Genomic DNA, 109,027 nt, shown 5'->3' with positions numbered 1-109,027 from the left:
GTTAGGGCGCCGCTTCCTGCGGACCGGTGTGTCTAATAACTCCAAAGTAGCTCCCGCTAAAATGTAACGGGAACTACTTTGAGGGTTTTTTATGCCGGTGTACAGACGGGGCTGATGAGGTGCTTACCCTGGAAGCTGCGGTTGTTGGCGATGTAGACATTGCTGTTCCAGTTATTGACGACGACATTGCCATCGACCACGCCACTACCACCACTGACTGTTGCCAGTGGCGCCAGGATGCTGGCGTTGAGGGCGACGTTGGTGAAGGTCAGTTTCTTCGCTGTGCTGAAGTTGAACAGGGTGTTGTAGTTCTTGAAGCCGTCTGGCATGCCGCCTTGCATGCCACTGTCACCACTGACGTTGATGATGATGGTTTGCCCTGGGTTCAGGTTGACGAAGTTGGCGTAAGTGACGTTGAGCAGGTCAGCTCCCTTGACGTTGAAGATCTGGGTGCCGTTGGTACCGTCGCCCTGGAAGGTCATGCCGTTGAACTGGATGCTGGTCTTGCCATTGGCGGTTTGGGCTGCCAGGTTGGTGGACAGGTCGGTCAACTGGGTTTTGTTATCAGTAAAGCTGAATGGCGGTACTGCTTTGACGACAGTATCTGTTTGCGGCAGGTTGTTGACAGTTTTGCTGCTGCCGTAGGTGGCTTTGCCATGGGTGGAGCCACCATTGAAGGTGAGTTGGTTACCAACGATCAAGGACATGCCCTGGTAGTTCTTTTGGGTGGTGTCCATGCTAAAGGCGGAGACATTGAAGTTGTGCCCTACTGCCATGGTGCCAGCCACTTCTCCTGCGGTAGCAGTAAAGTCATTGAAGATGAAGGCGTTGAACTGCCCTGCCAGGCCGAGGTCTGCACTGGTGAGTACAGGCGGCGCAACAGCGGTCACGGTGAGGCTGACGGTGGCGAGGTTGGAGTCGACCTTGCCGTCGTTGACTTTGTAGCTAAAGCTGTCTGTACCAACATAGCCTGCGGTGGCTTTGTAGGTAAAGCTGCCGTCAGCATTGAGGGTGACGCTGCCATGGCCGGCTGTGCTGATGAGTTTGCTGCTGAGGGTGTCGCCATCAACATCGGTGCCGAGTGCCTTGATGAGGATGCTGGTGGCATTGTCGACGGTGATGCTTTGGTTGCTGACGGTGCCGTGGGCGGGCTGGGTGGTGATGCGCACGGTCAATACGTCGGTGCTGTCGGCATCGCTGGCGTTGCTGAGCAGGCTGAGGTTGATGCTGGTGTCTTCATCAAGGCTGGCACTGCTGTTGCTGGCCACGGGGGCGTGGTTCATTGCCGTTGATGACGCCGCTACCGCCATTGATGCTGGCACGCGGGGCGAGGATGTTGCCATAGACGCCGGTGTTGATGCTGCGTCCTGGTATAACCTGATCAGGCCGCATCAGCATTTACATGGATACACGTTTGCAGAAGTTTGGACAGGGATTAATCCGTACTTCACAGCACCTCAATCTGTACATAAATTTGAGGCTTGGGATGGTTTGTTGCAGGGATATTATTTGCGGCGTTAGTCAATCCTCGCTGGACCCAAATGTGTATGTTAAGCGGGCAGTTTAGCTGTTCAGGATGAAACTCGCCGCGATCAAGTGATTTGCATAAATTTTAATCAGCACAACAACTTTAGTCGCTCGCGTTGATTAAAAAATAGTCGTTTTTGTGTTCAGTTAAGCCAAAACTGTCGCCAGATTTTGCAAAATTTGCAGGTCTGGCAAAGTGATTTGGTTTAACTGAACTGGGGGAACAATTCAGACGAAATCTCATCCTTCAATGTGGGAGTCGGCTAATACTTGTGGTAGAACCACTTGACTTTAAGATTCTGGTAGCTGGACTTAACATAGTCACAAATCTAGCAGCCGGTAGCATAGTCCAGGTTGCTCCTAAATCCGCACTCCTGTAAATGCCTATTTCAGTCAGCAAATAGAATGCGCGAAATCCACTTGGTAAAAGCTCGCCTACTTGAAAATCGTCTGGCAAAATCTCTATATCATTGATTTTATTTAATGTTTTTCGATCAAGTGCTATAAAAAGATCTCGCCTATAATTATCTGCCAGGTCACTTTCATAATTAACTAAAAGATAAAGATAATTATCTGAAATCTTGCGAATATCTAGTTTTGCATCGGGTGGCAATCCAAAACCTTCCTCTTCCCAACTCTTTCCTTGATCCAGACTAACGAATATTTTTCTTAGGCATTGCATGTAAAGTGAATCCATCAACATGCCTTTCAATTCACAATTATGATGTGAATTTTCGATATCGCTAAAAGAATTTTGTTTATCATTTACCAATCCTGCGGTATTGCTACTTATAATTTCCCAGGAAAGACCAAAATCTAAGCTTTTATATAAAGTAGATTTGCCTCTAACAAATAGCACTTCACGATTGCCAGAAAAACTAATGCACGAATCAGCTTCACCATTAAAAGTTTTCAACGCCACTGATTGGCGCCAGTGTCTACCTACATCGTCACTGATATCCAAAGTATCTTGACCGCAGCCTAAAAGGCTGCCGTCAATTTTCTTGATTTCATAGTATTTTTTAGTAGTTTCCGCAGCACGACCTAAATTTTCCCAATGCGTCCCCCTATCAATTGACGTTATTACATCTCCACCATGTCGATTCGTAAAAAATAGCTTATTTCCCTTCGATATGAAATAACCATCAATGGTTAATTTTATTGGAACAAATTCTGTCCATATTCCATCTTTAGCCTTAAATCTGGCATGCCACCTGTTTGTTTGCGCATACACGTCACCATCAGGATAGACATACATACTATAGTACCAAGGATCTGATGGTCGTTGACGCTGATCAGAAAACGCGCGGTCCATCAATGCAAACAGAATAAAACAGGCGAAAAAGAGTTTTTTTATCATGGATGTTCGCTAAAGTTACTTTGATCACGTAGGGATATTATCTAATTTTAAGTAGTTTCAATGTCTCTTAAAGCGAAACGGCGGCTAGACAGCCGCCGTTTAATTTGACAAATCTCAACTACCCTGACAAAAATCTCAACTTCTGTGGCACTTTACAGTACTCAAGAAAATCATCCGAAAGCTTAGTTGAACTGACTAAAATCTGGCTTACGCTTCTGGAAGAAAGCCATGAATGCTTCTTTGGCTTCTGGTGCATTCAGCATCGCTGAAAAGTGCTGGTTTTCTTCTGTCATCTTGGCGCTGATGGCGGCGGGTTGATTGCCTTTCATCAAACGCTTGGTTACGCGTATGGAGGCTGCGGGCAATGCTGCCAGTTTGGCGGCTTGCTGCTGGGCGTAGGGCAGTAATTCTTCCAGTGGCAATACTTTATTGACGAAACCCATTTCAAAAGCCTCTGCAGCGCTGAAGGCTTCACCGAGCATGAGTTTTTCTGCTGCGCGTTGATAGCCGACAATTTGCTGGAAGACCATGCTGGAGGCAAATTCAGGGCACAGACCCAGTTGCGTAAAGGGCATGGACAGTTTGGCATTGTCGGCCAGATAAATCATGTCGCAATGCATGAGCAGTGTAGTGCCTATGCCAACTGCGGCGCCGGAAACGGCGGCAATCACGGGCTTGCCTGATTCATTCAGGGCCTGCATGAATTGATAGACCGGTGGCACGGTGTCTGGCTCGGCCAGGCTGCGGGCATTTTTCATGAAGTCTTCAAGATCATTACCGGCGGTGAAGATTTCTGGTTTGCCAGTGATGAGGATGGCGCGTACGGCCACGTCTGTTTCTGCATCACGCAATGCATCTGCCATGGCCTGGTACATGGCCTGGGTGATGGCGTTTTTCTTTTCTGGACGATTGAAGTTGATCGTCAAAATTCCGTTTTCTTTGTGGGTCAGGATATCCATAGTGCTAGTCTCTTTTTATTGATCAAGTAGATTGTGGTGCGGTAGTCAGCCATTGTAGGGCTTGCTGCCAAAGTGTGTTGCGGAACTGTGGGCGGAAAAAACCAAAATGCCCTATGCGTTTGGCATCAACGTCTTTAGGATGGATATAGCGTCGCTCGACCCTGGCATTGCTGTAGTAGTCATGCATGCTGTCTATGCTGCGGCGGCTCATCATTTCATCGTCGGTAAAACTCATGCAGAGTATGGGCTTGTGAATTTTATGGTGGCCGGTTTGCATGGGGCTGCCATCCTTCTCCACAAAATATTCAGGGCTACGGCACCAGCGTGACCATTGATAAATCACGCCCTTGGGCAAGTCACCGACCTTGCGCATTTTCTTGCCAGGGAAGTAACCCCAGATACGGGTGTACAAGGGCACGAGGAAATACCACATGAGCCAGACAAACCGTTTCAGTTGCGGTGAATTATCGCGCCAGTAGCCACTGCCGCAACCAACCGTCAGCATGCCGTCAATGAGATGATTGTCAGGCACCAGGCCAGGTAATTGCCCGCCTAGCGAGTGGCCGACGATGAGCAAGGGTACATCAGGTTGCCATTCTTTTGCAGTCTTGAGAGCTGCATTGTAGTCATGCTCGGCCCAGACCAGGATGTCGGCATCGAAGCCACGTAATGAATTGCGGTATTGCGCGGGTATGGATTCACCCATGCCGCGATAATCAAAACTCAGGACGGCAATGCCATTCTCTGCCAGAAATTCAGCAAAGGGTTCGTAGAAATTTTGCTTCACGCCCATGGCCGCCGGCATGACGACGACTGATTTTATTATGCTTGTGGGTGTAAATTTTTTTGCTGTCAGCGCAGTGCCGTCAGCGGTAATAATTTGTATCGTCTCCATCATAGCTCCTTAAAGCTCAGCTCCTTAAAAAAAACCGCGCAGTTTCAGTCTGCGCGGTTTAATTTTATTCAGGCAAACACAACAGAATTACATACGTTCAAAAATACCGGCAGCGCCCATACCTGTACCTACGCACATGGTGACCATGCCGTATTTGAGGTTGTTGCGATGCAGGGCATGGATAGTCGTTGCAGAACGGATCGCACCAGTTGCACCCAGTGGGTGGCCCAGGGCAATCGCGCCGCCCATAGGGTTGACTTTGGATGGGTCCAGGCCCAGGTCTTGTACTACGGCCAGGGATTGTGCTGCAAAGGCTTCATTCAATTCAAACCAGTCGATCTGGTCTTGCGTGATGCCAGCGGCACGGCATGCTGCCGGGATGGCTTCTTTAGGACCTATACCCATGATTTCTGGTGGTACGCCACGTACTGCAAAAGAAGCGAAACGTGCCAGTGGTGTCAGGTTGAATTCTTTCAGGATTTTTTCGCTGACCAGGATCAGGGCACCAGCACCGTCAGAAGTTTGCGAGCTGTTACCTGCAGTGACGCTACCTTTGGCGGCGAATACAGGTTTCAGTTTTGCCAGACCTTCGATGGAGGTATCTGGACGTGCGCCTTCGTCACGGCTGACGGTGCGGGTTTTCAGTTCGATTTCGCCCGTTGCCAGGTTAGGCACGCGGTCGATGATATCGACAGAAGTTGTCTCTGCATCAAAGTAACCTGCATTTTGCGCAGCGATAGCACGTTGGTGCGATTGCAGGGCAAATGCATCCTGTGCTTCACGGGATACTTTCCATTGCTGGGCCACTTTTTCTGCTGTCAGACCCATGCCGTAGGCCATGCCTACGTTTTCGTCTTTCAGGATAGCCATGTTCATCGATGGATTGCTGCCCATCATAGGCACCATGGACATGGATTCAACACCGCCAGCAATCATCACGTCAGCCTGGCCAACGCGGATGCGGTCTGCCGCCATCGCAACGGCAGTGATACCGGATGCGCAATAGCGGTTGATGGTAACGCCACCGATAGTGTTAGGCAAACCTGCCAGCAAGATACCCATGCGCGCCAGGTTCAGGCCTTGTGCGCCTTCAGGGAAAGAGCAACCGATGATGGCGTCTTCAGCCAGCTTGGGATCAAGATTAGGTACTTGTGCAAAAGCGGATTGCAGTACACGTACCAGCAAATCATCAGGGCGGGTGTTACGGAACATGCCACGACCAGATTTGCCGATCGGGGTACGGGTAGCAGAGACGATGTAGGCGTCTTGGAGTTGTTTAGTCATTTTTGATTACCTCAATTCGTTAAGGTCAGCTAAAACTTATTCTCAACAAAGACCCCTCAACACAGAGGCACAGAGACACAGAGGAACGGCGGAGAAGATCGAGTTGCCAGGCTATTCTCTGTGTCAACTCTGTGTCTCGGGGTTTCTGTGCTTCGGTGGTGAGAGGTCTTGGATCTTAAGTTTTTCCTTTTTAATTACGGACTGGCTTGCCAGTTTGCATCATGCCCATAATGCGCTCTTGTGTTTTTGGATGATTCAGCAATTCCATAAACGCCTTGCGCTCCATGTCCAGCAGCCATTGCTCGCTGACCAGGCTGCCATTATCGATGTCACCACCGCAAACCACTTCAGCAATCATTTTGCCGAGTTTGAAATCATGTGCAGAGATGAAGCCGCCATCACGCATATTGATCAGTTGTGCAGCGATCGTGGCGATGCCATGGCGGCCAGTAACTGGTACCAGTTTGCGCATAGGGGCGCGGTAACCAGCATCAAACATGGCGCGAGCTTCTACCTTGGCAACGTGCAGCAATTCGTAAGGATTGAAGACGATGACATCATCTGCAGACAAATAGCCCATCTTCTGTGCTTCCAGCGCCGATTTGGAGACAGCGGCTGTGGCTGCATTGGTGAAGTAGTTTTTCAGGAACTGCAGCAAATCTGTGCCTTTGGCATCTGCCGCTGCACGTACTGCTGCTTCTTTCAAACCACCGCCGCCAGGAACCAGGCCTACGCCCACTTCTACCAGACCGATGTAAGACTCAATGGATGCCACGCGTTTTGCAGCGTGCATCATCAATTCGCAACCACCACCGAGTGCCAGGCCAGAAACAGCAGCAACCACAGGGATGTTGGCATATTTCAAAGCCTGATGTGCATCTTGCAGGCGGGAGATTGCTGGCTCGATTGCTTTCACGCCACCGGACATGAACAAAGGCAGCATGGCTTGCAAGTCAGCACCGGCAGAGAAGGCACCGCCGTCAGCAGCGTCTGCACTCCAGATGACCAGACCCTTGAAGTTTTTCTCTGCTTCAGCGATGGCTTTTTCCATGCCTTCGATAACGCCTGGGCCAATCACATGCATCTTGGTTTTCAGTGACAGGACCAGTACGTCGTCATTCTGATGCCAGATACGGACGGAGTCATCTTCAAAGAAAGTCGTGCCAGCGTTTGCACCAGTTGCCACGCCCGTACCCAGTACCGGCGCACGGAAGGCTTGACGGTCATATACCGCCAGTGTGGAACGTGGCACGAATTTGCCGCTTGCTGGTGACCAGGAACCTTCTGCTGTGTGTACGCCCGCATTTTCTGCAACCTTGCCATCAAATACCCAGGCTGGCAGCGGTGCATTGCACAGCGCCTTGCCGGCGTCAATATCTTCCTTGACCCAGCCTGCCACTTCTTGCCAGCCAGATGCCTGCCATGTTTCAAACGGGCCTACATTCCAGCCAAAGCCCCAGCGCATCGCAAAGTCGATGTCGCGTGCATTGTCAGCTATCGTTGCTCCATGCACCGCGATGTAATGGAAGGCATCACGGAAAATCGCCCACAGGAACTGTGCCTGTACATTGGTCGATTCACGCAGGGTCTTCATTTTCTTGACCGGGTCTTTTTCTTTCAGCATGCGGGCGACAACGTCGTCAGCCTTGGCACCGCCAGTCACATATTGTGCTGTGGCGAAGTCCAGACGCTGGATGTCCTTGCCGACTTTTTTGTAAAAGCCTGCACCGGACTTTTGACCCAGCGCGCCTGCTGCGACCAGTTTGGCCAGCACTTCAGGTGTTTTATAAACAGCGAAGAAAGGATCATCAGACAGATTGTCTTGCATGGTCTTGATGACATGGCCCATGGTATCGAGACCAACCACGTCAGCAGTACGGAAAGTACCGGAAGAAGCACGGCCCAGTTTTTTGCCTGTCAGGTCATCGACGACATCGACAGTCAGACCAAATTTTTCTGCTTCATAAATCGTTGCCAGCATGCCGAAGATACCGACGCGGTTGGCGATGAAGTTAGGTGTGTCTTTGGCGCGAACTACGCCTTTACCCAGGGAAGTCGTCAGGAAGCCTTCGAGCTGATCGATGATTTCTGGACGGGTTGCGACAGTAGGTATCAATTCCACCAGGTGCATATAGCGTGGTGGGTTAAAGAAATGCACACCGCAGAAACGGGCTTTCAGTTCTGCATCAAAGCCGTCAGACAGGGCAGTGATGGACAGGCCGGAAGTGTTGGATGCAAAAATCGCATTTGGCGCAATGTGCGGAGACACTTTTTTGTACAGATCATGTTTCCAGTCCATGCGTTCTGCAATGGCTTCAATGATCAGGTCGCAACCAGCCAGCACGTCGAGGTTGTCTTCATAGTTGGCGACTTCGATCAGGGCTGCATCATCCTTGTTGCCCAGTGGCGCAGGATTGAGTTTTTTCAGGTTCTCGATAGCGCGCAGGACGATGCCATTCTTAGGGCCTTCCTTGGCCGGCAAATCAAACAGGACTACAGGTATCTTTGCATTGATACAGTGAGCAGCAATTTGCGCACCCATCACGCCAGCGCCCAGAACGGCGACTTTTTTAACGATGAAATTGGTCATTTTTAACCTCAGGTAGAACGCCCCTTCCCATGTACATGGGTAGGGGCGCATGTTTGATTAGAACAAATCAGCTTCGAGTGCCAGCAAATTGGCAGAACCAGAACGTGCCTGGCGGATCAGCATCGCTGTTTCCGGATACAGGCGGGCAAAGTAGAAACGCACTGTTGCCAGTTTGGAGATATAGAATTTGTCGCCAGAATCTTGTTTTTCAAGAGCGATTTTTGCCATTTGTGCAAAGAAATAGCTATAAACCAGATGACCAACTACACGCAGATAAGGCACGGCAGCAGCGCCGACTTCATCCGGGTTCTGGAAGGCTTTCATGCCGATTTCCATGGTCAGCTTGGTGACTTTGTCGCCCAGCTCAGCCAGTGGCGTGACAAATTCTGCCAATGCTTCGTTAGTGCCATTAGCTTCAACAAAAGCCTGTACCTTGGCACCGAACTTGCGCAGTTTTGCGCCATTGTCCATCAGGATTTTACGGCCCAGCAAATCGAGGGACTGTACTGTGTTCGTGCCTTCATAGATCATGTTGATACGGGCATCACGAACATATTGTTCCATGCCCCATTCAGCAATAAAGCCGTGACCGCCGTAGACTTGCAGACATTCAGAAGTCGCAGTCCAGGCATTGTCAGTGATGAAGGCTTTGATGACTGGTGTCAGCAAGGCGACTTCGTCAGCGCAATCTTTACGGATTTGTTCATCAGGATGATTCAGTTCTTTGTCCAGTTGCAGGGCAACGTAGGAGCAGAATGCGCGTGCGCCTTCTGCGTAGGCTTTTGCTGTGAACAGCATGCGGCGTACGTCAGCGTGAACGATGATAGGGTCAGCTGGCTTGTCCGGTGCCTTAGGGCCGGACAGGCTGCGCATCTGGATACGGTCTTTGGCGTAGACCAGGGCATTTTGGTAAGCCACTTCTGTCAGACCCAGGCCTTGCATGCCCACGCCCAGACGTGCAGCATTCATGAACACGAACATCGCATTCAAACCCTTGTTAGGGCCACCGATGAGCCAGCCAGTTGCACCGTCCAGGTTCATCTGGCAAGTGGAATTGCCATGGATACCCATTTTTTCTTCAATCGCGCCGCAGAAAATAGGATTGCGATCACCATTGCTGCCATCTGCATTCGGCAGGTATTTAGGAACGATGAACAGGGAAATACCTTTCGAACCTTCTGGTGCGCCTGGCAGACGTGCCAGTACCAGATGGACGATGTTTTCTGACATATCGTGTTCACCGGCTGAGATGAAAATCTTTGCGCCTGTGATTTTGTAGCTTCCATCAGCCTGTGGTTCTGCTTTGGAACGCAGCATGCCCAGGTCAGTACCGCAATGTGGCTCGGTCAGGCACATGGTGCCAGTCCAGTCGCCAGAGATCAGCTTGGGCAGGTACAGGGATTTTTGTTCTGGAGTACCGTGTTCATGGATACATTCATAGGCACCATGCGACAAACCTGGGTACATGGACCAGGCCTGGTTGGATGAATTCAACATTTCATAGAAAGAATTGTTGACTACCAGTGGCAAGCCCTGGCCACCGAATTCCGGGTCGCAAGACAATGCAGGCCAGCCAGCTTCCACATATTGTTTGTAGGCTTCTTTAAAGCCTTTTGGTGTGGTGACAGTGTGGTTAGTCTTGTCGTGGTGGCAACCTTCGCGGTCACCGGAGTGGTTCAGTGGGAACAATACATTGGCAGTAAACTTGCCGCCTTCTTCCAAAATCTGGTTGATGATGTCGCCATCAACATCAGCGTGCTTGGGCAGCTGTTTCAATTCTTCTTCTACATTCAACAGCTCATGCAACACGAACTGCATATCACGCAATGGAGCGATATATTGACCCATGATTTTCTCCTGACGGCAAAGTTAAAACGGTAAATGTGGATACTAAATTTTTTGCGGCGATGATTATCAAAATCAAACAGTGATATGCACCGGCGCGTAATACTCGATCATTCGTTCAAATCCGATCTCGGCACGACCTACACTGCCCGGCTTGCGCAAGAAACGCGCATCATGGTGCAGGGCTAATATCAGGCCGTACATTTCATACACAATCTGTTCAGGTTCGACATCGTCACGCAAATGGCCCAGTTGTATCGCCTGTGCAGCAGCACGGTGCAAGGCACCCTGCCACGCGTGGACCATACCAACCAGCTCATCCCTGATGGGCCCTGCCCTGTCATCGTATTCGGCTGCACCGCTGATGTAGATACAGCCAGAAGCAATCTCTACCGTGACGCGCTTGACCCATAAGGCAAACATGGACTGCAAACGCGGCAAGCCACGTTCTTCTTTCATGCTTGGATAAAACACCTCTTGCTCGAAATGATGGTGATACAGCTTCAGCACTTCGATCTGTAAATCCTCACGCGAACCGAAATGGGCGAACACGCCAGACTTGCTCATGTTCATCTTGTCGGCCAGCAAACCTATGGTCAGCCCCTCTATGCCATCACGGCTGGCAGCGTCCAGAGCTACGTCCAGAATGGCGGCGCGGGTCAGTTCCCCCTTGCGCATGAATTTTGATGTCATATTCATATTACATTGATTGTGTTGAAAAGATTCATGTCTGCCCGTAGTGACCATTAAGTGAAGCAAAAAGTGATGCAAACAAATGAATTTATCGAACGCTCGTACTATTATGCACAGCGCATGAAAAGTCAAACCAGATTCTGTCTTTAGAGGAGAGTATCTATTATGTTTTTGCCTCCCACCATCCGCTTTTTGACTATTCCACCGAGTCCGGCTCAGTCCCGACCTAGTCTTGATTATGCGTCTGGTCCAGCTGTCGCCTGTCACGCTTGGTGGGCCTGCCTGTCATGGTCGCAGTTGGTTCACGGAAATACTTCCTGTCTTCTGCTGCCTTGGCACGTTTTGCTGCACTTTCTGCGGTTTCTTCATACATGGTCTGGGCGATGGTGGCCGAGCCACGGGTTTCCAGTATGCGCAAGACCCTGACCTGCCATACCTGCTCAGCCTGCTGCACCTCAATCAGGTCGCCGACTTTAACATTATGCGCTGGCTTGACGCGCTGCTCATTTTGCAGGGCACGGCCCAGCTCTATGGCATTCGTCGCCAGGCTACGGGTTTTAAAGAATCTGGCTGCCCATAGCCATTTATCGATACGGGTGGTCTCACTCATGAAGGTTGTCACTTTTCAGTTCAGGATAAACTAGCTTTGTAAAGCAAGTATGACGTTAAAAAATACGTTCATTCTATTTTGATGCAATTTATGGCAGCTGTCAGTCAATTACAAGGCATTTTCGCCCAATGTTTGTGCATACAACAAAGCAACACCCCAAGTCGCGCTATGTTGCAGTGCGCATAGACAATAAACTGAACGACCGTACAATTCGGCAAAGCCTTGCATTAATTTATTTACATTCGCATGCTTGCCAATTTGGTCGGATCAGCTCATGAGCTCTGTTGAAGAACTAAGTGGAAAAAAGCGCGCAATCCTCATTGCCGCAGAGAAATGCTTTGCAGCACAAAGCTACGAAGGCGTGTCGATACGTGACATTGCTCACGAGGCTGGCGTCCCCATCGCTCTGATAGGCTATTACTTTGGTGCAAAGAACGAGTTGTATCACGCCATCTATGAACACCACAGCGGCTATATCGCAGAGCGCCTGAACGGCTTGCGCCATGCCCGCACACAAAGTGCTCCCGGTACGACACTGGAAGCCATCATCGCCGCCTTCGTGCTGCCAGTATTAAAACTCAATGAAAAAGCCGAAGGAGCCAATTTTTCACGTATGGTCATGCGCGGCGTGATTGACCAGCACGAAGCCAGCGAACGCATCACCCGGGAATTCTACGACCCCATGGCCCGAGAATTCATCGCTGCCCTGCACGATGCCCTGCCCCATGCATCCGCGGAGAGTGTCTACTGGAGTTATCAGTTCGCCCTCGGTGCCTTGTTACATCATGTGGTAGATACCCGCATAGAACGTCTGTCTGATGGCCTTTGCCCGGCCCGCCAGGCTGATCTGGCGGCACCGTACTTGCTACGCTTTGTCACTGACGGTATCAAGGCAGCTACCCGGGTGGACTGATTGCGCTACTGGCTGTAATACAATGCAAAGCCAAAATACTCACACGCAAAAGAATGGAAGCCATCTTCTTCATAGGGTTACAAGCCAGCGGCAAATCTTCTTTTTACAAAGAACACTTTTTCAATAGCCACCTGCGCATCAGCAATGACTTGCTGAAAACCAAAAACCGCCAGGCACGCCTGCTGGAATTTTGCTTTGAAACCAGCATGCCCTTTGTCATCGACAACACCAATCCAACAAGAGAAATCCGGGCAAGCTATCTCGAGCAAATCAAGGTCAGGCAATGGCCTGTACATGATAGAAGAAGAAAAATTGGTTTTAATCCAAAAGAAAATAGAGCAGTCATCAGCACCAGAAAAGTGTTGGAGACAGACTATGAATTGCCACAGGGGGACGCATATAGTGAGTTTCTGTGGCAATTACTAAAAGATAATGTCGACTGATCATCATTCTGTACAGCGTACGCCCATTCAAGCCTATGTATTAGCCCCCATGTTTGCACCGCTGATCTGGCTACTGGCTGGCATCATGGCAAACTTGGCTGGGCGCGGTTTAAGCCTCCATGCTCTGGGAATGAGATCTATGTTCCTGATTTTGCTCTTGGCCGCGTCTTACCTGTTATGCATACCCTTGCTCTTCATATGGGCCCGTTGTACACAGGAACTCAAAACAAGCAGATACGCGGGCTTCATTTTCGCAGTCATCACTGCGGCTACCATCGGTTTATTGTATGCCCAGCCACAGTTCCAGGATGCGCGCACCAGCACCCGCAACCTGATCTACCTGACTTTCATGTTACTTACTTGCCTGGGCATGTTCGACAGTTTGAAAAATTTTTATGCCAGTAATGATAAATACCAAACGCCAGCGCATATAAGAAAGATGGGCCAATACCGCAGCCCATGGGGCATTTATTCCCTGCTCACAGGGAGCGTCGCCATCATCCTGATCGCTGGTGTCAATTATCTGGAATCCATCAACTTTCATCTGGATATTTCGCATTATTTCGCGCCCCAAAACGGGGCTGGCATATTACCTGAAGAAGCTTACCTGGCGACCATCTTTGATATCAGCCCCAACTATTTAATCGACTGGTGTTTTTATGCCACCATTATCCTGGCTATGTCAGCGATTGCATCTGCCCTGCTGGCAAGAATGAGACTTGAAAATTCTTTGTACCGGGCAATCGGCTGCATCTGCGGTGTGCTGGCTTTTGCAATGATGGACCCAAGGCTGGTTGTTTATGCCATGTTGGTCTACGGTCTTGCTGAGTATGCGATACACAGCAAGAGCGCAAGATAAAACTGGCTCAATTCCCTATACCCGATAATAAATCCTGAAACACTTCAGGAAGAAAATACCAGGTTGCGCAAACCAATATCGCTACTACGATGCTGGTACTGATGAACCATTTCTTTGCCGTGGCCAGCCACTGCCGCATGTCAGATCTTCTCTTGTATTTTCCCTTATATTTTTCCTTTTGCTTCTCCTTATGCGGCTCTTTCGCATTGCCACCAGCTTGCAAGGTATGGCACATTTCAAAATAATTTAGCCACCATTGCACAGAAGCAGAATTGACTTCATAGACCAAGACATCCCTGGCTTCATCATGCAACTCCTGCATCAGTTTATGCATGGCCCGGAAATTCTCTGCATGCCGCAAAAACTCCTGGAATCTTGCCTCATGCGGCGGCGCACGCAAGAAACGGTATGCGATCGATGCAGGATTGCTGGCGGGCAGATCCATGGTGTGATTACTCCACTCACGTGCCCTGGCTTTACGTATCAACTCCAGGATGGCCTGCGAGTTTGCCCTTCCCTTCTTGCCTATGGTCTGGTGCTGCCAGTCATAGTAAGCGATCAGGAGTTTGACCAACAGGTAACGGCTGTCAAATTCTTCATTAATCACCGTCACGAATGCCATCTCCAGCTTATTTTTGAAATCCAGATTTTCCCAACCTGCTTGCTGCAATAAATGCATTAGTTTGCCTGCCCTTTGCCTGGCATCTGTCCTGAGCAGGCTTTTGCAAACGCTTGCAGCGGCAATATAGGGGTCTGGGCTATTATCCAGATGTACGCCATCAGCCTTGCTGTCCGAACTATCGCCGGCTCCCAGGCTGACACCCGCTTTCTTAGAAAAATAGCGGGTCAGGGGCCGCGGGCCTGGTGCCCATTTTTGCTTCTGTTGCTGCTCAAGCTGCTTGTCGGTTTCTAGACTCAAATCCAGCTTGGGCTTCCAGTCCAGGGTTTGGTCCAGCAAGTGCGCAGGAAAAGTTTCAGCCTGGCGTTTTTCGTTTACTGCATCAGCATGCCCGGCAATTTGCGCTTCCAGTTCTGCAGTGTCGGGCAACGCCGCTTGCTGGGGTAAATGTATGTCCGGCAGCATGGCGGCTTCTGTTGCCATGACTGGCAAAACCTGGGCACCATTGGCTGCCAGGGACAGTGCGTCTTCATAGGCGCGCCGCAAAGCCTGGAAACCTTCCGGGTCATCTTCAGGATGGACTTGCTTGAGCAAGGTCGCATAAGCCAGCTTGATTTGCCGCTTGTCACCCGTCGCTTCTATGCCCAAGCGTTGAAACGGGCTCATAGCAAGGGCGCGCCTTCAAAGCGTGTCAGCACTTCAGAAAAAACTTCATTGGCTTTGGCAATTTCCCTGGGGTTTTGCCTTTCCAGGATTTGCTCATATTGGCTGATGCGGGCTGCCACCCAGTCGCGCCGATTGCCAAGATTTTGCTCATACAAACGTTTCATGCGCTCCAGTATGGATTGATTTTCAAGCTGGTCACGAGGATGAATTTTCAGGGTCTTCATGACTTGCTGACTGTGCGTTATTTGTTCCTCAGACATGGAGCCGGGATTTTGTTCTATCAGCAAGATCTTGCTTTCGCCCGTTTCCTTGACGGTCGCCTCAACCTCCAGCAAACCATTGATATCATAAGTAAAGCGCACATCTATGCCGCGGTCGGCATTGGGTGTAAAAGGCAGGTAAACCTTGAGCGCACCCAGGGCAATATTGTCTTTCACTTCGCGGCTTTCTCCCTGAAAGACACGGATATCTATGCATTCCTGACGGTCGTTGATAGGATAAAATTCTTGTGAACGGCTCACTGGCACGACGGTATTGCGCTCTATCAAAGGACAAAAAAGACCGGTCCTGAGTTCATTGCGGCCATATTCTTCTGATACGGCTATGCCCAGTGAATAAGGACTGACGTCCGTCATGACGACATCATTGAGGGCGGCGTCACGTGCTTTCAGACCTGCTTGCACGGCCGCACCGATGACGATGGCTTCGTCAGGATCAATATCGCGGCTAGGGAAGCGGCCAAACAAACGGGTCAACATGCGGTGCACCATGTTGAGACGGGTAGAACCACCCACCATGACGACACGGTCAAGCTCGGCAGGTTTGATATTCGAATCACGCAAGGCGCGCTCTACCGGTATGCTCAAGCGTTGCAGCAATTCTTCACTCAGCTTTTCAAACATGTCGGCGCTGACATCCCAGCGTACTTCACGCTCATTGAAGTAAAAAGAAAACACTTGCTTGTCGCCACTGGAAAAGGCGCGCTTGACTCGTTCAGCCTCTATGCGCAACTGGGCAGACTGGACTGGCGTCAATTGCCTTTCCACGATACCGGCAAGCTTGCCTGCGTCTGCCAGGAAACCTTTCAGCAAGGCATCAGTAAAGTCTTCACCACCCAGGAAATTATCACCGGCGGTAGCTCTTACTTCCATGATGCCGGCAAACAATTCCAGTATCGAGACATCGAAGGTACCACCACCCAGATCAAACACCAGGAACTGCGATTCTTTGGGGGCATTATGCAAACCATAGGCCAGCGCCGCAGCAGTGGGTTCATTCAATAGTCGTTCCACTTTCAGACCTGCCAGCTCGCCTGCAATGCGGGTGGCCTTGCGCTGGGTATCATTGAAATAGGCTGGCACGGTAATCACTGCCTCAGTGACTTTCTCACCCAAAAATGCTTCGGCATCCGCCACCAGGGCCTTGAGGACCAGGGACGATAATTCTTCTGGCCGAAAACTTCGCTCCCCCAGTTGAAAGCGTTTTTCTGTTCCCATATAGCGCTTGAAAAAAGCGACAGAAGATGCAGGCTTGCTCAATAAGCGGTCGCGCGCAGGCAAGCCAACCAGGACTTCACCATCATCATTGATGCTGACACAGGAAGGTGTCAATTTGTGCCCCAGGGCATTGGGTATCAGCTGTGCCTTGCCATCCTTCCAGGCTGCGATCAAACTATTGGTGGTACCCAGGTCTATGCCGACTATCATTTTTCTAACCTTTTACTCATTATTCATTGCCGGTTCAGGCAGCTTGTTGCGCGGGCCAGCCATAGGCTGCACATTCCCTGGCGATTGCCGCTGTCCAAAAATATCCAGGCAAAGCTGTCGCAATGCCGGGCACATCATCGTGTATCAGTATCGGTAAATACGATGAAAACAGGCGTCCGCCGGGCAAATGCTTGCGTGTCAATACCAGGGCGGAAGTGCATAAATCATCACTGGACAAGCGATAAGGCATCTTCACGCCCAGGATACAGGCACCTTCATCGGTAATCACATCCGCCAGGAAACGCAAGCGCGCATCATAAGGGCGACATCCCTTGTAAGACATGATCTTGCTGGCAACTGCGTTCAATTGCTGCGGTGACAATACGCCCTGGGGATCAAAAATGATTTCGGCCAGGCGGTCAGCCTTATCATCGGTAAACAAATCATTATGTGCCTGGACGATACAGCCCCAGACCAGTCTGCCACCTTGAAACAGCTTGTGATTTTGTTGAAACCACTGATCAAAATATTTACCTTCAAACCAGGTAATTCTTTGTATAGCCAAAAAATCTCGCTGATGCGCAGGCAAGGCATTGATCTTTTTTTGTATCAAAGGCATTTCATCATTAATTTGCCTGGCCCTGTGCCCTTGCGCAGCCTGGCCCCAGGCTTTGAAAGTATCCAGCAATTGCCGGGCACTGCCCTTGCCGAACAAGCGCTGCAACAAGGCTTGCACAGGGAAGAAAACCTGCCCCATTTCACCGCCTCTGGCATTAAACACGCCTATCAGGCTGGTCGCAGGGCTGGCTGGAAAATTGCTCTGCGCAGGAAAACGCTGGCTGAATTGCGTATGGGTATACCAGTCCACCTGGGTAGCAGCCCCCTTGGCTATGACCTTGCCACAATACATAGCAACGCAATACAAGAAATTCATATTCGCTGTACGTGCCAGGAATTCAGTTTCACTTAGTTGCAGGGTGGGCTGCAGTTCAGTCAATAGATAATCTATGCGTAATAAACTGGACACACTGAAATCCAGTTGCAATTGATACAGTGCTTTTTGCCAGGCGATGCCATCTTCAAAGCAATAACGCTCCATCAAGGCATCCAGATAGCGCGAGGCAATGTCATTACTATTTTGTGTCGTTTCTGTCAGTGCAGTGATGGATGGGCAGCGCGCATTGACTGGTTCTGATTCTGACTCAAACTTGATCTGCGAAGGACGGACTTTGCGATCGTATTCCAAGGGTCTTAACCAATGTTTTGTGCAACGCTGCCTGAGTCTGGTCGCGAATGCAGGCAGTATTTCATCCAGCAAAAAATAAGAAGTTTCCAGATAACGCCGCACTTGCACCATGCCTGTGATCAGGCCAGTTCCTTTTGTCGTATGTTTATAGGGTAATGCCAGGGTCAAGCCATGCAGGGGCGCCGGGACACTGGCGAACTCCATATACAAGGCCTTGGTACAAAAGGAATCTGGCAAGGCCACGGTACGACTATCCACGATCAATTTCACCAGCGTGCCTGGCATCTTGATTTTCAGCCAGGCCTTTGCTTGCTGGTCTATATCCTGCTCATTACCAAGCGGTTTTTCTTCCCAGCGCCGGCCATTTTCATGGATATCATAGAAAGTCAGCGGCCATTCGCGCTCGGCCAATACCTGAAATGCCTCAGCAGCAATATCAACTGCCTGGTCTATGGCGGCAAGCATGGCGGGCGTTAACAACATGAAACACTATCCTGAAAAATGAATTGCGAATAAGCTTTTTAGCATCAGTTTTGCTATACAAGGCGCGTAGTTTAACATTGCATCTTGGCTTGTGCGATGGGGATTTAACCAGCCAACTTATCAACATCACTCCCAACTATCCAGCCTTCCAGTGCATCAAATTCTGGCAAACCGTAGTTCTGCTCCCGTCTTTGCCAGGCCCAGGCGGCCAACAACATGCAGAGCACGGCATCGAGCAAATCGGCGCTGCCATCTGCTATGAGTTCTGTCTTGTGGCTGCCCAGGTCCAGCCTGATTTTCCACGGTGTAGTTCCCGCTTCCAAAGCGGCGACAATCAATTCGCGTGCTTGCTGGCGCTCTGGAGTCTGCTTGCGCTTGTCATCGCTTTTATATGAGGCTTTGGTGATGCTGCGTGCCACCATGCCGGGGTAGGCTTCCAGTGCGATGCGTTGCGGGTCGCCGTCGTGCATGCCGGGGATACTGACGCCGGCATGCACGAGACGCGGGGCACCTGCATGCAGCATATAGGCGACAGGTGGATTCACCCACTTCATGGAGGGTGAAGAACCGGCAGGGATATCCGTTACCCTGTGGGCGAATTTATTACCTACTGCGCGGGCATCGCAAAAGGCCTTGAATTGCAGGCGCAATTCAGCGCGTGCCTGAGTTTGCAGATGGCGCATCAGGTCTGGCCAGTTTGTCGGCCATTGCAGATGTTCTACCAGTTCGCGCGGCAGCGAAAATGGCAAATCAAATCCTGCCAGCCAGGGGCCAGGCAGCATGAGCCAGTTTTCAAAAGCTGTGAAGTCGCTGAGTGTTTGCAGAGACTCCAGGCGCAGCACATCGTCTTGCATCTGGCCGCTGGCAATCGTGATGCCCTTGCGGCGCGAGGGTGCCGAAGTGAAATCTACGCCATGCAATTTCATCCGTAATGCCCGAAGGTGACGATGCGCATGAGGCCACGGTAAACCAGGTAGGCAACGCCATGCCAGACATGGCGATACCAGGCTTTCTTGTGCACGTCTGCAGCCAGCACTTCTACCCCATCTGCCAGGCCTTGCTCCAGTTTTTCTGCCAGGCTTGCGGCAAAGTTTTTGTCGCGAATGACAATATTAGCTTCATGGTTGACGAACAGGCTAAGCCCATCAAAATTGCTGGAACCTACGGTAGCCCAGTCTTCATCAATGACGGCGACTTTGGCGTGCAATTGCGTCTTGCGATATTCCACTATGCGTACACCGGCTGCCAATAATTTGGGGTAAAAGGATTGTGCCACGGCGTCTTGCAAGGCAAATTGGCCGACGCCTAGCAAGAGCACGACATCAACACCGCGCGTAGCAGCAGAAAACAAGGCACGCCGGAATTTCCTGCCAGGCGCGAAATAAGGCGTGACCAGTATGGCACGCGATCTTGCCATGCCCAGCGCCTGCAGGTAGGCACGTTGTATGGTGACGCGGTTACGCAAATTGTCACGTACCACCAGCGCCGCCGCTGTGATTTGTTTTCCCGCGACCTTGGCATCGGCGTGCAAGTGCTTCATCAATGCCAGACGGGTGCGCAAACCCAGTTTGCCGAGTTTGCGCCATTGCGCAGCAACTTCCTGATGGATATTGGCAACCAGAGGACCAGTCACGCGGACGGCAAAGTCCCAACGCGGAAATGGGAGTGCATGACCAGAGCCATCATCAGCGATATTATCATCGATGATATTCAAGCCACCGACGATGGCGACTTGCTGGTCAACAACCAGGATTTTTCTGTGGGTACGTGCCAGGCCGCGTTTGAACCAGGGGTTAAAGCAGCGACAAGCAACACCCTGCTCATTGAAGCTCTGGGTGAGGTCCAGTGCCACATTTCTATCACTGCCTATCCAGTCTATGACTACCCGGACTTGCACGCCACGCCCGGCAGCTTGTATCAGCGCAGCTTGCACAGACTGTGCCGTCTGGTCAGTCGCAAAGATATAGGACTCCAGATAGACTTCATGCTGTGCCTGCGCTATCGCTGAAATCAGGGCCGGAAAAAATTGTGCTCCGCTATGCAAGAGTTCAACATCATTGCCTTCGATGAAAAGCAATTTACTCATGGGCTTACAGTCAGGTCCAGCAATTCCAGGCTGGCGGTAATCGGTACATGATCGGACAAATTTGACCAGGGCGCGCCTTTCATGACATGGGCTGTTTCCACCTTGAAGCCGCGCAGGTACACGCGGTCCAGACATAACCAGGGCAAGCCCGCAGGAAAGGTGCGGGCATGGCGACTACTGCTGTTATTAAACAAGTTGCGCATGCCTTTCAGCGAAAACCGTGCTGCTGTATGCTGGGCATCAACATCAAAAGCTTCAATGACGCCCAACTCCTGATACAGGGTCTGGCTCAGGCGCTGGCTCCAGTCATTGAAGTCGCCGGCGATCACCAGCGGCGCCTTGGAGGGCAAGTCTTGCTTGATAGTGTGTATCAGGGCCTGTATCTGGCGGCGACGGCTGGCGGCAAACAAACCCAGATGGATGACGAAGCAATGCACCTGGATCTTGTCAATCTGCACGATGGCATGCAGGATACCGCGCTGCTCATAGGCATGATCAGATACATCATGATTGACGAAAGAGGCAATCGGGTAACGACTTAACAAGGCATTGCCATGGTGGCCGTGCTCATATACAGCATTCATGCCATACACAGCCTCATGGGATTGCCCGGCCAGAAAATCATGCTGCCCTTCTTGTGGCCACAGTGTGTGGTTTTCTGCATGCAAATCATGCTGGCCTTGCACTTCCTGTAGAAATACCAGGTCTGCGTCCAGCAAATCTATCGCTTCCTTGATGCCATGGATGCGGGCCTTGCGGCCAAATGCACTGACGCCCTTATGGATATTGTAGGTGGCAATGCGCAACTTCATGGTGACTCCCTTTAGCTTGTTAAACCTCGATCAGCTTCGGTAGTTGCAGTATGGCTTCGGCATTCGATGCAGAAAAACACTTATCCGCTGCATCCTGCCATGGCAACCACAGATATTGCAGATGTTCGCGCGGGGCCAGTCTGATCGTTACATCGTGGCTCACACACAGGCCAAACACATGTTCGGTATTTTGCGTCACACCTGGTGCATAGCGATGACGCCAGACTGGGTAAATTTCATAAATATTCGTCAAGCCCCAGTCCTGTAAATCAAACTGCAAGGCATCGATACCGGTTTCCTCGGCAACTTCACGGATGGCCGTGGTTTGCCAGGCTTCATTTACGGCATCTTTGGAACCTGTCACAGACTGCCAAAAGCCTGGCTTGTCTGCGCGTTCAATCAAAAGTACATCAAGTGCTGGTGTGTAAATGACTACAAGAACCGATTCGGGAATTTTATGCGTAGGCATGCTGGGCAGAAAAGTGTTCCGGTGTTTTCAAAACCACCATTCTAACGCCTTTGGCCCATCCATATTTGACACTGTAAAGTAAATCGGCATTCCAGCGGAGGATAAGTCCAATAGGAATGCCGCAGGCCTTTGATTTAACTGAAGCATCAGTCAGACCATCATTTCTTCTCGAAGTAAGTACCAACACAGACCATAGTGTCACCTGCCCCGCGCTCACAATAGGATCGCTTCAATTCATAGCTCTGGCTCGCAGGGTTATTGAACTTGTAAGGGCCATACCAGCCTTTGGAAGCGGTTTTTACCTGGTCTATCATGCCTTTGATGAAGGGATTACCGTCGACATCTTTCATGGTGATGAGGTTCTTGCCTACCATTTTGGCATTCGCGCCCTGGGCCAGGCAATTACCTTCGAAATCATAAACAAAGACGTACAAGTCTTTGTCCTTGAAAGCCCCATCGGGATGATCAGTAAAGACTTTATAGGCTTTTTCGGCTCCCGCAGACTTGATCAGGACGACAGCCTTTTTGACCATGTCCTGCGCCTCTGCCTCCGAACCATGCTCATTTGCGGCTTGCAGCTGTGGCGTGCATATGGCCATGCAGACCGCCAATGGCAATAATTTTTTCAATCTATGTTTCATCTTAACCCCCAGAAAAAGTAAATACTCACCATTACCTCGAGCGGCGCCGTAACGATCTCTTGTTTCTTTATAGCAGCTTTTATCACTGGCTCTTTTTAAGGAAACAAGAGTTCACATTGGGGGATTTTTGCTGCATAGCCATAGATATTGAACAAACTAAAGCAATATAAATGCAAATCATGCAGTGAAATTACATAGCCACATCAATTCATGCGATGCAGCAAAATGCAAAAAGGCCTGCAAAGCAGGCCTTTGGGGGAAACACATGAGAAACTAAAGTCCGATTTATTTCTTCACGGGTACAGCAGGCGGCATTTCTTTTTCCTGCAATTGTCTGACTTGCGGCACCAGTTTATTGTGTGCATCCAGGAAGGCGGCAACGATCACCTTGGCTTCATTGGTATTGCTCCAGCCTGCACCAAAACCGCCACCAGCGGCGCCAAAGCTCAAGCCGCCCATGCCCAGGTCTGTGGTCTTGGCAGAACCGGTTGCTGCTGCCAGTTGCTCAGTGGTTTCATTGTCAGTCAATAACAAAACCACTTGTGCTTCCTTGAAGCTGACCTTCTCAGCATAGCCGGTGAAATTCCTGAGGATAGGGATCATGCCCATGATGGCACCGATACCGCCACCGGCCTTGCTTTCAGAAAAAGTCAGGCTGGGTGTAATCGTGTATTGTGCTTCATAGCCCTTGCCCTTGGCCACCGTAGAATTTTTACGGATGATGCCCTGGTCCTTGAGTTCCTGCTCTTGTATCACGGCCTTCAAACCCGAAGAACGGTCCACCACGCGGAAGCAGCCACTTTGCTGTGCCAGCAAACGTATCAAAGGCACAGGCGAAGACGGCAGATTGTACTGACTACTCATGGTGTAGCCATTCGGGTTCTCGACCAGAGACAGGGTCGCCACAGGCGCATCACACTTGATCAGGGTCTTGCTGGCACCCTTGGCACCAGCAGGGCCGGCAGCGCCTGTCACTTCAGAAGAACCTTCACCAAGCTCAGTTTTCTTTTCTCCACAAGCGGCGAGAAACAAACTGCTGCTCAACAATAAAAACAAGGCTGTCTTGTTACTGGCTTGCATACTCAGTTTCATCAATGCTTCCCGCTTTGCAAAGTAAGAGTTTTGTGACTAATTACACGATTTTTGGTTCTGCTGCACGCAAACGGATATGCAGTTCACGCAATTGCTTTTCGTCGACTTCAGAAGGTGCCTGTGTCAACAGACATTGGGCACGCTGGGTTTTCGGGAAAGCGATCACATCACGAATGGATTCTGCACCTGTCATCATGGTGACGATACGATCGAGACCAAATGCCAGGCCACCATGTGGAGGCGCGCCGTATTGCAGGGCATCCAGCAAGAAGCCAAATTTCAATTGTGCTTCTGCGTCATCAATCTTCAAGGCACGGAACACTTTGCTTTGTACTTCAGCACGGTGGATACGGACAGAACCGCCGCCCAGTTCCCAACCGTTCAGGACCATGTCGTAAGCCTTGGCGATACACTTGCCTGGATCTGTTTCCATCAGGTCTTCATGGCCATCTTTTGGTGCCGTGAATGGATGATGAGTCGCTGTCCAGCGGTCATTTTCTTCATCATGTTCAAACATAGGGAAATCAACTACCCACAATGGTTTCCATACATCGTCGAACAAACCGTTGGCCTTGCCGAAGTCGCTATGACCAACTTTGACGCGCAATGCACCAATGGCGTCATTGACGACTTTGGCTTTGTCAGCGCCAAAGAAAATCAAGTCGCCAGTTTGCGCGCCTGTGCGTTCCAGGATTTGCGTCAATGCTGCGTCATGGATATTTTTGACGATAGGCGACTGCAAACCGTCACGGCCTTGTGCCGCATCATTAACCTTGATATAAGCCAGGCCTTTGGCACCATAAATACCTACGAATTGTGTATAGGCGTCAATCTCGGCACGTGTCATGTTGGCACCGCCAGGTACGCGCATACCAACTACACGGCCATTGACCATATTGGCAGCACCGGAGAATACCTTGAAATCGACATCCTTCATCACGTCTGTCAAATCTGTGAATTGCAGTTTGACGCGCATGTCTGGTTTGTCGGAACCATACAGGCCCATGGCTTCTGCATATTCCATGACAGGGAAAGGATTTGGCAAGTCGATGTCCAGCGTGTTCTTGAAGACCAGACGTATCATGCCTTCAAACATGTCGCGGATCTCTTGCTCGTTCATGAAGGAAGTTTCGCAATCGATCTGGGTAAATTCTGGCTGACGGTCAGCGCGCAAGTCTTCATCGCGGAAGCACTTGGTGATCTGGTAGTAACGGTCAAAGTTGGCCACCATCAGCAATTGTTTGAACAATTGCGGGGATTGTGGCAGAGCAAAGAAGTTACCAGCATTGACGCGGGATGGCACCAGATAGTCACGTGCGCCTTCAGGCGTGGACTTGGTCAGCATCGGTGTTTCGATATCGATAAAGCCGTTCGCATCGAGGAACTTGCGCACTTCCATCGTCACCTTGTAACGCAGGCGCAGGTTGTTTTGCATTTGCGGACGACGCAAATCCAGCACGCGGTGAGTCAGGCGTGTAGTTTCAGACAGGTTGTCGTCATCCAGCTGGAATGGTGGCGTGACGGAAGGATTCAAGACTTCCACTTCATGCGCCAGCACTTCGATCTTGCCGGATTTCAGATTACTGTTGCCAGTACCTTCTGGACGGGCGCGTACCAGGCCAGTAATGCGCAGGCAGAATTCATTGCGTACGGATTCAGCCGCTTTAAATACATCAACGCGATCAGGATCGCAAACTACCTGCACCAGACCTTCGCGGTCACGCAAATCAATAAAGATCACGCCGCCGTGATCGCGACGACGATGCACCCAGCCACACAGGCTGACGGTTTGGCCGAGTAATTCCTCAGTAGTGAGGCCGCAGTATTGGGTACGCATGGACATATTTCTTACCTGTCTGTATTCAAAATTAAAAATGATTTGATGCAGTGGATAACCACATCATTTATTTGGTGGGGAGATGCTCGGGAGCCACCACGCCCATGGAAACAATATACTTAAGTGCGGCATCGACACTCATGTCCAGTTCTATGGCTTGGTCCTTGGGTAACATCAGGAAAAAGCCGGAAGTAGGATTTGGCGTAGTCGGCACATATACGCTGACAAATTCACCCTTGAGATGATTGACCACATCACCACCCGGCACACCTGTCAAAAAGCCGATGGTCCAGCAATCACGGCGTGGATATTCGATCAGCACGGCCTTGCGAAAGGCATTGCCTGACGAAGAAAACAGGGTATCAGAAACCTGTTTTACACTGGAATAGATGGAACTGACAATGGGAATGCGTTGCAGCAGGCTTTCCCAGGCTTTGATGACGTAGTTGCCAATAAAGTTCTGCGCCAGCAAACCAGTCACAAAAACGATGAGCAAGGTCAAAATCGTCCCTATGCCCAGCACCTTGAAGCCGACCAGTTTTTCTGGCCGCCATTCAACTGGCAACAGCAACAGGGACTGGTCCATGGTACTGATAATGGCATGCAGCACCCATAGCGTGATCGCCAGGGGTACTAAAATCAGCAAGCCAGTAATAAAGTATTTACGCATGGTAATCGCAAGTTTTCTGAGTGAAACGACAATGATAAAGGATTAAGGGGCATTAAGGGTCATTAAGGGCAACTCAGGCAGCTTTGCCTGCATCGCTTGCTGGCGTTGCTACTGGAGCAGACGTAACCGCTGTACTGGTTTCTGCTGCCGGTGCCGCTGTCGTGGATGCAGCCGCTCCGCCTTCAGTCGCCGGTGCAGCGCCGCCCGAACCGCCGCGGAAATCCGTCACATACCAGCCCGAGCCCTTGAGCTGGAAGCCAGCAGCGGTCACTTGCTTGCGAAAAGAAGATTTGCCGCAGGTCGGACAGACACTGAGCGGATCTTCGGACATCTTTTGCAATACATCCTTGGCAAACCCGCATTCTTCACAGCGGTAAGCATAAATCGGCATGGCGTAGCCTTAAAAAAACTGATAAAACCCTGAATTATAAAGGTTTTTGATCAGAATTTGCGCATTGCATCATGCCGAAACTCTAGCCGTGGTCAAACAGCTAAGGGCTTACGGACAAATTGCGGCAGCAAAGACCCGGCTATCATGCCTGTCACACTCATGAGTACACCCACCAGTTGTGGCGGCCACAAGCCCTCAGGTGCAAAAACTTCCATGCTGACCCAGCAAACTATACCCAGGATGATGGATGCCAGGCCGCCCTGAGTAGTAGCACGCTTCCAGTACAGGCCAAACGATAGCGGTACAAAAGCGGCAACCAGGGTCACTTTATAGGCGTTTTCCACCATTTTATAAATACTGGATTCAGTATTCATGGCAAAAACAGTAATAATTGCAGTAAATACCAGCACCACCACACGCATCATCAACAGGAATTGCTTGTCACTTTGCTTGGGGAAGAAAGGTTTCAGGATATTTTCAGAGAAAGTCACTGAAGGGGCCAGCAAGGTTGCACTGGCACAGCTCTTGATCGCCGACAGCAATGCACCAAAGAACATCACCTGGGCCAGCATGGGCACCTTGGTCATGATCAGGGTAGGCAGGATCAATTGCGGGTCTTTGTCTATCAGCCCCTCCACCATCTTAGGATCGATCAAGGTCGCTGAATACGCCAGGAACATGGGGATGAAGGCGAAGCAGAAATACAAGACACCACCCAGTACCGATGCATTACCGGCAATTTTTTCATTCTTGGATGAAGCTACGCGCTGGAATACGTCTTGCTGCGGGATAGAACCCAGCATCATGGTGATCCAGGCAGCAAAGAACCACAGCGATTCCTTGGCAGTGGGCTGGGGCCAGAATTCCAGCTTGCCTGCATTGGCGGCATGCTCAATAACCACTTTGGCACCGCCTACCATGCCCGACACTTCCCAGCCTATATACAGCATGCCGACCACGATGATGATCATTTGCAAAAAGTCAGTGATCGCCACCGACCACATGCCGCCCATGAGGGTGTAAATCAATACGCTACCGGCACCTATCATCATGCCCACGTCATTGGTGATATAGCCTCCTGACACCACACTGAACACCAGACCCAGGGCCTTGATCTGTGCTGCCACCCAACCCAGATAAGAAACCACGATGCACAGTGTCACCAAAATCTCGGCAGTGCGGCCGAACTTATTGCGGTAATAATCACCTATGGTCAGCAAGTTCATGCGGTACAGGGGACGCGCAAAGAACAAGCCGACAAAGATCAGGCACAGGGAAGAACCAAAAGGATCAGCGACCACGCCCTTCAAACCATCCTTGACGAAGGTAGAAGAGATACCCAGCACCGTTTCAGAGCCAAACCAGGTGGCAAATACGGTGGCGGTCACCACATACATGGGCAGGGAACGGCCAGCTACTGCATAATCCTTGGAATTATTGACATAACGGGCGGCATATAAACCTATGCCAACAGAGATGACCCAGTACAGGATGACAAACCAGATGAGTGTATTCATGGGAGAAACGTGCAATGATGTCAATAAAAAACCCGCATTTTTTTGCTGCGGGCATTATAGACGTAAGTTACACGAAGTTTGTGCAGGGAAGAGGCAATTTTCTACTGTGTAGCAGGCTTATTTGTGTAAAAAACACGCTGAAAGCTCTATGTATCAAAATGTACCGAAATCTGCGAGCTTGAATCCAGACACGCTACTCATGAAATTTCTATAGAGAAATGCTCTTGGAAATCAAATAGTTTTCATATTGACAATAATTTGCAACACTTTGAAACTCTAGTAGGTTGCCGCCGCCTTATTCATATAAAATCCAAACCAACTTGCATTAATTGCAGGTTTATTCATTAATCCCAGCGGCAGAGTTGCGCAAAGCGCATGCAGCATATCTCGATAGGAACATCCATGGAACTGGCAAACACCCAGCAAGGTTACGGACCAGCGCGTGAGCGTTTTATCAGCAAGACCTTCAATCACCTTGGTGGCGCGATTCTGGCGTTCACGGCGATTGAAGTCATTTTATTCAAATCCGGCATGGCCGAAGTCATGGCACAAGCCATGCGTCATTTACCATGGTTTCTCATCCTTGGCGCATTCATGCTGATAGGCTGGCTGGCATCACGCGCAGCACATCAGGTAGAAAGCCTGCCTCTGCAATATGCGGCACTGGGTGCGTACGTTGTGGCCGAAGCGATTATCTTCATCCCCATTCTCTACATCGCCAATCAGGTAGCACCTGGTGCTATCGCCACTGCTGGCCTGGTAACAGTGTTGGCAACCGTCGGTCTGGTCGGTGTCGCCTATGTCTCCAAGAAAGACTTTTCTTTCCTTGGTGCCATCTTGAAATGGTGTGGCCTGGTCGCTCTGGTCCTGATCGCTTGCGGCATGATTTTTGGCTTCCAGCTTGGCTTGCTCTTTAGTGTAGCTATGGTAGCTGTTGCTGGCGCATCCATCCTGTACGATGCATCCAATATCATCCATCACTACCCAGAAGACCGTTATGTCGGTGCGTCTTTGGAATTGTTTGCTTCCGTCGCCCTGCTGTTCTGGTATGTCTTGCGTATCGTCATGAAATTGCGCGACTAAGTAAGCGAGCAACAATTTATACCGCAGCAATTCTTTGATTCCAGCCTGCCTCTCGTGGGCTGGAATCAAATTTATAGGACTTACGCAAAATTGTCCCAGCAAGGCTATCGCCTTAATAAACATCCCTTACAGGGGATGTTCGTTTCGTCGGCAGACAACATGTTGTCTGAACCCCCGACTACACCGTAGCGACGAAGAAAGTACTTTAGTACCTAATTTGCTAAATGCAGGCGCTGCAACGCAGCTGGGGCGGTTTTGCGTAAGTCCTAATTTACCATCCTGGTTTTACTTACTCCCCTTCATTTGCTTCCCTTGCTCACTTCTTGCAAAGCCGCGGTCTGTCCTGCTTTATTCTTCAAGCGAAAGTCCGTCGTCAGCATGGCCTGATCCAACAGATAACTGGCTTTGGTCAACAAATCCACTGCGCCCAGATAAAATTGCGGATTGATCTTGTCTGCCGTATCACTGGGCTGGTGGTAGTCAGCATGATCTTCCACCCCAAAATAAATATGCGGTACACCTGCCAGAAAGAAGGGCAAGTGATCTGATTGTTTGGTCCAGTCATCCTGTCCCTGCTCTGGCCTGTCATGGCCAAATTTGAGTTTTATTCCCTGCATGCCATCCAGGCTCAGCAACAAATCCTTGAAGACTGGTGTATGGTAAGCGCCACTCGCGTACAGCTCCCCTTTGTCACCGCGGGCTATCATGTCAAAATTGATATTGATGCCTATACGCCACAGATCAACGACAGGTTTGGCGGCAAATGCGTGTGAACCACTGAGGCCCAGCTCTTCAGCATCAAACAGGATGTACATGACATCGTGCTGCGGTGGCTGTTTTTGCATGGCATCGGCAATCGCCAATACTGCAGCCACCCCGGAAGCATTATCGTCAGCACCATAAAAAATTTTGCCATCACGGACACCAAGATGATCGTAATGGGCGGTAATGGCTACTAGTGGTGCCGTTGCGTGGCCTGCCATGCTACCAGATTGACAAGCCAGGATATTCTGACCATTGCGCGTCACACCCTCGCGGGTCTGGAATTCAAATTTGTGGACAAAACTATCCTTGCAAGGTGTCAGCCCTATTTTCTGCAAACGGCCGACTATATAATCACGCGCCAGTGCACTGCCCTTGCTTTCAGTCGCCCGACCTGCCATTTCTTCACTGGCCAGCCTGCTGACATCCAGCATGGCTTGTGCCGGTTCGGCTGCCTGCATGGGTAAATGGGCTAGGCCGAGCAAGGCGACAGGGAGTAAATTTCGTAACTTTTTTGCAAATTTCAGCATGGGTTTCAACTGTTTTGAGAAGTGACAAGTATCAGACAAGCTGACGTGAATATAAGTTCTTCTTGCATAAAATATCATATATCCCCTGTAAAAATGCTCTAATACCTGTATACAGACCTATGCAGGCTTGCAATTAGCCGCATTCCGTGGGATAAACCCCAACCTGACTTTTTTGCGACAAGGTATTTAACAATTACTACGCATTTGTTTTTTTCATATGCGTAAGCGTGTCACCCGATTTATTCATAGATGTCGAAATTAAAAAAACTTGTAGTAAGTACAGAAACAGAGTTTGAAGCCTTGGCGGCTTCATGGCGTCTGCTGGAAACACAAGTACCGCAACTCTTGCCCTTCCAGACCTATGACTGGAACCGCGCCTGGTGGAAAGTGTTTTCTGATTCATCCTGGTACCACAAGGATGAGTTGGCCATCTGCACCTTGTACGATGAAGGGCAACTGGTCGCCGTCATGCCTTTGACGAATACCCATGTAGGTTTGCATAGCCTGTTCATGTATCGCTATGTGCGCCCCTTTGGTGCCGACCCCAACCTGACTGAGATACGCATACCACTGGCACTGCCCGCCTATGATGAAACCATCTTGCAGCAATGGGAAGACTTGTCCAGACAAGAGACCTTTGGCCTGACTGAATTCCAGGTCATCCATACCAAACAGCATGCAGCCCATTTTTTGGCCAGCAATGCTGCTGTACATCCCTTGGAAGCCAGGGACGTACCCAATTTCATCTTGCACTTGGGCGACAACTGGGCCAATTTCAAGAGTGGGCTCAAGCGCAATATCAAAGAATCGCTGCGCCATTGCTATAACTCGCTGGCACGCGATAATCTGCAAGTGCACCTGCAAGTCTGGCAAGGCGCAGCGGAGATACGCTCCCTGCTGCATGACTTCTACACTTTGCATGCTGCCCGCGCCGGTGCCACCAATACCGTAGAGCACCCTGACTATTTCGCCGCCCCTCAGCACCGCGCTTTCATGGCTGCCTTGCTGGAGAGCGACTTCGCCAGCCGCATGCAATTGTTTTGCCTGGAACTGGATGGACGCGTAGTCGCTATGCGCCTGGGTTTTGCCATGGGTGAAGAACTGTATTTATATTATTCAGGTTACGACCTGCAGTTTGCCCGCTACAGCGTCATGACCACCTTGCTGGCCGAAATCATACAGTGGTCTTATACGCAAAACTTCAAGCGCATCAATTTATCGGTCGGTGAAGATGTCTCTAAAACCCGCTGGGGACCAAGCGTCACCCATTATGTGGAATACCAGTGCGTGAAAAACAATGCCTGGCGCAGAAACCTGGGCAACAGTATTTTGAAGATGCGCAAACTGCGCAGGAACTGGGCCGGACAAAAGTCAGACTAAGCCGCCCTTGCAGATAAGCTGAATCAAGTTTCATCCCCATCTAAAAACGTTTACACTTGCCCTGCTTAACACCTACACAAGCATAGGCTAAGGACTTCACTTGCGCTTCATCCACACTTCAGACTGGCACCTTGGCCAAACCCTGCATAGCGCCGAACGCGGGCTGGAACATCAGCATTTTCTTGACTGGCTGTGCACTACACTGCAAGAACAAAAAGCCGATGCCCTGCTGATAGCGGGCGACATCTTCGATAATGCTAATCCCTCCGCCGCATCGCAAAAACAGTTTTACCGTTTTTTGCAGCAGGCCAGAAACACGCTGCCTGAATTGAATATTGTCATCATCGCTGGCAATCATGACTCTCCCGGCAGGCTGGAAGCACCCGCGCCTTTGCTGGATGTCATGGGTATCAGCATCATCGGCTTTGTACCACGCATGGCAGATGGCAGCATCGATATCGCCAGACTGGTAGTCCCCTTACGAAGTGCTGGCGAGGTCGTGGCCTGGTGCCTGGCCATCCCATTCCTGCGTCCTGGCGATGTACCCAGGGTGGAAACTGCAGTTGATCCTTACATGGCAGGCATCGCCCGACTATATGCAGATGCCATGCAATATGCACTGAGCCTGCGCCAGCCTGGCCAGGCCATCATCGCCATGGGCCATTGTCATATGGTGGGCGGGGAGATTTCTGAAGATTCAGAAAGGCGCATCGTCATCGGTGGGACGGAAGCCTTGTCGGCAAATATCTTTGATAGCAATATCGCCTATGCCGCCCTGGGTCATTTGCATATGGCGCAAAAAGTCGGCAAACAAGAACATTTACGTTATTGCGGCAGCCCCCTGCCCATGTCGTTTGCCGAAGTCGATTATCAGCATCAAGTCTTATGTGTGGATCTATCGGGTGAGCAAGTCAGCCAGATTACGCCTCTGCATGTGCCGCGTGCCATAGAATTATTGCGCATACCGAGACAGCCGGCACCATTGGCCACCGTGCTGGCAGCGCTAACACATCTGGATTTGCCTGTGCAAACCGACGCCAGTTATCACCCTTTCCTGGAAGTGCGCGTCAGGCTCGATGCACCAGAGCCTGGTTTGCGCGCCAGCATAGAAGCCGCACTTGAAGGCAAACCCGTACGTCTGGCTAAAATCGATACCAGCTTTGCCAGCAAAACCAGGTCTGAGCACAGCCAAACGGATATTGAACTGGCCAGCCTGGAAAAATTCCAGCCAGAAGATATTTTCCAGCGCCTGTATCAGGATAAATACCAGCAAGCCACCCCTGACAATATGCTGCAAGCCTTTCATGAATTATTGCTGAGCCGTGAGGATGGGCTATGAAGATATTGGCCATACGCGGCAAAAACCTGGCATCACTCGCGGGTGAGTTTATAGTCGACTTTGAGCAAGAGCCCTTGCAATCCGCCGGACTCTTCGCCATCAGTGGCCCTACCGGTGCGGGTAAAAGTACTTTGCTTGATGCCATGTGCATGGCCTTGTATGACGATACGCCGCGCCTGGTCAAAGCGAGTATGGGGAAAAACCTGCCCGATGGCGGTGAACTGATTTCCCAGCAAGATACCGGTAATCTTTTGCGCCGAGGCACTGCTGACGGCTATGCCGAGGTTGACTTTGTTGGCACCGATGGCAAAACCTACCGCGCACGCTGGATGGTCAGACGCTCGTATGGTAAGCCAGGTGGCAAACTCCAGTCAACCAGCATGAGTTTAAAAGAACTGCCCGCCTTGCTCCCTATAGGCGGCACCAAGACCGAGGTCAAGCTGGAAATCGTCAAGCGACTGGGGTTGGAGTTTGAACAATTTACCCGCGCAGTGCTGCTCGCACAAAATGAGTTTTCCAGCTTCTTAAAAGCAGATGATGGCGACCGCGGTGAGTTGCTGGAAACCCTGACGGGCAGCCTCATCTACGGGCAGATTTCGAAACGTGCTTTTGCCCGTGCCAAACAGGAAAATGAAGCCCTGGACAGATTCCATCTAAGGCTGGCCGATAATAAACCCCTGAGTACTGAAGAACGTCAGCAGCAAGAAGCAGAATTGCAGCAAGCCAGTCAGCAGATGATACAACTGGACGCCCGCCTTGGCGCAGTCAAAACCCATCTGCAATGGCATCAGGAAGAACATAAGCTAGAAGCCAGTGTACAAGCCGCCGTCAACACTGTAGCAATACGCGAACAAGAGTTGGCCGCAGCCCAGCCACGGCTGGAATATGTGCATAAAATTGATGCCGTACAAACCGCCCGACCTTTGCTGCTGGAGCAAGCAAGGCTGGAATCAGCCATCAAGAGCAGCCAGTTGCATCTGGGTGAGAGCGAAGAAAAACTGCAAACCTCGGTGCAGGCCGAGCAAGCCATGCAGCTCGCCGCGGCACTGGCACAAAGCAAGTTACTGCAAGCCGAGCAAGCGCAAGCTGCCGCCACTGCAAGCCTGGATATGGCCAAGGCCCTGGATGCTGGCATCAGCATTTTGCAAACCAGCCATCAGTCTGCACACATAGCCAAAACCCAGGCGCAAGATAGTTTGCTCAAATTGAGCCAGCAGCACAAAAACAAGCAAGAAGAATTATTACAGCTACAAAAGAGACAGCAAGAAAATATACTATGGCTGGAACAACATGAAAGCCTGCAAAGCCTGGCCATGAACTGGCCAGCCTGGGAGCAATTGCTGAAGCAAGCCACGAACCTGTTTGGCAAACAACAAAACCTGCGCCTGCAACTCACTGAGCTGCATAGCAAAAGCAAGAATCAGGAGCAATTACTGCAAACCCAGACAGGCAAATTGCAAACCAGTGCCGATAGCCTGCAAAACGCCGAGGCCTTGCGCCAGCAAAGCCATGCATCAGTAAACCAATATGACATAGTCAAGTTGCAAGCGCAGCGCCAGCAAGTCGACAACAGACGCCAGCAATTAAGCAGTGCCAGCACTCTGCAACTCAATTTACAGGAGCAGTTTAATCGAGCAACAGCGCTGGAGGCGCAATTAAGCAGCTTGCAGCAAACCTGGCAAATGACTATGCGTACAGCTGCGACAGCGCAGCAGCAATTACCGGCCTTGACTGCTGCCCTGGCACAGGCAGAGCAGGGCTGGCAATTTGCGCAAGCAGCCTGCAATGCCAGCGTAGAAGACCTGCGCGCCAATTTACAAGAGGATACCCCCTGCCCTGTCTGTGGCTCGCATGAGCATCCGTATAAAAGCCAGGACCCGCAATTGCACAAACTGCTGGGGCAATTGCAACTGCAGGTACAACAATGTCGCCAGGCAGAACAAGAGGCGCACCAGCAATTCGCCACCGCCACCAGCCTGGGGCAGCAACAAAGCAGGCAAATTGAAGCGCAAACTGCCGAACTCCAGCAGTTGCGCGACAATCTCGGTAAGCTGGAACAGCAATGGCAACAGCACCCGTTGGCAGTAGATTCCAAGGGAAATGCGGATGTTCAGGCATGGCTGGAACAGGCGCAAACAGACTTGCAACAAGAGCTGGCACAACTGCACGCGAATGAGAGCGCCAGCCATCTGGCCATCAAAGCCAGGGATGCCGCGCAACTTGCATGGGAGCAAGCAAGGCTCCAGCATCAAACCCTCAAAGATGCGCATGTGCATGCCATTGCCATGCTGGAGAAACTGGAAACTGAACAGGATAATTTCAAGCAACAGTCAGCGCAGGTTCGCCAGCAATTGAGCGATGCACTCGATGAGCTGGAAGCCGCTTTCCCTGCTCAGGCCGATGATGGCGATGATAGCAATCACTGGCGAGAAGCCTGGCAAGCAGCACCGCAAGAGTTCCAGCAAAATTGCGCACGCCATGTGCAGCAATGGCAGACACAGCAAAACAGCCACACACAATTGACACAAGCTCTCGCCAGCATGCATATGGAAGTCAGGCAATTTGCTGCACAACAATTGCAGGCTGAAGAACAGGCACTTGCAGCCAGCACGCAATTTGGCAGCCTTGATACTGAACTCAGGCAAAAGCAGGAGCAGAGATCACAACTGTTTGGCGGACGTGCGGTGCAAGTAGTGGAAGCTGAATTAACTGCCGCAATCAAGCATGCGAAGCAGCAAGTCAGCCAGCAAATCCAGGCGCATGATGCCAGCCGCCAGCAAATGCTGCGTCTGACGGAAATGCTGGGACTCGGTCGCGAGCGTTTGAAGCAGGACCAGGCGGCCCTGGAATCAACGCATGAGCAACTACAGACGTGGTTGGCAGAAAAGGCCGCCACGCAGGAAGACGCACTGACACTCACTGACTTGCACAGCCTGCTCAGTCACGATGCAGACTGGCTCAAGGCTGAACGCCAGGCGCTGCAAACCCTGGCCGAAGCCAGTCAACAAGCAGCGACGATATTGCAAGAGCGCCGCCAGCAAAGATTACAGCATCAGCAGCAAATTCCAGCCGCCCTCGATATGCTGGCTACTCCCGCTAAAGATTCAGCAGATGAGCAAGTGGCAGACCAGCGAGATCAACTGCAAACCCTGCTGGATAAATTGCAAGTCGAACACCGGCAAGCACAGCAGCAATGCAGCAAGTACCAGCTTATCCTGGCGCAAGATGATGCACGCCACCAGCAAGCCCATGCCTTGATACTGAGTATGCAAGAACAGGAAGCCAGCACCAGGCTATGGGCGCAAATGAATGAACTCATAGGCGCCGCCGATGGCAAGAAATTCCGCAACTATGCCCAGCAAACCACGCTGGATGTCTTGCTGGCTTATGCCAACCAGCATTTGCAACAGTTATCACGCCGCTACCGCCTGCAACGCATCACTGACAGCCTGGCATTGATGGTGCTGGACCAGGACATGGGAGAAGAACGTCGCTCCGTGTATTCCTTGTCTGGTGGTGAATCCTTCCTGGTATCGCTGGCGCTGGCGCTGGGCCTGGCTTCGCTGTCGAGCAATCGCGTCAAGGTCGAGTCCTTGTTTATCGATGAAGGTTTCGGCAGCCTGGACGTCGATACGCTCAGCATCGCCATGGATGCCCTGGACAGTCTGCAAGCCCAGGGCCGCAAGGTTGGTGTCATATCGCATGTGCAGGAAATGACGGAACGCATCTCAACCCGTATACTGGTGCAAAGAACGGCAAGCGGCAGCAGCCTGGTGCGCGTGGCTTAACTATGGCAAGCGCCATATAGAATTCAAATAACAAAGAAAAATATCATGATAGACGCACTCATAGCCGGACGTATTTACGGCCAGGTCGAAGAACGCGCAGGACAAAATGGTTCTGTTTATGTCACCTGCAAGGTGAAGGCATCCACGGATGATGGTGATTTCATCATCTGCAATGTCATCGCCTTCAATGACAAGGTGCGCGAGACTTTACTGACGCTGGGCGATGGCGACAGTTTGTCCTTGTCGGGCGCATTGACACCCAAGGTGTGGACAGACAAACAGGGCAAGTCCAGGCCTGCTCTGGATTTGATTGCCCATGTGGCAATCACAACGCATCTCGATAGCCTGACTTAGTTTTGGCTTTCTCTTCCCCTGCGGTAAGCTAAGTCATTAGCAACCTGGTCGCATGCAATTTAGACAAGAATAAAGTAAAACATCGTTTCCTGTCCCAGGAAAAAGCCACAAGAGTATTTGCTAGCTTCAGGCACGGGCGTACTATTCAACATATATTCATGCTGAGGCTTACTGCATCCAAGGGAAAACATGCCAGTTCCTGTCTACTCATCTCTGCCTTGCCAGCAAGCGTACTTGCGAAGGCTATTCGTGCTGATACTGGTTTGCCTGTTATGCCTGCTCAGCACCATGGTGCAAGCACAAAAACTGAGCATCTACACCGAAGACTGGCCACCCATGAACTTCAAGACCAAGACTGGTATTGATGGCATGGCAGTCGACATGGTCAAGGCTTTGCAGGCGCTGACCGGCAGCAAGGAAAACATACAGCTGGTGCCCTGGGCACGTGGTTATAAAGCAGTGCTGGAAGATGAAAACGTGATGCTGTTCAGCTTGGGCCGCTCGCCAGAGCGCGAAAAACTCATGCATATGCTGGGACCTATCGCCATTTCCAAAACTGCCGTCTACACCCGCAAGGGTGAAGCAGCGAGGCTGAAGGCACTGGATAACGATATCTACAAATTACCGGTCGGCGCTTATCGTGGTAGCATCTTTGCCGACGCAGCCAAAAAGAAAGGCTTCCTCAATCTGGCACAGGCTGACTCGCCTTTGAATTCATCGAAGATGCTGTTTGCCTATCGTTTTGATCTGTGGGTAGAAGGTAGTCTTGCCGTGAATTCCATCTTGCAGGAAAGTGGCCGCACTGCTGCTGACGTAGAAGAAGTCATGGTGCTCGACAGCCTGGAATTGTACCTGGCCTTTTCTTTAAAAACCCCGGCAACAACGATCAGCCTGTGGGAAAACGCCTTGCGGCAAATGAAGAAGGATGGCAGCTTTCAAAAGATCCATCAAAAGTGGCTGCCAGGTGAAGCGCCTCCGCTAGAGGTATTCCGGGTTGAGGGTGGGCATTGAATGCAACATCTGTGGTCACCATCTGCAAACTTATAATTCATGGGCTATGTTGTACTGCTTCAGGTCCTCGCAAAGGATATTTCTCATCATTTCCATTGCCCCAATCCAATTCTGTTTCGACTTGTAAAAGCACTCCCCCTGCTTAGACTTTGCTCTTATCCTACCGCCTTTCATTGCGTGCCATGATAGAGCAGATCTGCAAAAATCAGCCTTCAGCATGGCAATACTGGCCCATTTTTTATCCACATCATGCTGAAAATTTTAAAGAATATAATTTCCGGAAAACCTGTCAATGAAGGTATATCAAGTGTTGTGGAAAACACGGCAGCATCTGCCTTTGCACAAGAGATAGATATCAACAGTGCCAGCAGTATTTTGATCAATGCGTATTGCACATGCGCACAAATACCGGCGCTGAATTTCCCCCATCAATTGAATAGCCTGCGCGATTTACACGACCCTGAAATGCAGGGCCATCTGCAAGGGTTTATCGGCTATGTGCTCAAGCGTGGCGATGGGCAGATGACGCATCAGCGTTATCATGTGATGCGCCATATACAGCGCGTGCAACAGCAAGTCAGTCTGTGGATAGACGAGAGTCAGCTGGATGCTTTTTCTGATTGGGCAGTGGCAGCCAATGCCATCGTATTCATGCAGGATGGCGATATCCGTGACCCCCATGGTTTTGTTTTGCTGGCAGAGACTGACGGCAGTATGGAAACCGGCGCTGCCGTCCCTTATCCTGCGCTGGCCTGGCAAAGAAAAGCACGTACCGATAATTTTTTGACAGATAAAGGCATCGCAGTCCCTGCGCACTTGCCACCACTGGTCAGCGAAAGAGAATTGCAATTGCGCCCAGTTGCAGAAATACTGGGGCGGGCGCTGGCTTTGTACGTGGTTGCCTTGCGCGCCGAATCGGTGGCTACCCATCAGCCTATACCCTCGCATGAATTGACTGAGCGCTTCCCCCAGGTGCATGCCTGGTTATCCCCCAGCGAGCGTGAGTTCCTGGAAACAGAAGAACCTGGGGATAATGTCCTGCCCCAGTTTGCCTGGCGCTATGAATCCTTGTATGTACTGGAATGGGTATTGGGCTTGCAGGATGAATTGGTATTTGCCGATGCAATTTGCGACGTGCCTCTGATCGCCCGCACCATGATGAATCTGGATTTTGAAGGCACACTGGCAAAAGCCAGCACGCGCCCGGCCAGCCAGATACTCGATGCCCTGGACTTGCATTACCGCCTGCACTGGCTGGTACGCCAGACCAGGATGAAGAAAGAGACGCTGCCGCAAGACCTCGATGCTGGCGTCATCTATGAAAGACATTATGCCTTGAACTGGCTGGTGCATTTTGAAAATGCGGCCTGGGATGAGATGGATACGCCTACATGAATCTGATTACCAGGCACACCACCAAATCAGCCATGTGTTACTGGTCATCACCGAATACATACTTACTAACGAAAGTACAACAAATTCTATCGCGATACTCAGGCAAGGCTTGCATTATTGAAATATCATTTCTACAATGATCTTTGTATATCTTGATTAAAATTTAAGGTAATCTGGTCGTCAACAATGATGACATTCATTGTGAGCCTGCTTGCACTGCCAAACTTACTGTCGTCTCAAGTGCAAATTGGTTCTTGGTAAAAGATAGTCATAAGCGCATTTGGGGAGCCAATGGTGCTGACAGAAAGGACGCAGCCAGTGGCAGGCAAGAATTTTGTATTCTTGTCCACGATGCCAGCAACACTTGCCCAGCGCCGCCTTGCGCTGGCGGTGATTCTAGTTTCTACACTGATCTTTGTGGCAGTAGTGCCTTATGCCAAACAGGCGCTGACCAAGGTCTGGGCTTTTATTCCAGCCTACCAGGCTGCGCTGGTTGTCAGCGATCTGGTGACTGCTGTACTCCTCTTTGGTCAATTCGCGATTTTAAAATCCAGAGCCTTACTGATACTGGCCAATGCCTATTTGTTTACTGCAGCCATGGCGGTGGCGCATGCACTGAGTTTTCCTGGCCTGTTTGCTGAACATGGTTTGCTGGGTGCAGGCCCGCAGACCACGGCCTGGATGTATATGCTGTGGCATGGTGGCTTTCCCTTGATCGTGATTGCCTATGCGTTCCATAAAGAACATGCAGGCCAAGTACAAACACATATGCATCCCGGCGCGCTTGTGCTGGCAAGCAGCATCGCCGTGATTGCCGCGGTTTGCGGCTTCACGCTGCTGACCACGGCGGGGCAAGACTATTTGCCCAGGATCATGCAGGGCAACCAGCATACGTCCGTCATGCTCGTCACCGTCTCTTGCGTCTGGGCACTGAGTCTGGTAGCACTACTCTTGCTGTGGCGACGCCAGCCCCGCACCGTGCTCGATTTGTGGTTGATGGTAGTGATGATCTCCTGGTTATTTGATATTGCGCTCTCTGCCGTCCTTAATGGCGGGCGCTTCGACCTGGGCTTTTATGCAGGCCGCATCTATGGCTTACTGGCAGCCAATTTCGTTCTGGTCGTGCTGCTGCTGGAAAATGGCATGCTGTATGTGCGACTGGCACAGGCACATGAAGAATTGCATGAGGCCAAGGACATGGCCGAGCAGGCAACGCAAGCCAAATCCATGTTCCTGGCCAATATGAGCCACGAGATACGCACGCCCATGAATGCCATCATAGGCATGTCTTATCTGGCCCTGAAGACTGAACTCACTGCCAGGCAAGCTGACTATGTCGCCAAGATCCACAATGCAGGCACTTCCTTGCTGGGCATCATCAATGACATACTTGATTTTTCCAAAGTCGAGGCAGGCAAGCTGGACCTGGAAACGGAGGACTTTTCCCTGGATGAAGTACTGGCGCATGTCTCTTCCCTGGTGGCAAAAAAAGCGGCTGACAAGGGTCTGGAATTCCTTATCGATATTGCCCCCGACATCCCTCAGCAACTCGTCGGTGACCAGTTGCGCCTGAGCCAGATACTGGTCAATCTGGTCAACAATGCAGTCAAATTCACTGAACATGGACAAGTAGCTATAGCTTTGCGCAAATTGGAACAGTTTGGTGACAAATTGCAGTTGCGCTTTGAAGTCAGTGATAGCGGCATAGGCATGAATGAGCAACAGCTGGCACGTTTGTTCCAGGCATTTACCCAGGCAGATGGCTCAACCACCCGCAAATATGGTGGCACCGGTTTGGGTTTGATGATAGCCAAGCGCCTGGTTGAACTCATGGGTGGTGTTATACACGTAGACTCTTTGCCTGGGCGCGGTAGCAATTTTAGCTTTGCCATATGGCTGGGCCTGTCAAGCGCGACGCCGCAACAGCGCCAGTCGCTACCTGAAGACTTCAAACGTCTGCGCATGCTGGTCGTGGACGACAATGCTTCGGCACGCGAAATTCTGTCGACCCAGCTCAATGCCCTGGAATTTGCTGTCAGCACCGTCGCTTCCGGGCAAGATGCCATCACAGCAGTACAGCAAGCCGAGCTGGATCATCCCTTCGATGTCGCCTTTATAGATTGGCAAATGCCCGAACTGGATGGCATAGAAACAGCCCGCCGCCTGAAAAGCCTGAGTACCAGGCTACGCATAGTCCTGGTGACCGCTTTTGGCAAAGACGATGTACGCGCCCAAAGCGAGAAGGCAAGAATTAATGCTTTCCTCGTCAAGCCTGTCAGCCAGTCATCACTCCTCGATACCATCCTTGGTTTGTTTGGGCTGCCAGTTGGCATGCCGCCAAAGTCCATGCACTTCCTGGATGCTGCCCCCATACTGCGCGGCGTGAGATTATTGCTGGCAGAAGACAATGAAATCAATCAGCAAATTGCCACAGAATTGCTGGAAAGTGCCGGTGCCCAGATAGATATTGCCAACGATGGCCAGCAAGCAATTGATATGCTCAAGGCAGCAGGCCCGGCAGTGTACGATGCCGTCCTGATGGATGTGCAGATGCCTAAGCTGGATGGCATAGAAGCCGTCAAGTTGATACGTGCAGATGCCCGCTTTAACAGCTTGCCTGTCATTGCCATGACTGCGCACGTCTTGGATGTAGAGCGCGAACGCTGCCTGGCAGCTGGCATGGTTGATCATATTGTCAAACCTATAGACCCGCCATCCATGTTCGAAACCTTGGCGCGCTGGATCAAAGTGGCGGAAACCACCCCCAGTGCAATCGCAATACAGCCAAAGCAAGAAGAGCACAGTATGCTGCCGCATATTGACGGACTGGACCAAGCCTCTGGTTTGCGACATACAGGCGGCAATCCACAACTCTATATAAGCCTGTTACGACACTTTGCTGACAAGGAAGCCGACGCCACAGCACGCCTGACGGCAGCATTGCAAGCCAGCGACCTGCAAACTGCCGAGCGTATCGCGCATACCATGAAGGGACTCGCTGGCTCTACAGGCTTGCACAATCTGCAGGCAGCCGCAACTGCGCTTGAATCTGCGATACGTTCGCGTAGCGAACTTGGCAGTGCAGTCATGAATTTCGATAGCGAATTAACATCTGCACTAAGGGCACTCAATGCAGCCTTGAGCAAAACTGGGCAGCCTCTACACGATACTATTGCAGATACAGATGCCGCGCAGCATTTACACCACTTGCAAACATTGCTGCGGAATAGTGATGGTGAGGCGGTTGCCTATTACCTGGAACACGCAAAAAAAATCTGCAGCTTGTTTATCGATGAAAAGGCCCGTGAATTTGACCGGGCGATCACCAATTTCGATTTCGTTGCTGCCCTGGAGCAATTGCAGTACAACAACACTGAGCCTGCCATTGTTTTGGAGGAACCATGAATACCAAGTACGCCGAAGGTGAGCGTCAGACCTTATTGATCGTCGACGACACACCGGAAAATCTCGCACTGATGACTGGTTTGCTTAAGGATAAGTATGTCGTCAAGGTCGCCAATAGCGGGGAGCGTGCGCTGGAAATCCTTGCCAGCCAGCCCTTGCCAGATTTAGTCTTGCTGGATGTCATGATGCCTGGCATAGGTGGCCTTGAAGTTTGCCGTCAGCTGAAAAGTAACGCAAGGACTGCGGAAACTCCCGTGATCTTCCTTACCTCAATGGGCGACATGGAAGATGAGCAAGCTGGCCTGGACGCAGGTGCAGTTGATTACATCGTCAAACCCATTTCACCTGCCATCGTGCATGCACGAGTGAAGACCCATCTGAAGCTGAAAGCAGCAGCAGATTTTTTAAGCGACAGGAATGCGTTTTTGTCACAGGAAATCATGCGCCGCACCCGTGAAGTGCAAGTCATCCAGGATGTCACCATCATCGCCATGGCATCACTGGCCGAGACACGCGACAATGAGACTGGCAACCACATACGCCGCACCCAGCATTATGTGCGCCTGTTGGCCAAGACCTTGCAATCGCATCCGCGATTTTGTGAAATACTCAGCGACGAAATGATAGAAACGCTATTCAAGTCTGCCCCTTTGCATGATATAGGCAAGGTCGGCATCCCTGACCGTATCTTGCTCAAACCCGGCCAATTGACCCCGGAAGAATTTGAAATCATGAAAACTCATACGGTCCTGGGACGTGACACCATCGCCACCGCAGAAAAGCTGCTGCACACCCCCAGCAGTTTTTTGCGATGTGCGCTTGAGATTGCCCATAGCCATCAAGAGAAATGGGATGGCAGCGGTTATCCCCTGGGTTTGGCGGGAGATGATATCCCCGTCCCGGCACGCCTGATGGCCCTTGCTGACGTGTATGACGCACTCATCTCAAAGCGCGTCTACAAACCAGCTTTCCCACACACTCAGGCGGTAGACATCATCAGGGAAGGCCGTGGACGACACTTCGACCCGGACATGGTCGATGCATTTTTACTCATCAGCGATGAATTTCAAAAGATAGGCAGGCTGTATGCTGACAGTGAGGATGAGGTGGCAAGAAAATCAATTGAGCGATGACACGGGACAATAGCTGTGAACTATGGCCTGCCTGCAGCCGCTCACTATGCTCACAGATATTCTACCAGTTGCCCGCTCACGCTACGCAAACGCTGGCTCATCAGTTTAGCCAGCCTTGCCAGTATATGCACGGCCAGCACCGGCTTTTCCTTGATGATGCGGGTGTAGTGGTCTTTAGTCAGCAAGAGCAGGATACTGGTCTGGGTGGCGGCACAAGTTGCTGAACGCTTTTCACCGTCTATGATGGACATTTCACCGACGATCTTGCCGTGCGTGACCAGGACCATGCGGTGCAGAGCACCATCCTGACCAGTCTTGAGAATTTCAACTTCTCCCTTTACCAGCAAGAACATATAGGTGCCAGATTCACCTTCCTTGAATACCACGGTGCCACTTGAGACTTCATAGCATTGCACATACTCAGCCAGGGCCTGGATATCTTTCCAGTCCAAATCGGCAAATAACTGGGATTCAGCGATCATGTCACAAACTTCACTCTTGAATCCGCTGCCTATCCCCACCAGACGAAAACCGTCCAAAGCGTGATCTGAATTCATTTTGCACTCGCTCTTGTCAACATCTGCAATGACATGGAAATTGTGCCCCATACAGCGACACCTGACTACTCAGTTGAATGGGGATGCATGAATAGTTTATCGCAATCCAGATCACAGCAACAGTGACATGTTGTGACATGCGCGTTATCTGAACTGAGCAAATCTGGGGGCATAGCTTTCCAGTTCCACAATGGCGGCATTGCAAATGAAAGAAACGGTATGATAGTTACCTGTCAGGTTGATGATTTCAAGTATCTGCGCCGAACTGTAATAATGTGTCAATGCCATCCATAAAGCATCGCTGATGCCCGAGCTGTCATGCAATTCATCCACTGCCTTGAACAATAAAATTTCTTTGGCAGGCAACAGGCTAAGATCAGGATCTGCACGCAGACTGGCGGCGATGTCCACCTTCGTCAACCCAGCTTTTTCTGCGAACAAAGCAACATGCACACCCCACTCATATTCTGAACCGCAGCGCGCACAAGTACGCAAGATAATCAATTCACGTTCGCGCAAATCAATGCTGCCCTTATCCAGCAAATTACCGGCAAGCATGCGTTGCAATACTCTCTTGTTATGCGCCTGGGTACGAAATAATTTCAAGGCTGGCATCCCGGGCGGCATGATACGTTCAAACGCCGCGGCGACTTCTGCTTCGTACGGCGGCTCTAGTGGAGCAATTCTGGTCATGGACATCAAGTTCTCCTGGTAAAGATTACGCGGCAACGCTAAGCAGCCACTTGCCCGCTTGTCTATCCCGCAATGTTACAATTCATCAGTCGCTACATTATTAGTAGCATAACGCTACACTTAATGTAGCGCAAGGAGAATATATGACTACACCCAAACCCAGGCAAGCTGTCAGAGGATCACAGAGTGGTCGCCCCATCATGGCCTTACTGGATTTACTGGGCAGGCGCTGGGCATTGCGCATGATCTGGGAGCTGCGTGGCGAACCCCTGAGTTTCCGGCAATTGCGCGACCGCTGCGACGCCATGTCACCCACGGTACTGAACCAGCGCCTGCGCGAACTGCGCGAAACCTGCATCATAGAAATGGCGGCCACGGGCGGTTATTGTCTCAGCCCTTCAGGACTAAGTCTGGTGCAGGCCATGCTGCCTTTGCTGGCCTGGTCGGAGGAGTGGCAGCAGTTGCTGGAAGGTGAAGGATTAGAGGATATCTAGGCAATAGCATGCTGCAGTCCAGTAGGGTTCACCATGCGCACCACTTGCAAATATACTGGCAGTGAAAATGAAGGACTCAGCGCGCCCTGGCCGGCATACCAGATGCCTGGCTCAACGCTGAATTTACCAGTGCAGCACAAGATGAATTACACTAGCGCTTCCATCCTGGAATGAATCCAGGCACCTGCCGTCCTAGTCTGCTCGAATTAATGACCACTCATGTTGAAATCCACACTCTTTGCCACTCTCCTCGCCACCCAGCTAATGATGGCCAATGCCGCTGTCACCGCAGCAGCCGCCAAACCAGACGTGGCAGCCACTGCCTTTCGGGAAGGTAATTTTGCACTGGCTTTCCAGGACTGGAGTCAACGGGCTGAAAATGGCGAGGCAGCAGCACAGCACAATTTGGGCAGCATGTACCTGAGCGGCAAAGGTCCGGACAAAAATGAGGCCAAGGCCATGGCCTGGTTTCGCAAAGCCGCCGAAGCTGGCAATGCCAGTTCACAATTCAACCTGGCAGAAGGCTATCGCCTGGGCCTAGGAGTCGAGAAGGACATGGCGCAAGCCATAACCTGGTATCAAAAAGCGGCCGCACTCGGCATGGCCAGTGCCCAGGTAACACTCGGTATCTGCCATGAAATGGGCATGGGCCTGCCCAAGGATATGGTGCAAGCCACAGCCTTGTACAGGGCTGCAGCGGACCAGCATGAAGCCGAAGCCCAATTCCGTCTGGCGCGTATTTTTGCCCTGGGCCTGGGTACAGAAGTTAATCAGCGTGTCGCCAATATCTATGCCAGTGAGGCCGCTAATCAGGGGCATCCGCAGGCACAAACTTATCTGGCGACCCAATACCTATCCGGCACCAGCATGCCACGCGATGTCAACCTCGCCATCAACTTGCTGGCACAAGCTGCCCGCCAGGGGCATGCCCGCGCCTTTGCCTGGCTGGGCAATATCTATAGCGAAGGCAATGGCGTCACGCCAGACTTACCGCGCGCCTATCTGTATTTCAGCATCGCTGACAAACTTGATGCCGAAAAAGAAATGCAAGACATGCCCAATAAACAAAAACTCGGTCTGGCCTTTCGCCTGAAAACCGAAGACATACAGCAAGCCGTGACTTTGTCGAGTGAATGGCAAATCGGCTCCTGGCCACCCAAGCTGGTCTTGCCTGCCTTGAAAAATGATCAGGCCAAGCCCGATATTTACCAGGGTCAGGTTTATTATTTGAAAAACTAAACAAGAATTTTTCCAGCATGCCAGCTTTATCATACTCAGCGCCAGCACACCTGCATGTCAGCATACGGCGCGGTCTGGCTGCCATGGTCGGCAGTCTGGTATTGGCGATCACAGCGCAGGCACAAACTGCTGCCACTAGTGTCACTAATATCACAGGCATCAATGACGGTCCCTACGCTGTCTACCAGTCACCAGCGCAGCCAGGCAAAGCTGGCCTGGATGTCAGCTGGATCTGCAATGACCAGTTACGCAAGCAAAGCTTTGCCAAGTCCGCCCAGGTCAAACTGCCTGCCCCTTGTGGTTATCCGCTAGTTTTGACGATACGTCCGGCAGAAACCGCCTTCCCGCTCACGATCAAATTCAAGGCAGACAAAGTCGCTGCCATCAGTGATATTCATGGGCAGTTTGAGCTCATGCTCAAACTCTTGCAGGCCAATGGCATCATCAACCAGGAATGGCAATGGACTTTTGGCAAAGGCCACCTCGTCATCGCGGGTGATGTGCTGGACCGCGGCCCCCAGGTCACCGAGGCATTGTGGCTATTGTATGCACTCGAAGCCCAGGCCAGCGCCGCTGGCGGTGCGGTGCATCTGCTACTGGGTAACCATGAAGCCATTTCCATGGCGGGTGACGTGCGTTACCTGAATAAGAAATATGCGAGCGTCGCCCGGCATTTGAATACCAGCTACCAGCAAATGTTTGACAACAGCAGCGTACTGGGTCGCTGGCTGCGCAGCAAGCCCGTCATCCTCCAGGTCAACGACATGCTGTTCATACATGGCGGCCTGCATCCTGATTACGCCAGCCTCAATATGAGTCTGCCACAAATCAATGAAAAGTACCGCGCCACCCTGGGGCTGAGCAAGGCAGAAGTCAAGACTGACGATGTGCTCAGCTGGTTATATGGCAGCGTCGGCCCGCTCTGGTATCGCGGCTATTTCCATGCCCCGGTCTTGCCTGCGAATGATCTCTATAAAGTCCTGCAACAACTCAAGCTCAGCCGCATCGTCGTCGGCCATACCACCATGGATGGTGTGTATTCCCACTACCAGGGCAAAGTCATTTCCATAGACTCAGGCATCAAGGGCGGCGTCAAGGGTGAAATGCTGTTCTGGGAAAAAGGCCAGCTCAGCAAGGCAGGTGTGGATGGGCAAAGAGTGGCGGTGCCGGATGCGCCGGAGAAGCATAAGGATGTGGGGGATTGAAACTTTGCAGTAAAGGTAAAACAGTTTGACAGCTAACTGAACCAACGCAATGCGCCACCACACGTATTGCGTCCCCTGACTCACCCCAGCAACACCCTCTTCACCACCGCACAAATCTCATCCACATCTCCCACTGTCAAACCTACATGCAAAGGCAGGGTCACTGTCTCGTGGGCGATGCGTTCCGCATTCGGGAACATGCCCTCGCGATAGCCAAAACTTTTGCCCACGGTAGTCAGGTGGCAGACTTCATAAGAGACACCCGTACCTATGCCCGCCTCATGCAGGGCGGCGCGGAAACTGCTGCGGGTAAGGCCAAAGTTTTCATACGGGATGAGGATGCAGAACATACCCCAGGTCTGCCCGGGCTGGCCTTGCGGTGGTAATATGACGCCAGGAATTTGCGGGAAGCTGGTGAAATAACGCTCGGCCAATACCTCGCGCTGTGCCATGAATTCGTCGAACTGGGTCAACTGGTGCAGGCCTATTACAGCAGAAACGTCTGACATATTGAATTTGCCGCTGGCCTCTACCACATCACGGGTCTGGTCTGGCAATTTGCTGATGCCGTGAAAGCGCAGGATATCTACGCGTTGCGCTTCTGCCTCATCATTGACGACGATGGCACCGCCTTCTATCGTGGTCATGTTTTTATTTGGGTGGAAGCTGAAGATGGCAATATCACCAAATGAACCTACCGGCTGGCCCTGCCATTTGGAACCCTGTACCAGGGCAGCATCCTCGATCACGCGTAGCTGATATTTTTTTGCCAGTGCATATAGCGCATCCATGTCACCCAATGCGCCAGGAAAATGCGTGGGCATGATGGCCCTGGTCCTGGGTGTGATGGCGGCTTCAACCTGGGCCAGATCGATAGCACGGGTGACCAGATCGCAATCAACAAAGACAGGCTTGGCACCGCATTTGACGATCATGTTCATGGCAGAGAAAAAAGTCTGTGCAGAAGTGATGACTTCATCACCCTCGCCAATATCGCACAGTGCCAGTGCCACTTCCATCGCACCGGTGGCCGAGGTCAGCAGCCTGGTCGGGCGATTACCAAAGGTCTGCGAGAGTGCCTGCTCCAGTTCGACGACCTTGGGGCCGGTCGTAATCCAGTTGGAACGCAGCACCTCGACCACGGCCTGTATGCTGGCTTCGGACAATTGTGGCTGGGCGAACTTGCGGTAAGCTGATGTCATGGCAAATGAGTGTGCAAAAAAATGGAATGCCCATTGTAGCGCAAGAATTTCCCTCGCACGCTGACCAGCAGCGCGCCGCAGGCGTCAAGGCTCGGGCCTGGCCCATTTTCTTTCTATCGCTGCATACGCGCCATTCGCCCGTATCAGGCGCAAGCCCTGATCCAGAGCATTAGCGTAGCGGGCAGATTCTGGCCGCAGTTTGGAAAAACTGACGTAAAGATAATCTTCCACCAGGATACCTACTTGCTGGATAGCCCCTTTGAATTCATCTGGATGGGTGCTGGTCAGATAGTCTGCCACACGGGTATAGATGAGGGAATAATCAGAGCGCCCCAAGATTAGCTTGCGCAGATTGGACAAATCATTCGGGGCAGATTCGCGGACGATGCGGGTGTCTTTTTCAAATGCCGTACCATAGGTGTAGCCATGAGTGACGCCGATGACGTATTTGTGCAATTCCAGCACATTGATTTTGTTGACCCTGCTTTGCGCGCTGTCGGTCCTGGCGTAAATGCCGACACTGGCCTTGAAGATGGCTTCTTTGTGGAAGATAAAATCGGGTTCCAGCTTGGCATCTTTGAGGCTGTCAAAACAGCCCAGTTCTTGCCCGCTTTGTACCAGCATCAGGCAGCGTGAATAGGGAGTGGAGATGAATTTGACGTCGATCTTGACGGCAGCATAGGCGGCCTTGATGACATCAACCGCGAAGCCACGATTTTGCTCATTCTTGACGGCAGAGTAGGGATACCAGCTATCTTCTCCCACCAGCGTAATCGTCTCAGCCTGGCTGTGAAGAGCGAACATACAGCACAATAAAATGCTGATGAGTCTATAAATAATTTTATGGGCGACTGCTATGGGCATGCTATTTTTTAACCTGGATACCACTCTTGCCAGTGTGCCATATATTTTCCATGGGAATGCAAATTTAACTTAGGAGCTGAAGGCTAATACCAGTCAAGCTATGCATGTGGATATACGTATATATTCGTTTTATTATAGATATATTCTTGATATTTTCCGGTCTTCCAACATTATTCGAGAAGACTTATGTATAACAACACCTGTTCACGCAAGCCTGCGCTGAAACCCATCGCTGCTTGTCTTTTGGCGCTTTTTTACAGCCAGACCGTCAGCAACAATGCCTATGCCCAAACCACAGATGGTAAACCGGAAGCTGTGGTCATCACTGGTTCTCGCATTCCGCGGGCCAGTCTGGAAGGCCCGACAGCCATCACTGTCATTACCGGAGAAGAAATCACCAGACAAGGCTACAAGAATGTCTATGACGCCCTCAACAATGCAGTGCAAAACTCTGGCTTTACTCAGGGCGAGGACTTTGGCAATACCTTTACACCGTCAGCCAATACCATCAGTTTGCGCGGCCTGGGGCCAAATCATACGCTGATACTGTTGGATGGCAGGCGCATGGCCGATTTCCCTATCGCTTATGAAGGGACGGTGAACTTTACCAATCTGGCCAATATCCCGTCTAACATTGTTGAGCGTATCGAAATTTTGAATGGCGGCGCATCGGCGATTTATGGCTCGGATGCGATTGCCGGTGTGGTTAACATCATCCTGAAAAAAGACAGCCAGGGTTATAACCTGAATGTCAAAATCGGTGATACTGATCGTGGCGGCGGCAGCAACAAGCGCGTACAGTTTTCAGGCACAGCCAACGTCGATAAGTTGCGCAGCCTGTTCAGCCTGGAATACAGCGAACGCGAACCCCTGCGTGCCACCCAGCGTGATTTCATGGCAAGCCGCAGCACGCCCAGTGGTACACTGATACGCAAAGACATGAAAACGAGCAAATACCTGGATCTGGGAGACGCCTGTAGCCAGCTAGCCGATCTGTTTGAAGGCACACAAATCAGCTATAAAACCAGCAAAGGCAGCTACTGCGCCAGCCCACGCGTGAGCCCCATGCACTGGTCAGTGCAAACCAAGAACCAGAGTCTGAATTTATTCTCCAGCAGCAATCTGGATTTAAATGCTGACACCACCTTGTTTGCCGACATTTTGCTGGGCAAGAACAAGACAGAAAACGATACCCGTTCCCCCAGTTGGACATCCTCGGCTACCAACCAGAGCTATTTCTGGAACAAGAACAGCAATGCCTATGAAGCCTGGAGCAAGGTGCTTGCACCAGAAGAAATCAATGGTGTGAACCGTTTTAACCGCATCTGGGATGATCTCTCGGTTGGTGTCAATCTGGGCGTCAAGGGTGTCATCCCCGGCACGCAATGGAATTATGAGGCCGCCTATAGCGCCTCGGGCTACCGCAGCGAGAACGTGGTGCCACGTTCCCTGGCCAATATAGACCAGTTCTTCCTGGGACCAAAACTTGGTCTGGACAAGGCAGGCATCGCCATCTATGCGCCGGACATCAAGCGCTTGACACAAAGACTGACGCCTGCAGAATACGATCAAATCATCGGCACATCACGCAGCTCAGACAGCTCGCGTACGCAAACCCTGAACCTGGCCGTGAATACAGAACTCTGGAAACTGCCCGCAGGTACAGTCAAAACTGCCGGTATCGCCGAGATAGGCCGCCAGAGTTTTGATAACCTGCCCGACCCCAGAATCAATCAGGGTCTCTTCAATACCGTCACCAAGTCAGACGATGTACATGGTTCACGCCAGCGTTATGCCCTCGGTGCAGAAGTCTATGTACCCGTCCTGAAAGAAGTCACGGCCAGCCTGGCTGGTCGCTATGATAATTACCAGTTCGCAGGTCGCAAGGATGGCAAGCTGACCTATAACGGCGGCCTGGAGATTCGCCCTACGACAGAATTGCTGCTGCGTGCCAACTATGCCACCAGCTTCCGTGCACCGGATATGAATTACATCTTCAAGTCGCGTGGCACTGGTTATTATTCCAGCACCACGGATTATTATCGCTGCAAGACCCTGGGCCAGGAACTCAAGGATTGTGATTATGCGAATTATTCGCCAGGAGCTAATTACGTGCAATTCGGCAGCCCTGATCTGAAGTCAGAAAAAGGCAAATCCTTTGGTCTTGGTGTAGTCTGGTCACCAAATAATCAATTCGATGTCTCGCTCGACTACTGGAATATCAAGATCAGTGACATGGTGGTCAACCTGAGTTCAGATCAGCTATTGCGCGATGAAGCCGATTGCCGCACCGGCAAACGCGACATTAACTCCAGCCAGTGTGCTGACACCATCAACCGCATCAAACGTTATCCAAATGATGCGCTCAGCCATGCTGGCGAGATACAGGAAATTTGGGTCAACCCCATCAATGCCGCTTATCAGGCTACCAGCGGCATAGACATCAGTGGCAAATATCAATTGAAAACCACTGACTATGGCAATTTTAATATCAAGGCCAATTACAGCAAGGTCTTGAGTAAAAAATCCAAGCAATTTGAAGGTGATGCCCTGTTTGATGACCTGGCAGATCTTGGCAATAGCGACTGGCGCGACAAACTCATCACCAGTGTCAACTGGAACAAGGGTGACTGGTCAAATACCCTGACTGTGACACGCTACGGCAAGATACCTAGCGGTTCTGGCAAGTACTATCTTTCACCTACTGGCATCGCCAACTGGAGCACGGTATATCAGGCAAGTAAAAACCTGACTGTCTCTGTCATCGTCAACAATGTCTTTAACAAGATCAAGTACGACGAGAGCGGTGGTTGGCCAAATTACCCTATTGGCTCTTTCAATCCATTTGGCCGCCAGGGTTGGGTGGAAGTGAACTACAAGTTTGGAGCTTGATAGTCTAAGCCGGATTTCATTCTCTCCCTACCGGGGGAGAATGAAGAATGAACAACAGATAGATAGCAGGGTGCGCTGCGCGCGCCTTTTTTTGGTCTATATGAAAGCCTAGTGTGCACGCCCCCCCCATCAATCCAAAAAATTCACCCGCGCAAACTTGGCTCTGAAGTCCTCAGGCATTTCCACCACGCGTCCAGCGCGATAATCAAAAAATACAAAGCCTGACTTTGCCATGGCAATCAGGGTCTGATCGGCTGGCCGGGTGATGCGGAAAGTAATATCGCCACCGTATTTATTAAAATCCATGACACCAACCTCAAACAAGAGTTGGTCACGCGCATGGGCCTCGGCCTTGTAGGTGGTGGCCAGGTCAGTAACTATGATGCCGCTGCCACCAGCGGCAGTTTCGCGTATGCCAAAGTCATACAGAAAGCGTGCGCGGGCTTCAGAAATCATGGAGATCATGGAATCATTGCCCAGATGGTTGGCGCCATTGATATCGGTCACGCGCACGGTCAACTGGGTAGAAAAATAGTATTGATCTTCAGGGAAATGTAATTGCAGACGGGCCATGATAATGAAAGAAAATACGCGATAAAAGCCTCATTTTACCGTGTTTACAAGCTTCCCCCGTTTCAGCGTGGAGTGGCTGGCAACTACATTTGGAAACAAGCATTCTTCATTATCCATACCTTTGTATAGTGAACAGGGAGTCCAGCGCATGTTAACTTTACATAACTGTCAGCAAACAAGAAAAGCTGAACAGTATTACCGGATTATCTGGCGCTATAGCGCTGTAAACATGTATACGTGAGGAAGACAAAGTGAGCGACAAACCAAAATTGAATCTGGCAGAACGCCGTGCCGTAGCCGACTACAAAGAAAGCACTTTCGCCAAGAAACTGGAAGACCTGCAAGGTGCTGCCGGTTTCCCGGTAGAAGTAGAGGTAGACTGGGAAAGCATGGCAGTATCCGGTCAGCAGGATTTTTATAGCCGTGAAGATTACTGGACCAATATTTTCTTTACTCCAACTGCCAAGGCCCTGGGTGAAGTCACCGCTGATGCAATGGGCAAGGAAGCTCTCACTGCAGAACTGAAAGCCATCAAGTTCCACTACGATGAAGCAACTGCGCCATCGATGGCATTTGAAAACGGCGTGAAATTTGAAGAAGGTGTCCTGACGATCAATTTCAAACCTTTCAGCAATGCTGATTACATTGATGATCGCGCAAAGGCGATCAGGTCTACACTGGAAGCGGCACTGTAATACCAGTTTGATTCAGCTGTAGCACAAGATAAGAAGAAGACCTGCAAGATATTGCAGGTCTTTTTTGTTATCAGTCCAGGACAGGCACACCCAATGCCACTGAGGCGCTCTGTATCAGACCATTCCTGATTTCATAAATGGCAATCATTTCCACACGACCAGTGCCTTCAGGAAAAGTGCGTGTGACGTCTTCATGATCAATGACGATATGGCCTATCACTTCGCGGCGTAACAGCCTGGCATGCAGGTTTGGCTCGGCAAAGCGCACCGCCATGCGCGGGCGGATTTCTGCATGGCCACTGGCCAGCAGCTTGCCCGGGAACTCGAACTGCTGGGCGTCGACTGCATAGGTCTTGAGTATGGCTTCGACATCGCGGGCATTGTAGGCATCTAGCTGGGCTTGCACGACGGCTTCGGGTGTAGGGTCAGTTGTGAGTGTCATCGATGTTTCCAAATTTTATTCAAGAAAATACCAGGCTGACTGGTGTGGTTTCTACGCTCAGGTCGGCATCAGGCAAATTTTTTGCGACGGCTTCTACTGTAGTATGGTTCAGCAAAGCCGCCAACACTGCGGCATGTGGCTCGGCCCAGATACCGCTATAGTCTTGTTCACCAGACTGGGTGATGGCAAAAGCCAGTTGCTCTTGCGGTGGGCAAAACTCTGCCTGCACACCTGGCTTGTTACCACGTGCATCCAACCTGTACCAACCATGTTCAGACAGATAAACTGCGTTCAAGCCATGCAGGCAAAATGGCGGTTCATTAGCGATGGTCAGGCGCTGATAGCATAATCCGGCGGGGATGCCATTGGCGCGCAACAGTGCCGCCAGCAAGTGGCTCTTGGCATAGCAATATCCCGTGCCATATGCCAGCACATCAGAAGCCTTGCAGGTTACCGGGTTTTGCCGGTAATCCCAGCTATGCCTGATCTTGTCACGCACAAAATAAAAGCAACGGCGCGCAATCTCTGTCTGATCGTCACTAGCTTCAGCCAAAAACCGTGCTTGTGACAAAACGGCAGGATGCTGCCAATCTATATAGATGCTGCTTGCCAGAAATTCTTCCATATACCTTTCCCTTGAATGCGTACTGAATTGCGTCATACTTTATAAGCCATGCCCACCGAAGCAGGTGCTGTGTGCTTGAAACCAAATTGTGCATACAGGTCTTGTGCCGGGCCATCCGCAATCAGGCTGACGTAGGCAGACTCGGGCGCGTGCTGCTGCAGGTACTCCATGATTTTTACCATGATCATCTTGCCCAGGCCCCTGCCCTGATGCTCGGGCAACACGGCAATATCGACGACCTGATATGCCGTGCCGCCATCACCTATCACACGCCCCATACCTACGGCCTGTCCACCCAGCATGATCTGCACAGAAAATAAACTGGCAGGCAAACCACGTGCAGCAGCCTCTGCCGTCTTGGCACTTAAACCTGCCGCCTGGCGCAAGTGACAGTAAGTCGCCACGTCGGGTATGGCAGCGATGGGCTGGTAATTGTTGATAATCTGTTTGTCAGTCATATGCATGATTCAAAAAATGAATACAGAAATTTATCACATATGTAGAAATGTGATACTCAACCTACCCGAAGACTGCCCAATTGAAGTACATGCTGCACTCATTTCTCATCCAAGTTTTAAAGGCATCTGCATTTCAGCCTCCGTTTCAAAACGAGCACCGTCGTCAGTAAAGTTATCCAGGTCAGTGCTATTGATGACAGCCCTGTCATCATGACGACCAATACACCACATCCTTATATTGAAAACCAGGCTGGCGTACTGGTTGATGCCGGCCTGACGCTGCACGACGTTGATAGTGCCACACTGGCATCAGCGACCTTATATATGAATGCTGGCTACTATAAAGCTGGTGAAGATATTCTGATGTTCAACAACAATCATCAGAACATGGGCAATATCACTGCCAGCAGCTTTGACCAGACGACTGGCATCATGCACCTGGTTTCTGAAGGTGCCACCGCTACTGTCGCAGAGTGGCAAAATGCCTTGCGCTCGGTTCAATACACCAACTTGTCCGAGGCCCCTGTTTCCAGCAACTACCGTGCCGTAAGATTTGTTGTCAACGACGGTCATAGTGATTCCTATCTAGAGAACACTCCCTACACCAGTTATCAATATTTGCAAGTGATTGCAGTTAATGATGCACCTGTCATTCATGCTCCTGGTAACTTTACTGTCACGGAAGACCAAAGCAGTGTGCTCAGGGGCTTTAGTTTCAGCGATGTAATGCCTTAGATTACCCAGTCACAGCAACACTCAGGGCTTCGTCTGGCATTCTCAACGCCAGCACTTCGTCAGGTGTGACAGTGACAGGTTCTGGTACTTCGACATTAAAGCTCGATGGTCCGATTGAATATATTAATAGCTTCATTGCTGCCAATAAACTCAGTTTCACATCGGCACTGCATGATCATACGGATGTCACATTGAATATGATGATTGATGATAATGGTTATTGGTATACAAGCGATGACCAGAATCCGGTACATTTAACCGACCAGAAAACTGCCACCATCAAAGTCACGCATATCAACCAGGTGCCCGTCATTACAAGCTCTACGGGTGCTGTGCAATTTGTCGAAGGCAATAATACACCTTCTGCTGCGGTCAAAATCGATACTGCATTGACTTTAACGGATGCAGACAATACCAACCTCTCCAGCGCCACTGTCGCTCAGTGGCAAGCTGCCCTGCGAGCTGTCAGCTATACAAATAGTTCCGAGACACCTGATACCAGCACTCGCGACATCAGTTACAGTGCCAATGATGACAGCAATACCAGCGCAGTCGTCAATAAGCAAGTCGCAGTCACTGCAATCAATGATTGCTCCCCTGTTACATAATGTACCGACAGCCGTCTCCATAGAAAGCATCAAATCTCTGTTTTCTGAAGTCAGTGTGACAGATGCTGATGGCAACTATGGCACGCTGAGCATACAATTGGCTACACCCAAGGCTGGTAGTCTGCTGGAACTGGGAATAGTCACCGGCAGTCATTACGATGCACAGACTGGTTTTTACCAGATCAGTGGCAGTCTCACCAACCTGGAAACTGCCTTGCATCAACTGGCATTCATTCCTGCCGAGGGACACTTCACACTTGGTTCAGGTGAGGACATGGCCATCACCCTGACCATCACTGACAGCGACCGCGCCAGTATGGTGTACAACCTGTACACATATAGTCGCCGAGACTGCGGGCAAGCCTGTGAAATTGCAAACGACTATAGAGGATGATGTGTATTCAACTAGCACTGCTGCACACACAGTAGAACTAGTAGGCGTGCTAATGCATGACAGTTTGATCTAAGCAATTAGCAATAGACAGATCGACACTATTAGCACAAGTGTCGATCTGCAAAAACCCGGGGAAGCAGTTTCATGCCTATTACTGAAGAGTAGTGTTTATTCGGCTGCTTCTACAAAATTAAGCTCTATGCCATTGCCTTCAGGATCACTGAAAAACACCTGATGTTGCGTGGCAAAACCAGCCGATGCGTCCACTGTCGCATGGCGATAAGGGATATTGCCTGCCTTTAGTATCGCCAGCATGGCGGGTAAATCAGTACAGGTAAAGGCAACATGGTCAAAACCTGTTTTCAAAACAGTCTGACGCTCTTCGCCAGGGCGGTTCTCGGATAAATGCAAGACATCGCGGTCACCGGCATATAGCCAATAACCGAAACTTTTCAGGGGACGTGGCCCTGCTGTCAGGCCGACATAGCGTACATAAAAATCCCTGAGTGTTTCCAGGGTGGCGCGGTCACCGCGCAGATTGTAATGACCAAGTGCAATGGCAGGCATGTGCTATTACTTTCTACTCTATGTTCTTTATTTAAGCCAGCCGCGCCGGCGGAAGTACCAGAATGGCGTGATCGCCGAAGCCAGCATCAAAGCCAGTGCAAACGGATAACCCAGTTGCCAGTCCAGCTCTGGGAACCAGCCCTTGAAGTTCATGCCATAGATACTGGCGATCAGGGTAGGCGGCAAGAACGCTACGCTGGCGACCGAGAATATCTTGATGATTTTATTCTGATTGATGTTAATGAAACCGACGGTGGCATCCATCAGGAAGTTGATCTTGTCGAACAGGAAGGAAGTATGACCATCGAGTGATTCTATATCCCGCAAAATCTGGCGTGCCTCTTCAAACTGATCCGCATTCAAGAGGCGGCCACGCATCAAAAAGCTGACGGCACGGCGGGTATCCATCATATTGCGGCGTATGCGACCATTCAAATCTTCTTCGACGGCGATAGAGTTCAGGGCAGCAGCGGCATCCTGATCGCTAAAGTCTTTTTGCAGTACGCTGCGGCTGACATCTTCCAGGTTTTGATAGATACCTTCGAGCGCATCGGCAGAATACTCAGCATCGGTCGCATACAGGTCCAGCAGCACATCCTTGTAATCGGCAATCGAACCTGGTCGTGACCTGGCACGCATGCGCACCAGACGGAATACCGGCAGGTCTATGGTATGCACAGAAAATAAAATATCGCGTGCCAGGATAAAAGCCACCGTTACCGTGCGTGCCGGTTCATCGTCATCGTCGATCAAAAAATCAGTGCGCAGATGCAGGTCACCATTGTCGGCTTCATAATAACGCGCTGAAGCTTCAATATCCTTGACTTCGTCTTCCCCCGGCAAAGTCACACCATAGATACTCTTTACCCATTCGCGTTCTTCTTCATTGGGGTCGGTCAGATCGACCCAGATAGGCAGGGTATTTTCAAGATCAGCGCGGTTTTCCACATTGATCTGGCTCAGGCGGCCGTTATGCAAGACGAAGACATTAATCATAGGCAAATTCCGGGAAAGCAAAGTCTTTGGTTTTGCTGGATTGTAAACCTGTTTTCACTCTATAGGCGCAGTGAGAGGAGATTTTAATTGCAGGCTCGCATCGTGCCCTACCTGACAATACAGAGAAACACGGTCAGTAAATAAAGTCAGCAGCGCTTATGATGTATGTTTATTATTTTCAACTTGACTTCATCATGTTCAAAATACGAGAGATTGATCACTTGGTACTGAGGGTAAAAGACCTCGACAGCATACTGCAATTTTATTGCGATGTGCTGACTTGCGCAGTAGAGCGCAGGCAAGACGAGATAGGTTTGGTACAACTACGCGCTGGTCGCTCCTTGATTGATCTTATCTCTGTGACCGGCAAGCTGGGCAGCATGGGTGGTGCAGCGCCTGGCAAGGAAGGCCGCAATCTTGACCATCTTTGCCTGCGGATAGATCCCTTTGATGCCAATGACATATACACCCATCTGCAAGCGCACGGTGTACCTGCCGGGGCAGTTGAACAACGCTATGGGGCCGAGGGAGACGGGCCATCCATCTATCTCAGCGACCCGGAAGGCAATGTGGTGGAACTCAAGGGGCCACCCTATGTTTTCATGGGTGAGCCTTTTTTGCAGAGCAAACCAAGTACTGTGTAGCTAATCGCCAGCATGGTGCCTTAGCCCCCTGGCTTTTAGTGCATCGAGCAAGAATTCGACGCAGTGGTCTTCGCTCATTGCCGCGTGCTTTATGGGCAATGACCAGGACATCGCAGGTATGGAAATTATCGATCAGGCTGTGGTGGCGCAAGCCTTGCGCCCAGCCTGCCACGACAGTAAAAAAAAGGAAATCACTGTCGGCTTTATCCAGCGCTGGCAAACTGATAGGAGCTAATTCATCAATTGCCGTCCAGTCACCAGCGCTAACAGCGCTTTCCATCAGTTTTTCATTAGCATCAAAGAAATAGCGTACCTGACTGGCTATTTTTCTTGCCCACCAATCCCCACTTGCGGCAAGCTTTGTATTACCTTGCCATTGTCATCCAGGAAGTTCAGCATGGGCTTGCCTTCTGGCGTGACTATCATCATGATGCGCGCCTTGCCCTTGGCGTCAGCCATGATAATGGCAGATGACTTGCCACGGGTTTTGCCGACAAACAGGCGATTGGTTTGCTGGCCACCAACGTCTTTCCATTTCTCCAGCAAGGCATCTTTCTCAGGCCCTGCAGGTGCTTTTTCATAGGCTTCATACAGGCCATCGTAATCTTTTTGCAGACCACGATCATAGATTTTCAAACCTGACTCCATGCTACCATTGCTCTCATAATGGCCTAATGAGAGTTGCTGGTCGCCGCCAAATCTATCCATGGAAAAATGCATGCCCGAAACAGGCTTACCTTTGTCATCGAGCTTACCATCAAAGATGAAGCCACCATTTTCATCACCGGTCGCATTATAGAAAATCATGCCTGGTCTTTGTGGTCCGCCACGCTCAAGTTGTTTGCCATTGGTCACCGGTTGAGGCAGACGCAAGTGATTGGCGATCACCATTTCATTCTTGCCTTCGGGAGTGACTATATTGATGCGCTCCACATCAATTTCAGAAAATTTTCCACGGTTTTCTGTATTCGCAGCAGCTGTCAGCAGCATCACTGTCATGCCAGCCGCACCAAGCGTTACAGCTTGCTTGAGCAAGCGGTTCTGGCGGCTTAATTGTGTGATGAGTTCTTGTTGATCCATAGGGTCTCCGTTTATTTGACATCTTAGAAATTTGCCTGCATGCAGATCATGCTGCAGTGCTGATGCATGCTAATCATTTACTCCGCCCTGATCCAGATAGCTGCGATTAACGGTAAGATGCGGGGTTCGAATAGCAAATACACATGATCGGCGGGGGCGATGAATAGTGCAAAATAAAACCATAGGCCTGATCGGTGGTATAGGCTGGGCTTCCAGTGCCGAGTATTACCGCCTCATCAATGAGTTGACAACTGAGCGCATGGGTCTGTCCCATAGCGCACGCATCATCCTGTCCAGCCTGGATCAATATGATTTCACTACTCGCGCAGCCGAGGAAGACCCGCAAGCCATTGCTGAATTTTTAGTTGATCAAGTGCATAAATTAAAAAACGCAGGTGCCGATTTCTTTTTGTTTTGTGCAAATGGTGCACACCGTTTTGTGCCTGCCATCTTGCCATACCTGCCCTTGCCTTTGATTAGTATCGTCGATGTCACGGTCAATCAGGTGCAGGCAACTGGAATTAAAAAAGTTGGCTTGCTTGGTGTCCGGCAAACCATGGCTGGCCGCTTTTATCATGACAAACTAAGCGCGGCCGGCATCACGACATTGACGCCGGATGCGCCTACGCAAAATCAAATTCATGAAATCATCTATAGCGAGCTGATCCATAATCGCTTGACAGAAAGCAGCCGTATGTTCTTTATCGATTGCATACGGGCACTGGCAGATCAGGGGGCGCAAGGCGTTATTCTGGGTTGCACCAAAATCCCCTTGCTCATTCACCAGAAAGACGTCTCCATGCCGGTATTCAATACCACGGCCTTGCACTGCCAGGCAGCAGTCGACTTTGCCTTTGCCTAGCTTTGAACGACGCAATACCATTAGGTAGATGATACTTTGGTCTGTATTCACAATGACATAGAATGAGCCTAGACTGTTTTAGCGTGATGTTGTTGAAAAAATGCCAGGGGGAAAAAATGAGTGAACAAGTAAAAACCATGTTGGGTAATTTGAAATTTTTCCCTGCCATGTATCGAGGCAGTTATGTCAATGAAGCTGCCGCACTGGCGGACGCGAACTTGCCACCTGGCAGCATCCCAGATCCCGAAGTCATCAACATGGTTCGTGGCGCAAAAATGCTGACCTACCAGGCACCTGCCGGCAGCACGGATGACGATGGAAAATTACTGTTGATACTCTCGCCAGCTCAAGGCAAGGCCTGCGACTTGTGGTTTGCTTCCATCGAACTGGCCAGCGAAACCATAGAGCAAGCCATGGATGATGTAGAGGAATTTGAAGCCATAGGTGGTGGAGGTTTCCAGATATTTGAACTTTGATTTTTCCTTGTGTCAGAGAAGGTACAATAGCTCAATCATCCCCCACCCGGCTCACGCAATATGTCTTATCACTTACTCCGTATCCCATTGGAGCATTTGCAAGCGCTGGCCAATGCCACCTTGCCCGCCACACCGTCTTACACCCAGGCCAGTGATGCTTTTCCTCCAACCTTTGTGGCTATGCGTGCGCTGGAACAAATGGCAGCCGGTGCTTCAGCCTATTGGTGCAGCACGTTTTATATCGTCGCTACAGAGCAGAAACACATTGTCGGCGGTTGCGGTTTCAAGCATGCGCCGCGTAATGGCGTAGTGGAAATTGGCTATGGAATTTCACCCGAATGCAGAAGACATGGGGCCGCTGGCGCGGCCGTGCAAGCTATGTTGCAACTGGCGTTCGATGGCGGAGCGACACAAGTATTGGCCGAGGTTAATCCAGCTAATCTGGCCTCGACCCGGGTTGTGCAAAAATTGGGATTTATCGATACGGGCAGCTATGTGGATGAAACCGAGGAAGTACTGGTGCGCTGGCGTATAGACAAAACTGATTAATCTAAGTTTGCTCCCCCTGCCTCGTCAAACAAGCGCAGTGCCAACAAACCATGAGCAACCGCCGCGCCCGCGCGCAGCGCAGCAGTGATGAAAACAACTTCTGCCAGCTCTTCACGTGTCGCCCCTGTACTTAAGGCATTCTTGCTATGGGTATCTATACAATAGGCACACTGGGTAGTCAGGGCTACTGCCATGGAAATCAGCTCACGGTATTTTTCTGGGATGGCACCATCCGGTCTTTCTGCCGCCTTCTTTAAAGCCAGAAAAGCTTGTGCTTCTGTAGAAGCAAGACTAATGAGGTCTTTTGCCTTCCCCATATCTTCAGGGCGTTGATAGCCTGTTTTATTCCTGGACATATTTTTCCTTTCATTGTGATGTAGGCATCTGGCAAGCAGATACTAGTGCAGTTACGCACATAGACAAGAGTCTGTCAGACAGTAAAAGGGTGCACTTGACAGCAATTATTTTTGTAAAGAACTCTTTACATTTATTTTGACATCTTATATTGTTCCCACTGTGCCATGAGCAAGTCCATGTCGCCAGTAGCATCACTACGCAGCATTTTGCTATCTACACTGAAGGAACACCTCATGAGTAAGTCATTGCTTTACCTGAGTAAAATTTTTACAGGCTTAAGTCTGTTCGCCGCATTCTTACTGATCCCTGTAGTGGCCAGCCAGATGTCGTTTGGATTTGGTGAACGCAGTTTGCTGGCTGTATTGCCAGTTCTGGGCATGTCCCTGATTTATCCTGTCGTCAGGTATTTCCATCAAAGAGCAGATGAATTGCAGCAGCAAATCCATCTGCGAGCCTGTTTATTTGCCGTCTGTAGTGGCACCAGCACCCTGGCCATGTTGGGTATATTGCAAGAGCTAGACTTTATCGCCGGCCTGTCTTTCCTGCATGCACCTGTCATCTTGCTGGCTTGCTGGGGCCTGGGCCTGATGCTGGCTGACAGAGGTCATCATTAATGGACGCAAAGATCAAAAAGCCACGGGTCATGGTGACAGGCGCGGCAGGCTATCTGGGTTCATGGTGTACGGCACTCTTGCTGGAGCAGGGTTGCCAGGTAAATGCCACTGTGCGCAGCTTGCAGGATCATGCCAAACTCGCCCATTTACTGGAGCTGCAAAATAAATTTCCCGGTCAATTGCATTTGTTTGCCGCCGATCTGCTGAAAGAAGCAAGTTTTGATGCGGCAGCAAAAGATGCACATGTCATCATGCATACAGCATCCCCGTATACGCTGGCCAAAGTCGCTGACGCAAAGGCACAGATACTTGATCCAGCCGTGCTGGGCACACGCAATGTGCTAGGCAGTGCCACGCGCTCAACTACCGTACAAAAAGTCGTGTTAACCAGCAGCATCGTCGCCATGTTCGGCAGCCTCAGGGAAGTACATGCCCTGCCTGCCCACACCTTGACGGAGCAATGCTGGAATATCAGCAGCAATTTGCAGGATGATCCCTACCCTTTTTCCAAAGCCAGTGCCGAACGCGCAGCCTGGGACATCTACGCACAACAATCACGCTGGCAAATGGTGACCCTGGCCCCTGGTGCTATCTTTGGTCCTTCGCTATCACATCGTAGCGATGGCGAAAGTGTGAAAATGATACTTCAGTTTCTACAAGGCTCATTTGCCGCTGGTGTGCCAGCACTACACCTGGGTGTCGTCGATGTGCGCGATGTTGCCCTGGCCCATGTTCGTGCCGCCTTGCAGTCAAATGTCAGCGGCCGCTATTTGCTGGTGAGCCGCACTTGCCGCTTACTGGAGATAGCAAGAGCCATTGTTGCGAAGCACCCCGAATTTAGTCTGCACCTGCCAAAGAAAGAAGTGCCAAAATGGCTGATCTGGTTGATGGGCCCGCTGGTCGGCTTGAGCCGTTCCTATATCAGGGATAATGTAGGCTACCCTGTCAGCTTTGATTGCCAGCGCGCGCAGACTGAACTGGGCATAGACTTTCGCCATCCTGAGCAAACACTTGCTGATCAGGTGGCGCAACTCAGGCGCGACGGACTGGTCTGGCACGAATAGCAAACCTGACAGGGCAGCATGCAAAGTGAGCGCGAGAAGATAAATGAAAAACCGTATAACAGAACTACGCAAGACGCAAAAAATCACCCAGGACGAACTGGCAAAAGCACTCAAGGTCAGTCGCCAAACCGTGTTTTGCATAGAGAATGACAAATACGAACCCAGCTTGCCATTGGCGTTTAAAATCGCCCATCACTTTGGCTTGCGGATAGAAGAGGTGTTTGAGTATCAGCCTGAAGAAAATGCTTAAATACAGCCTGGAGATGAGCAGTTTGCCTTAGCTATCTGGTCAAACTGATTTTTTGACGGCACCGCGCGCTAAACGCACCATTACAAGCTTGGCAGCCTTATCTGGTCGCCTTGTCTATCGCCCGGTTCGTTGCTTTCATGTGCAAGTCATTTTCAGCTGCAGCAGAGGCAGTGGCGCCTTTGCCCAGTGCCTGCTCCATGATTTTTCTCTTCACTTCTTCATCCGTCTGCGGCGCTGCCGCTGCCGTCCCATTTGTCACCTTGTTGCCATCGTCATTGACTACAGCTGCCTTGACCGGGTCCACGCCTTTGGAATCAGCGAGTTTGATTTTTTTGGTACTGGGATTATTGTCCAGGCATAAAGTATCTGAGTACACGGTCTTGCCGTCGATGGTACAACGGCGTATACCTTCACTGGTGGTAGCAGCTTCGCGCATACCCGGCCCCTGGTTGCTACCTGCTGGCAAGCCAGCGGCATTTTTCAAATCATTGCCGATGACATTGGCCGATTTGCCCCAGCGCGCCCACAGGTCTGGCATGGGTAAATGGCCATAGCGCACATAGTATAAAAAAGTCATGCCCAGTGCGGCCACCAGCATGGAGACGAAAGACACCATCACCAGGCTGAGTCCACGTTGTTTGGTATATTTCATGGTAATTCAGAGTTGCCCATGCGCTGCAAGATGACTTCACTACGTCTTTGCAAATAGCCTGAGCCTTGGTTCTTATCAAAATAACGTGGTTTAGGTAACATCACGGCCAGCCTGGCTGATTGCAAAGGTCCAAGATTGGCAGCACTGGTATGGTAATAATGCTGTGCGGCAGCTTCTGCTCCAAACACGCCCACACCCCATTCTACGACATTCAGGTAAATTTCCAAGATGCGTTGTTTATCCATGCACATTTCCAGCATATAGGTGATGATGAGTTCTTCACCCTTGCGAAAATAGCTACGATCTGCCGAGAGAAACAAGTTTTTAGCCAGTTGCTGCGTAATCGTAGAACCACCAGAAACCACTTTGCCTTTTTTCTGGTTTTTCTCATAAGCGGCTTGCATGGCTTCCCAGTCTACCCCCTCATGATCGACGAAACTATCATCTTCCGAGGCAATGACGGCGCGTTTCAGATTATTCGAAATGCGCTTATAAGGTACCCATTTATGCTGAAGTTTGAAGTCAGGTTTTTTTTCTTGCAAGACATCAAGTTGGTGGCGCATGAAACTGGTGGAAGCTGGGTTGTGATCCACCCACCACCATATCTGCACCAGGAAATATGCCTGCAGCAAGAGGAACAAAAGCAGGGGCACCAGCACCAGCCAGATCAGGAGACGGCCAAATAATTTCATCCGTGGCTCGCTTGCAGGGCAGCGCGCATTTCTGTCAGCACTTGCGCAGATGGCGGGTGCACACCACGCCACAGGGCAAAGGCTTCTGCCGCCTGTTCTACCAGCATGCCAAGGCCATCACGGCATAGCGCACCATGGCTGGCAGCCAGGCGCAAGAAAGCCGTAGGTGTAGCCGCATACATCATGTCGTAAGCCAGCGTGGTTTTACAAAATACTGCATCAGCCAAAGGCGGCACCTCCTCACTGATGCTGGCCGAAGTGGCATTGATGATGACATCAAAAGGTTGCTGCAGGTCCGCAAAGCGACAGACTTGCAGATCACAACTGGTACTCAATCTTTTTGCCTGTTCCAGCAAATCCTGGGCTTTGGCGAGCGTGCGGTTGGCGATAGTCAGCGTCGCTGGCTGTTCCTGCAGCAGCGGCAACAAGGCACCGCGGGCTGCACCACCAGCTCCCAACAACAGCAGGCGCTTGCCATGCAGGCTGACACCGGCATTACGCACGATATCTGCCACCAGGCCTATGCCATCGGTGTTGTCGCCATAGATGCAACCCGACTCAAATTTGAGGGTATTGACGGCACCGGCAATCCTGGCGCGTTCACTCAATTCTGTGGCGAGCGCAAAGGCTTCCAGCTTGAATGGCAGGGTCACATTGGCCCCTTTGCCACCGGCCCCGATAAAGTCTTGGACAGTCTTGGCAAAACCATCCAGCGGTGCCAGCAAGCCTTGATAATCAAGTTGCTGCTCTGCCAGTTCGGCAAAGCGGGCATGAATGGCGGGCGACTTGCTATGCGCGATAGGGTTGCCTATGACGACATACTGGTCAGGCTTCAATTTGTTCCCTCGCGCAACTCGGTCTGCAATTGGAGATCGCGGTTGAAATTAAATTTTGTAATGACAGCCCACACATCCGTTTTATCTTCGGAACGCATATTTTTTGGGAATACACCAAATGGTGCCGAACGACGAACAATATTCAAGGCAGCAGCATCCAGCGCCTTATTGCCTGAAGATTTCTCTATCCTGGGTCCCCCCTCTGCTTCGTAGATAGCACCATCCTGAAAGACGGGGATATACACGAGTAATTCACCATACATTTTTTTACCATCTTTACTAGGAAAATTCAGCGTTCCCATGTCCTCGATGCGTTTTTGCATTTGCTTGTAATACTGCGCATATCCGGCTTTTTGGGTAGTCGGTGTGATGAAGGTTTTTCGAGGGCGCTTGTTTTGATCCTCAATTTGCTGGGCAATCTCCGCCGCAGTGCGGGACAGCGGTTTGCTTGTATCTGCCTGGTCAGTGCCGTTCGCAGGCTTGGGTCTGTCATCTTTCAGGCGCTTGTCTTGCTCTTCAACGCGCAGTTTCTCTTGCCGCTTTGCCTGATCCAATAATTGTTTTTGCTGCTCTTCAAGCTCGGTAATACGACGCGTTTCAGCACGTACTGCATCACCATCCTGGCTCAGTTTCATGTCCGGCAAAGGTGACTTGCTGCGACCACTGTCGTGTGCTCCACCACCATCAAGATCTGCCTGTGCCAGCGCCTCGGCCTTCATCGGGCGTTTTTCATGCTTGGCATTGACAAGGATGACTTCCAGGTCCGGTTCACGCAACTTATTGTCTGCCGTCTTGGGCGCAACAAAATGGATCAGCAAAGCCGTTGCGTGCAAGACTAACGAAGCAGTAATGGCTACGCCAAAAATCAATTTTTCATAGCTAAGCTTGCCTGCGCTGAGTTGTGCAGACTGGGTTTTAACAGTGATCTGCGCAGGCTTGCCCGTGTTTTCACTCACGACGGGAGCTTTGCTGTCAGTCGCGGCAACCGCAACGCCGGCATCATCCCCTGCCTTGGCGAGCTGGATTTGCTCGTCGGGCAGTTTTTCTTGTTTGACCTGTTTTCCAGGTTTGATTTTTTTATTCTGGCTTTTCATTACTAGGCTTGTGACTGTTCTTCATCTGGATTGGCCGCAGTGTGATCTGCTGCCGGTGCATCTGCAGCCGTAGCTGCTGCCTCGTTCGTTTCTACTGCAGCACCCTCTTCTGCACTGAAATCTTCTGCAACTTCGGTACTGGTTTCATCGTCCAGTTCTTCTTCATCGAGTTCGGTGACGGTAGACAACAACTCCAGCAGGCGCGCTTCGACCTCAAGATCAACTTCATCCCAGCGCAAAATATCCAGACGCACCTGGGCACCGCGGGCAGTTTGTGGCATGCCCGGCAAACGGATGATGAGCGGAATATCGACCAGGCGCAAGACTTCGTCTTTCAAAACAACAGCTTCGACCTGACGTTGCTCTTGCTGCCCCAGCCAGCGCAGGCACCAGTAGCGTTCCATATTGTTCTGGAAATCAGCGTATGCAGCATAAGCCGCATCAAAGCCCGAGACAATGGCGAACAGGTCAGCATCCTTGGGCTTGAAGGTAGCCACCAGCGGTGCTGTGATGCCGTGTTGCACGCAGGCGATGATTTGCCATTGATTGACCAGGTCGGTATAGCGGCGCAGCGGTGATGTGCTCCAGGCATATTGATCGACACCCAGACCCTGATGCGGTGCTGCATGGGTCAGCATGCGTACCTGCATACGCGCGGTCCAGCCACCAGGACCACGGCCACCGGCCACGCCCTGGGCGCGGTAAATGCCGGGGATGCCATGGTCAGCCATGAGTTTGCCCCAGGTGCTGTTGGCAAAAATCATCAGCTCGGCCACGATCTTGTCCAGCGGTGCACCACGCTTGCGGCGCACGATGGACACCACATCATCTTCTACATAGAAATTGAAATCGACGCGGTTATTTTGCTCAGGCTTCATGCCAAAGCCCTCACGCTTGAGCATGCGGCCCTGTTCCAGCACTTGCGCCCATTTCCACAATTGCGCAATGTCGGCCTTGTGTGGATATTCACCGGCATCATTGGCGAGATTGTCTTCCGTCACCAGCGCATCGAGGTCATTGTGACGCAAGTTACTGACCATGGGCACGGCTTCTACCTTGGTCTCAGTGCTGATGACAGACCAGTCTGCTGTATTCAAAGTCGCATACAGTGATACCGCCGGGCGGGTCTGGCCTGCACCCAGGGTATAGGTATTGACCAGCTCATCCGGCAGCATGGTGATCTTGTCGCCTGGCATATACACGGTGGACATGCGGCCACGGGCGATATGGTCTATCGCGTCACCGCGCTGTATGCCCAGCGCTGGTGCAGCTATATGTATGCCGACGCGCAACTGGCCATTGCCGAGATCGACGACAGAAAAGGCATCATCAATTTCAGTGGTGGTAACGTCATCGATGGAGAAAGCCTGCACATCCGCCACCGGCAAATCAGTAGGCAGGGTCGGTACAGTAATCGCCGGAAAACCCACACCTTTGGGAAAATGCTCGTAATGAAATTTAGCCAGATGCAAATGCTTGGGACTGGCAATGCCACCGACCGCCAGCATCAGGCGTTGCGGCGACATTTGCATGGCATCACAGGCTTCTGCCAGGGCCTTGTATTCTATGCTGTTCTTGTCGGGCTTGAACAAGAGTTGCAGGGCCAGTGATTTCATCGTATCTGGCAGGTGGTTTTGCTTGAGCTCTTCTACATAGCCAGCCTGCACCAGGGCTTGCTGTTTTTTCTTTTCGATACCAGCAAGTGCGGCTTTTAAGGATGCTTCGGGCGCAGCCTTGTAGCGGCCACGGCCTTTTTTGTAGAAGTAGACTGGCGCATTATGCAAGGCATAGATCAGGCCTGCTGCTTCCACGGGTTGTGGTGCATGGCCAAAATATTCTGTACCGAGTTCGGCAAAGCCAAATTCTTCCTGGCCAGCGACTTCCCACAAAAATTCCAGGTCTATCTCAGCCGCAGCGGCTTTCGCCTGTTCTATCAAGCTGGCAGGATCGGGAGAGGCAAATTGCAGCAGCACATCCTTGGCCTTGACCTTGGTACGTTTGCCACTGGCCATCTCAACCTGATAAGCCTCACCAGCATGCGTCATGATGCTGCCTGCCTTGAAATCACCGGACTCTTCGAAAAATAAATTCATTCAATACTTCTTTATGTTTTAAGACCAAAAAGCTCAACACAGAGGCACGGAGACACAGAGCTGACACTGAGAAAATCTTTGTCATTTACTCGTTCTGTTTTTTTTCTGCGTCTCTTGGTTGAGATGTTTGTTGTTCTATATTTACTTTGCTTTTATCAACAAAGCGGAAAATTGTTCAAATTAAATACATTGCAGCTTGCGTTTTGGCTGTATCAGTTTGCCACGAACGCCGCTGGTGTCGCCAGCCCGGTGGATTCCTGCCTTCGCAGGAATGACGACATTAAGAGTACAGCTTCATTTATACGATGCTGCCCTGCTTCTCTCTAAGTCTTTTCTGCATTTCTCTTTGCCCCTCTGTGTCTCCGTGTCTCTGTGTTGAAAGGTCTTAAGGTCTTAAGGTCTTAAATCCTTAAAGCTTTTCAATAATCCGCAAACCCTCAACCCCAGGCAAAAACACTTCCGTCACCTGCAAACACCCGCCCTTGCGCCAGAACAAAGACCGGCGTGCCAGCATGCTGTGCACATCTGTCAGTTCCGGCTGTCTCGCCACGATGCGGCGTATCAGCGGGTGGCTTTGGCGTAGTCTGGCGTAAAACAACTGACTACGGCGCACTAGCGGGTCTTTGAACAAGGTGCTGCCCAAAGACTTTTCACCTAGCGCATGAAACAGCGGCCATTCATTCGCGGTAGCACTCAGCGGCACTATCGTATGACCATACACCATGGCCACACCATCGCAACGCAAAAACACTTCGCGCTCATGGACTTTCATGGCGCGCGGCAAACCTATGGCAGCATATTCATCCTGCAAACACACTGCCTTTTGCTGCGATAAACGCTGCACGCGAAACTGCTGGCATCTTGCCACCAGCCTGGCTGTCAGCGAATCGCGATTGGTCAGCCAGTCTTCCATCTGCGCACTGGTATCAACTGCATTCACATGGGCGTGCCATTGTGCTGCCAGTGGGCGCTGCATCTGCTTACTTATCTGCAAATCCACAGGCAGCATCTTTGCGTCCAAATCAAGTCCTGTCATCCGCAAAGTCCATCACCTGATCCAGGTAATCAGCAAATTCTGCTATGCCATGATCACTGCCTTCAATCACAACTTGCTTGGCGCGCGGATAATGGGCCACCATTTCGCGCCAGTCCAGTACTTCATCGCCAGTCGCGGCAATCAAAAAATAACGTTCAGGCTGGCTAATTTGTTCCACAGCGAGTGCGCGCAACTCAGCCATGTATTCTGCCTTGAATTCAAAGACTCTATCGCTATGGTAATAAGTCGTTACACCTACATAGCTTTCGAGGTCACGCGGTGGCTTGACGGCCGGGTTCAGCAAGATGGCTTTGCAGCCATATTTTTCTGCCAGCCAGGTTGCATAATAACCACCCAGCGACGAGCCTATGATGCAGACGTCTTCTGCCTTGTGCCCGGCCAGCAAAGCCTCGGCCTGTTGTATCGCCAGCGTTGGCGAGGGTGGCAGGTCGGGGCAGGCTATGTCATCGCTACGACCCAGCTTTGCCATATGCGCGAGCATGCAGCGGGCCTTGTAGGAGTCTGGCGATGAGCGAAAGCCGTGCAGGTAGAGGATCATGCTGCAATCGCCTGTTTGTCTGCTTGCTGGGCACGGTCTTGCAAGGCATCCAGCAATTTTTGATGAACGCCACCAAAGCCGCCATTGCTCATGACAAGCACATGGTCCCCAGCTTGTGCCTTGCTGACGATGTCCTGTACCAGCTCATCTATTTTTTGATGGCAGGCGACTTTATCTCCCAGCGGTGCCAAGGCTTCTGCCAGATCCCAGCCTAAAGCTGATTTGCCGTCTGCCTCGCCAAAACCAAAGACCAGGTCGGCATGCTCCAGACTACCGGGCAGGGCTTGCTTCATGGTGCCCAGTTTCATGGTATTCGAGCGCGGTTCCAGCACGGCCAGTATGCGTGCATTGCCAACCTTGCGACGCAAACCTTCAACCGTAGTGGCAACAGCAGTGGGATGATGGGCAAAATCGTCAATGATGGTAACGCCATCTGCGACACCACGTATTTCCATGCGGCGCTTGACGCTGACAAACTGGGCCAGGGCTTCTATTGCGATTTCTGGCGTGACACCGACATGGCGGGCTGCAGCTATCGCGGCAAGGGCATTCTGGCGATTATGTTCGCCATTCAAATTCCATTGCACCTTGCCTTGCAACTGATCATTGAAGTAGACCTCAAAGTCTTCGCCCTCTTGCATAACCAGACGCCAGGCCTGGTCCTTGCCAAAGAACTCTTTTTCACTCCAGCAGCCTCGTTTAAGCACACGTTCCAGTGATTCATTGTTGCCATTCACGATCAAACGGCCTACGCCAGGCACGGTACGCACCAGGTGATGGAACTGGGTTTCGATTGCAGCCACATCCGGGAAGATGTCGGCATGATCATATTCAAGATTGTTCAATACGGCTGTCTTGGCATGGTAGTGCACGAACTTGCTGCGCTTGTCGAAGAAAGCAGTATCGTACTCATCTGCCTCGATGACAAAAAAGTCAGATGAATGGCTACCCCACAAACGGGCAGAGATGCCAAAATTCAGCGGTACGCCACCGATCAAAAAGCCAGGTGCATAACCGGCATATTCCAAGATCCAGGCCAGCATGGCCGAAGTGGTGGTCTTGCCATGGGTGCCAGCAACAGCGAGTACCCACTTGTCACGCAGGATATGCTCACCCATCCATTGCGGGCCAGACACATAGGGCAAGCCACGGTTGAGGATTTCTTCCATCAAGGGGTTGCCACGTGTGACTACATTGCCGATGACATACAAATCCGGTTCCAGCGCTATCTGCTCAGCCCCAAAACCCTGGTTCAGGCTGATGCCCTGGGCTTCGAGCTGGGTGCTCATGGGCGGATAGACATTGGCATCACAACCCGTCACGGTATGACCTGCTTCTTTTGCCAACACAGCCAGGCCACCCATGAAAGTGCCGCAGATACCTAAAATATGAATATGCATAATTGAACCAAATTCCAGAATCCCGCAATTCTACCTGAGAGCGGCCATAGTAAGCAGTGTTGAGACGTCTTATGTATTCAGTTATGATTACCCCATGATGATCCATACACCAAATGAAGCAGAAAGCCTGCGGGCTGAGATTGCGGCGCTGGCGGCGCGTATGATAGCCGAGGATGGGGCTGACTATGCCTCAGCCAAGCGCAAGGCGGCCAAGCAGTTGCTGGGCAACCATAAAGTCAAGGGCGATGTCTTGCCTGACAATGCGCAAATTGAGCAGGAAGTGCGCGAATACAATGAATTATTCTTTGGCGACACCCAGCCGCAGCGTTTATTGCATTTGCGGCAACTTGCTCTCGAAATCATGGACGAGCTGGAGCGCTACTCCCCCTACATCGTAGGTGCAGTGCTGAATGGCACAGCAGGCAATCATTCCGACATACACCTGCATCTGTTTGCCGACAATACCAAGGATGTTGCCATTTATTTATTGAACAAGGATGTGCAGTTTGAAGTTTCAGAAAGTTTCAATAATCGCAATGACCGCATAGAAACCCTGAGTTTCATGTACAAGAACGAAGGCGTGCACCTGGTCTTGCAAGATCAGGATGCCATACGCAGCGGCCATGGCAAGAGTACAGAACGCGCCAATGCAGCAGGACTGCGGGCGATACTGTCAGAGGCTGAAACTGAAACTGAGTAAAAGCTTGCCTGAGCCATCAAAATGCCAAGCTTGATCTACAGAACCCTGACCACCTGAGCAGGGCGACATTAGAAGAACGAGGTGATCCATGCGATCTGTTTCAAAAACTATCCTCGGTTTTTGTCTCGCCCTGCATTTGCTGGCCGTCTGATACGTGCTGAAGGGCCGGCCGCTTAGGCCAAAATCAGTGATCCCCAGGGGCTTTTTGTAGGCCGCGACATGTATGTCTACGTCACTAGCATGAGGGGGTGATCCTGGCCCATGGTGCTACACCTCAAGTCATAGGCAAGGGATCAGGCAGGGTAGATTATCAATGGCCAAACACCGTCAACAAAGCCATAGAGGTAAAATCAACCTATATAAACAGGATATACGCAAAATTGTCCTGGCAAGGCGTAGCGACGAAGACAGTACTTTAGTACGGCTAGGAGCTAACAACGTAGCCAGGGCGGTTTTGCGTAAGTCCTAATAGAAAAAGTCAGCAATGTCATCGTAGCTTGCGGCATTTTTCGTAACCAGCCAGGGACTTGGTTCTATTTCTGCTCCATCGCTGCCGCTGCTTCTCTAAAACGGGCAATGCGCTCGTCCGTCGCCGGATGACTGGAGGTATAGCCATAAACCGCGCGCAACCATTTCGGGGTCGCATCTATTCCTGATCGTTTGCGATTATTACTCATTTCTTCCAGCGCATCCGCAAGATGTGTGGGTGAAATATTTCTCTTTGTGAGAGCAGCAATGGCATAAGTATCAGCCTCAGTTTCCATCTCCCTACCATATTCCTGCCCTATCAGCGTTGCCGGAGCAAGCGCTGCTACTGAACTGAAATCACCGAACAAACTACCGGCGGCGACAGTCACCAAGCCTTTACGCGCCAGACGGCGCACCGCATGGTGGTTTTGTATATGGCCGATCTCATGGGCCAGCACGCCCGATAATTCATCCGCCAGAAAGCCAGTCAACTCATTGCCACTATGACCAACGATGAGGGTAATCAACTGATCCGTCACGACCACAGTTCCCCCCGGCAAGGCAAAGGCATTCGGGCCTATGCCTGGCGCATCGCGCACTTCCAGGTGTATCGGCACATAGGCATCTTCAGGGCGCAGGCGACGCAATAATTGTTCGGCCTGCGCTATGGTGCGGTCATCGAGCTTGCTCGGTTTGAGCATGGTTTGATCGAGAAAATTAATGATCTCGCTACCGAGGAGACGCTCATAACTGACGGGAACGAGGGCCGCAACCCGGTCTGCCAATACAGGTACACCCCATTTATACGCCGAGAACAAGATACCGGCCATGACGATGATGGCCAGCAAGGCTGCCTGCCATCTGTGCTGCCAGCGTTCTATGATGGATGGCGTATAGCCAAGATGGGCCAGCAGGCTTTGTTTGTCGGCCTGCCCATAAATTTCACAATGGCTGCCATCAGCAAAATTAAGTACGCATGGGGCATCCTGGAAAGCTTCTTCCAGTTGCAACTGGCTCTTGTCTATCTGCCTGTCTATACCTTCACCTGCCAGGCTGATACCGCTCGCCTGAAAATACAGAATAACCTTGTGCAGCAAAGCCTGGCGATGATCAAAATAATGTGCTTGTATCATAAATGCTCTCTACCAGGATAAATCAAAACCAAACAAATCTGCACTGCTCTCACCGCTGGCCTGGCCAACCTGGCCTGATTTCCCTGCCAGCGCTGCTTGTGCATACTGACTTGCGAGTATTTGCTCAAGGCCAGCAGCTTTCAGCGTGACATGCTGTAAACGGAAGCGATAGACATTCACTACCGCAAAAGGCCGGTATAAACCCAGCGTCAGCAGGGTCAGGAACAGGTTTTTCATCTGCAAGAAATAATACGCTTTGTAAGGCAGATGCGAATCTATCGTTACACCCGGAAAACTGGTGGCATTCCAGGACTTATTCCAGATTTTGACTTGCAATAAAGTGCTGCCACTGAGGAGGATGGCATAGGCCAAGACAGCCACCGCGAATCCCACCGGAACCAGGAGCCAGCCATAGGTTTCCATAAAAATCTGATAGTTGCTCATTGCCTGATTTTTGAGCGAAGCAAAGAAAACCGCAGCGCCCATACCAACCAGCATGGCAAAGACCAGCAAGCTCAGGCCGATGATGAAATAAGACAGGAAAAAAGATCCCTTAGTGAGGCTGCAACTACTCCTCAATTGAGCAAAGGCCAGCTCTTTGTGCTGGTACATGCGCATGCGTGCATGCAACCAGGGCCAGCTTAAATAAGGAATAAATGCATACAGCAGCGTGGTCGGTCGATGCGGAATTAATACACCGACCAAAGCCGGTAATAAAACCATCATGCCTAACGGTGTATAGGTCTTAAAAGCATCTGACAATGCGCCGTGAAATTGAAAACGCAGACCAAGATAACTGGTATTGCGCAAACGAAAACGTAAAGCGCTACGCATGATCCAGGGGATTCCCAACAGGAAAATGAAGAACAGGCTCAGCGCAACCGTTTTTGAAAGGGAGAAAAGATAGTGATAACAAAACAGCAGTATCACTGCGATCACCCTGCCGCGAAATATGATTTTGGGATCGCCATGAAAATTGAAGGCTGCGCCATTCAACTGGGTATTGCGATCAAAATAGCTGAGCCGCCGCACTTTCGCCCAGGCCGAATAAATACCCAGGGTCGCCAGGCTCAAGCAGAGATTAACTATCCAGATACGGAAGTATTCTTTACCCGTACCGGTGAATGACAAGTTGTATTCCGTTTGCTGCTCTGTCGCTGCCACGGTATTGGCGACTGCGGCTGAATGATGGTCTGGAATAGTCGTTACGGCCTGGGTATCTGACGCAGTTGGCCACATCCCTGTGGCCTCGGTTTGTATTTGCATGCCTGAATCTTTATGGACTATATCTCGCCCTGTTGGCGGGAAAGTTGCAAAATAACATGAGACGCATGAATATGTAAAATTTTGTTACACAATTTATTCGACTGCTGTTGCGTAAGTGACTATACGGTTGTGCCGACGATCAAATCCTGCCTGCGCATCCCCCATACCACACACATTATTGTGCCGCCGCCCGAAAGCGAGCTACCCGGTCTGCTGTTGCGGGGTGGCTGGACATGTATTGACTGATTTGTCTGCCCGTCGAAGAGTTTTGATCTTGCTCGCGCTCGCGTTTGTGCTGGTCTTCCATGCGTTCCAGCGCATTGGCCAAGCGTACAGGTGACATATTGACTTCTTTCATGCGCTTGATGGCATAGTCATCGGCTTCGGTTTCCATTTCGCGTGAAAATTTCTTATTCACGATACCTGCCGTCGCCAGGCTGACGACCGAACTGAAATCTGAAAACAGGCTGCCAGCAATCACCGTCACCATGGCGTCGCGCACCAGGCCTCGCATGCCGTGGTTACCTTCTACATGGCCGATTTCATGGGCCAGTACACCCGCCAGTTCCTCGACTTGTTCAGGACTCAGTTCACCCTCTTCTTTTCCATTGAGCAGACGTATCATGTCATCCGTGACGACTATGGTGCCACCCGGCAGGGCAAAGGCATTGGCACCGATTTTCGGCGCATGCCTGACTTCAAGGTGGATGGAAATACGGGCATGAGCAGGCAAGACGCGCAATATCGCCTCCTTCGCCTGATTGATACGCACCTCGCTCAGGCGGCTGGGATTGAGCATAGTGTTGTCCAGCAATTTCATGATTTCCGTCCCCAGCGACTGCTCATAACGGGTAGGCAAACGGGCCGCAATCTTGTCCGCCAGGACGGGGACACCCCATTCTTTTGCTATCAGCAATATGGCAGCCATGATGACAATGGCGACCAGTGCCCACTTCCATTGTTTTTGCCAGCGTTGCACCAGACTGGGCTGGTAGTTAAGGTAGTCAAGCAGCGTTTGCTGATCGGCCTTGTCATGGATTTCACAATGGCTGCCATCGCTAAAATTAAGTATGCAGGGCGCATGCTCGAAAGGCTCGGCCACTTTCAGCCTGGCTTTTTTTACAGGGAAAGTCTTACCTTCAAAGAGTACATTGACGACACCCTCTTGCAAGTCCAGGTAAATACTCTGTATCAGGCTTTGGCGGTGGTCGAAATAATTGGCTTTAATCATCATTCACCAGGATAAATCAAAACCAAACATATCGGCTGAGCTATCGCCCGTGGCCTGGGCTTGCCCGACTTTCCTGGTCGCCTGCACTTGATCCAGGTCTTCAGAACGCAGGCGCATATGCGCCAGCCGGAAACGATATATGGCGACGATGGCAAATGGCCGGTACAGGCCAAGGCTGAACAAAGTGAAAAAGAAATTTTTCACCTGTAGTAGCCAATAGGGTCGGTAAGGCAGCACAGAATCTATATCTACCCCAGGGAAACTGGTGCTATCCCAGGACTTGTTCCAGGCCACGACCTGGATATAGCTGATGCAGGCGAGCGCCCCAAGAACGTAGATCACGGACATGACGAAACCCAGCAGCAAATAAAATGCTTCCTGGCGGCTCACATACTGCATCAGGCTGCCACCATGTTTTTGCAAGACCATGGACGCTACGCCTATCAGTAGAAAACCCAAAAAGACAGCGCACACCAGCGCCAGCAATACCCCGACATAGCTCCAGCTGAAAGCCCCGCTTTTCATATCGCAACTGCCGCGCAAATTGCCATAACTGATATTGTCATGCTGGTATATGCGCATCCTCGCATGCAACCAGGGCCAATAAAGATAGCCTATGAATGCCAGGCCCGCCACGTATGACTCTTCAGGAAACAGCACGCCAAACAGACCCGGCAACAGGAAAACGAAGGCCACCGGAAAATAGGCGGCATAGGCATTTTGTATAGAGCCATGAAACTGAAAACGCAGACCACGGTAACTGGTCTGGTGCAGACGAAAACGCAGCGCACTGCGCATCATGAAGGGTATGCCCAGCAAAAAAAAGATAAAAAAAGTCAGGGCCAGGCTTTTGGAAAAAGTAAACAGATAGTGGTAGCAGAACAGCAAAATCACTGCCACGATGCGGCCACGCAATATGGTCTTGGCTTCACCATGAAAATTGAAACCACCGCCAGCAAAACTGGTATTGCGGTCGAAATATTCCAGACGCCGGACCTTGGCCCAGGCAGAATAAATACCCAATGTTGCCAGACTCAGGCAAAGATTAACTATCCAGATACGAAAATATTCTTTGCCCGTACCAGTAAACACTGGATTTTGCCATTCAGGCACCACGACCTCATTGGCAATGCTGGCCGTAGTCGCAACTTCTGCTGCGGACATTGGTGCGCCAGTTTCATTATTCCAGTCATGATAATCAGCAAGGGGAACTGTGGGTAGCCAGACTTCTGCTTCTGTGTGAATTTGCATTGCTCAAGACGGGTGAAATGGGTATCTGTGAAATAAGATAACAAAATAACACAGATTCTAATTGCATGTAATTTTTAACAACGCTTCGACCCGTAAAGTAAAGCCCGCATGCTGGCTAGCCACATTATGGATAAAACACACCCACATGAAAGCCTGCTGCTTTGAGTGTAGGTAATTCAAAATACAATTTAATGCTTTGCTCGCTGCCTGCTGCAAAACCTTTTTCCAGCTTGTCTTTTTCCGTCAGATACTCGGTGGGCGTAAAAGCACGTTGCAGCAAGGGTTTGTCTTTGATGTCGTTTAAGACCAATTCTATATTGGGCCAGGTTTGCACCACATCGCTCTGGTTCTGGATTTGCATGACCAGCATAAAGACATTGCGTTCCGGAGCCAGGTTTTGCAATTCATTGGAATCGACAATGATCTTTTCTATCTGTGCTGGCAAAGCCACCTGGCAGCTCAGATATTTGCAGGCTTGCTGCAACCAGGGCCTGGTTTCTGGCAATCTGACAGCAAGCTGGTTACGGAAAATATAGGCTGACTGCCCCAACAGGAGTGGGATCAGCAAGACTATCATCAAGCCCAGCATGATATTGGCCATGCGCTTGCGGGCACGCTGCTTTTCGGCCTGGATGACAAAGTTCGGTTTATCTTGTTCGGCTTCGGCATCGCTGCTGGAATCTTCATTGATGGCGGCCTGCTGGGCCAATGCCGCTTCGGCAGCATCGATATAAGCTTCCTGCTTGCTAACTTCGTCCACGGCATCATTGAGAGAAACGGCATCGCCAGGCTCTGCCAATTCGCCATGATCCTTGTGACGCCACACCTTGGTGACACTATTGGGTGACAGTATTTCCGTCGGTGCAAAGGCACTTGCCTGGTCGGCCTTTTTGTTTTGCTTGTCGACTTTCTTGACTTGCTCTTCAGCCACTTCACTGACAGACCAGTCGGCTGTTGGCGGATCCATCAGCGCGGCGCGGGTTTCCAGTTCAACACGGGCGACATCAGCTTCATACACCTCCTCCTCAGATGAGAGAAGACCACTATTACCCATGTCAAATTCAAGCGCAGAAGCACTACTGGGTACAGCCTCTGGCTTAGCCGGCTCAACTTTGGTAATCGTCGGTTTAGACACTGCTGGCGGCAATGCCTGAGGAACAGGAGCCGGCTGGTGCGTTACCTTGACATCCCTGGGCATGTCAAAAGTCTCAGCTTCAAACTCCAGCTCAGCCTTGCTGATGGCGGCCAATACTTCAGTTGCCGGCTTGGCCGTGGCGCTGGCAGGCCTGGCTACGACTACAGGCTTCTCTGGCTTGGTCGCTGGCGCTGTTGGCAAGACTTCTTGCCTGGCTGGAGTCGCCGGAGTAGCCGTAACTACCGTCGGCGTAACCTCAGAAGCCAGTGTCACTGGCGGAACAGGGTTAGCGGGCAGAGTTGCTGGCTTGGGTGCAACAGGAGCAGGTGTTTTTATTTCTTCCGGCGCAGGGCTGGCGGATTGCGTAACTTCAGACCTGATTTCAGCCTTGACTTCACTCATGGCAACAGGCGCAGCCGACTCTACCGATGCGGCTTGTGCAATTGGCTGCTGGCCAGCAGCCAGTTGTGCCTGAGCAGGGGCAGCTGACGTGCTACTGGCGACCACTGGTGATAGTGCGGCTATGATTGTCGTACTGGCAGGCTTGGCCGTAACTGGCGCAGGCTGCGGCGCTTCTGCCGGTATCAGGTTTTCTACGGCATTAAAAGTTTGCTGGCATGAGCCACAACGCACCAGGCCCGCATGCAATTTCAACTGATCATTGGCTACCTTGAAGGCAGTCTGACAGTGGGGGCAGCGGGTCGCCAGTGCCATAGTCGCCTCAGTTACTCAAAGAGCCTGACAACGCGACCCAGCCTTCATGCTCAGCCCAGACGGTCAGCTTGATGAAGGGCGCATAGGCTGCCGCAACTTCGTCGGCCTGTCTTGCCAGCACACCTGAGAGTATCAGCGAGCCGCCAGGGGCGACACGGCCAGCCAGCATCGGGGCCATCAACTTGAGCGGGCTGGACAGGATATTCGCCACGACCACATCAAATTTCTGGGAGGCCGGATGGGCAGCACCAAAACCTTCTGGCAATGCATATTCTATCTGGCAATTATTGCGTTCAGCATTGAAATTCGCAGATTCTATGGCTTGCGGATCAATATCCACGCCAATCACACTGGCCGCACCCAGCTTGCTGGCGACCATAGCCAGGATGCCGGAACCGCAACCATAATCGAGTACCGACAAGTCCTTGGGTGCATGCGCCTCCAGCCATTCCATGCACAGCTTGGTGGTGGGGTGACTGCCAGTACCAAAGGCCAGGCCAGGATCAAGTTCCAGGATCAGGGCATCAGGATCAGGCGCATCATGCCAGCTAGGCACAACCCAGATATTCTTGCCGATATGGATAGGGGCAAACTGCGATTGCGTCAGGCGCACCCAGTCTTGCTCCTCTACATTACGGGTGATATAGGCAGGCACGACAGTCAGGCCGATAGCGGCAGCAGCTTCGGCCACCAGTTCGGCGTGATCGGCATCGATATCAGCGAGCGCCACTACGCGGCTACGATCCCAGGCAGCTTCGTCAGGCTCCATGCCTGGCTCACCAAACAAAGGGCGTTCAGCATCCGTACCTTCATCGGCATCTTCCACGGACACCGACAAGGCACCCGCATCCATCAAAGCGTCCGACAAAGCCTCAGCCTGCTCACGCGCTACTTCTATGACTATTTCTATCCAGCCCATATCACAAATTCCAATGCAACTTTTAAACTTCCAAACCAAAAGGCTCACCACAGAGACACAGAGAAAATCAAGAGAAAGAAATTCATCTCAAGCTCTGCATGACTCAACAATTTGAGTATGCGGTGATTATTTAATACATTAAACATCTCAATAGCAAAAAGCTTACCACAGAGGCTTTATAACAAAGCCAAAAGCACAGGGAAAAACTTGTGTTTTCTCTGTGCTTCTTTTTCAAGGAATTTTTACATCCCGCCTATTTTCGTAGGTTGGGCCGGGCCTCGCTAGGCTACGCTTCATCAGTCCAACACTTGGCCTCAACGAACGTATACGTTATTCAAGCGCCGAGTGTTGGGCTGGTAAACCGTAGCCCAACCTACAATCCTTCGTGACTCTGTGTTGAGAGGTCTTAAGTTCTTACTTACTTTTCTTCGACAACTCCGGCATATCCGCTAACTTGTGTTCCAAATAATGAATATTCGTTCCACCTTCAATAAAGCGCGCATCTATCATCAGTTCGCGGTGCAGGGGGATGTTGGTTTGTATACCTTCAACCACCATCTCTGACAAAGCGATCTGCATGCGGCGTATCGCTTGTTCGCGCGTTTCGCCATAGGCAATGACCTTGCCTATCATGGAATCATAATTTGGCGGCACGAAATAACCGGCATAAGCATGTGAATCCACCCGTATCCCTGGGCCACCCGGTGTATGCCATGATGTAATACGCCCTGGCGAAGGGGTGAACTTGAACGGGTCTTCGGCATTGATACGGCACTCTATGGCGTGGCCCTTGAGCATGATATCGGTTTGCTTGAAGCGCAGTTTTTCATTGAAAGCGATACGGATTTGCTCTTGTACGATATCGACGCCCGTAATCATTTCTGTCACCGGATGCTCAACCTGTACACGGGTATTCATTTCTATGAAATAGAATTCGCCGTTTTCGTACAAGAATTCAAAAGTACCCGCGCCACGATAATTGATCTTGCGGCAGGCAGCAGCACAACGGTCGCCGATTTTTTCTATGATCTTGCGTGGAATGCCAGGAGCTGGTGCTTCTTCAACCACTTTTTGGTGACGACGTTGCATGGAGCAATCGCGCTCGCCCAGCCAGATGGCATTGCCATGCTGGTCAGCCAGAATCTGGATTTCCACGTGACGTGGGTTTTCCAGAAACTTTTCCATATACACTTCTGGATTACCAAACGCTGCACCCGCCTCTGACTTGGTCATGGTGACGGCGTTAAGCAAAGCAGCTTCAGTATGCACCACGCGCATGCCACGACCACCACCACCGCCAGCGGCCTTGATGATGACTGGGTAACCGACCTTGCGGGCAGTTTGTACAATGACTTTGGGATCATCTGGCAAGGCGCCTTCAGAGCCGGGCACGCAAGGCACGCCTGCCTTGATCATGGCATGCTTGGCGGATACCTTATCACCCATCAAACGGATGGATTCAGCACGCGGGCCGATGAAGACAAAACCGGATTGCTCTACACGTTCGGCAAAGTCGGCGTTTTCAGACAGAAAGCCATAGCCTGGATGGATAGCCTGGGCATCCGTCACTTCAGCGGCGCTGATAATGGCTGGCATGCTCAGGTAACTTAAATTCGACGGAGCCGGGCCTATGCAAACAGATTCGTCGGCCAGCTTCACATATTTTGCTTCGCGGTCAGCCTCAGAATGTACGACCACGGTTTTGATACCCATCTCGCGGCAAGCGCGCTGTATGCGTAGCGCGATTTCACCACGATTGGCGATAAGAATTTTTTCAAACATGATTTAACTTTGCGGTGGCAATGGTTGCAATTGCGTGAGCAGAAAACCCTGTCCAGTATGATTGCCCTCAACACGGGCAAATCGACAGTCAGTTCGCGCACGCGCGCCTGGATCAGCCAATCACGAACAGCGGCTGGCCGTATTCTACAGGCTGACCATTTTCAACCAGAATCTGTTTGATAGTGCCACTGAAATCGCTTTCGATTTCATTCAGCAATTTCATCGCTTCAATAATGCAGAGGGTGTCGCCAGCATTGACGCTCTTGCCTATATCAGCAAAAGGCGCAGCACCTGGAGAGGAGGAACGGTAGAAAGTACCGACCATGGGAGATTTGACAATATGACCATCCGGCACGACTGGGGCCGCTGCCACTGGTGCTGCTGTGGCGACAGGCGCTGCAGCTGGCATCATTTGATGCTGGGGTTGCATCATGACTACCTGGTTTTGCGGCATCGCAGAAGACTTGACGATGCGGACCTTACCTTCACCTTCTGTTACTTCCAGTTCAGCGATATCTGATTCTGCTACTAGGTCGATCAGGGTCTTGAGTTTTCTTAAATCCATGTGGAATCCCCTTGAAAAAAGTGGTTCTGAATTAATTGAGACGCACCACCGAGCATGAAAACAGCTCTGATGATGCCATCGAAGATTGGATTATATACGAAATAGGCTGTCATTATCAGCAAATTACGCGAAGATGCAAGAATTTAAATATTTTTTAATGAAAAGTCAATCGCCAGACGGTAACCTTCGGCACCCAGGCCACAAATCACGCCCTTGGCGATTGCAGACAAGAAAGAGTGATGCCTGAAGGCTTCTCTCTGGTGCACATTCGAGATATGCACTTCAATAAACGGTATTGCCACCCCTGCCAAAGCATCCCGCAAGGCGACGCTGGTATGGGTCAGGCCGCCAGGGTTGATGATAATAGCATCGACTTGCTCATTACGGGCAGCATGGATGCGATCAATTAACGCGCCCTCATGATTACTTTGAAAAAATGACAACTCTGCGCCAGCTGCTTTTGCCTGATCCTGTGCTGCTGCTTCTATCTCTGCCAGGGTAGTGGCGCCATAGGTAGCAGGCTCGCGTGTACCGAGCAGGTTCAGATTGGGGCCATTCAGCAGCAATAGTTTGCGCGCCATAGTCACATTCAATTTGACGAAGATGGCCGCATTTTGCCGTTAATCAGCGCAGATTGGCAAGGAAAAACGAAGCAACTTCTATTTTTCCAAAGAAAATTTGGCAATATCGGCGCGCAATTCTTGCATCTTCAGGCGACCCAGGTAAGATTTCAACACCCTGCCATCAGGGCTGATCAGAATAGTAAACGGCAAGCCCCCTCCCGCATTTCCCAATTGACGCGACAATTCCGTACCTTCCATGCCCGCCGCAAACAAGGGATAACTGATCTGGTATTTTTTTGAAAATTCGGCAATATTGCTGGGACTATCGATGCCAGGCCCGAGGATTTGTACAGGCTTGCCCTTGAACTCTTGTTGCAAGCTCGACAATTCAGGCATCTCTTGCACACAAGGCGCGCACCAGGTTGCCCAGAAATTAACGACCAGGAACTTGCCCTGCCACTGCGCCAAGGTCTGACTCTTGCCTTCCACATCCTTGAATTGCTGCGCCATCAATTGTGCCACTGCCTTATCGGCTGGCGGCTTGGGGGTGGTCTGAAGATTACCCGCATAAATCCCCAAACCAGCAAACACAGCACCCAGCACTACCGCCAGGGCAATAAACTTCTTATTCATAGACACACTCACATAAAACCGGCATCGCGGCTCAAGGCAGGGATATTAGCTTAGCTGGGGGATTTATGCTGCATAAGTAAGCGATGCTGGGCAAATGGTGACTCGGCACCGGATACCAAAGCAGTCACCGTTACCCTAAAAGCAAGAAAGCGATATATATCACCGATACATACCAACACCCATTTCAAAGAATTGATATATACTTTTGATACATACCATGACAGGGGAAGCGAATGCCATCTACCGCAAAATTATTCACAACTGGCCGCAGCCAGGCAGTAAGGCTGCCTTTGGAATTCCGCTTCCAGGGCACAGAAGTTTTCATACGCCGCAATCCTGACACAGGTGAAGTCATACTCTCACCCAAACCAGTGACATGGGCGGACTTCTTCACCATGGCCGACGGCGTTGATATTCCAGCAGATTTTATGTCTGAGCGCGACGACAAGCCTGCAGAAGAAAGGGATTTGCTTTGAGTAATATGCGCTACATGCTGGATACCAACATGGCAAGCTATATCATCAAGGGCAATTTCCCGGAAGTTCGCCAGCGCCTTGCCTCTCTACCTATGAACAGTCTCGTGATCTCGGTAGTTACCGAGGCCGAACTACGTTATGGGTTGGCGCGCAAGGGCTACCCGGCAACCTTAAGCAACCTGGTCAACGAGTTTCTTTTGCGCGTAGAAATACTGCCCTGGGACAGTACGGCCGCCATCAACTATGCCGACTTGCGAGCCTCTTGCACCGCATCCGGCATAGTCCTTAGTGCACTCGACATGATGATTGCGGCCCATGCCATTGCAGCAAAAGCCCGTCTGGTCAGTCATGATAAAGCGTTTTCCCTGATACCCAATAATGCACTCGGCATTGAGGACTGGATCAGCCAGACCTGAGCGATTATTCGTTCCTGATGCTTGATTCTTATACTACGCTCACATCGGAGCGGCGACCAAATACAAAGGCGAGGCATTAAACCATTAATATACCTCGCCCTTTTCCCCTTTTTACATCAGACTGCCCCTGCTTGCCTACCCTTCCATATCCATCAAAAAGATAGACTCCGACCAGATCACGGCATCCAGCTCACGCACGGCTTTGCGTAACTGGGTTTCCAGCCTGACACTGACAGCAGGGTCTGCTGACAAACCGAGCAATTGCGCAGTATCGGCGCTTGTCCTACTACTAGCCTGCAGCCCTGCCCTCTGCTCTTGCGATGGCAGCAGGCGCTCCAGCATTTCTGGCTCGGCCATGATGCTGAAGAAGAGCTTGATGACTTGCTGTGAACTGAGCTGGTCTTTGCAGTCTTCCCAGATTGCCAGTTCCAGCCATTCAATGACAGCCTCGCCCAGTTGTATCTGCCTGAGCCCAGCAAAACTGTCTGGCCACAATTGCTCATCGAAGTATCTGAGCAAGAGTGTCAGGCCCAGTGGTGTCATCCCCTGATAATGCATGTCACGGCGGATTATCCTGTCCTCCCCAACAGCACTGGCATATTCAAAAAACGCTTGCATTGCCTCTGTATCAAGTACCAACCATTTTGCGGCAGGCAATGGCAGATTACTGGCGCCCCTGGAGCGCTCGCCCGGCTCACCAGCCATATCCAGAGCGGCAAGTTTGGACAATTTCCAGGCCGCCAGCCTGCTGCGCAGATCCGGCGCGGCAGGCACAGGTGCCGCCGGCGAGGACAAGGAATAGGCCGCGCCACCGGCAGCAGCGGGCGCAGCCATGATCGGCGCGGAGCAAACACCGCCCGCGATAGCCCCCAGCCCACCCCAGCCTGCCGGCAACATATGCGCGACTTCTATCAAGGCAGGCATATCCAGTGGCTTCTCATCTTCTGCTCTTTCCTCGACGACCAGGAAGCTGGTTTCTGCTGAGATCAATTGATATTGCACTGCCAGTTCCTGTACGACGGATACCTGCTCAGTCGAACCCTGCATGCCGGACAAATAAGTCGCCGCGGCCACGCGTGACAGACTGGTCTCGTCCTGTACATCCGTTGTCAATTCAAGGCTGCCCAATTCGACTTCTTCAACCTGCGCCGACAAGCGGCCAAACAAGCTCATTCGACCTTCAGGTTTTTCTGGCAAGAGGTAAAACATGCTCAGGGTTTCACCTTTGAATACGCTTGCAGGCAAAGCCGTGGACCACAGTGGCCGGCTAGTAAAGCCGGTATCGATGCGGATATCCTGCCAGACCGGCGAGCGCAATTTCATGAACATGCGCAGGATGGCTGGTGCCACATCTTCACCCGGTGCCACATATTCACAAGAGCCACCACTGGCTCTGGCCAGACGCTCCAGATGCACTTCTGCCGGGCTGGAACCTATGCCAACAATAAACACCCTTTGCCCGGCAGCGCGGGCGCTATTGATCAGGCTATCGACACTGTCGATTTCACCATCGGTAATCATCAGCACGTCGCTGCGCCCGCTGCTCTGGATGGCAAACGTAGATTCCAGCGCCAGTGCCATTTCGGTGCCGCCAAGATTGGCACCAAGCTCATCTACCCAGCGCAGGGCTGCTGCCTTGCTGGGTTTGGCAAACTTCCACATCGCTGGTGAACGGTGCTGCACTTCACTACCAAAGCGTGACAGGGAAATATGGTCACCAGCATTGAGTTGTTCGACTATCTCTTTCAGGGCCGTGCGTGCTGCCTGTATGCTGTCGCCATGCATGGAACCAGAACAATCAACCAGCAATTTGACGGCCACATCAGTCATGTCAGCAGCCGCAATTTGCGGGCAAAAACTGGCCATCAAAGCGACATGTTCAGGCTGATGATAGTCCCGTCCGAGAACACTGAAGGCTTGCTGGCTGAACTGATCCAGACACAGCACAAAGTCGCGGTCGAGGTTACCCTTGCGTGACAGGCTGACGATCATGCCGCCATCGCCAGGCATGACGCTGATGGGATGGCTGGGCGAGGCAATACGCGCACCCGCCACCTCAGCCGCCAGGCGCAAGCTAATCTCAAACGGATATTCGACCCGTATATCATGCCTGGGAGTTGTCAGGCGCTCAAACAGGTTTTGTTTTTTGCTCGTTACCGCCTCCGTCATTTCATAGCGCGGCGCAATCACTGTTGGTACACAAATGCGCAAGGCATTCATGCCATCCATCTCGGCAAAGCGCAGACTTTGAGCGTAATGCATGCTCAGCGTGCACGCTTCACCCGGCGCCAGGTTGCCTATGCTGAGGCTATAACTGCGGTCACCATTTTCTTGCAGCATGAAAGCCGTATTGCCTTCAGAGATGGCTTCTTCATAATCGATTTCAGCCTTTTTCCTGGGTACGACAGCACCGGACAGTTTCTTGCCATCCAGCTCTACTTCTATATCCAGCAAGACTGCATCCACAGGCAAAGGAAAGGTATACAACACCTCAACATGTTCTTTGTCCGATGGATTGATAAAACTTTGCGTAAGCTGCATATCCAGCAGCACGCCTTGTATGACACCTGTCGCCCTGACCTTGGTCAAGGCCATTGCCTGGCCCAGGCTGGATTGTATTGTGGCTGTATTTTGGTTAAACATATTCATCCTCTCTCTGCTAGCCATTCGCATTAATGCGTGCTGTCATGCGTCCTGGCTGTTTTTCATACGCTCTGCCAATTCGATAGTCTGTCTGACGAATTCCCTGAGCTGCTCCGGGGTCCAGCCTGCTTTGCCGGCATCGATCACCAGCTCCACCCCCTGCGCTACCGTCAAATGTGTACAGACAGAAATTGACCCGATTTGCTGCGGTTTCACTTCCAGCGGGTCTGGTGCGCCGTGCAACAATTCACGTATGCGCTCCAGTGATACCCCCGCAGAACTCCACTTCTTGATCAGCAATAATTGCTCGAGATGCTGCGCTCCATAACGCGCAGCCCGCGTCCCACCTTCAGGCTTGCTGACCAGCCCTATCTGCATGTAGTAACGCACCGTGCGTACCGACATCTCCGCCATCAAACAGAGTTCAGGGAGCAGATAGCTGCTGTCTTTTTTATCAGAAGAAGTATTCATACAGTACTTTATAACAGTTAAACTGTCATTATTCAAGTTTACTTTTTGAGCTACCCTGAGCAGCCCTTAAAACAGAGATGAGATAGTTTGAAAAAGACGAAAAAAAAGCGCTCATGTCATGAGCGCTTCTTCTTGCCTTTCTGAACCTGGAGCCTAATGCGCCCCACCTGCATCCACAGGTACCGCCGATTTTTTCGGCTTGGTCAGCCACACCAGACCTATCAGGCCTATGAACATATAAGCCGACATCCAGAAGATATCCGTCGCGGCCATAGTGCTGGCCTGCACGCTGATCGTGCGATCTATGAGGGCGTAGGCACCCTGTTCTGGTATGCCTTGCTGCACCAAGCCCTGCACGGTTTGTACAAAGTTGGGGAAGCTGCTGCCGGTGTTTTCTGCAATCTGGGCATGGTGCAGGGTGCTGCGGCTATCCCAGATAGTGGTCATGATGGAAGCTCCCATGCCACCGCACATGATACGCACGAAGTTAGACAAACCCGATGCTGCCGGGATTTTATCCGGTGGCTGGCCTGACAAAATAATCGATGTCAGCGGGATGAAGAACATCGACATGGCCGCACCCTGTATCAGCGTAGGAATCAGCAAGGTATAAGTATCCACCTCGGTATTGAAACGCGAGCGCAGGAAGAACACCACGGCAAAACCCATGAAGGCAGCGGACGCGACTTTTCTGGCATCCACCTTGGGCAATATCTTGCCTATGATGGGTGACAATAAAATCGCAAAGATACCCACCGGTGCCATGACCTTGCCTGCCTCGGTCGCGGTATAAGCCAGTTGCGTTTGCAACCACAGCGGCATGATGACCAGGCTGCCAAAGAACAGGCCATAGCCTATGGAAATCGCGATCACGCCAGCGCTGAAATTACGCCCCTTGAACAGTGACAGGTCAACCACAGGATGGTCCTGCCCCAGCTCCCAAACGATGAAATAAATCAGGCCAATCACAGCAATTACCGTCAACAGGACAATCTCGCCAGAATTGAACCAGTCCAGCTCCTTGCCCTTATCGAGCATGATTTGCAAGGCACCTACCCAAATCACCAGCAGGAACAAACCGACCTTGTCGATAGGCAGGTGCTTGATGGCGGACTCGCGTTTGCGGTAGATGGACCAGGTGGCCCAGGCAGTGAATAAACCAACCGGGATGTTGATATAAAAAATCCAGGGCCAGGAATAATTATCCGATATCCAGCCTCCCAGTAAAGGCCCCATGATGGGCGCGACCAGGGTGGTCATGCCCCATAGCGCCAGTGCCATGGAGCTTTTGGCCGGCGGGTAACTGCCCAGCAATAAGGCCTGCGAAAGTGGAATCATGGGGCCGGCAACTGCACCTTGCAAAATACGCGCAGCAATCAGTATCTCTATATTCGGCGCCATGCCACATAGCCAGGACGATATAACGAACAGCAGGATGGATGACAGGAATAATCTGACCTGGCCAAAGTGTGTGGTCAGCCACCCCGTCAGCGGCACGGAAATCGCATTCGCGACAGCAAATGAGGTGATGACCCAGGTGCCCTGCTGTGGCGAGACACCTAGGTTACCGGAGATCGCCGGTATCGACACATTGGCGATCGATGAATCCAGCACATTCATGAAAACCGCCAGCGACAAGGCCAGTGTGCCCATTGCCAGTTGCCCACCTTTCAGTGGCGGATGCGGTGCCTGTGGACGTGGCGCGCTCATTACTTGCCTTTGTTGGTAGAAGTATTTGCAGCAGCCGACGTTGTTGCTGACGTCGCTGCAGTCATGGCGACAGCCTTGCTATCTCTGGTCGCTGGTAAATTTGCTGCGATGATGTCAGCAATACGCAGATCAGCATCCTTGCCGTTTTGTTCAAAAACGGCAGTCTGGTAGGCTGGCGCGGTACGTGCAGCAGCAGTCACCGGAGCACCTTGCTGTTGCGCGATATTGACCTTTACCTGCATGGAGACACCGATGCGCAAAGGATGGGCCTCCAGCTCTTTGGGGTCAAGGCTGATACGCACAGGCACACGTTGCACCACCTTGATCCAGTTACCGCTGGCATTTTGGGCTGGCAACAAGGCAAAGGCAGAACCTGTACCGGCTGACATGCCGAGTACCTTGCCGTGATAAGTGATATCGCTGCCAAACAGGTCAGAATGCAATTCCACCTCTTGACCTATGCGCATATGGGCGAGTTGCACTTCCTTGAAATTGGCATCTACCCACAAGGTATTCAAAGGCACGATAGACAGCAAGGGTGCACCAGGGGCAATACGCTGGCCGACTTGCACTGCACGTTTGGCGACAAAACCATTCATGGGTGCTGGCAGGCTGGTACGGCTCAAGGCCAGCAAGGTTTCACGTACGCGGGCAGCAGCACGCAAGACATTGGGATGCTGGGTGACGGTGGTGTTTTCTGTCAGCGTGCGGTTGGATGTCAGTTGCTCGTTCGCAGCTTGCAAGGCAGCTTCAGCAGTCTTGACGGCATTGCGGGCATGTTCCAGTTCTTCGGCAGAGACTGCGCCTGTGCTTAATAGCTGTGTGCGGCGCGCCAGGTCGGATTTGGCTCTTTCGACTTCGCTGCTACGCAGGCTGACATTGGCTTGCAAGCTGCCGTTATTGGCAAACAGTACGCGCACTTCGCGCACGGTCTGTGCCAACTGGGCTTCAGCCTGCTCAACGGCGACCTTGGCATCGGTCTTGTCGAGTTCAACCAGGGCTTTGCCTGCTTGCACCACGTCAGTATCATCCGCATGGATAGCGACAACAGTACCAGCAACTTGCGAAGTCACTTGCACTACATTGCCAGCAGCATAGGCGTCTTCAGTATGTTCAAAATTGCGACCTACCGTGTACCACCATGCAGCATAGGCAGCCACGGCCACCAGTACGATGAGGGTGATGATAATCAGAAGCACACGGCGCTTGCCATTTTTTTCTGGTGCATAGTCGGCCTGAGGTGCAACACTGATTGGTTTTTTTTGATCTGGGGCGTTCATAACGCAGCCTCCGGTGTGTTTTTAACTTGGGATTGAGTGATGGTTTGATTGGTACTAGCGGTGGCGGAATTAGTTGCAGGCAGGTCCTTGCTTTCATAACCGCCACCCAGTGCCTTAATCAGATTGATGCGTGCGTCGGTATGGCGCACGGCCAGTTCCAGCGAGAGTTTTTGCTGGGACAGCACGGCACTTTCTGCAGCCAGCACAGGCAACTTGTTAGCGGTGCCCGCTTTTTGCCTTTGCTGCGCCAATTGCAGGCCAACGCGAGCAGCTTGCTCGGCAGCCTGTTGCTCGACCAACTGCGACTGGCTGGCTTGCAGTATCTGCACCTGGTCTGCCACTTCATGCAAAGCATCTGTCAGGCTTTGGTTATACGTTGCCACGGCAACATCGTAAGCTGCAACCTTGCCCTTCAACTGCGCACGCAAACGACCACCTTCGAATATGGGCAAGCGTATCGCCGGGCCAACGCCTATGATGCTGCTGCCACTATTGGCCAGATTGGAAAGACCCAGGCTGGATATACCGGCAAAGCCAACGATATTGATATTGGGATAAAACTGGGTCTTGGCGACATCAATATCACTCTGCCCTGCTTCTACGCGCCAGCGCGCCGAGACGATATCAGGGCGACGGCCCAGTAATTCCAGCGGCAAATTACCCGGCAATGCCCTGTCTGCCACAGGCTGGAATTGGGGAGTGGCGATCAGCTTGCCTTCTTCTGGTCCCAGGCCTTGCAAGGCGGCGATCTGGTTACGCGTCAGTGCCATGGCTTCCTGCCATTGGGCAAGTTCATTTTTAAGGCCAGACAATTGCACCAGGTTTTGCTGCACTTCTACCCTGGTATCGAGACCGGCTTTGACACGTTGTTGCGTCAGGCTGTCAAACTGCTCACGCACGGCCAGTTGCTGCTTGCTAAGTTCCAGTTGCGCATTCTGACGTGCCAGTTGCAACCAGGCACGGGCAATGGCATTGCTGAGCATCAGGCGTACGCTTTGCGCTTCAGCCTCAGCCACTTTTTCCTGCGACAAAGCGCTGCGCATTTCAGCACTGTGCTTGCCCCAGAAGTCCAGTTCATAAGACGCATTGAAACTGATCTGGTTATTACTATTATAAGTACCTGCCAGTGGTGGCGGCACCAGGCCATGCTCAGTAAAGCGCTGGTAAGTGCTATCCACACTCAAATTGGCCGAAGGCAATTTATTCGCACCCACAGCAGCAGTGGCTGCCTGGGCCGCCTGCAAACGTGCGGCAGCAACCTGCAGGCTGGGGTGATTTGCCAGCGCACGATCTATCAGCGCCTGCAATTCTGCCCCACCTATGCCTGTGGCCCATTGCAAATCAGGCCAGGCAGCATTGCCACCCTGATCGGGGAAGGCACCAGCTTGCGCACTCAGGGTCTTGAGTTGCGCCTGGCTTTGTATGCCTTGATAACTGACGCAGGCTGACAAAAGTGCCAGTGCGCTGCTCGCTGCCAGCAGCCGCAGCATTTTGCTGGCAGCTGGAGTATTGAAATTGAGTTTTTTCATGATTGGCACTATTTACTTGACTTAAAACAACAAAATTAATTGCCTTTGCAATGATTTTCCCTGGCTTCCAGCAAAGGACGGTTAGCCAGCAACTTGCGTAGCAGATACTTGAGGAACTGGATTTCTTCAGGAGCAAAGCCGCTGAAGCCATGCTCCAGCACTTCTGCATAGACCGGCGGCAGGCGCGCTGCCATGGTTTTACCAGTCTCAGTCAACTCCAGCTTGTAGAGACGCTTGTCGTTTTCATCAGCAAAGCGGCGTATATAGTCCTTCGCTTCGAGCTTATCCAGTGTGCGCTTCATAGCAGCGGAATCGATAAACATCTCACGCGCCAGATCAGCCGCCGTATTACACCTGCCCATGGCCAGCAACAGGAAAACCCCACCCTGGGCATGGGTCACGTCCAGATCACTGAGCGCTTCTTCTATGGCCCGCGACAACATGGTGCGCGCTCTGGCAATCAGGTAGCCTACACTTTCCTCCACCTGGCTGGCATAAAACTCGGGATGTTGATTTTCTGTGCTCATCTTCTTCATTAATCATTGACTAGTCAATAGTTTATACTAGTTTAAAAAATTTTGCAGGGCAGCATGAATTGTGAATTAAGGAACTCGTTTCACGGTATGAAAAAGATAATAAGCGTCAATGTCATACAGAAACATGTCAGGTGCAGAATCAAGGCAACGCAAGTGAGCAGTAGCCAGGCCAAACAAGCTGAAAAGAAAAACCAGGAAATTAAGTAATAACTATCCAGCAAGAAAATTGCTAGCTATTCGTCTTTAAACGCAGGAGTACAAAAAAGGAGTCGAGGCGGAGGGATGGATATAGCGGGGAAATTTTTCAAGCAAGACCTGCCTTGCAGGCAGGTCTTGCAAGCTTATGAGTGTTTCGATCTTATCAGCGGGCGATATAAGATTTCAGCTCTGGAGCATCCATTAGGCTGCGCTGCAACTTCACGAGTACATCTTCAGAAGCGCGGCGGCCAGTCAAGCTGAAGTCCTTCTTGAATTCATCAAACTCAGCAGCGCCATTACCGGTTACCTTGGTTTCAAATATCAGTTGACCATTCTTGTCTGTCACTTTACACGTCAACTCCGTAGTGAACTTGGTCGGCGGCCAAGTCAAGGCACTAGGAGAAGAAGAATCGGTCGTGATCGTAGGAGTGATGATCATGGAAATATTATTCTTCGCCATGGTTTCCGTGTCGGTGGCAGATTTTAGGCGCGTCACCTTGGTGAAGACATTAGTCAATACACGGTAAAAAGCCATTTCGATATCACGATAAGGCAGATAAGTCACCTTATCACCACCACCGCCAGGTGTCGTTACTTCTTTACTGCTTTGTTCAGGCGTGATGATGTAAGCTACACTTGCATTGATTTGCTGGCCCTGGATAGGTGGACCAAGCTTCTCCCCATTTGGGGAAACAGAATACGGATGGGCACAAGCGCTGAGTATGACAGCAGCAAATGCGATGGAAAAGAGTTTAGGAAAGCGCATGGTTATTTTAATTTAAAGAGTTAAAGATTATTTGATTGCGTCAGCAAACGCCTTGTCTTCGTAGACCAGACCCAGCAGCTTTTGCACAGCAAAGTTGTATTCCTGGACAGCCTTGGGAATAGCGACAGCACCGGCAAAAGACGATGGAAATTCCTGCTTCACGGATTTCACTTGATCGTAAGTAGTAGCGCCATTATGCTTGACGATGAAACGTGCCTCTACGGTCACATAACCCACACTGAAACCAGCAGCATCAATATCATTCTTCAGCAAGACACCCGACACTTCCAGGTTGCCAGCTTGAGTATGACGGTTTGCCAGCGCCAATTCCTGCTGTATGGCATTCGCCACATACGCACCATAGGAATTATTGTAAGGTGAACTCATCGAAGAGCCACGAATAGAAATCGGATAGGCATTTCCAGGGCCAGGTGTAGAAGCAAATTGCCCCACACTGACTTTGGTCTCGCCACTGTTCTTCAAGGTTTGTACATTTTCTATGGAAGCTGAATACTGCGGTGCCATCATGGAGCACCCAGTACTCAACAAAGCAACCGTCAGGCTCAAGGCTAGTTTTTTCATATGCATGTGTATTCCATTGTGATTGATTTGATGTCTATCTTTTGACAGTTATACATCATATGTTCATGATTATTGCTATATGGCACTTCGACAATTTAGGTTTTTAAAATGACACGCATCCTGGCAAGCTACAATGACAAGCAGATGATGAATATTGTTAAAAACTGTGGCACGATACCTCATTGACGCTCTTCAATCAACATAAGCCCGAGGGTTTCGCCAATTCCCACCTCAAAACATGGTCTCTACAACAGGGGCTAATTTCCATTCTTTGCCATCCCTAGTTTTATAACTCAGCGTATTATTTGCTCTTTTCGATCAGAAATTTTCAATTAGTCATTGTGCACGAGGTCCAATTTTACGACCAAGGTAGATGTGCAAGCATAAGACCAAGGGCAAAGCCAGGCCTATGACCCAATGTGCCGCAGACCAATACGGGCGCAGGGTTTCGCTGGCGAAGTAATATAGGGCATAGCCAGTCAGCGCCAGCCAAGCCAGTGTCAATAGCATGCCCCAGCCGCTATTGCGGTTGCGTTGAGCGCGGAAGGCGCGGCGCATATGCTGGAACAGCAAGCCGCCTGCCAGAAAACTCAAAGGGATGATGAGAGCACCATGGGCTTGCATGGCCCAGTGTTCCAGTGGATGTATGGTCTCGCCATATTCCCCCGTCGCACGCAAAAAATAGTGTGCCAGCAACCAGGCCAGGCCACTGGCAAACAAGGCAGCGATCAAGCCATACAACGTGTACTTGTACCAGGTCTCGAGCTTGAATTGCTGGATGTGGGCAGATGCCAGGGGGCGATGATGCAGGCTATGTTTATTGGTGCGCATGATGGGCAGGCAGGAAAAGCCGGCAGGCAATGTGACAAAATCAGATTATAAAAGCTTCTGCCCCGTACATGTGCAAACAGGGATGTTGCGCATCACCGCTGGCAGCAATTACCTTGGTCAGGGCGTCAGCCCACAGACAAGTGGGTGCTATCACGGTGTAGCTATGCTGGTCGACGATGGCATGACCAGTATGTGGATGCAATAAGGCACTGCGTATCTTACCTGCAGCGTCCTTGCGGGAAAAATAACTGGCTGAAGTCGCCATGGCTTGCCCAGCCAGTTGCACCTGCATGGCCATGCTATGCGGCTGTTGCGGATCACGCACCAGCACCGTTTGCGCTTGCCCCAAGACCCGCAAATCACCGCCCGCGTTGACACAGGCATGTTGCACACCACATGCCTGCAAGGCAGTGATGGCACAATCGACGGCATAACCCTTAGCAATGCCGCCCAGGTCCAGCCAGTCATCGCCATGCTTTTCTACTTGTGTTGCCGAGGGCAGGCGATACATCTGATTGCCTTGGCTGTTTGCATGAGCCGCAAGCATTGCTGGCGCAGGCAGGTAATCCCATGTCACCAGTTGCCTGGCGATGCGTATATCAAACAAGCCTTCAGACTGTTGATGCAAGTCCCTGGCGGCGGCCAGCACGCTCGCCGTATGCTTATCGATGTCTATCAGAGCACCAGGGCTTGCCCGGTTATAGCGGCTGATGTCGCTGCCGGCATCATGGAAACTCATGAGGCGATGGATTTCATGGATGGCAGCGAAGCCCGCCTGGAAAGCAGCTTGACAGTGTGACTCGTCCAGTTCGTCGCTGATGCTGATTTCCACCAGCGTCCCCAGTGCAGGCTGGGCACGGCGTTTCATTTTTTGAGGGTAACCTGGGCAATCGCGGCAATGCGGCGCACGCCATCAGTGACATGGGCGCAGGACAATGTAGCGCCACTGATATTGGCTATGCCTTCGCCTATTGTCAGCCCACTGGCGGCAGTCTTGCCGACAAATTGCTTGCGCCAGTTGGCATTGCGGATTTCAAAACCATGGCTTTCGCGGTAGGCCAGGATCTCAACCTGACGCACGCTGGCATCCACCTGCAAGCCCACAGCATAGGAGATCAGTTCAAACTTGCCTATGACTTCATCAAAGACAACATAGCCCAGCAATTTATCATCCTTGTAGGCAGCGACAGCGCGCCAGGCTACCGAGCGCGCTGGCAAGCCTGACAGTTTTTCCACCTGCTTCATTTGTGCTGCATCAAGTTGCAGCTGCACGGGCTTGAAGCTGCTGGCTTCGGGAAATATCGCTGCCTGCGCCTGCTCCGTCGTCAGGTATTGCGTGGCAAAGGCACTGCCGCTAAAACCGGCAAGGGCAATCAAAGACAAGGGAGCAAGCTTGGACATAAATTTATTCCAGAACGCACATCAGAATGAATAACCAGCGCCGAGATTAAAACGGTCACGGCTGCTGTCTTGTTTGAATTTCTGGTAATCAGCCTTCAATACCACGCCTTCACCTATCTTGAAGCTGGCACCTATGGTCGTGACTTTTTCATCCGGGCTGGCAGCGACACCCAGCCCCAAAGGGACGAAAGCATAAGACTTGGCTGTATTGAACTGCTCATAACGCAAGAACGGTGTCAGGCTGTAGTCTTCATTTTTCCACAATTGATAAGCACCTTGCAGATACCAGCCAGCAAAGGCAGATGGTACAGGATTAGGCTGGCCAACAAAAGTCAGGTTCAAGTCGCCAGTGTTACTGATGCTGCCGCGCGCATACAACGCCGTCAAATCCAGCTTGCCGGGGTTATAACGGGCATGCAAATCCCACAACGTGAGTCTGGCATCATTGGCGGCGAAGTCTGTCGTTGCATGACCAACTTTGCCAGAGAAGACCGAGCCACCCAGCAACAAGCCAGGCACGCCACGCCAGTTGACGGCAGCATGCATGCTGAGGTCACGCGATTTGGCAAACTGGCCTTCCTGGTGGATAGCACCCAAAGGTGATTCACGACCATCGCCAGAATTGGCATCCCACTTGGTGAGGTTAAAGCCTGTGGTCAAGCCCAGATCCCAGCTCAGGCCATTGTCATGCGATCCAGACAAACCCAGACCCACTTCACGCCAGGTCGAAGGAATGATCGCGGTTTCTACAAAATTACGATGCACGCCATAATATGCCGTAGGCTCATGGCTGGTGTTGAGCAAACCGGTTGGTATCAGGAACAAACCAGCCTTGGCAGACAAACCCGGCTTGATTTCATGTTCTACATACAGCTGTTCAACTTCTGTTTCACCCGCATCACCCTTGGAAGCAATCGCATGCTCCCATTCAAACTCGGCCACCATCTTGGTTTTTTCATTGAAGCGATGAGTAATACCAATGACCGCGCGGCCTACGTCAGCTTGCGCCTGGTTGCTGGCTTCACGTGGGCGGGTGTAATTGATTTCACCATAGCTGCTGATGACGGTTTGTTGCATGGCCTTGCGCAAGCTGTCGTTATTGACATCTGTCGTCTGGGCTGATGCCAGTGGGGCAATAGCAGCAGGCGTAGCAGCCTGTGCCTTGGCAGCATTGCTGATCATGACTTCCTGCTTTTGTTCAACCACTTCCGTTTTCTTGCGTGTGCTTGCCAGCTCTGCCTTGATGGCTTCCAGCTCTGCTGCCAGTTTTTCTATTTTTTGCAGCAATTCAGCCTCGCCTGCATGGGCAGGGGCTGCAAATATGCCAGAAATCAGGGCTGCAGACACAGCTTTGACGAAGAATGTTTTTTTCATGATGGGTTTCCAGTTTTTTTAAATTATTAAGTAGTGATGATCAGCTTCATGTATCAAGGCTTGTAACCATCATTGAGTGTCGCCAGGAACTTGACGACATCATCCACTTCATCCGACGATAGCGCCGCGGCCATGCCACGCTGGCGGTTATAAGGAACTTCTTTGACGTTCACATTGCTGACATACAGGGCGGGCAAGTCATTGAACTTGATGACATTGCCATCTGCGCCTAGTGGAAACCACTCTTCAGGATTGGTATCGCGACGCACATAAAAATTCACTGCATCACGCAAGCTCTTGAATTTGCCATTGTGGAAAAACACCTTACGGGTTGCCACATTGCGCAGGGTTGGCACCTTAAAAGCACCGCACAGGTCGCTACGTGTTGCCAAGTCGGTGCGGTCAGGGCCACATAGTCCAAAATCAAAATAGGCGGGGTCGGCGGTAGCCGGAATATCGGTGTTGCGGGGGACTCCCAGGTTATCAAAAGTAAAGTCCGTGAACAAAGGAGGAGCGCCATTAGCCCCCTTACTGCTGGCATGGCAGGCCGCGCAATTACCTTTCACAGGATTATTGAACAACGCCAGACCACGCAACTCGGCATCACTCAGCTTGGCACGGCCAGCCAGGAACTGGTCATACTTGGAATCATAAGGATGGAAGTCACTATCCTCTTTCTGGTACTGCTGCAGCGAAAACAAAATGCGCTCAAAAGCAGTGTCAGCATTGTCAAAGACTGTGGCACCAAATGCCGTCTTGAATTCATTCACATAGCTGGCTCTTTGCAACTTGGCGACGACATCGGCACGGTCTTTATTGGCCATTTCATGCGCTGCCAGGAAAGGTGTTTCTGCCTGTTGCGCCAGGGTATTGGCCTTGCCATCACGGGTAAAACCACCAGTGGGTGTGCCATCCGCAGCGAAGAAGAAAGCCGGGTTCAACTCCAGGTAACGCAGCGAAGGCACGGCGCGGGTACCCGGCACATCCAGATTAGGCCCGCCCAGTTGCACGGCCAGGTCGTTCTTGGGCGCATGGGCATTGTCCGCATCATGGCAAGTCGCGCAAGACATCTTGCCAGAGGCTGACAGACTCACATCCTTGAAGATTTTCTCGCCCACCTGCGCGGCAGCGCTCATGCCTGCATCAGGCACCGCTGGCGTGCCACCAGCACTACTGCTGCCGTTGCTGCCACCGCTACTACCGCCGCCGCAGGCAGCCAGGCTGAGTACCAGTCCGGCAAGCGCCATGCTGGGTAGTTTTTGAGAAAAAGCGCGTACTGCAATAGTCCGTTTAAGGACATCAAAAGTGAATGACATCATTGGATCCGAGAGCTCACCCAGAGAGGGTTGATATAAATGCAAATGAGAATGATTGTCATTATATATCTTTGACCTGACGATGAACAAGCAGATGTTGTCAGATGGCACAATCTCCTGGAATCAGGCAAACTTTTGTTTTACATCAAGTCTCTGTCCGGATTTATCACTGTCTGTCTGTGTTCTTGCCTGACATGAATACGATAGACGCAGTACCCGCGGTATCAGCCTGACAAATTCATTTAATTGATTATCGAAAAAATCATTTTTAATAGCAAAGTCGCTCTATAATCATTATACATTTTGCATTTTTTTGGGGGCAAAACACCTGTCCCTGCTCTCTGCTCAGATACGCAAATGATGGAAGGGCCTGCTTCATGAACACAATGACTGCAATAAATACCGACCGCCCTGAACCTGCGCCCAAGAAATTCCCCATTACGACCTTGGCAATTGGCTTCGTCATTCTGGTCTGCATGTCTTTGATCTTGCTACAAGCCTGGGTTACCTGGAGAGCCAGGGAAGTGCAGTTGGCAGAAACAGAGAGAGCGGCATCCAATCTGGCGCGCTCCGTGAGTCAACACGCCTACGACACCATCAAAGGGGCGGATACCGTCCTGGTTGGCCTGGTTGAACGCCTGGAAGTGGAAGGAATTTCAGAAATCAATCTGCCACGCCTGCACTCTTTACTGATCAAACGGGTAGAAGAATTGCCACAATTACATGGTCTTTTCGTGTATGACCAATACGGCAACTGGCTGGTGAACTCACAGCCTTCGCTCAAAAAAAACGGAAATAATTCAGAACGTGAATATTTCATGTTTCACCGCGACCATACTGACCGCGACGCACACATAGGGCCGCCCATCAAGAGCAAATCCACTGGGGAATGGGTAGTCACCGTATCCCGACGCTTCAATAACCGTGACGGCAGTTTTGGCGGTGTCGTGCTGGCAACCATACAAATGGGCTATTTCAAGAAATTTTACGAGCAATTTGACATAGGCAACACTGGTGCCATTTATGTTGCCCTCACCAATGGCACAATACTGCTGAGGCGGCCTTTCGAAGAAGGCTCGCTAGGCAGAAATATTTCACAACTCCCCTTGTTCCACGACTATCTGCCAAATGCCAAAATGGGCACAGAAACCTTTACCTCAGGCCAGGATGGTGTCACCCGCATCAATAGTTACCGGCAACTGGACAGCTACCCGCTGGTGGTTTCTGCTGCTCTTTCCAAAGAAGAAGTACTGGCAGACTGGAAGTCGGAAGCCATCATCCATGCCACAGGTGTAGCCTGCCTGGTGTTTGGCCTGGCACTGATAGGCTCACGCCTGATCGTACAGATAGGCTTGCGGGTGCAGGCAGAAACTGAGTTACTCAAAACCCGCAACTCACTGGAACAGTTGAATCATACCCTGGAAAAACTGGCCATGCAGGATGGCCTCACAGGTCTGGCCAACCGGCGCCAGTTTGATATTGCCTTGAAAGATGAGTTCAGCCGCGCCATGCGCAACGCCAGTTCACTGGCTCTCATCATGATCGATGTCGATTGCTTCAAGCAATATAACGATATCTACGGTCATGCGGCAGGCGACGAATGCCTGCGCGCCATCAGCAAGGTAGTCGCTGATGGCAAGCACAGGCCAGGTGATCTGAGTGCCCGTTATGGCGGTGAAGAAATGGTCATCCTGTTACCTGGCACCGACGTAGCCGGTGCCATGAAAGTCGCTGAAAACATAAGGCAGGCCATCTACCATCTGGAACTCAAACACACTGGCAATAGCAGTGGTGTCGTCACTGTCAGCGCGGGTATAGATGCATTTGTACCAGTACGCGAACACAACCAGCCGCTGGAACTGATAGAAGCAGCTGACAAGGCACTGTATTGTGCCAAGTCACAAGGGCGCAATTGTGTGCGCGTTGGAAATGGGCACGATGCATAAGTTTGCAAGAGCTTCTTCAACCAGAAAGATACCAACTGTAAGCCTGGTTGTTAAATCCAGCCATCCCCAGTATCGTTCTTGCATTGTCCATTCCACGCTATGAACCATGAAGCCATCCTGCCATATTGCTCTATTTGCTGCCAGCCTGTTTACCTTGACGACGGGCGCCGCAGGAGCCGCAGATCTCGCTTATAAAAAACTGTCCTCCTATGAATATGAATTACGGCTGACCAGTGATATCAGCCTCACTGTAGAACAGGCGCAAGTCATGATGTCTGATCCATCATCAACCCTGTGCGCAGGCAAAATACCGCAATATGGCAAATACAAATTTGCTGCCAGCGAAACCCTGGGTGGACAAAAGAGCACGGACAAAAGCCCGGTGTTCGATATGGTACAAATGCTGAGTTGCGTAGCCGACATGCCAGCACGCCCAAAAGCCTTAGCCCCCACCAAACTCGATAGCGACCAGGAACTCAAGCTCAAGGTCGAAGGCAAAAAACTGAGCAATGCCTATATGTCAGCCATAGAAAATGGCTACTATGAAACCGCCTATGACATGCTCGGCCCCAGCATGAAAAACCTCCAGACCCTGCCTGAGTGGCAAGCCCGGGTCATCGCCTACCAGGAGCAAACCGGCAAATTGCTGGCTAGCGACCTGTGGCGCATCACGGTCTATGAAAACCCGGCAAACTCACCACAACCTGGTACCTATATCGCAGTTGATTATGAAACCAAAAATAGCATTGCCCCCATTACCTGCGGCTACCTGATCTGGTTTCTGCCTGCTGGCAGCAAAAACCATTTCAGCCTCATGCGCGAAGAATATGGTCATATCCCGGAAGGCATCTACAAATCCACAGCCGCCAACGATATGGGGAAATTGCGTAAGCAAATGGGATGCAAAGTGTGATGGTATTCCGATTACACTGACTGCCAACAAAATAGCCTCCAAACGGAGGCCATTTATTTATGTGGTGCTACATCAGATTTCAAGCATGCACATTCGCAATGCTATCTGCCAAACGACATCAAGAAGTTTCCACAAAAGCCTTCAAACTGCCCAGCGCCACTTCCCATTGCTTTCCTATGATGTCCAGTGTGCGTCTGGCTTCGGCGATCTGACTGGGTTCCAGTTGCCATAGCCGTTCACGCCCCAGCTTGATATCGCGCACCACACCGGCTTGCGCCAGCACCTGCAAATGCTTGGTTACCCCCTGGCGGCTGATGTCGGTATTGGCTGTCAGCTGTGCAATCGAAAACGTGCCGCCCACGCACAAGGCCGCCACCAGCTTCAGGCGTACAGGGTCACCCAGGGCTGCAAACACATTTGCCATGGTATCGCTGGCCTGTATCAAGGTAGTCATGCCCGCCCCTTGTTGAGATGCTTCGACCGCGCCGGATGTCGACTTTGACTCAAGCTTCGGCATGGCGAGCGATGTTACGGAGCTGTGCTTCCCAGCCATTGTTGTTCATGCGGAAGGCTTCCAGGCGACGGCCTGGCGGCACCTTGTCAAAGCCTGCCTCCACCACCGTCAGCAAGGTGCCATTGCCAGGGACATCGCTCAGGCTAAAGGTCACCGTCGTCGGTTCTTCACTTTCATAGTCCACTGCCGGGTCCATAGGATAAGGATGCCAGCGATAAGCAAACACATCTTGCGGCTCAATGCGCTCTACCACCACATCAAACTGGATATGCTCAAAGCCCTTATGGATAATCGGCCCCATGGTGCGCTGGCCTACCATAAAACTTTGCCCTTTCAGGTTAGCACCAAACCAGGTGCCAAATTCTTCGGCAGTGGTCAAGGCGCGCCACACGCGTTCACGCGGGGCATTAATCATGACTTGACGTTCTATGCGGTCTGTTTCTGTCGTGCTACTCATAGCATTCGCTCCTGAATTTTTTCGTTGATTAAAATCATTAATACAGATTCTTGATGCGCTTGTCATCTCGATGGTGGCTTGCTGCCTGAATCATGCCAGGCTCAGGCTGCCGCCACTGCCAGCAATTCAAATGGCGTTCCCTTCCCCGTCTCCAGCAATTGCTGCAAGCTGGCCAGGTAATAACGCCAACCATCATTACACATGGCATAGCACTCCAGCTCAGGCACCAGGCCGACGTGCTCAAAGTCCAGCCGCGTGCGCCCTGCCCCGTCCTGAGTCAGGCGAAACACCAGATGCGTGCCCAGCCATTCATCCTTGCGCACCAGCCTGTCAACGGCGATATGTGCCTCAACACATAACCAGCGCACTTCACGCCCTGGCTCCAGCCTTTCGACCAGCATGCTCTTATGATGCGGCCCGAACCTGAAATGACTGCTGCCACCCAGCGCCACCGCCACATCGCAATCCTGCGTCCACCATCCCCGCAAACCCTCAGGCGTGGCAAGCGCCGCATACACAGTCGCAGGATCAGCCCCGATCACGAGGCTTTGCTGATAATGACTCATATGATCCCCTTTTCATGATTAAGCAACCAAACGGTTGCAAATACATGATAGAAGAGGAGTCCAATAAATGCAACCTTAAAGTTGCATTTATTAAAAAGCATCAACTACACTAGCAATTGAAATCATGATGGCAGGCGGAAAGATTTTTATCTGACAAGGTGAGGCAAGGCTGCCACGCTTAAATGGGCGGCCTTGACTCACCAAATTCCCCGGTAGGAGCGGCTTCAGCCGCGAACAAGCCGCACAAGGAACTCAGTGACACGGCCCTTGCCGCGCATATTCGCGGCTAAAGCCGCTCCTACATGGCGCTAAGGCCGGCAACCCAGCTTGGCCAGCTCTACCCGGCGATTGCGTGCACGGCCAATGTCCGTGCTGTTATCAGCCACGGGGCGAATTTTGCCATAGCCTTTGGAAGTCAGGCGCGCAGCATCTATGCCGTGCTGCACCAGCCAGTTGCGCACACTGGCGGCACGGGCATCGGACAGCTTGAGGTTATAGTCGTCGCCACCGACATTATCGGTATGCCCCTCGACCTCGGCCTTGATGCCGGCATCGGCCTTGAGCAAGCTTGCAACCTTGCCCAGCACGCTATCTGACTCAGGCTTGAGCGTGGCCTTGTTGAAATCAAAGAACACACCATACAGCGGCACATGGCAATCCTTGGCGAAGGCACTGCCCAGATCGGTCTTGCCCACGTCAGTGGTGCTGATGGTCAGTGAAGCAGTAAATTCATAATTCAGGCGCGCCCAGATGTCGCGCCCGTCTTGCGTATAGTGCGCTACCAGCATGCCATAGTCACGCACTGCAGCCGCACTGGCAGGGAAGATCACTGTCCAGCCATTCTTGACCAAAGCCTCGCGATACTCGCCAATGAACTGCAGCTTGGAGAGGGTAGTCGGCCCCTGGTAATTGCGTGTTTCTACAGCCTGCCCCACCAGCTGCGCCTCCTGGTTTTTGCCAGGCTCTGCCACATCCAGTGGCCCCTCCCCACGCCCCTCGCCTATGCGTTTGGAACCAGGCCAGGGCAGCAGATAAGGAATGTCATCCTTGACGCCAAACTTTTCAGGCTGCTTGCCAGGCTTGGGGATGCTGAACGCAGCTCCGGCATCGGCAGACTCAATCAACTCCACCCACACCTGCGCCTGCGGCGCATCCATCTTGACCTCTGCCCAGGCCTGCTTGCCACCGGCCTGATAACGCATGGTCCAGCGCGCCTTGTTATCATCTGCACGCACAGTCTGCCAGCCACTCTTGCTCAATGTCGCCTGCATGGCGTTATAAATACGCACCTCGCTACCATTGTAATAACCCAGCGCAGGCTCACCCGCCGCAGGCTTATAAGTCATCCAGCGCGCAAAGCGCTTGCCCTTGAATAGTTTGGTGGCACCAGCATTGTCAACGGCGAACTCAGCCTCAGCCACATTCTCAGCCTGCAAGGCCTGATCAGGGTTCAGCACGACCTGCGGCGGCAGTTTCAGATAATCAGGAAAACCCAGATCAGCCCAGGCTGGTGATGCGTGCAGGCAGGCAATGACTAACAACAGGATGGGAAACTTGAAAAACTTTGGCATAAGATTTCCAGGTGATTGAGGGGGAGTGATTGATTTATATTAACCTGATGGGGAAGTGTTGATCAAGATGTACGGCTGAGTGCACGCTTTGAGGTACAGGCATAAAACTCCAAATAAAATACAATGCTGCACAGCCAGCAGGGTCACTTGCAGCGGCAAGATAAATGAAAAATGCAAATTTCACAATACCAGGCTCTATAATAATTTGAATTTGCTCGCACTGGCTTTCGTGCAATTTGAAATATACGCCAATGGCGTATATTATGAAGATAAAATACCGATGTATTGAAGGGGTGTCGATGGTTTTATAGAAACTACGATTTTCACCAGTCAGTTGAAAGGCTTGTTGACTGATGAGGAATACCGGCAATTACAAAACGAACTGGTAGAAAACCCCGAATCTGGCAGCCTGATTAGCGGCGGTGGCGGAATTCGAAAGATACGTGTCCATTACGGCAGTAAAGGTAAAAGCGGCGGAGCAAGAGCAATTTACTATTTCAAATCCGCAGATGATCAAATCTACATGCTGGTGATCTACCCCAAATCAGTGAAAGACAATTTAACCGCCGCCGAAAAAGCCATACTCAGAGATTTGGCAAAATCATTATAAGCCGCAGATGCAAGGAGTAAAAAATGGACAAAGAATTATTCGCAAACCTGGTTGCCAGTCTTACCGAAGCAGGAAAAATTGCTAAAGGCGAGGCCAAGCCTGCTCGTACTACGACTTTAAATAAATCTGGCAAGACGGACAAAGTCCAGGCAAAACCAGGAAACAAAACTGCCACTGTGCCAGCAATTCCACATACAAAAATCGATGCCAGACAGGTACGCGAGAAGACGGGGTTGTCGCAAAGTGATTTTGCGATTGTCATGAACGTCAGTATCAAGACCCTGCAAAACTGGGAACAACACAGACGTGAACCGACTGGTGCGGCAGATTCGCTACTCAGAGTATTTGCTGCTGCGCCAGAGCTGGTTTTGAAGGCTTTGCATCAAGCCTGATTGCTTTTGCTTCAATTAAGCTGAGCAAGGATAGTTAGCTTATGAATAGAAAAATCAATTGAATATTGTGAGCACTATCTTTATTTGAGGAATCTACAGTAAATTGAGATGTGTACGATTACGCAGAATCTAATCATATCTACTCGGGCTGATGAGGGTGTAATTAATTTTGTGTAAACGGTCATTTAGCAGGACACTGCTACCTTCAAGGAGAAATGATGACCGTTGCAAAGCGTAACAAGCGGGCCAAGCCTGACCCGGAATTGCTCAAACTGGCCG

The 109,027-nt window shown here is 51.2% G+C and carries 105 protein-coding genes; 34 read left to right on the top strand and 71 right to left on the bottom strand.

Annotation, left to right across the window (positions count from 1 at the left end; translation table 11 throughout):
• Window positions 1–89: 89 nt before the first annotated feature.
• The 10 genes from ACO0LC_RS24205 to ACO0LC_RS24160 form a co-directional block, all read right to left on the bottom strand.
• The gene (locus ACO0LC_RS24205) at window positions 90–1,283 is read right to left on the bottom strand and encodes a collagen-binding domain-containing protein (RefSeq protein ID WP_423007969.1); all 1,194 of its coding nucleotides are present in this window, start codon (window positions 1,281–1,283) and stop codon (window positions 90–92) included.
• A complete protein-coding gene (locus ACO0LC_RS24200) occupies window positions 1,240–1,398 on the bottom strand; it encodes a hypothetical protein (protein ID WP_423007967.1) in 159 nt (52 codons plus the stop codon). Before ACO0LC_RS24200 ends, ACO0LC_RS24205 begins: the two co-directional genes overlap by 44 nt.
• Before the next feature lie 376 nt (window positions 1,399–1,774).
• Entirely contained in the window at window positions 1,775–2,887 is a 1,113-nt protein-coding gene (locus ACO0LC_RS24195) for a hypothetical protein (RefSeq protein ID WP_423007965.1), read from the bottom strand.
• Between the two features lie 182 nt (window positions 2,888–3,069).
• Entirely contained in the window at window positions 3,070–3,846 is a 777-nt protein-coding gene (locus ACO0LC_RS24190) for an enoyl-CoA hydratase (RefSeq protein WP_423007963.1), read from the bottom strand.
• A gap of 22 nt (window positions 3,847–3,868) precedes the next feature.
• The gene (locus ACO0LC_RS24185) at window positions 3,869–4,741 is read right to left on the bottom strand and encodes an alpha/beta fold hydrolase (RefSeq protein ID WP_423007961.1); all 873 of its coding nucleotides are present in this window, start codon (window positions 4,739–4,741) and stop codon (window positions 3,869–3,871) included.
• Between the two features lie 87 nt (window positions 4,742–4,828).
• On the bottom strand, window positions 4,829–6,025 hold the full coding sequence (locus tag ACO0LC_RS24180; protein ID WP_110255346.1) for an acetyl-CoA C-acyltransferase: 1,197 nt from the start codon (window positions 6,023–6,025) through the stop codon (window positions 4,829–4,831).
• A gap of 190 nt (window positions 6,026–6,215) precedes the next feature.
• Entirely contained in the window at window positions 6,216–8,615 is a 2,400-nt protein-coding gene (locus ACO0LC_RS24175; RefSeq protein WP_423007959.1) for a 3-hydroxyacyl-CoA dehydrogenase/enoyl-CoA hydratase family protein, read from the bottom strand.
• Window positions 8,616–8,672: 57 nt separating this feature from the next.
• A complete protein-coding gene (locus tag ACO0LC_RS24170) occupies window positions 8,673–10,463 on the bottom strand; it encodes an acyl-CoA dehydrogenase C-terminal domain-containing protein (RefSeq protein ID WP_423007956.1) in 1,791 nt (596 codons plus the stop codon).
• Between the two features lie 72 nt (window positions 10,464–10,535).
• Window positions 10,536–11,138, bottom strand: coding sequence for a TetR/AcrR family transcriptional regulator (locus ACO0LC_RS24165; RefSeq protein ID WP_423007976.1), 603 nt, complete (start codon window positions 11,136–11,138; stop codon window positions 10,536–10,538).
• Between the two features lie 241 nt (window positions 11,139–11,379).
• Window positions 11,380–11,763 (bottom strand): RNA-binding S4 domain-containing protein, encoded by a 384-nt coding sequence (locus ACO0LC_RS24160; RefSeq protein WP_423007954.1) that lies wholly within the window; start codon window positions 11,761–11,763, stop codon window positions 11,380–11,382.
• Window positions 11,764–12,037: 274 nt separating this feature from the next.
• On the opposite strand from ACO0LC_RS24160, the gene ACO0LC_RS24155 reads away from it, so the two are divergent.
• The 3 genes from ACO0LC_RS24155 to ACO0LC_RS24145 are packed head-to-tail and all read left to right on the top strand — an operon-like array spanning window position 12,038 to window position 13,978.
• Window positions 12,038–12,676: a TetR/AcrR family transcriptional regulator gene (locus ACO0LC_RS24155; protein WP_423007952.1), complete on the top strand. Its 639-nt coding sequence runs from the start codon at window positions 12,038–12,040 to the stop codon at window positions 12,674–12,676.
• A 53-nt stretch (window positions 12,677–12,729) separates the two neighbouring features.
• Entirely contained in the window at window positions 12,730–13,119 is a 390-nt protein-coding gene (locus tag ACO0LC_RS24150; RefSeq protein WP_423007950.1) for a hypothetical protein, read from the top strand.
• The gene (locus ACO0LC_RS24145) at window positions 13,109–13,978 is read left to right on the top strand and encodes a hypothetical protein (RefSeq protein WP_423007948.1); all 870 of its coding nucleotides are present in this window, start codon (window positions 13,109–13,111) and stop codon (window positions 13,976–13,978) included. The genes ACO0LC_RS24150 and ACO0LC_RS24145 overlap by 11 nt, the downstream gene beginning before the upstream one ends.
• A gap of 7 nt (window positions 13,979–13,985) precedes the next feature.
• Here the strand turns inward: ACO0LC_RS24145 and ACO0LC_RS24140 are convergent, their stop codons facing one another.
• The 13 genes from ACO0LC_RS24140 to ACO0LC_RS24080 form a co-directional block, all read right to left on the bottom strand.
• On the bottom strand, window positions 13,986–15,263 hold the full coding sequence (locus tag ACO0LC_RS24140; RefSeq protein WP_423007946.1) for a J domain-containing protein: 1,278 nt from the start codon (window positions 15,261–15,263) through the stop codon (window positions 13,986–13,988).
• Window positions 15,260–16,969 (bottom strand): Hsp70 family protein, encoded by a 1,710-nt coding sequence (locus tag ACO0LC_RS24135; protein WP_423007943.1) that lies wholly within the window; start codon window positions 16,967–16,969, stop codon window positions 15,260–15,262. The genes ACO0LC_RS24140 and ACO0LC_RS24135 overlap by 4 nt, the downstream gene beginning before the upstream one ends.
• Window positions 16,970–17,003: 34 nt before the next feature.
• Window positions 17,004–18,698: a hypothetical protein gene (locus ACO0LC_RS24130; RefSeq protein WP_423007941.1), complete on the bottom strand. Its 1,695-nt coding sequence runs from the start codon at window positions 18,696–18,698 to the stop codon at window positions 17,004–17,006.
• A 104-nt stretch (window positions 18,699–18,802) separates the two neighbouring features.
• A complete protein-coding gene (locus ACO0LC_RS24125; RefSeq protein WP_423007939.1) occupies window positions 18,803–19,624 on the bottom strand; it encodes a DUF429 domain-containing protein in 822 nt (273 codons plus the stop codon).
• Window positions 19,621–20,784 (bottom strand): cardiolipin synthase ClsB, encoded by a 1,164-nt coding sequence (gene clsB / locus ACO0LC_RS24120; protein WP_423007937.1) that lies wholly within the window; start codon window positions 20,782–20,784, stop codon window positions 19,621–19,623. Before clsB ends, ACO0LC_RS24125 begins: the two co-directional genes overlap by 4 nt.
• On the bottom strand, window positions 20,781–21,596 hold the full coding sequence (locus tag ACO0LC_RS24115) for an endonuclease/exonuclease/phosphatase family protein (RefSeq protein WP_423007935.1): 816 nt from the start codon (window positions 21,594–21,596) through the stop codon (window positions 20,781–20,783). Before ACO0LC_RS24115 ends, clsB begins: the two co-directional genes overlap by 4 nt.
• Window positions 21,597–21,615: 19 nt before the next feature.
• A complete protein-coding gene (gene nudB, locus ACO0LC_RS24110; RefSeq protein ID WP_423007933.1) occupies window positions 21,616–22,065 on the bottom strand; it encodes a dihydroneopterin triphosphate diphosphatase in 450 nt (149 codons plus the stop codon).
• Window positions 22,066–22,223: 158 nt separating this feature from the next.
• Window positions 22,224–22,706: a cache domain-containing protein gene (locus tag ACO0LC_RS24105; protein WP_423007931.1), complete on the bottom strand. Its 483-nt coding sequence runs from the start codon at window positions 22,704–22,706 to the stop codon at window positions 22,224–22,226.
• 285 nt (window positions 22,707–22,991) lie between these two features.
• A complete protein-coding gene (locus ACO0LC_RS24100; RefSeq protein ID WP_423007929.1) occupies window positions 22,992–23,798 on the bottom strand; it encodes a CsgG/HfaB family protein in 807 nt (268 codons plus the stop codon).
• A 40-nt stretch (window positions 23,799–23,838) separates the two neighbouring features.
• Window positions 23,839–25,641, bottom strand: a complete 1,803-nt coding sequence (gene aspS, locus ACO0LC_RS24095) for an aspartate--tRNA ligase (RefSeq protein ID WP_423007927.1) — start codon at window positions 25,639–25,641, stop codon at window positions 23,839–23,841.
• A gap of 61 nt (window positions 25,642–25,702) precedes the next feature.
• Window positions 25,703–26,305 carry a DUF502 domain-containing protein gene (locus ACO0LC_RS24090; protein WP_423007925.1) on the bottom strand — a complete coding sequence of 201 codons (603 nt, stop codon included), beginning with the start codon at window positions 26,303–26,305 and terminating at the stop codon, window positions 25,703–25,705.
• A 73-nt stretch (window positions 26,306–26,378) separates the two neighbouring features.
• Window positions 26,379–26,696 (bottom strand): FmdB family zinc ribbon protein, encoded by a 318-nt coding sequence (locus ACO0LC_RS24085; protein WP_423007923.1) that lies wholly within the window; start codon window positions 26,694–26,696, stop codon window positions 26,379–26,381.
• Window positions 26,697–26,788: 92 nt separating this feature from the next.
• Window positions 26,789–28,213 carry a sodium:solute symporter family protein gene (locus ACO0LC_RS24080; protein WP_423007921.1) on the bottom strand — a complete coding sequence of 475 codons (1,425 nt, stop codon included), beginning with the start codon at window positions 28,211–28,213 and terminating at the stop codon, window positions 26,789–26,791.
• Between the two features lie 375 nt (window positions 28,214–28,588).
• On the opposite strand from ACO0LC_RS24080, the gene ACO0LC_RS24075 reads away from it, so the two are divergent.
• Window positions 28,589–29,296, top strand: coding sequence for a Bax inhibitor-1/YccA family protein (locus ACO0LC_RS24075; protein ID WP_423007918.1), 708 nt, complete (start codon window positions 28,589–28,591; stop codon window positions 29,294–29,296).
• Window positions 29,297–29,595: 299 nt separating this feature from the next.
• On the opposite strand, the gene ACO0LC_RS24070 is transcribed toward ACO0LC_RS24075, so the two are convergent.
• Window positions 29,596–30,588, bottom strand: coding sequence for a M28 family peptidase (locus ACO0LC_RS24070; RefSeq protein WP_423007916.1), 993 nt, complete (start codon window positions 30,586–30,588; stop codon window positions 29,596–29,598).
• Between the two features lie 249 nt (window positions 30,589–30,837).
• Between ACO0LC_RS24070 and ACO0LC_RS24065 the strand changes: the two genes are divergently transcribed.
• The 8 genes from ACO0LC_RS24065 to ACO0LC_RS24030 all read left to right on the top strand — a co-directional run bounded on the left by ACO0LC_RS24065 (window position 30,838) and on the right by ACO0LC_RS24030 (window position 44,393).
• Window positions 30,838–31,968, top strand: a complete 1,131-nt coding sequence (locus ACO0LC_RS24065) for a GNAT family N-acetyltransferase (protein ID WP_423007914.1) — start codon at window positions 30,838–30,840, stop codon at window positions 31,966–31,968.
• 100 nt (window positions 31,969–32,068) lie between these two features.
• A complete protein-coding gene (locus ACO0LC_RS24060; protein WP_423007912.1) occupies window positions 32,069–33,307 on the top strand; it encodes an exonuclease SbcCD subunit D C-terminal domain-containing protein in 1,239 nt (412 codons plus the stop codon).
• A complete protein-coding gene (locus tag ACO0LC_RS24055) occupies window positions 33,304–37,095 on the top strand; it encodes an AAA family ATPase (RefSeq protein ID WP_423007910.1) in 3,792 nt (1,263 codons plus the stop codon). Before ACO0LC_RS24060 ends, ACO0LC_RS24055 begins: the two co-directional genes overlap by 4 nt.
• Window positions 37,096–37,140: 45 nt before the next feature.
• Window positions 37,141–37,449 (top strand): single-stranded DNA-binding protein, encoded by a 309-nt coding sequence (locus ACO0LC_RS24050; protein ID WP_423007908.1) that lies wholly within the window; start codon window positions 37,141–37,143, stop codon window positions 37,447–37,449.
• Between the two features lie 189 nt (window positions 37,450–37,638).
• Entirely contained in the window at window positions 37,639–38,460 is an 822-nt protein-coding gene (locus tag ACO0LC_RS24045; RefSeq protein WP_423007906.1) for a substrate-binding periplasmic protein, read from the top strand.
• A 249-nt stretch (window positions 38,461–38,709) separates the two neighbouring features.
• On the top strand, window positions 38,710–39,855 hold the full coding sequence (locus ACO0LC_RS24040) for a DUF4272 domain-containing protein (RefSeq protein ID WP_423007904.1): 1,146 nt from the start codon (window positions 38,710–38,712) through the stop codon (window positions 39,853–39,855).
• A 294-nt stretch (window positions 39,856–40,149) separates the two neighbouring features.
• Complete coding sequence (locus ACO0LC_RS24035) at window positions 40,150–43,260, top strand: response regulator (protein ID WP_423007902.1); 3,111 nt, start codon at window positions 40,150–40,152, stop codon at window positions 43,258–43,260.
• Window positions 43,257–44,393, top strand: coding sequence for an HD domain-containing phosphohydrolase (locus tag ACO0LC_RS24030; protein WP_423007900.1), 1,137 nt, complete (start codon window positions 43,257–43,259; stop codon window positions 44,391–44,393). Before ACO0LC_RS24035 ends, ACO0LC_RS24030 begins: the two co-directional genes overlap by 4 nt.
• A 50-nt stretch (window positions 44,394–44,443) precedes the next feature.
• Here the strand turns inward: ACO0LC_RS24030 and ACO0LC_RS24025 are convergent, their stop codons facing one another.
• Both ACO0LC_RS24025 and ACO0LC_RS24020 read right to left on the bottom strand, forming a co-directional pair.
• Complete coding sequence (locus tag ACO0LC_RS24025; protein ID WP_423007898.1) at window positions 44,444–44,950, bottom strand: Crp/Fnr family transcriptional regulator; 507 nt, start codon at window positions 44,948–44,950, stop codon at window positions 44,444–44,446.
• 144 nt (window positions 44,951–45,094) lie between these two features.
• Window positions 45,095–45,649: a carboxymuconolactone decarboxylase family protein gene (locus tag ACO0LC_RS24020; RefSeq protein WP_423007896.1), complete on the bottom strand. Its 555-nt coding sequence runs from the start codon at window positions 45,647–45,649 to the stop codon at window positions 45,095–45,097.
• 137 nt (window positions 45,650–45,786) lie between these two features.
• Here ACO0LC_RS24020 and ACO0LC_RS24015 point away from each other — a divergent pair, with 137 nt between their 5' ends.
• The 3 genes from ACO0LC_RS24015 to ACO0LC_RS24005 all read left to right on the top strand — a co-directional run bounded on the left by ACO0LC_RS24015 (window position 45,787) and on the right by ACO0LC_RS24005 (window position 48,581).
• On the top strand, window positions 45,787–46,137 hold the full coding sequence (locus ACO0LC_RS24015) for a winged helix-turn-helix transcriptional regulator (RefSeq protein ID WP_423007894.1): 351 nt from the start codon (window positions 45,787–45,789) through the stop codon (window positions 46,135–46,137).
• A 219-nt stretch (window positions 46,138–46,356) separates the two neighbouring features.
• On the top strand, window positions 46,357–47,376 hold the full coding sequence (locus ACO0LC_RS24010) for a tetratricopeptide repeat protein (RefSeq protein ID WP_423007892.1): 1,020 nt from the start codon (window positions 46,357–46,359) through the stop codon (window positions 47,374–47,376).
• A 17-nt stretch (window positions 47,377–47,393) separates the two neighbouring features.
• Window positions 47,394–48,581, top strand: a complete 1,188-nt coding sequence (locus ACO0LC_RS24005) for a metallophosphoesterase (protein WP_423007890.1) — start codon at window positions 47,394–47,396, stop codon at window positions 48,579–48,581.
• Between the two features lie 80 nt (window positions 48,582–48,661).
• Here ACO0LC_RS24005 and ACO0LC_RS24000 read toward each other — a convergent pair whose 3' ends face one another.
• Both ACO0LC_RS24000 and ACO0LC_RS23995 read right to left on the bottom strand, forming a co-directional pair.
• Window positions 48,662–49,783, bottom strand: coding sequence for a DegT/DnrJ/EryC1/StrS family aminotransferase (locus ACO0LC_RS24000; protein ID WP_423007888.1), 1,122 nt, complete (start codon window positions 49,781–49,783; stop codon window positions 48,662–48,664).
• A gap of 84 nt (window positions 49,784–49,867) precedes the next feature.
• Complete coding sequence (locus tag ACO0LC_RS23995; protein WP_423007886.1) at window positions 49,868–50,587, bottom strand: substrate-binding periplasmic protein; 720 nt, start codon at window positions 50,585–50,587, stop codon at window positions 49,868–49,870.
• A gap of 246 nt (window positions 50,588–50,833) precedes the next feature.
• Between ACO0LC_RS23995 and ACO0LC_RS23990 the strand changes: the two genes are divergently transcribed.
• Entirely contained in the window at window positions 50,834–53,539 is a 2,706-nt protein-coding gene (locus ACO0LC_RS23990; protein ID WP_423007884.1) for a TonB-dependent receptor plug domain-containing protein, read from the top strand.
• A gap of 129 nt (window positions 53,540–53,668) precedes the next feature.
• On the opposite strand, the gene ACO0LC_RS23985 is transcribed toward ACO0LC_RS23990, so the two are convergent.
• Window positions 53,669–54,112 (bottom strand): thioesterase family protein, encoded by a 444-nt coding sequence (locus ACO0LC_RS23985; protein ID WP_423007882.1) that lies wholly within the window; start codon window positions 54,110–54,112, stop codon window positions 53,669–53,671.
• 251 nt (window positions 54,113–54,363) lie between these two features.
• On the opposite strand from ACO0LC_RS23985, the gene ACO0LC_RS23980 reads away from it, so the two are divergent.
• Window positions 54,364–54,807: a hypothetical protein gene (locus tag ACO0LC_RS23980; protein ID WP_423007880.1), complete on the top strand. Its 444-nt coding sequence runs from the start codon at window positions 54,364–54,366 to the stop codon at window positions 54,805–54,807.
• 70 nt (window positions 54,808–54,877) lie between these two features.
• Here ACO0LC_RS23980 and ACO0LC_RS23975 read toward each other — a convergent pair whose 3' ends face one another.
• The 3 genes from ACO0LC_RS23975 to ACO0LC_RS23965 are packed head-to-tail and all read right to left on the bottom strand — an operon-like array spanning window position 54,878 to window position 56,332.
• Complete coding sequence (locus ACO0LC_RS23975) at window positions 54,878–55,249, bottom strand: nuclear transport factor 2 family protein (protein ID WP_423007878.1); 372 nt, start codon at window positions 55,247–55,249, stop codon at window positions 54,878–54,880.
• Between the two features lie 19 nt (window positions 55,250–55,268).
• The gene (locus ACO0LC_RS23970) at window positions 55,269–55,874 is read right to left on the bottom strand and encodes a transglutaminase-like domain-containing protein (RefSeq protein WP_423007876.1); all 606 of its coding nucleotides are present in this window, start codon (window positions 55,872–55,874) and stop codon (window positions 55,269–55,271) included.
• Window positions 55,875–55,906: 32 nt separating this feature from the next.
• Complete coding sequence (locus ACO0LC_RS23965; RefSeq protein ID WP_423007874.1) at window positions 55,907–56,332, bottom strand: GNAT family N-acetyltransferase; 426 nt, start codon at window positions 56,330–56,332, stop codon at window positions 55,907–55,909.
• 210 nt (window positions 56,333–56,542) lie between these two features.
• Here ACO0LC_RS23965 and ACO0LC_RS23960 point away from each other — a divergent pair, with 210 nt between their 5' ends.
• The 3 genes from ACO0LC_RS23960 (at window position 56,543) to ACO0LC_RS23950 (ending at window position 58,069) form a co-directional block, all read left to right on the top strand.
• The gene (locus tag ACO0LC_RS23960; protein WP_423007872.1) at window positions 56,543–57,067 is read left to right on the top strand and encodes a hypothetical protein; all 525 of its coding nucleotides are present in this window, start codon (window positions 56,543–56,545) and stop codon (window positions 57,065–57,067) included.
• A 71-nt stretch (window positions 57,068–57,138) separates the two neighbouring features.
• Window positions 57,139–57,675 carry a hypothetical protein gene (locus ACO0LC_RS23955; RefSeq protein WP_423007870.1) on the top strand — a complete coding sequence of 179 codons (537 nt, stop codon included), beginning with the start codon at window positions 57,139–57,141 and terminating at the stop codon, window positions 57,673–57,675.
• Window positions 57,653–58,069, top strand: coding sequence for a hypothetical protein (locus tag ACO0LC_RS23950; protein WP_423007868.1), 417 nt, complete (start codon window positions 57,653–57,655; stop codon window positions 58,067–58,069). Before ACO0LC_RS23955 ends, ACO0LC_RS23950 begins: the two co-directional genes overlap by 23 nt.
• A gap of 168 nt (window positions 58,070–58,237) precedes the next feature.
• Here ACO0LC_RS23950 and ACO0LC_RS23945 read toward each other — a convergent pair whose 3' ends face one another.
• Window positions 58,238–58,636 (bottom strand): VOC family protein, encoded by a 399-nt coding sequence (locus tag ACO0LC_RS23945; RefSeq protein ID WP_423007866.1) that lies wholly within the window; start codon window positions 58,634–58,636, stop codon window positions 58,238–58,240.
• A gap of 27 nt (window positions 58,637–58,663) precedes the next feature.
• Window positions 58,664–59,632, bottom strand: coding sequence for a magnesium/cobalt transporter CorA (gene corA / locus ACO0LC_RS23940; protein ID WP_423007864.1), 969 nt, complete (start codon window positions 59,630–59,632; stop codon window positions 58,664–58,666).
• Window positions 59,633–59,826: 194 nt separating this feature from the next.
• On the opposite strand from corA, the gene ACO0LC_RS23935 reads away from it, so the two are divergent.
• Window positions 59,827–60,276, top strand: coding sequence for a VOC family protein (locus ACO0LC_RS23935; protein ID WP_423007862.1), 450 nt, complete (start codon window positions 59,827–59,829; stop codon window positions 60,274–60,276).
• A 321-nt stretch (window positions 60,277–60,597) separates the two neighbouring features.
• Here the strand turns inward: ACO0LC_RS23935 and ACO0LC_RS23930 are convergent, their stop codons facing one another.
• The gene (locus ACO0LC_RS23930) at window positions 60,598–61,356 is read right to left on the bottom strand and encodes a hypothetical protein (RefSeq protein WP_423007860.1); all 759 of its coding nucleotides are present in this window, start codon (window positions 61,354–61,356) and stop codon (window positions 60,598–60,600) included.
• Window positions 61,357–61,522: 166 nt separating this feature from the next.
• Here ACO0LC_RS23930 and ACO0LC_RS23925 point away from each other — a divergent pair, with 166 nt between their 5' ends.
• The 3 genes from ACO0LC_RS23925 to ACO0LC_RS23915 all read left to right on the top strand — a co-directional run bounded on the left by ACO0LC_RS23925 (window position 61,523) and on the right by ACO0LC_RS23915 (window position 63,243).
• On the top strand, window positions 61,523–62,218 hold the full coding sequence (locus ACO0LC_RS23925; protein ID WP_423007858.1) for an aspartate/glutamate racemase family protein: 696 nt from the start codon (window positions 61,523–61,525) through the stop codon (window positions 62,216–62,218).
• Between the two features lie 116 nt (window positions 62,219–62,334).
• Window positions 62,335–62,694 carry a hypothetical protein gene (locus ACO0LC_RS23920; protein WP_423007856.1) on the top strand — a complete coding sequence of 120 codons (360 nt, stop codon included), beginning with the start codon at window positions 62,335–62,337 and terminating at the stop codon, window positions 62,692–62,694.
• A gap of 60 nt (window positions 62,695–62,754) precedes the next feature.
• Entirely contained in the window at window positions 62,755–63,243 is a 489-nt protein-coding gene (locus tag ACO0LC_RS23915; RefSeq protein ID WP_423007854.1) for a GNAT family N-acetyltransferase, read from the top strand.
• On the opposite strand, the gene ACO0LC_RS23910 is transcribed toward ACO0LC_RS23915, so the two are convergent.
• The gene (locus ACO0LC_RS23910; protein WP_423007852.1) at window positions 63,240–63,599 is read right to left on the bottom strand and encodes a carboxymuconolactone decarboxylase family protein; all 360 of its coding nucleotides are present in this window, start codon (window positions 63,597–63,599) and stop codon (window positions 63,240–63,242) included. The two genes, ACO0LC_RS23915 and ACO0LC_RS23910, sit on opposite strands and share 4 nt — an antisense overlap.
• 234 nt (window positions 63,600–63,833) lie before the next feature.
• On the opposite strand from ACO0LC_RS23910, the gene ACO0LC_RS23905 reads away from it, so the two are divergent.
• The 3 genes from ACO0LC_RS23905 to ACO0LC_RS23895 are packed head-to-tail and all read left to right on the top strand — an operon-like array spanning window position 63,834 to window position 65,528.
• Window positions 63,834–64,214 carry a hypothetical protein gene (locus ACO0LC_RS23905; protein WP_423007850.1) on the top strand — a complete coding sequence of 127 codons (381 nt, stop codon included), beginning with the start codon at window positions 63,834–63,836 and terminating at the stop codon, window positions 64,212–64,214.
• Window positions 64,214–65,278, top strand: coding sequence for an NAD-dependent epimerase/dehydratase family protein (locus tag ACO0LC_RS23900; RefSeq protein ID WP_423007848.1), 1,065 nt, complete (start codon window positions 64,214–64,216; stop codon window positions 65,276–65,278). The genes ACO0LC_RS23905 and ACO0LC_RS23900 overlap by 1 nt, the downstream gene beginning before the upstream one ends.
• 43 nt (window positions 65,279–65,321) lie before the next feature.
• Window positions 65,322–65,528 carry a helix-turn-helix transcriptional regulator gene (locus ACO0LC_RS23895; protein WP_423007846.1) on the top strand — a complete coding sequence of 69 codons (207 nt, stop codon included), beginning with the start codon at window positions 65,322–65,324 and terminating at the stop codon, window positions 65,526–65,528.
• A gap of 97 nt (window positions 65,529–65,625) precedes the next feature.
• Here the strand turns inward: ACO0LC_RS23895 and ACO0LC_RS23890 are convergent, their stop codons facing one another.
• The 8 genes from ACO0LC_RS23890 to mpl form a co-directional block, all read right to left on the bottom strand.
• Window positions 65,626–66,180: a hypothetical protein gene (locus ACO0LC_RS23890; protein ID WP_423007844.1), complete on the bottom strand. Its 555-nt coding sequence runs from the start codon at window positions 66,178–66,180 to the stop codon at window positions 65,626–65,628.
• Window positions 66,177–66,872 carry a monofunctional biosynthetic peptidoglycan transglycosylase gene (gene mtgA / locus ACO0LC_RS23885; RefSeq protein ID WP_423007842.1) on the bottom strand — a complete coding sequence of 232 codons (696 nt, stop codon included), beginning with the start codon at window positions 66,870–66,872 and terminating at the stop codon, window positions 66,177–66,179. The genes ACO0LC_RS23890 and mtgA overlap by 4 nt, the downstream gene beginning before the upstream one ends.
• Window positions 66,869–67,708: a shikimate dehydrogenase gene (gene aroE, locus ACO0LC_RS23880; protein WP_423007840.1), complete on the bottom strand. Its 840-nt coding sequence runs from the start codon at window positions 67,706–67,708 to the stop codon at window positions 66,869–66,871. The genes mtgA and aroE overlap by 4 nt, the downstream gene beginning before the upstream one ends.
• Complete coding sequence (locus ACO0LC_RS23875; protein WP_423007838.1) at window positions 67,705–68,802, bottom strand: TonB C-terminal domain-containing protein; 1,098 nt, start codon at window positions 68,800–68,802, stop codon at window positions 67,705–67,707. The genes aroE and ACO0LC_RS23875 overlap by 4 nt, the downstream gene beginning before the upstream one ends.
• Window positions 68,803–68,804: 2 nt before the next feature.
• Complete coding sequence (locus ACO0LC_RS23870) at window positions 68,805–70,895, bottom strand: ribonuclease catalytic domain-containing protein (RefSeq protein WP_423007836.1); 2,091 nt, start codon at window positions 70,893–70,895, stop codon at window positions 68,805–68,807.
• 409 nt (window positions 70,896–71,304) lie between these two features.
• Window positions 71,305–71,916 carry a chorismate--pyruvate lyase family protein gene (locus ACO0LC_RS23865; protein WP_423007834.1) on the bottom strand — a complete coding sequence of 204 codons (612 nt, stop codon included), beginning with the start codon at window positions 71,914–71,916 and terminating at the stop codon, window positions 71,305–71,307.
• A gap of 1 nt (window position 71,917) precedes the next feature.
• On the bottom strand, window positions 71,918–72,490 hold the full coding sequence (locus ACO0LC_RS23860; RefSeq protein ID WP_423007832.1) for a YqiA/YcfP family alpha/beta fold hydrolase: 573 nt from the start codon (window positions 72,488–72,490) through the stop codon (window positions 71,918–71,920).
• Complete coding sequence (gene mpl / locus ACO0LC_RS23855) at window positions 72,487–73,890, bottom strand: UDP-N-acetylmuramate:L-alanyl-gamma-D-glutamyl-meso-diaminopimelate ligase (protein ID WP_423007830.1); 1,404 nt, start codon at window positions 73,888–73,890, stop codon at window positions 72,487–72,489. Before mpl ends, ACO0LC_RS23860 begins: the two co-directional genes overlap by 4 nt.
• A gap of 94 nt (window positions 73,891–73,984) precedes the next feature.
• Here mpl and ACO0LC_RS23850 point away from each other — a divergent pair, with 94 nt between their 5' ends.
• Window positions 73,985–74,590, top strand: a complete 606-nt coding sequence (locus tag ACO0LC_RS23850) for a hypothetical protein (protein WP_423007828.1) — start codon at window positions 73,985–73,987, stop codon at window positions 74,588–74,590.
• Window positions 74,591–75,123: 533 nt separating this feature from the next.
• On the opposite strand, the gene ACO0LC_RS23845 is transcribed toward ACO0LC_RS23850, so the two are convergent.
• The 10 genes from ACO0LC_RS23845 to ACO0LC_RS23800 form a co-directional block, all read right to left on the bottom strand.
• On the bottom strand, window positions 75,124–76,191 hold the full coding sequence (locus ACO0LC_RS23845) for a M48 family metallopeptidase (protein ID WP_423007826.1): 1,068 nt from the start codon (window positions 76,189–76,191) through the stop codon (window positions 75,124–75,126).
• A 9-nt stretch (window positions 76,192–76,200) separates the two neighbouring features.
• The gene (locus tag ACO0LC_RS23840; protein WP_423007824.1) at window positions 76,201–77,457 is read right to left on the bottom strand and encodes a YjgN family protein; all 1,257 of its coding nucleotides are present in this window, start codon (window positions 77,455–77,457) and stop codon (window positions 76,201–76,203) included.
• A gap of 175 nt (window positions 77,458–77,632) precedes the next feature.
• Window positions 77,633–78,691, bottom strand: coding sequence for a M48 family metallopeptidase (locus ACO0LC_RS23835; RefSeq protein WP_423007822.1), 1,059 nt, complete (start codon window positions 78,689–78,691; stop codon window positions 77,633–77,635).
• On the bottom strand, window positions 78,692–79,939 hold the full coding sequence (locus tag ACO0LC_RS23830) for a YjgN family protein (RefSeq protein ID WP_423007820.1): 1,248 nt from the start codon (window positions 79,937–79,939) through the stop codon (window positions 78,692–78,694).
• 124 nt (window positions 79,940–80,063) lie between these two features.
• Window positions 80,064–81,788 (bottom strand): DUF3426 domain-containing protein, encoded by a 1,725-nt coding sequence (locus ACO0LC_RS23825; RefSeq protein WP_423007818.1) that lies wholly within the window; start codon window positions 81,786–81,788, stop codon window positions 80,064–80,066.
• 7 nt (window positions 81,789–81,795) lie between these two features.
• Window positions 81,796–82,707 carry a 50S ribosomal protein L11 methyltransferase gene (prmA, locus tag ACO0LC_RS23820; RefSeq protein ID WP_423007816.1) on the bottom strand — a complete coding sequence of 304 codons (912 nt, stop codon included), beginning with the start codon at window positions 82,705–82,707 and terminating at the stop codon, window positions 81,796–81,798.
• 414 nt (window positions 82,708–83,121) lie between these two features.
• A complete protein-coding gene (accC, locus tag ACO0LC_RS23815) occupies window positions 83,122–84,489 on the bottom strand; it encodes an acetyl-CoA carboxylase biotin carboxylase subunit (protein WP_423007814.1) in 1,368 nt (455 codons plus the stop codon).
• Window positions 84,490–84,601: 112 nt separating this feature from the next.
• Complete coding sequence (gene accB, locus ACO0LC_RS23810) at window positions 84,602–85,054, bottom strand: acetyl-CoA carboxylase biotin carboxyl carrier protein (RefSeq protein ID WP_423007812.1); 453 nt, start codon at window positions 85,052–85,054, stop codon at window positions 84,602–84,604.
• Window positions 85,055–85,197: 143 nt separating this feature from the next.
• On the bottom strand, window positions 85,198–85,635 hold the full coding sequence (aroQ, locus tag ACO0LC_RS23805) for a type II 3-dehydroquinate dehydratase (protein WP_423007810.1): 438 nt from the start codon (window positions 85,633–85,635) through the stop codon (window positions 85,198–85,200).
• Between the two features lie 78 nt (window positions 85,636–85,713).
• On the bottom strand, window positions 85,714–86,250 hold the full coding sequence (locus ACO0LC_RS23800) for a TlpA disulfide reductase family protein (RefSeq protein WP_423007808.1): 537 nt from the start codon (window positions 86,248–86,250) through the stop codon (window positions 85,714–85,716).
• Between the two features lie 233 nt (window positions 86,251–86,483).
• Here ACO0LC_RS23800 and ACO0LC_RS23795 point away from each other — a divergent pair, with 233 nt between their 5' ends.
• Window positions 86,484–86,726 (top strand): antitoxin, encoded by a 243-nt coding sequence (locus ACO0LC_RS23795; protein WP_423007806.1) that lies wholly within the window; start codon window positions 86,484–86,486, stop codon window positions 86,724–86,726.
• A gap of 5 nt (window positions 86,727–86,731) precedes the next feature.
• Complete coding sequence (locus ACO0LC_RS23790; protein WP_423007974.1) at window positions 86,732–87,142, top strand: type II toxin-antitoxin system VapC family toxin; 411 nt, start codon at window positions 86,732–86,734, stop codon at window positions 87,140–87,142.
• Between the two features lie 135 nt (window positions 87,143–87,277).
• Here ACO0LC_RS23790 and ACO0LC_RS23785 read toward each other — a convergent pair whose 3' ends face one another.
• The 13 genes from ACO0LC_RS23785 to ACO0LC_RS23725 all read right to left on the bottom strand — a co-directional run bounded on the left by ACO0LC_RS23785 (window position 87,278) and on the right by ACO0LC_RS23725 (window position 101,710).
• Window positions 87,278–89,785, bottom strand: a complete 2,508-nt coding sequence (locus ACO0LC_RS23785) for a VIT and vWA domain-containing protein (protein WP_423007804.1) — start codon at window positions 89,783–89,785, stop codon at window positions 87,278–87,280.
• Between the two features lie 42 nt (window positions 89,786–89,827).
• On the bottom strand, window positions 89,828–90,256 hold the full coding sequence (locus tag ACO0LC_RS23780) for a MerR family transcriptional regulator (RefSeq protein WP_423007802.1): 429 nt from the start codon (window positions 90,254–90,256) through the stop codon (window positions 89,828–89,830).
• A 153-nt stretch (window positions 90,257–90,409) separates the two neighbouring features.
• On the bottom strand, window positions 90,410–91,966 hold the full coding sequence (locus tag ACO0LC_RS23775) for a DHA2 family efflux MFS transporter permease subunit (protein ID WP_423007800.1): 1,557 nt from the start codon (window positions 91,964–91,966) through the stop codon (window positions 90,410–90,412).
• The gene (locus ACO0LC_RS23770) at window positions 91,966–93,246 is read right to left on the bottom strand and encodes an HlyD family efflux transporter periplasmic adaptor subunit (RefSeq protein WP_423007798.1); all 1,281 of its coding nucleotides are present in this window, start codon (window positions 93,244–93,246) and stop codon (window positions 91,966–91,968) included. The genes ACO0LC_RS23775 and ACO0LC_RS23770 overlap by 1 nt, the downstream gene beginning before the upstream one ends.
• On the bottom strand, window positions 93,243–94,775 hold the full coding sequence (locus tag ACO0LC_RS23765; RefSeq protein ID WP_423007796.1) for an efflux transporter outer membrane subunit: 1,533 nt from the start codon (window positions 94,773–94,775) through the stop codon (window positions 93,243–93,245). The genes ACO0LC_RS23770 and ACO0LC_RS23765 overlap by 4 nt, the downstream gene beginning before the upstream one ends.
• 35 nt (window positions 94,776–94,810) lie before the next feature.
• On the bottom strand, window positions 94,811–95,302 hold the full coding sequence (locus ACO0LC_RS23760) for a MarR family winged helix-turn-helix transcriptional regulator (RefSeq protein WP_423007794.1): 492 nt from the start codon (window positions 95,300–95,302) through the stop codon (window positions 94,811–94,813).
• Between the two features lie 370 nt (window positions 95,303–95,672).
• On the bottom strand, window positions 95,673–96,275 hold the full coding sequence (locus ACO0LC_RS23755; RefSeq protein ID WP_423007792.1) for a hypothetical protein: 603 nt from the start codon (window positions 96,273–96,275) through the stop codon (window positions 95,673–95,675).
• 27 nt (window positions 96,276–96,302) lie between these two features.
• On the bottom strand, window positions 96,303–96,863 hold the full coding sequence (locus ACO0LC_RS23750) for a hypothetical protein (protein WP_423007790.1): 561 nt from the start codon (window positions 96,861–96,863) through the stop codon (window positions 96,303–96,305).
• A 330-nt stretch (window positions 96,864–97,193) separates the two neighbouring features.
• Complete coding sequence (locus ACO0LC_RS23745; protein ID WP_423007788.1) at window positions 97,194–97,688, bottom strand: DUF4405 domain-containing protein; 495 nt, start codon at window positions 97,686–97,688, stop codon at window positions 97,194–97,196.
• A gap of 40 nt (window positions 97,689–97,728) precedes the next feature.
• Window positions 97,729–98,556, bottom strand: coding sequence for an FAD:protein FMN transferase (locus tag ACO0LC_RS23740; protein WP_423007786.1), 828 nt, complete (start codon window positions 98,554–98,556; stop codon window positions 97,729–97,731).
• Window positions 98,553–99,089 (bottom strand): FMN-binding protein, encoded by a 537-nt coding sequence (locus ACO0LC_RS23735; protein WP_423007784.1) that lies wholly within the window; start codon window positions 99,087–99,089, stop codon window positions 98,553–98,555. Before ACO0LC_RS23735 ends, ACO0LC_RS23740 begins: the two co-directional genes overlap by 4 nt.
• Before the next feature lie 21 nt (window positions 99,090–99,110).
• The gene (locus ACO0LC_RS23730) at window positions 99,111–100,463 is read right to left on the bottom strand and encodes a hypothetical protein (protein ID WP_423007782.1); all 1,353 of its coding nucleotides are present in this window, start codon (window positions 100,461–100,463) and stop codon (window positions 99,111–99,113) included.
• 53 nt (window positions 100,464–100,516) lie between these two features.
• Window positions 100,517–101,710, bottom strand: a complete 1,194-nt coding sequence (locus ACO0LC_RS23725; RefSeq protein WP_423007973.1) for a cytochrome-c peroxidase — start codon at window positions 101,708–101,710, stop codon at window positions 100,517–100,519.
• Window positions 101,711–102,156: 446 nt separating this feature from the next.
• Here ACO0LC_RS23725 and ACO0LC_RS23720 point away from each other — a divergent pair, with 446 nt between their 5' ends.
• Both ACO0LC_RS23720 and ACO0LC_RS23715 read left to right on the top strand, forming a co-directional pair.
• Window positions 102,157–103,725 carry a sensor domain-containing diguanylate cyclase gene (locus ACO0LC_RS23720; RefSeq protein ID WP_423007780.1) on the top strand — a complete coding sequence of 523 codons (1,569 nt, stop codon included), beginning with the start codon at window positions 102,157–102,159 and terminating at the stop codon, window positions 103,723–103,725.
• A 106-nt stretch (window positions 103,726–103,831) separates the two neighbouring features.
• On the top strand, window positions 103,832–104,638 hold the full coding sequence (locus ACO0LC_RS23715; RefSeq protein ID WP_423007778.1) for a DUF4019 domain-containing protein: 807 nt from the start codon (window positions 103,832–103,834) through the stop codon (window positions 104,636–104,638).
• A gap of 118 nt (window positions 104,639–104,756) precedes the next feature.
• Here the strand turns inward: ACO0LC_RS23715 and ACO0LC_RS23710 are convergent, their stop codons facing one another.
• The 4 genes from ACO0LC_RS23710 to ACO0LC_RS23695 all read right to left on the bottom strand — a co-directional run bounded on the left by ACO0LC_RS23710 (window position 104,757) and on the right by ACO0LC_RS23695 (window position 107,746).
• Window positions 104,757–105,092 carry an ArsR/SmtB family transcription factor gene (locus tag ACO0LC_RS23710; protein ID WP_423007776.1) on the bottom strand — a complete coding sequence of 112 codons (336 nt, stop codon included), beginning with the start codon at window positions 105,090–105,092 and terminating at the stop codon, window positions 104,757–104,759.
• Between the two features lie 49 nt (window positions 105,093–105,141).
• Window positions 105,142–105,609 carry an SRPBCC family protein gene (locus ACO0LC_RS23705; RefSeq protein ID WP_423007774.1) on the bottom strand — a complete coding sequence of 156 codons (468 nt, stop codon included), beginning with the start codon at window positions 105,607–105,609 and terminating at the stop codon, window positions 105,142–105,144.
• A 101-nt stretch (window positions 105,610–105,710) separates the two neighbouring features.
• Window positions 105,711–106,175, bottom strand: a complete 465-nt coding sequence (locus ACO0LC_RS23700) for an SRPBCC family protein (protein WP_423007772.1) — start codon at window positions 106,173–106,175, stop codon at window positions 105,711–105,713.
• Window positions 106,176–106,483: 308 nt separating this feature from the next.
• A complete protein-coding gene (locus ACO0LC_RS23695) occupies window positions 106,484–107,746 on the bottom strand; it encodes an OmpA family protein (RefSeq protein WP_423007770.1) in 1,263 nt (420 codons plus the stop codon).
• A gap of 307 nt (window positions 107,747–108,053) precedes the next feature.
• Here ACO0LC_RS23695 and ACO0LC_RS23690 point away from each other — a divergent pair, with 307 nt between their 5' ends.
• Both ACO0LC_RS23690 and ACO0LC_RS23685 read left to right on the top strand, forming a co-directional pair.
• Entirely contained in the window at window positions 108,054–108,356 is a 303-nt protein-coding gene (locus ACO0LC_RS23690; protein ID WP_423007971.1) for a type II toxin-antitoxin system RelE/ParE family toxin, read from the top strand.
• A 23-nt stretch (window positions 108,357–108,379) separates the two neighbouring features.
• On the top strand, window positions 108,380–108,748 hold the full coding sequence (locus ACO0LC_RS23685; RefSeq protein WP_423007768.1) for a helix-turn-helix domain-containing protein: 369 nt from the start codon (window positions 108,380–108,382) through the stop codon (window positions 108,746–108,748).
• Window positions 108,749–109,027: the final 279 nt, after the last annotated feature.

The organism is Undibacterium sp. JH2W (assembly GCF_049340425.1).
Classification (GTDB): domain Bacteria; phylum Pseudomonadota; class Gammaproteobacteria; order Burkholderiales; family Burkholderiaceae_D; genus Undibacterium.
Note: the sequence above shows the minus strand (reverse complement) of the source record. Positions and strands in the feature narration are given on the sequence as shown.

Bases quoted from the DNA above. Each gene is read 5' to 3' on its own strand.
- ACO0LC_RS24205 (WP_423007969.1), bottom strand. From the start codon at position 1,283: ATGAACCACGCCCCCGTGGCCAGCAACAGCAGTGCCAGCCTTGATGAA.
- ACO0LC_RS24200 (WP_423007967.1), bottom strand. From the start codon at position 1,398: ATGCTGATGCGGCCTGATCAGGTTATACCAGGACGCAGCATCAACACC.
- ACO0LC_RS24195 (WP_423007965.1), bottom strand. From the start codon at position 2,887: ATGATAAAAAAACTCTTTTTCGCCTGTTTTATTCTGTTTGCATTGATG.
- ACO0LC_RS24190 (WP_423007963.1), bottom strand. From the start codon at position 3,846: ATGGATATCCTGACCCACAAAGAAAACGGAATTTTGACGATCAACTTC.
- ACO0LC_RS24185 (WP_423007961.1), bottom strand. From the start codon at position 4,741: ATGGAGACGATACAAATTATTACCGCTGACGGCACTGCGCTGACAGCA.
- ACO0LC_RS24180 (WP_110255346.1), bottom strand. From the start codon at position 6,025: ATGACTAAACAACTCCAAGACGCCTACATCGTCTCTGCTACCCGTACC.
- ACO0LC_RS24175 (WP_423007959.1), bottom strand. From the start codon at position 8,615: ATGACCAATTTCATCGTTAAAAAAGTCGCCGTTCTGGGCGCTGGCGTG.
- ACO0LC_RS24170 (WP_423007956.1), bottom strand. From the start codon at position 10,463: ATGGGTCAATATATCGCTCCATTGCGTGATATGCAGTTCGTGTTGCAT.
- ACO0LC_RS24165 (WP_423007976.1), bottom strand. From the start codon at position 11,138: ATGCGCAAGGGGGAACTGACCCGCGCCGCCATTCTGGACGTAGCTCTG.
- ACO0LC_RS24160 (WP_423007954.1), bottom strand. From the start codon at position 11,763: ATGAGTGAGACCACCCGTATCGATAAATGGCTATGGGCAGCCAGATTC.
- ACO0LC_RS24155 (WP_423007952.1), top strand. From the start codon at position 12,038: ATGAGCTCTGTTGAAGAACTAAGTGGAAAAAAGCGCGCAATCCTCATT.
- ACO0LC_RS24150 (WP_423007950.1), top strand. From the start codon at position 12,730: ATGGAAGCCATCTTCTTCATAGGGTTACAAGCCAGCGGCAAATCTTCT.
- ACO0LC_RS24145 (WP_423007948.1), top strand. From the start codon at position 13,109: ATGTCGACTGATCATCATTCTGTACAGCGTACGCCCATTCAAGCCTAT.
- ACO0LC_RS24140 (WP_423007946.1), bottom strand. From the start codon at position 15,263: ATGAGCCCGTTTCAACGCTTGGGCATAGAAGCGACGGGTGACAAGCGG.
- ACO0LC_RS24135 (WP_423007943.1), bottom strand. From the start codon at position 16,969: ATGATAGTCGGCATAGACCTGGGTACCACCAATAGTTTGATCGCAGCC.
- ACO0LC_RS24130 (WP_423007941.1), bottom strand. From the start codon at position 18,698: ATGTTGTTAACGCCCGCCATGCTTGCCGCCATAGACCAGGCAGTTGAT.
- ACO0LC_RS24125 (WP_423007939.1), bottom strand. From the start codon at position 19,624: ATGAAATTGCATGGCGTAGATTTCACTTCGGCACCCTCGCGCCGCAAG.
- clsB (WP_423007937.1), bottom strand. From the start codon at position 20,784: ATGAGTAAATTGCTTTTCATCGAAGGCAATGATGTTGAACTCTTGCAT.
- ACO0LC_RS24115 (WP_423007935.1), bottom strand. From the start codon at position 21,596: ATGAAGTTGCGCATTGCCACCTACAATATCCATAAGGGCGTCAGTGCA.
- nudB (WP_423007933.1), bottom strand. From the start codon at position 22,065: ATGCCTACGCATAAAATTCCCGAATCGGTTCTTGTAGTCATTTACACA.
- ACO0LC_RS24105 (WP_423007931.1), bottom strand. From the start codon at position 22,706: ATGAAACATAGATTGAAAAAATTATTGCCATTGGCGGTCTGCATGGCC.
- ACO0LC_RS24100 (WP_423007929.1), bottom strand. From the start codon at position 23,798: ATGAAACTGAGTATGCAAGCCAGTAACAAGACAGCCTTGTTTTTATTG.
- aspS (WP_423007927.1), bottom strand. From the start codon at position 25,641: ATGTCCATGCGTACCCAATACTGCGGCCTCACTACTGAGGAATTACTC.
- ACO0LC_RS24090 (WP_423007925.1), bottom strand. From the start codon at position 26,305: ATGCGTAAATACTTTATTACTGGCTTGCTGATTTTAGTACCCCTGGCG.
- ACO0LC_RS24085 (WP_423007923.1), bottom strand. From the start codon at position 26,696: ATGCCGATTTATGCTTACCGCTGTGAAGAATGCGGGTTTGCCAAGGAT.
- ACO0LC_RS24080 (WP_423007921.1), bottom strand. From the start codon at position 28,213: ATGAATACACTCATCTGGTTTGTCATCCTGTACTGGGTCATCTCTGTT.
- ACO0LC_RS24075 (WP_423007918.1), top strand. From the start codon at position 28,589: ATGCAGCATATCTCGATAGGAACATCCATGGAACTGGCAAACACCCAG.
- ACO0LC_RS24070 (WP_423007916.1), bottom strand. From the start codon at position 30,588: ATGCTGAAATTTGCAAAAAAGTTACGAAATTTACTCCCTGTCGCCTTG.
- ACO0LC_RS24065 (WP_423007914.1), top strand. From the start codon at position 30,838: ATGTCGAAATTAAAAAAACTTGTAGTAAGTACAGAAACAGAGTTTGAA.
- ACO0LC_RS24055 (WP_423007910.1), top strand. From the start codon at position 33,304: ATGAAGATATTGGCCATACGCGGCAAAAACCTGGCATCACTCGCGGGT.
- ACO0LC_RS24050 (WP_423007908.1), top strand. From the start codon at position 37,141: ATGATAGACGCACTCATAGCCGGACGTATTTACGGCCAGGTCGAAGAA.
- ACO0LC_RS24045 (WP_423007906.1), top strand. From the start codon at position 37,639: ATGCCAGTTCCTGTCTACTCATCTCTGCCTTGCCAGCAAGCGTACTTG.
- ACO0LC_RS24040 (WP_423007904.1), top strand. From the start codon at position 38,710: ATGCTGAAAATTTTAAAGAATATAATTTCCGGAAAACCTGTCAATGAA.
- ACO0LC_RS24030 (WP_423007900.1), top strand. From the start codon at position 43,257: ATGAATACCAAGTACGCCGAAGGTGAGCGTCAGACCTTATTGATCGTC.
- ACO0LC_RS24025 (WP_423007898.1), bottom strand. From the start codon at position 44,950: ATGAATTCAGATCACGCTTTGGACGGTTTTCGTCTGGTGGGGATAGGC.
- ACO0LC_RS24020 (WP_423007896.1), bottom strand. From the start codon at position 45,649: ATGTCCATGACCAGAATTGCTCCACTAGAGCCGCCGTACGAAGCAGAA.
- ACO0LC_RS24015 (WP_423007894.1), top strand. From the start codon at position 45,787: ATGACTACACCCAAACCCAGGCAAGCTGTCAGAGGATCACAGAGTGGT.
- ACO0LC_RS24010 (WP_423007892.1), top strand. From the start codon at position 46,357: ATGTTGAAATCCACACTCTTTGCCACTCTCCTCGCCACCCAGCTAATG.
- ACO0LC_RS24005 (WP_423007890.1), top strand. From the start codon at position 47,394: ATGCCAGCTTTATCATACTCAGCGCCAGCACACCTGCATGTCAGCATA.
- ACO0LC_RS24000 (WP_423007888.1), bottom strand. From the start codon at position 49,783: ATGACATCAGCTTACCGCAAGTTCGCCCAGCCACAATTGTCCGAAGCC.
- ACO0LC_RS23995 (WP_423007886.1), bottom strand. From the start codon at position 50,587: ATGTTCGCTCTTCACAGCCAGGCTGAGACGATTACGCTGGTGGGAGAA.
- ACO0LC_RS23990 (WP_423007884.1), top strand. From the start codon at position 50,834: ATGTATAACAACACCTGTTCACGCAAGCCTGCGCTGAAACCCATCGCT.
- ACO0LC_RS23985 (WP_423007882.1), bottom strand. From the start codon at position 54,112: ATGGCCCGTCTGCAATTACATTTCCCTGAAGATCAATACTATTTTTCT.
- ACO0LC_RS23975 (WP_423007878.1), bottom strand. From the start codon at position 55,249: ATGACACTCACAACTGACCCTACACCCGAAGCCGTCGTGCAAGCCCAG.
- ACO0LC_RS23970 (WP_423007876.1), bottom strand. From the start codon at position 55,874: ATGGAAGAATTTCTGGCAAGCAGCATCTATATAGATTGGCAGCATCCT.
- ACO0LC_RS23965 (WP_423007874.1), bottom strand. From the start codon at position 56,332: ATGACTGACAAACAGATTATCAACAATTACCAGCCCATCGCTGCCATA.
- ACO0LC_RS23960 (WP_423007872.1), top strand. From the start codon at position 56,543: ATGACGACCAATACACCACATCCTTATATTGAAAACCAGGCTGGCGTA.
- ACO0LC_RS23950 (WP_423007868.1), top strand. From the start codon at position 57,653: ATGATTGCTCCCCTGTTACATAATGTACCGACAGCCGTCTCCATAGAA.
- ACO0LC_RS23945 (WP_423007866.1), bottom strand. From the start codon at position 58,636: ATGCCTGCCATTGCACTTGGTCATTACAATCTGCGCGGTGACCGCGCC.
- corA (WP_423007864.1), bottom strand. From the start codon at position 59,632: ATGATTAATGTCTTCGTCTTGCATAACGGCCGCCTGAGCCAGATCAAT.
- ACO0LC_RS23935 (WP_423007862.1), top strand. From the start codon at position 59,827: ATGTTCAAAATACGAGAGATTGATCACTTGGTACTGAGGGTAAAAGAC.
- ACO0LC_RS23930 (WP_423007860.1), bottom strand. From the start codon at position 61,356: ATGGATCAACAAGAACTCATCACACAATTAAGCCGCCAGAACCGCTTG.
- ACO0LC_RS23920 (WP_423007856.1), top strand. From the start codon at position 62,335: ATGAGTGAACAAGTAAAAACCATGTTGGGTAATTTGAAATTTTTCCCT.
- ACO0LC_RS23915 (WP_423007854.1), top strand. From the start codon at position 62,755: ATGTCTTATCACTTACTCCGTATCCCATTGGAGCATTTGCAAGCGCTG.
- ACO0LC_RS23910 (WP_423007852.1), bottom strand. From the start codon at position 63,599: ATGTCCAGGAATAAAACAGGCTATCAACGCCCTGAAGATATGGGGAAG.
- ACO0LC_RS23905 (WP_423007850.1), top strand. From the start codon at position 63,834: ATGAGTAAGTCATTGCTTTACCTGAGTAAAATTTTTACAGGCTTAAGT.
- ACO0LC_RS23900 (WP_423007848.1), top strand. From the start codon at position 64,214: ATGGACGCAAAGATCAAAAAGCCACGGGTCATGGTGACAGGCGCGGCA.
- ACO0LC_RS23895 (WP_423007846.1), top strand. From the start codon at position 65,322: ATGAAAAACCGTATAACAGAACTACGCAAGACGCAAAAAATCACCCAG.
- ACO0LC_RS23890 (WP_423007844.1), bottom strand. From the start codon at position 66,180: ATGAAATATACCAAACAACGTGGACTCAGCCTGGTGATGGTGTCTTTC.
- mtgA (WP_423007842.1), bottom strand. From the start codon at position 66,872: ATGAAATTATTTGGCCGTCTCCTGATCTGGCTGGTGCTGGTGCCCCTG.
- ACO0LC_RS23875 (WP_423007838.1), bottom strand. From the start codon at position 68,802: ATGAAAAGCCAGAATAAAAAAATCAAACCTGGAAAACAGGTCAAACAA.
- ACO0LC_RS23870 (WP_423007836.1), bottom strand. From the start codon at position 70,895: ATGAATTTATTTTTCGAAGAGTCCGGTGATTTCAAGGCAGGCAGCATC.
- ACO0LC_RS23860 (WP_423007832.1), bottom strand. From the start codon at position 72,490: ATGATCCTCTACCTGCACGGCTTTCGCTCATCGCCAGACTCCTACAAG.
- mpl (WP_423007830.1), bottom strand. From the start codon at position 73,890: ATGCATATTCATATTTTAGGTATCTGCGGCACTTTCATGGGTGGCCTG.
- ACO0LC_RS23850 (WP_423007828.1), top strand. From the start codon at position 73,985: ATGATGATCCATACACCAAATGAAGCAGAAAGCCTGCGGGCTGAGATT.
- ACO0LC_RS23845 (WP_423007826.1), bottom strand. From the start codon at position 76,191: ATGATACAAGCACATTATTTTGATCATCGCCAGGCTTTGCTGCACAAG.
- ACO0LC_RS23840 (WP_423007824.1), bottom strand. From the start codon at position 77,457: ATGCAAATACAAACCGAGGCCACAGGGATGTGGCCAACTGCGTCAGAT.
- ACO0LC_RS23835 (WP_423007822.1), bottom strand. From the start codon at position 78,691: ATGATGATTAAAGCCAATTATTTCGACCACCGCCAAAGCCTGATACAG.
- ACO0LC_RS23830 (WP_423007820.1), bottom strand. From the start codon at position 79,939: ATGCAAATTCACACAGAAGCAGAAGTCTGGCTACCCACAGTTCCCCTT.
- ACO0LC_RS23825 (WP_423007818.1), bottom strand. From the start codon at position 81,788: ATGGCACTGGCGACCCGCTGCCCCCACTGTCAGACTGCCTTCAAGGTA.
- prmA (WP_423007816.1), bottom strand. From the start codon at position 82,707: ATGGGCTGGATAGAAATAGTCATAGAAGTAGCGCGTGAGCAGGCTGAG.
- accC (WP_423007814.1), bottom strand. From the start codon at position 84,489: ATGTTTGAAAAAATTCTTATCGCCAATCGTGGTGAAATCGCGCTACGC.
- accB (WP_423007812.1), bottom strand. From the start codon at position 85,054: ATGGATTTAAGAAAACTCAAGACCCTGATCGACCTAGTAGCAGAATCA.
- aroQ (WP_423007810.1), bottom strand. From the start codon at position 85,635: ATGGCGCGCAAACTATTGCTGCTGAATGGCCCCAATCTGAACCTGCTC.
- ACO0LC_RS23800 (WP_423007808.1), bottom strand. From the start codon at position 86,250: ATGAATAAGAAGTTTATTGCCCTGGCGGTAGTGCTGGGTGCTGTGTTT.
- ACO0LC_RS23795 (WP_423007806.1), top strand. From the start codon at position 86,484: ATGCCATCTACCGCAAAATTATTCACAACTGGCCGCAGCCAGGCAGTA.
- ACO0LC_RS23790 (WP_423007974.1), top strand. From the start codon at position 86,732: ATGCGCTACATGCTGGATACCAACATGGCAAGCTATATCATCAAGGGC.
- ACO0LC_RS23785 (WP_423007804.1), bottom strand. From the start codon at position 89,785: ATGTTTAACCAAAATACAGCCACAATACAATCCAGCCTGGGCCAGGCA.
- ACO0LC_RS23780 (WP_423007802.1), bottom strand. From the start codon at position 90,256: ATGAATACTTCTTCTGATAAAAAAGACAGCAGCTATCTGCTCCCTGAA.
- ACO0LC_RS23775 (WP_423007800.1), bottom strand. From the start codon at position 91,966: ATGAGCGCGCCACGTCCACAGGCACCGCATCCGCCACTGAAAGGTGGG.
- ACO0LC_RS23770 (WP_423007798.1), bottom strand. From the start codon at position 93,246: ATGAACGCCCCAGATCAAAAAAAACCAATCAGTGTTGCACCTCAGGCC.
- ACO0LC_RS23765 (WP_423007796.1), bottom strand. From the start codon at position 94,775: ATGAAAAAACTCAATTTCAATACTCCAGCTGCCAGCAAAATGCTGCGG.
- ACO0LC_RS23760 (WP_423007794.1), bottom strand. From the start codon at position 95,302: ATGAGCACAGAAAATCAACATCCCGAGTTTTATGCCAGCCAGGTGGAG.
- ACO0LC_RS23755 (WP_423007792.1), bottom strand. From the start codon at position 96,275: ATGCGCTTTCCTAAACTCTTTTCCATCGCATTTGCTGCTGTCATACTC.
- ACO0LC_RS23750 (WP_423007790.1), bottom strand. From the start codon at position 96,863: ATGCATATGAAAAAACTAGCCTTGAGCCTGACGGTTGCTTTGTTGAGT.
- ACO0LC_RS23745 (WP_423007788.1), bottom strand. From the start codon at position 97,688: ATGCGCACCAATAAACATAGCCTGCATCATCGCCCCCTGGCATCTGCC.
- ACO0LC_RS23740 (WP_423007786.1), bottom strand. From the start codon at position 98,556: ATGAAACGCCGTGCCCAGCCTGCACTGGGGACGCTGGTGGAAATCAGC.
- ACO0LC_RS23735 (WP_423007784.1), bottom strand. From the start codon at position 99,089: ATGTCCAAGCTTGCTCCCTTGTCTTTGATTGCCCTTGCCGGTTTTAGC.
- ACO0LC_RS23730 (WP_423007782.1), bottom strand. From the start codon at position 100,463: ATGAAAAAAACATTCTTCGTCAAAGCTGTGTCTGCAGCCCTGATTTCT.
- ACO0LC_RS23725 (WP_423007973.1), bottom strand. From the start codon at position 101,710: ATGGCGCTTGCCGGACTGGTACTCAGCCTGGCTGCCTGCGGCGGCGGT.
- ACO0LC_RS23720 (WP_423007780.1), top strand. From the start codon at position 102,157: ATGAACACAATGACTGCAATAAATACCGACCGCCCTGAACCTGCGCCC.
- ACO0LC_RS23715 (WP_423007778.1), top strand. From the start codon at position 103,832: ATGAAGCCATCCTGCCATATTGCTCTATTTGCTGCCAGCCTGTTTACC.
- ACO0LC_RS23710 (WP_423007776.1), bottom strand. From the start codon at position 105,092: ATGACTACCTTGATACAGGCCAGCGATACCATGGCAAATGTGTTTGCA.
- ACO0LC_RS23705 (WP_423007774.1), bottom strand. From the start codon at position 105,609: ATGAGTAGCACGACAGAAACAGACCGCATAGAACGTCAAGTCATGATT.
- ACO0LC_RS23700 (WP_423007772.1), bottom strand. From the start codon at position 106,175: ATGAGTCATTATCAGCAAAGCCTCGTGATCGGGGCTGATCCTGCGACT.
- ACO0LC_RS23695 (WP_423007770.1), bottom strand. From the start codon at position 107,746: ATGCCAAAGTTTTTCAAGTTTCCCATCCTGTTGTTAGTCATTGCCTGC.
- ACO0LC_RS23685 (WP_423007768.1), top strand. From the start codon at position 108,380: ATGGACAAAGAATTATTCGCAAACCTGGTTGCCAGTCTTACCGAAGCA.